Origin of the sequence: Microcoleus sp. bin48.metabat.b7b8b9.023, from assembly GCF_013299185.1 — a bacterium.
Lineage (GTDB): Bacteria > Cyanobacteriota > Cyanobacteriia > Cyanobacteriales > Microcoleaceae > Microcoleus.
Genome location: NZ_JAAFKG010000025.1, coordinates 1 through 95881, shown reverse-complemented (window position 1 = coordinate 95881; position 95881 = coordinate 1). Strand labels below are relative to the sequence as shown.

Genomic DNA, 95881 nt, shown 5'->3' with positions numbered 1-95881 from the left:
ACCCAAAGCCTCATTCTACCGTTAATATTTCACAGAGGCTGGAACCCAGAACCCCCATTCTACCGTTGGTCATTGAAAACTGTCCGGACTATTGTTATTCCGATATTTACATAACCGGGATGCTCCCTTTCACAAAACTGCTGGTAGCCTGAACAAAACAATTATTCGGCGCGCCGCTACCCTCACTTTTTTCTATAAAAAACCAAGGTTGACGTTGGGCATCGTACAAAACCCCCAATCCGCTAGGGCCGAGATAGATTTCAAAATTCTGCCCTGGTTTCAAAGTACCAACTACAGGCCAACTGGCAATATTTAAATTTACCTTGCTCCCTGGATCTTCTATTTCCTGAATAGAGTGCGTGCCCATGCGACATTTGACACCATTCGGATCAGAATTTGTGGCTTCCCAATATCGGTGAGATGTTCTTTTATACTCTCCGCGTTCGTTTGGCTGCGGCAATTCATCTTCTGCGTCTGTTTGAGCAATTGTTTGAGGATTTGACTGTTGTGCGTCGAATTCTGAACTTTGTGTCATGGATTTAAACTCTCTTTTCTTAATAAAAATCAAATCTAATGCAGTTTTCAGAAAGATGAGGTATGTTGTTGGGCTTTAGCCCTCTGAGCCATTGCCAAAATGAGATGAACCCAGCCACCAACCTCAGATCCTGTTCAGTCGATCGCCCGCCAACAATGTTAGTAGTGAGGACTTCAGTCCGCATCTATCCAAGGAGTTAACTCCGAAGGATCGGGAGCATCTCATTTTGGTCAAAAGCATTTTTTCTTCGAGTGCGATCTGTCGCGAAATCGCGAGTATTAGCGAGCGGCGACAGCACTACAAATTAGAGTTTTATTGCGGTGTTCCAGCCAGCCACAAAGCTAAATTGCGGACATAAGTTTTGATATCATCTAAAGCCTGTGACTCTGCTTGCATAGTATTTCCCAGCGGTTCGCTCACAAAGCTCGGGCAGCCCATATCCACATTCCAATTATAATCGCAGAAATGATGAAAAGTCGATTGAGCCACTGCACGTCCGAGCTGATTTCCGATCGTATCGGGAGGCCACTCGAAAGCAACAGCGAGGTTAAAAATGCGATCGCTCACCAAACTTTTCCCTTGTGCAATTACCCTACCGTACCGATCGCCTGGGGGGACACCCACAGCACCTTCATGGGGATGAGCCGGAAAAAACTCGATCGCTTCGGCAGAAGCACCAGGCCTTTGCAAAAGAGAATGCACCGGAGCGATCGGGATAATTCTCTGATAATTCCCATTGCGTCCAGAATGATAATTAGGCCAAGAAATATTAGTAGTATCAACATCATCTCTGCAATGTTTCGATGGATCTGGATCGACATTTTTAGTTTGAAAAAAATGTGCAGCCCCCACACCGGAAAGAGTGCAGATAGACGAACCTAAATCTTGATGATCGCGAGTTGCCAAAATCCCCCCACCCCGTTGGTGAAAAGCCTTAATTCCCGCACAATCTTTTTCAGTCAAACCGTCTCCTACATCAACAGCAAACAGCCACAGCTCGTCAAATCTTGATTCTCCCAAACTGCTTAGGATTGGGTCATTTCCTTCTATATTTGATTCGCGGTTTCTTGCCGTTACTTGAAATAATTGATTTCCCCGATCGTCCTTCAGATCGGCCAAATAGTCTCGCAACAAAGAGAAACGCTCGATACTCCAGTCATCCTCAGTTGTTGGAATCGTTGTTTGCAGTAAAATGCGAATTGGTTTTTCCATTTTAATCAGGGGAACGGGGAATATTTTTGAGTTAGTAGATATGGAAGGGGAGGAAAAGAAATTAAATTCGCAATCTAATTTAGATTTTCCAGCATTTCGCCAGTCAAACTAAAAGCGCGAATATCAGTAATTTTAACACGCACAATCTTACCAGCCAATTGTGCAATATCCCCCTTAAAAAATGTGAGACGATTGCCACGAGTGCGCCCCATCACCTGAGTTGGATCTTTGAGATTTTGGACTTCCACCAAAACCTCCTCCGTGCGCCCGAAATAGCGCTGCGATCGCTCCATAGCCGTTGTTGTCACGACATGATTGATACGTTGCAGGCGATCGGCTTTTACCTCCTCAGTCAACTGATTTTCCCACAAAGCAGCAGGCGTTCCCGGGCGAGGCGAATAAGCAGCAGTATTCACCAAATCAAAACCCACATCTTCGATCAACTTCAGAGTCTTCTCAAACTGCGCCTCCGTCTCCCCAGGAAACCCGACAATCGCATCAGCCGTAATCGAAGCATCAGGCATATAACGGCGAATCGTATCAACAATTCGCAGATATTTCTCCTGAGTGTAACCCCGAGACATCGCCTTCAGAATCTCATTATCCCCAGACTGAAAAGGCACGTGAAAATGTTCGCAAACCTGCGGCAACTCCGCACAAGCCTTAATCAATCGTTCATTAAAATAGCGAGGGTGGCTAGTAGCAAAACGCAGGCGATCGACTCCAGGAACATCTTGCACAAAATAAAGCAAATCAGTCAAAGTATGTAGGTTGCTACCATCCGGTTTCGTCCCCGGCAAATCGCGCCCGTAAGCATCAATATTCTGCCCCAACAAAGTCACTTCCTTGTAACCTTGACGGCCCAATTCCTCCATTTCAGCCCGAATAGCCTCCGGCATTCGCGACTGTTCAACCCCGCGAACATTCGGCACAACACAATAAGTGCAGCGTTCATTACAGCCATAAATTACATTCACCCAAGCAGTCACCTGGCTGTCGCGGCGAGGCTTAGTAATATCCTCCATAATCTCCACAGCTTCCGTCGCCACAACTTGATTTCCCTGAAAAACTTGTTCCAGCAAATCTTCAAGTCTGTTAGCGTGTTGCGGGCCCATTACTAAATCTAATTCTGGCACTCTACGCAACAGCGCTTCACCTTCCTGCTGCGCCACGCATCCAGCTACAACTAAAGTTAAACCCGGTTCTTTGCGCTTGCGATGAGCTTGCCTTCCCAGGTTAGAATAAACTCTTTGTTCGGCATTATCGCGAATGGTGCAAGTATTGTAGAGAATCAAACTAGCATCGTTAGGGTCTTCCGAGAACTCAAAGCCCATATTTTCCAGAATGCCAGCCATCCGTTCGGAGTCGGCTTTGTTCATCTGGCATCCGAAAGTGGTAATGTGATAGCGGCGGGGTTTAACAGTCATGGCGAATTGCAGGAAAATAAAAAATCTAGGTTTTCAACCTTAACAAGTTATTATAACACTTCTGTGGGTAATATCATATCCAGTTAATTTGCTCCCGATCGAAATCGTTTGTAGTGAGGACTTTAGTCCTCTCTTTTTCTGCGGACTAAAGTCCTGACTACAAACTAAATTATCGAAATCGTTTGTAGTGAGGACTTTAGTCCTCTCTTTTTCTGCGGACTAAAGTCCTGACTACAAACTAAATTATCGAAATCGTTTGTAGTGAGGACTTTAGTCCTCTCTTTTTCTGCGGACTAAAGTCCTGACTACAAACTAAATTATCGAAATCGTTTGTAGTGAGGACTTTAGTCCTCTCTTTTTCTGCGGACTAAAGTCCTGACTACAAACTAAATTATCGAAATCGTTTGTAGTGAGGACTTTAGTCCTCTCTTTTTCTGCGGACTAAAGTCCTGACTACAAACTAAATTATCGAAATCGTTTGTAGTGAGGACTTTAGTCCTCTCTTTTTCTGCGGACTAAAGTCCTGACTACAAACTAAATTATCGAAATCGTTTGTAGTGAGGACTTTAGTCCTCTCTTTTTCTGCGGACTAAAGTCCTCACTACAAACTAAATTATCGAAATCGTTTGTAGTGAGGACTTTAGTCCTCTCTTTTTCTGCGGACTAAAGTCCTCACTACAAACCAAATTGCTGAGAGCCATCTTGATGGGCAACTATAGATCTATTTAGATTATAAAAAATCTAAAATTGTTCTAGCAATACCTTGCGCGGCGAGATAAGGAACTCCATTCCCCACAGTTTTAAACATATTAGTCAGCGTCATATTATTCGGCAGTGCAAACTCTTTTGGTAGCGACTGAATAGCTAGTGTTTCAGCAACAGAAAGCCTGCGAACTTTGTAAGGATGCAAGTGAACTTCGTTATTTCCATAACAAGCAGTCGGCGAATAACGCCAGCGGTGCAGGCGCTTGAAAGATTTTTTTGAATCGTCTCCCTCATCGACCTCAGCAAACCTTTTAATACCTGCTCTTGGTTGAAAATAATGTTCAGCGTTGGGATGGTTGAGAACATCATTTTTGTGAAACCAAAACTCAACTGTTAATTCTTGGGTGATGCCATCGGGACAAGGCAAGAAACCATCACGTACAAAAGCATTTCTTTCAGGCCAAGGATGACAAAAAACTTCTGATTTGGGATATAATACCTGAGTTTCCCAGGGAAATAATTTTTCAGGTAACATTGGGCTGGATTCATCTAGGATAATCCCCAGATTTGTGACAAGATTTTTTTTAAAGCCAATCAAAATAATGCGGTCTCTATCCTGCGGTACTCCATATTCGATCGCATTTATTAAACGTTCCACAAAAAAATATTCCGAATCAGCCAACTTAAGCTTGAGTTCGTCGTAAAAAGCTTTATGTTTTTTTGTCCTCCACAAACCTTTGACATTTTCAAACAAAAAGAAATCCGGCTGCTGCTGGCAAATCAATTCAATGTAGGAAGCTGAAAGTTTGCCTTTATCTCCTTCCTGCCCTCGGTTTTTGCCACCCACAGAAAAGTCTGGACAAGGCGGCCCCGCGATAAATCCCACAATATCGTGATGCTGGCGGGCATCCTGCATCAATTCCCGCAGGCGAGAAGCTGGTTTTCCCCCTACAAGTTGAGTGACATCTGCTTCCTCTCCTTCGCAGTATCCGTATTCCGGTAACGGCAAATTCAGGCATTGCCGAGAGTAGCGGTATGCTTGCATGAAAGGTGAGAAAATTTCATTGACATAGGCTACATGAAACCCACTTAATTCAAAACCGAGGTCAAGGAATCCCGAACCGGAAAAAAAGGAGAATATACAGGGAGAACGGTACATTAAATCATCCCAGTTATTTTAAACTAAGCTTACTATAAATTCGGTTGCGCGTACACCTGACTATTATTAAAAGTCGCAGAACCCCTCGCCCGACAAGGCAGTGCCGTTTCCCTACTCAAAACTATTAGACAACCACATTATCTTCATGCGTTTTCCTATATCAAAAATATCTGCGTTTATCTGCGTCAATCTGCCTGACATCTGCGGTTTCCCTCTCTCCTCAAAGATTTAGGAAATTCAAGTCTATTCTTAAAACCATTGACCGCCTCGGAAACGCCAGTAGGGAAATAAAATTCGCATCAGTGTTTGCGATGCTAGATAAATAGCCAGCCACACTAAACTATAATGCAATGCAAAAGCTCCCAAGTCAAAATCTTGCCCAGGTATTCCGGGTAAACCGATAATTTTGATTAAAAATAACACAAAAAGTGCTTCCCAAATCCCGGCGATTAGTTGAAATGCTCCGGGCCAATCTCGATCCCAGCGTAACTGCTGGATGTAGATATATATGACATCCCAGGCGATGCCAAAAATTGCTACATACCCTAAAATAAAGAAAAAAATTGAGCCTGATGTGGAGGTAATTAAACCCAGAAAAAAGGGTAGGGTTACTAAAACGCCTACGGTGGCAAATAGCAGTAACCGAGTTTGCCAGCGGCCGAATAAGGTGGGGGTCATTCGATTTTAGATTTTGGATTTTAGATTGGGGATTGGAGATTTGAGATTGAATGCGAAGCACCTTCGATTTGGGATTAAGATTGGGGATTTTAAATTGAATAAGAAGTTATAAGAGTTTGAGGACTAAAGTCCTCACTACGAACTAATTTTACGGGTCTTTCCTTCTTCCTTCTTCCTTCTTTCTTCTTCCTTCTTTCTTATTCAAATTATCCTGGAGATTTATTTAAAATCCACTTTGACCATTGTAGGAACGATCGCCAAACGCTCAATTTCCCAACACCCGGAGCTCCGTTAGCTGCCAGACTTTCAACAGAACGCAGGGCGGCGTATTGCAAGCCCAAAAAGCTGTCTACGGGTGCGTAAGGCCCGCCCAAAGTAATCGCGCCCGCTGTGTACACCCGCCCTTCAGGGTTGTTGGGGGAGGCATTGCGTAATTCGGGGACTTCAAAATCGTTGTTGACACTCAAACGCCCCAAATTATTGAGGGGAAGATTGTATTGAACTACCAAATCCTCTAGCAGGGGACTGGTTTTTACCTTAGCGTCCAAACCCGTTGCGTCAATAATAAAATCAGCTTGTAACTTAATTTGCCCCTTGAGATCCTTTTCCTGAATGTAAGTCACGGTGCGATTTTGACTGTCGCGCTCGACTCGCTCGACTTCCCCGAAGGTAATTTGATACCATCCTTGACTTAAACCTTCTTTGACTATCCGCCGCCAGTCGCTGCGATTGGCTGTGGTAGTGCCGCCCCAGTCTCCGAGAAACTGCGGGCGAAATTCGGGTTTGGCTTTTTCCAAAAGTACGCGGAGTTCGCCGCCCCAACAGGCTTTGGGCCAGTTGAAAGGTTGAAATTCATAGTGATTTTCGACGTTTCTCTGAGCTCGATCGAATTTGTTACCTTGAGGTTTGGGCGATCGCATCAAATGCAATACTTGAATGTTGGCATTTCGCTGTCGCGCTTCATAAATTCGCTGCACCACCCGCGAAGCCACAATTCCCCGCCCTCTAATTAAAACGCTGCCGCCCTTCGCCTCCAACTTTTCGTAAACGCCGTCGTGGCTTTCGTAAGCGTTAACAACCGACTCAAAATCCTGGGTTTTTTCGCGATATTCTTGCAAGTCTGGCAAAAATTGAATTGCGGGATAGCCGGTGGCTAAGTGTACGTATTTGGCGATTAAAAAAGCACGATCGCGTTGATTGGCATTCGATCGAGAATAAGCGATCGCGTACCTGCCGTCATCTGTCTTCCGAATCGCCCGCACTCTCCCGTAGCGAAACATCTGATTCCACCCGATACGCACAGTTTCCCTGTCAATCGAGTCAAACACATTCCCGGCGCGCGGCGTATAAGTTTCGGCAAAAGTCGGTTCCGCAAACACCTGCCACATCAACTTTAGCGACACCATCAACCGCCCTTTCAGCAATACCTGCCAAGCTTCCCGCAAAGCATAGGGAGGCCAGCCCCAAATGTTGTCCGGACACGAGTCAGAATTCGATCGCAGGCGTTCTCGCAGCGGAATTTGAGAATTCAGGCACAACCGACGGTAACGGGCGTAGGGTTCCGATTCCATGCCCAGAACGGCAATTCGATCGACCTTCACGCCGCAAATTCTCAGCAAATCCACCCAAATCAAGCTGCCCAAACCGCCACCAACAGCAGCCCAATCAATTTCTTCAACCGGCAGTCCCATAGATTGGATCGATCGCATTGTGACTTGATTTGCCTGCAAAAATGCGATCGGCGGAAATTCTTCCCTACTATTTGTTTGAGGCACCGGCGACACCATGGGCTGCCCCAACGCGGGGTCTGGCCTATTGGTCTGCGGGTTAAAGAAAATGTGAGAATTGACAGACTGGGTTTCTGTGGAATTAACAGTAAATGAAATGGCTATCTTGTAGGGCCCGATTTGCAGCATATCGCCATTTGCCAGCACGCACCGGGTTTGGCGGGTGCCGTTGACAAAAGTACCGTTACGGCTGCCGGTGTCAGTAACTACGATACTGTCGCCTTCGGTGGCAATCACAGCGTGAAACCGAGACACTTGACTGCTTTTGAGGGGAATTCGAGAAACTCGCTCACCGTTGATGGTGGAGGGCATACCTTCAAAAATACGTCCCAAAGCGATGGGCAATTCGAGTATCGGGGAGCGACAATCCCCCGTAGCTGTATCTTTCCAAGTAAGTCGCAGGTGCAAGGGTTGAGGATTCATTATTATTTTTTAAACATCAGCCGTCGGCTTTGAGCTTTCTGGGAAAAAAGATTTTTGAATTTGAGAGATTTGATTTGAGCTCGGGGCTTGTATCAAAAACTTTAATAGTTTTGGGTGCATGGGGGCTAGAAACCGAGAATATCTGTAGATTTCTGTTGGTTCAACGCTAGATTTTCCGTAGCAATCGGGTGAAACTAAGCCAAATGCGCCACTTGTCGTATTTAAAGTGTGGGCTGCCAATGGTGCATCTTACCGCTGATATTTGAGATTTTGGATTGAATGCACTCCCAAAAGTGTCAGGAAGCGAAAATTAGGTGCTGTTTCCTGCACGATCCTAGCATTGGCGATCGCGCGATCGAACAAAAGAGCGATCGCCCGATTCTGGCTTTTTCTCTCCCCTCAAGGAGACAGCACCACACTCGCCGCCGCCGCCAAAGAAGTACCGCACCACGGACACCCCGCACTTAACTGCGCGTAAGGCGAAACCCGGCTGCACTTGGGACACTGCAAACCGTAGGTAGAAGGCTGCGCCGGCGGGGAAGAAATTTGCACCGGAGGCGCCCCAAGCAAAACTGTCAGCGGCGCGGCTAAGTGCACCTCAGTTACATTCACCTCAATTTCCACTTGGCCTAAATGGATGCGACTGTCGGATTTCAATATTGCTTCGCCCGAGGCGAGAATTTTTCCGTCTACCAGGGGCGGATTGCTGGGGCGCAAATTCCGCACTGCATACTCCTGCAATTCCTCATTAAAAAATATTTCCACGTGCAACCCCGATACACTGGAATCCGAAAATACTATATCGCACTGCGCTGGGTCGCGTCCGAGTCTCACGCTTCCCGGGTTTTTGCTTGGCTGTTCGTTTAGAATCGTCTGAGTTTGACGAACCCCAGCCTCTGTCCATGTTAAATTAAGCTGGTTTGTCATCGTTCTATAGTTTCCTGAAATATTTAATATACTCCCCGCCCTAAAAGTGCGGATATTCTTGAAACTTCATTGGGATGCGCTACAAGTAGTCTTGCGTTCCCTCGATGTCCGTTTATATAGCAATCCTAAATGATTCAGATAAATTTGTAGGGTAGTGCCTTTCTTCGCCTACCCCATATCTATCGGGCAACCGGGCGTGGTTAGAACCCTACAACAATTACACAACTGATGAGAGGCTTGCTATATATAGCGGTTCTCAAAAAAAGTGAAGTATGCCCACGGAACTCTATGCCCGGTTTGGCCTATGCCCTATGCCCATGAGTACCTCATGTTTTTGAGAAAGTCTATACGAGTTAACCAAATATTTCGTCTCACAAACAAAAAAGCCCCGAAATCGGGGCTTTTTGCGATCGGATTGGCTTTTATTGAGAGACAGACTGGTGTTTGCTTGCCTTGTCTAGCCCGCAAACTTCTTGACCCTCAAGACAGCTTTATAACTTCTTAAGAATCGCACAGTGACGATATTTCAGTCACTGTGTTAAATAGTCACAGACTCAATTAAGCTTCGCTTTTGCGGCTTTTCCGGCCGCCTTCGCGACCAATTTGAGCCATGTGTTCCCGATTTCTGCTGACAGCTTCGCCACCTTTTTGACCGGCTTCTCTGGCTTCTTCCGAAGTAAATTCGTGTGCAGTTCCTTTCGCGTGTGCAGCTTTTCCGCCTTTGCTAGCAATTGCGCGCTGTTTTTCTGCGTCCATAGATGCGAATCCACGTTTGCTTTTCTCAGCCATGACTGTCTCCTTGTTTGTTTGCTGATTTTTTAGATCGATCCCGCCTCCACCTCCCACCGTAGTTGGGACTCCCAGCCAGCGATGAGAGGTTAGACGGTAAATTATGAAACGTCATCTGACAAATGTAAACTTTGAGTTTAAGTCGCAGGATGACTGTTTGATAATTTACAAATGTGAACTAAACATAGTTCACGCCCGGGTACTGTAGTTCAAGCCGTCAATGTTTAAGCTGATTACTGTCTTTCAATCATTCTAGAAATCCCCCAACTTTTATACCTCTTTCTCAGGTATAGTCATTCTTTAGTTCGCTGGAAGGATGGAACCGAAAGCTGATTGGCGATACACTCAGAGCATTTTTCGACTTAACGGCGACACTTCTAAAATTCAAAGTCCAAAGAGGGATGCTTTTTTATCTTTTGACTTTTTATTTTTTTGATGCCTTCGGGGCCGCCCAGTTATCCCGATGTTAGTTGGTCTGCCGATCGAGTTGTTTCTGGCAAGCGATACCTCGGGGCGCAGTGCAGGACGTACTCGATCGCACTTATCAAGTTTACCTTATGACCGATCGATACATAAATCGGTTTTATCCCTGTTTGCGTCCTTAACGCTGCGCCTACCGTTGATCCCTCGTGCAGCAAAGGCTGCCAACTGCCCCGCTCGAACCCTACTTCTGAATGTTCTCCGATAAATCTAGTTTTGGCAACTCCGATCGTCGCAATTCCTGTCAAAACTCCCAAATGGCAGGCCAGGCCGAACCTGCGGGGGTGAGCTAGTCCTTGACCGTCGCACAATATCAAGTCTGGTCTCAAACTGATATTTTGTAAAGCGTCGAGGACTGCCGGCACTTCTCGAAAAGACAGGAAACCGGGAACGTAAGGAAAAGCTGTAGGACTGCGAACCACAGACTGCTGCTGTAATTGCAAGTCTGGAAAGCTCAAAACTGTTACAGCGGCCCGCGATACGCCTTCTACACTGTCGTAGCCGACATCTACGCCTGCGACGTACCGAACTGGCGACCGTAGATTTTCGGTAATTACCTCTGACCGGAGAACATCTTGAATGACGATCGCCTCTTCAATTGTCTTCGGCCAAGGGTGTTGCTGCAACATTAGATATTTTTCTTCAACCGTTCTCATCTAACTTTAGCTTATTTTCTGCCATTTTCAAATTCTAATTTTTAACATTTGTCGCTATAAATTCAAAACTTGCCCAAAGAGTCTTTTTTTATACTCGCTTTGGGTTGGGTAAGTCCCACCAATGCCCCTTCTCTAGCAGATTTTGAAGGAGGAAGGAAGAGTTGACAGTTGACAGTTGACAGTTGACAGTTGACAGTTGACAGTTGACAGAAGTCCGATGGAAGTCGGAGGAAGGAGGAAAAGCAGTTCAGTATGATAGAGATATTAATGCTGCAATAAATATTAGAAATGAAGGTTTGCGAATTCTGGCGTTAGGAACTAGCGCTTCTGCCCTTGGAGGGGATGTAAGACCAAAATCTTCAGGACGTAAAAAATCTATGAAAGTTGAGGTAATCCCCATTGAATTCGGAAGCCTACACGCTCACCGCCAGGAAGCGTGTAGGTAGTTCACAGTTAAAAAAGCAACCCAAGATGCTCAAGCCCAAATTAACCGGGCTCTCATAGCAAGCAGAAGCTCAACGGTTGCAGCGACAAACTTTAACTACCTCGCCGGGAAGTCCCCCGAAGAAGATGTACTAATCTTAGCGCGGTGGGATGAAAGGCAGAGAAATAGGCTCCACTCAAATTTCCAAATCTTCTCGATACTCTTACTGTTTTGTGTATAATGCAGTAAGGAGGTGTTAAGATGTTACACAAAGCGGTCAAAGTTAGAGTTTATCCAACACCAGAACAACAGGTGTTATTATCTCAGCACTTTGGCTGTGCTAGATGGTGGTGGAATTACGCTTTAAACAAGTCGATCGAGACTTACAAAAAACCGGAAAAAGCCTCGGTCAATCAGCACTTAATACCTTCTTACCCCCATATTAAAAAAGCAGAAGAAACTTTATGGTTATCTGAATGTTACGTTACAGCCAAGTTTTGCAAGCAACAACGCTCAATCTAACAACAGCCTATAAAAACTTTTTTGCAGGTCGTGCTAGATTCCCCCGTTACAAGTCAAAACAGGGCAAGCAGTCAATTCAGTATCCTCAGAATGTGAAAGTATTTGAGGGGCTTGTTCAATTTCCTGGCAAAGTCGGTAAAATTAAAGCTAAGCTGCATAGGAATATTGAAGGAATAATTAAGACTGTAACGGTCAGCTTAGAACCATCAGGGAAATACTTTGCATCAATATTGACCGAGGCTGAAGGTGAAAACCCAACATTTTCAACTGAGGGTAAAGTAATTGGGATTGACTTAGGATTGACTCATTTTGCGATCGCGAGTGATGGCACTAAAGTCTCTAAATACAGTAATCCTAAGCACTTAGCCAAACATGAAAAAAATCTTAAACGCAAGCAACAAAAGCTAGCAAAAAAACAGAAAGGAAGTAAATCAAGAAACAAAGCTAAAAAGACTGTAGCTAAAGTGTACGCTCGGATAGCTAAATCCCGTCAAGATTTTTTGCATAAGTTATCAAGAAAACTCGTCAACGAAAACCAAGTTGTCGTAGTAGAAAATCTTAATGTTAAAGGCATGGTACGCAACCACAATTTAGCTAAAGCAATATCTGATGCTGGATGGGGAACTTTTACTAATTTCTTAGCTTACAAGCTAGATAAAAAAGGTGGGAAGTTAATAGAAATTGACCGATGGTTCCCCAGTTCTAAACTTTGCTCTAGCTGTTATTACCAAATTGATAAGTTACCACTTGATGTTAGAGAGTGGACTTGTCCCAATTGTGGCACTCGTCACGATCGCGATGGTAATGCAGCAACAAATATTAGAGCAGAAGGTATCAGAATGCTACAAACGGATGGAACAGCCGTTTCTGAAGAGTGGAGGGGAAGTAAGACCAACGTGCATGACGTAAGTCAGTTCGCTCGGCATTGCCCCGCGATGTTAGAAGCTTGCACTATAATCGCTTCGATAAGCGTGCGGGTAGTTCACCCAAGGTTTCAATTGCGAAGGAAGGTTCGGTATCGTAGTCCAAAATTAAAGGCAAGTCAGTTCGCCTGTGTGCCATGGCAGTGAGTACCCGCACTGAATTGGTAAAGACGATCGCATTCGGCACAATCACTCGCTCTCCCTGATAAGTCATAATTTGAGTTCAACGCATCGAAATCTCTTCGACTGTACCTTCAAAGCCTTCTACAACTATCTGGTCGCCTAATTGAAACGGTTCGTGCAACAGCATCAAGATGCCTGCTAAAAAGTTTTTGAAGATATCTTGGAAGGCAAAACTAACAGCTACTGAACCCAATCCTAACAAACCGATGATGTCTCCGGGACGCAAAGCCGGGAAAGCAATGACGCAGGCGATCGAACTGCCAGCCGCCCAAGTGAGGGCAAAGGCTATCTGCACCAAGAGCGATCGCAAGGATAAACTTTTGACAGTCTGTTGAGTAGGTGCCGAGACTGCGAGGCTAACAAACTTTGCTGCCGTGTTCGTCAGCACAATAACTACCACAGCCGCTGCTATTGAAGGCATTGCCTCGATCGCTTGACCCAGCAGATTTAACAAGCTAGTTTTAATTTGTTGAATTATGGCGCCCATTGTTAAATTTGAACTAAAAATTTTTAGGTAAATATATCGATCGCTGGCTAATTTATTATTTTGCCAGACCATCGTTTATGCTATATTCAACAGACAATGATATCATAGATGTCATATATGTAATGCTGAGTTCATTCCCCGGAAAAACAGAAAGATGAATTTTGATTTGCAGCAACTGATTAAAACCTTCGGCTATTTGGGAATTTGGGCTATTGTGTTCGCGGAATCCGGATTGCTGTTCGGTTTTTTTCTGCCGGGAGACAGCTTGCTATTTGCTGCGGGCATTGTGGCGTCGGGGCCAAACTCTATGAATATTTGGACGCTAATTTTTGGGTGTTTTGTCTGCGCGGTGGCTGGCGATAATGTTGGCTATGCAAGCGGACACCGTTGGGGCCGTCGCTTATTTAACAAGGAAGATTCGTGGCTTTTTAAGAAAGAATATTTAGAAAAAACTGAAAACTTCTACGAAAAACACGGCCACAAAGCAGTTGTACTGGCCAGATTTATGCCAATTGTCCGCACTTTTGCACCGATAGTGGCGGGAGTGGCGGCAATGAAATACAAAACTTTTATGTTTTACAACCTGATCGGCGGGTTTGTGTGGACGGTGGGGTTGACCCTACTCGGTTATTATTTGGGAAAGATGATTCCTCCGGACAAAGTTGATGAGTATTTACTGCCGATTGTTGGTGTGATAATTGTACTTTCTTTTGTGCCTTCGATTATTCATATCATTCAAGAACGCCGCGCTAATAAGTAGAAGGAAGTTCGGCAACGGATTCTGTAACGGATGTAATGGATGTAACAATACTTCGGACAGTTTTTCAACGACTCTGTAAGCGTTACAGCGTAAGCCCTGGCATTTTTAATGTTTTTTTGAAACGAGCGGGCTAGACTCAAACATTGAAAAAATACTCATCCCTATAGCCATCAAGGGTTTGAGATACTCGATTAGATCTAAAAATGTCCGAAGTATTGATGTAACGAATGTAAGAGAAATGGAAGAGAAATGGAAGTCGGAAGGAGGAAGAAGGAAGAATGCTTACACATCAAGCTTTTTCGGGATCGGTATTTTAGGTTGAGTTAGGCGGATTGACTTGACAAAAAAGAGTTAGTCCCCCTAGGATAAGGTTTGAGATGAAATTTGAATATTTCAGATAGCTGTGTGGAGTCAATGTAAAATTTCAAATGTAAAATCGACTGACTCTGGCTGTGTTAGTTACTGCTCGGTGCTGATATCGCAAATTGGTCGATCGCTCACAATCAAAATTTAAGATAAGCACCGCCGATTGTGATGGACTAAAATCACAGATTAAATCACAACACTTGATCGTCGATGGGTTTATAAAAAACATTCGGCAAGCGGAAAAAGAGCGTGTCTTTAGACCGCTCGATGCAAGCGAGACGGGCGGTTTTAACCGCCGTGAATCTTTCTTAATTCTTAATATTTTTAGCAGTGTAAAAAGGGATATTACCGTTATAATCTAGATTGGGATGGATACACAGGTGCAAACCTAGGAAGCAAATGCCTACCATATATTAAAGGTACGCGGGGACTCCACGGAACCAAGGGCTAAGTCCCTTAAACGCTTGAGGAGCTTGTTGAAAGACAAGGATAGCAGCCCACCATTTTTTGGCAAGAGGATTGCGCCCAGGAACCCTAGCAATAGGGATATTAAGAACGAAATTTCTTAAGAATCTCAGTGTCTTTAGACCTGAGAGTGTCAACTGCTAAAACTAACAAAGTTTGATGATTTCTGGGAAATAACATAAATGGTAGCTACATCCGTCAAAATTAAACACGAAGTCAAAGACTTATCCCTCGCCCCGTTGGGCAAGCAACGTATCGAGTGGGCAGGCCGCGAAATGCCGGTATTGCGTCAAATTCAAGAACGCTTCGCTAAAGAAAAGCCCTTCGCAGGCATCCGTATTTCAGCTTGCTGCCACGTTACAACAGAAACAGCTCATTTGGCGATCGCCCTGAAAATGGGCGGCGCAGACGCTGTACTCATCGCTAGCAACCCCTTGAGCACCCAAGATGACGTAGCAGCTTGCCTAGTTGAAGACTACGGCATTTCCGTCTTCGCCCTCAGAGGAGAAGACGCGGCTACCTACGAACGTCACGTTAACACAGCCCTCGACCACCGTCCCAACATTATCATCGACGACGGTAGCGACGTGGTAGCTGCTCTGATCCAGCACCGCCCCAACCAAATTTCCGACTTGATCGGCACCACCGAAGAAACCACCACAGGCATCGTGCGCCTGCGCGCTATGTTGAAAGATGGCGTGCTGACTTTCCCGGCGATGAACGTCAACGACGCAGATACGAAGCACTTCTTTGACAACCGCTACGGTACAGGTCAATCTACTCTAGACGGCATTATCCGCGCTACCAATATCTTGTTAGCTGGTAAAAATATTGTGGTTGCAGGTTACGGCTGGTGCGGCAAAGGCACGGCACTGCGCGCCCGCGGTATGGGCGCCAACGTAATTGTTACCGAAATCGATCCGATTCGGGCGATCGAAGCAGTGATGGATGGTTTCCGCGTGATGCCAATGGACGAAGCCGCCGCCGTCGGAGACATTTTCATCACCGTCACCGGCAACAAACACGTCATTCGTGCCGAACATTTCGACACCATGAAAGACGGCGCCATGGTTTGTAATTCCGGTCACTTCGACATTGAAATTGACCTCAAATCCCTCGGTGCAAAAAGCACTGGTGTGAAGACAGTTCGCTCTTTCACCCAAGAATACCGCCTCAATAATGGCAAGTCGATTATTGTGTTGGGCGAAGGCCGTTTGATCAACTTGGCAGCCGCCGAAGGACACCCCAGCGCCGTGATGGATATGAGCTTTGCTAACCAAGCCTTAGCAGCAGAACATCTTGTCACCAACAAAGGCAAACTAGAGCCGGGTATTCATTCAATCCCAGTGGAAGTTGACAGAGAAATTGCCCGTCTAAAATTGGAAGCAATGGGTATTTTCATTGATACCTTGACTCCCGAGCAAATTGAGTACACCAACTCTTGGACTTCGGGAACTTAATCATTGTATTGATTTCTCGTTGCTCGTTCCCAGGCTCTGCCTGGAAATGAATACAAGGAGGCTCTGGCTCTCTTATTTGCAGTTGCTCTTTCTTGTTGGTATCGAAGTCTAGATCCCCCCTAACCCCCCTTAAAAAGGGGGGAACCGGAATCCGATCAAAGTCCCCCTTTTTAATGGGGATCTAGACTGTGGTAAAAACGAGATTTATCAAAAATTTCAGTCTTAAGTTGTCACTCCTTGGGCACAGCCTAGGAACGATCGAGCTACTGACTGATGACTACTGACCAATGACTAATGACTGATGCCTAATGACTACTGACTTCTTCTTACCAAATTATTAAATCAAAATGGTTGAATGGATAACTAACACAATGCAGTCGATGGGCTATCTAGGCATTGGACTGCTGATGTTTTTGGAAAACCTGTTCCCGCCCATACCCTCAGAATTGATCATGCCGCTGGCAGGATTCACCGCATCCAAGGGTGATATGGATTTAACGCTGGCGATCGCAGCAGGGACAATCGGCACCATTCTAGGGGCACTTCCCTGGTACTATGCGGGTAAATTATTGAGCGAAGAACGCTTGAGGAATTTAGCCGACAAATACGGCAAGTGGATTACAGTATCCGGCGCCGATATTGACAAAGCAAATAGATGGTTTAACAGACACGGCAACAAAGCCGTATTTTTGTGTCGCCTCGTACCGGGAGTTCGCACCCTGATTTCCCTGCCCGCTGGCATCAACAATATGGCTTTAATCCCGTTTTTAGTCTACTCAACAATCGGCACAATTTTGTGGGTGAGTTTCCTAACTTTTGCCGGATACAAATTAGGTGAAAATTATGCGCTTGTAGATGATTACCTAGCTCCAGTTTCCAAAATAGTTGCTGTGACTCTTGTCATCGGCTTTATTTTGTGGGTTGTGAAAAAGAATATGCAGAAGGAAAAATATCGCAAGTAAATTCAAGAAGAAGGAAGAAGGAAGAAGGAAGAAGGAAGAAGGAAGGAGGAAGGAGGAAGGAAAGAAGAAGCAAGGAGGAAGGAGGAAGGAAAGAAGAAGCAAGGAGGAAGGAGGAAGGAAAGAAGAAGCAATAAAATCTTAGATTTCAGAAATTAAGAACTTCCTAATAGTCTTGGCGGTTGCCATATCCTCAAAATAATCTGCGTTCATCTGCGGTTCAAAAGCAATCGCCATTTTGACTCGCTTCAACAATGTCTCAACATTAGCGACAAAACATAAACAGAAGACCATATTTGAGACGAACTTCTGCTATTTTTACTACTTTTTTGAATTTATTTTTAAATTGGCGATCGCCAGATTAGCACAGTGACACGCAGCCGATCGCTTCTTCCTTCTTCCTTCTTCCTTCTTCCTTCTTCCTTCTGGTATAATCGTGGCAAAATAGGGAACATTGCTATCCGCACTGTTAAGATATGTACGAAAAAATTGTAGCCCCGACAACTGGTTCTAAAATTACTTTCAAAGACGGTTCGCCGATCGTCCCCAACGACCCAATTATCCCCTTCATACGCGGTGACGGTACGGGCGTAGACCTCTGGCCAGCATCCCAGAAAGTCATGGATACTGCCGTAGAAAAGGCTTACGGCGGCCAGCGGAAAATTAACTGGTTCAAGATTTACGTAGGCGACGAAGCCTGCGATGTCTACGGTACCTACCAGTATTTGCCCCAAGATTCCCTAGACGCCATCAAAGAATACGGCGTCGCCATCAAAGGCCCGCTGACAACCCCAGTAGGTGGCGGAATTCGATCGCTCAACGTAGCCTTGCGCCAAATATTTGACCTCTACGCCTGCGTGCGGCCGTGCAAATATTATGATGGAACCCCATCGCTGCACAAAACTCCCGAACTGCTAGATGTAATTATTTACCGGGAAAATACAGAAGATATTTACCTCGGAATTGAATGGAAACAAGGCAGCGAAATCGGTAACAAACTCATTGAATACCTTAACAATGAGTTAATTCCTGCAACGCCAGAACACGGCAAAAAACAAATACGCCTCGATTCTGCGATCGGCATTAAACCAATTAGCAAAAGCGGTTCTCAGCGTTTAGTGCGGCGGGCAATTACCCACGCTTTGCGGTTGCCAAAAGACAAGCAGCAAGTAACCTTGGTGCACAAAGGCAACATCATGAAATACACCGAAGGAGGTTTCCGAGATTGGGGTTACGAGTTGGCAACCACCGAATTTCGCGCTGATTGCGTGACAGAAAGAGAATCTTGGATTCTCGGTAACAAAGAACACAATTCCGAGATTAGCTTAGAAGACAATGCCCGCCAAATAGATCCGGGCTACGACGCTTTGACACCCGAAAAACAATCCGTAATTTGTAAAGAAGTTGCCGATGTTTTGTCCGCAATTTGGGAAAGTCACGGTAGCGGAAAGTGGAAAGAAAAAATCATGGTCAATGACCGGATTGCTGACAGTATTTTCCAACAAATTCAAACTCGACCAGCCGAATATTCAATTTTGGCAACGATGAATTTAAACGGCGATTATTTGTCAGATGCAGCCGCAGCAATTGTCGGCGGATTGGGCATGGGCCCCGGTGCGAATATTGGTGATGAATGTGCTGTTTTTGAGGCGACTCACGGCACTGCACCTAAGCACGCCGGTCTCGATCGAGTTAATCCCGGTTCCCTGATTTTGTCGGGGGTGATGATGTTAGAATATATGGGATGGCAGGAAGCGGCAGATTTGATTAAGAAGGGTTTGGGCGCTGCAATTTCTAACGGTGAAGTTACCTACGATTTGGCAAGGTTGATGGAGCCTCCGGTGCCGGAACTCAAGTGTTCTGAGTTTGCTGAGGCGATTATTAAGCACTTTGCTGATTAGGTTTGAGAGATTTTTTGACCGCCGATGAACGATGATAAACGCTGATAATATTGGTGATATCTTTCCTTATCTGCGGTTGAAAAAATTAAGTTCTGGACGCAACTCTAATATTAAAAAAAGGTACGTTGTTGCGCTTCAGCGCTCTTGCAGATATAGAAAAAGAGCGCTGAAGCGCAACAACGTACCTAAGAATTAACACCATATTATGGCAGTTGTGTCTAGGACAAAAAATGCTATTTTTGTATAGCTGGAACAGCCATACCGCGCTCAACGGCGGGACGCTTCTGCAATGTTTCTACCCAACGTTTGAGGTGGGGATGGTTGTCGAGGGTTAATCCTTGAAATTCGTAAATAGCCACCCACGGATAAGTCGCGATATCGGCGATGGAATATTCGCCGCAAATGTATTCGTATTTTGCTAGTTGAGAATCTAATACTCCGTAAAGGCGCAAGGTTTCTTTTTCGTAGCGTTGAATTGCATAGGGAATTTGTTCGGGTGCGAAACGTCTGAAGTGGTTTAGTTGTCCGAACATTGGCCCGACGCTGGCCATTTGAAACATCAGCCACTCCATGACTTGAAAGTATTTGTGTTTGTCGGTGGGCAGAAATTGGCCTGCTTTTTCGGCTAGATAGATCAGGATGGCGCCTGACTCGAAGACTGTAATGCCGTTATCGCGATCGACTATAGCGGGTATTTTGCTGTTGGGGTTGATGGCGATGAATTCTGGGCTAAATTGGTCGTTTTTGCTGATGTCTATGACGTGCACGTTGTAGGGTAAACCTATTTCTTCGAGCATGATCGAGACTTTGCGGCCGTTCGGTGTGGTAAAAGTGTAGAGATCGATCATAGTTGATAGTTAAGAGTTGATAGTTGACCTATGGTAGGGGCGGTGCCCCCGTGCCCGCCCTCTTATTTGACAATTCACAGTTAACAGTTGACAGTTTAGGACAAAGTTTTTAAGACGGGAATTTATACCCTGTTCTAAAAACTTGGGGAATCCTGCGATGCCCGGATGGGAAACCCTATTTTTTGGTATGATTATATTATAGTGATTTAAGGTGTATTATTAATAATAATGAATATTATTGAAATTCTCAAAGACGATTATCAAAGATTCCCCGAAAATCAGACTTACAACATTTACGCAAAAGATGTTTATTTTGAAGACCCAGTGAATCGATTTACTGGAGTCGATCGCTACCGAAAAATGATCGGGTTTATGGGGACTTTTTTTCAACAGATTAAACTCGACTTGCACGAGATTTCTCAGTCGGGAGATACTATAGACAGTCGCTGGACTCTGAGTTGGATGGCGCCGTTACCTTGGAAACCGAAAATGGCGATCGCCGGTAGGAGCGAACTGAAGGTTAACAGTGACGGTTTAATCGTTTCCCACATCGATTACTGGAACTGTTCGCGGTTAGATGTGCTGAAACAACTAATATTTGCGATCGACAAATAACCGCTTTTAATTAGCCTGTAGGGTGTGCACTGCGAGCGGGTTGAGCTTGTAGGGCGCTTTTTTGGAGGACTGAAGTCCTCACTACAAACTTTCTGCCTCTGATCGGGGGTTTTTAACGGATATTCGAGGTTTGAACTAAGTTTTTTGGTTGAAAACCGCGTTTTGGGCGATCGGGCTATTGACGTTAGCAGACATTTATGTTACAAATATACTACACAGTGGATCGAGTTAAATATATTTAAACAAAAATGCCCTACGAAAAATTAGAAATATCCACCCCAAAACCAGTATTATCCTGGGCAAATCACGCCCTGGGCGACAAAGAGACCAAGATGGCAACCAATGTAGCATCTTTGCCCTTTGTATTCAAACACGTCGCATTAATGCCCGACGTACATTTAGGAAAAGGAGCTTTAGTCGGTTCAGTAATTGCCACAAAAGAAGCAATTATTCCTGCTGCTGTGGGGGTGGATATTGGTTGCGGGATGATGGCAGTAAAAATGCCATTCAACGCCAACAAATTAGAAGGAAAACTCAAACAAATTCGCCTCGATATCGAAGCAGCAATTCCCGTCGGATTTGCAGAAAACAAAGAAGTCGAAAAATCTGTCACCAACTGGCAAAGATGGGGCGATTTCAAGGAACTGCATCAAGGAGTGCAGCGCCAAGATAATAAAGCTTTAAAACAGTTAGGTTCCCTCGGCGGTGGCAATCATTTTATTGAGGTTTGCGTTGATACGGAAAACTCGGTTTGGCTGATGCTGCACTCTGGTTCGCGCGGTATCGGCAATCTGCTAGCCCAACACCATATCGACACTGCTAAAGATTTAGCTAAACTGGCAGAAATTAGTTTAGCTGACAAAGATTTAGCTTATTTTGTAGCGGGTACCCCGGAGTTTGCTGCTTATTGGCACGATTTGCAGTGGGCGCAGGATTATGCGAGTTTTAATCGCGATATCATGATGAATCGGTTTAAGAAAATTGTGGAAAAGCATCTCGCTGGAGGCAAAGTTACTAAGCCACTTTTACAGGTGAATTGCCACCATAATTATGCGGAAAAAGAGGTGCATTTTGGGGAAGATGTGTATGTGACTCGCAAGGGTGCTGTGCGCGCGCAAGTTGACGATTTGGGGATTATTCCAGGTTCGATGGGGACAAAATCTTTCATTGTTAAGGGCAAAGGTAATGTAGAAAGTTACTGTTCTTGTTCTCATGGTGCGGGGCGATTGATGTCTCGAACTAAAGCGAAGAATGTATTTACTCTTGATGATTTTGTGCGGCAAACTGATGGGGTTGAGTGTCGGAAAAATGAGGAATTTTTAGATGAAATTCCGGGGGCTTATAAGCCGATTGAGGAGGTGATGAGTCAGCAGTCGGATTTGGTGGAAGTGGTGGCGACTCTGAAGCAGGTGGTTTGCGTCAAGGGGTGATGGGGGAAGTGGGGAGAGATTTTTAGCCTATTTTAGGGTTGAAGTTTTGCGATCGTCTCCTCTTTCTTCCATGCTACAATATTGCTCAACTGCAACAATTTAAATATTTTTAGCAATTTGAACAAAAAGAATTAACTTATGAAAATTATTTCACTCCAATTAAAAAATCATTTTTTGGGTTGGGATTTTGATGAAATTAAATTTTCATCCAATTTAACTCTTTTAGTTGGCATATCAGGTGCAGGCAAAACCCAAATTTTGCGTGGAATTATCGATTTAAAACGTATAGCCAATGGAAAAGCTATCAATGGATTGGAATGGAAAATCATATTTTCTACTGTAAACGGCACTGAATTTATTTGGGAAGGTGGTTTTGATACTGTTGAAACCAATGAACTAAATTTTGACGACCCTGAAAAAGAAAACCCAGATGAAAATGAAAAACCATCATTTATTTATGAAAAACTGATTTCAAAAAATGAGGTATTATTTGAGCGGAATAAAGAGGATATAAGATTTAAAAATAGCCAAATACCAAAGCTTTCTTCACATCAATCAATGATATATTTATTGAAAGAAGAAACTGTTATAAAAGAAGCCTTTGATGCTCTAAATAAAATAGAATATCGCGACCATACAATCAACGGTCTCCGTCTTAGAAGCTCAAAGCAATCTTTGCACTCGATTAAAAACAAATATCAAGCCTTAGAGAGCATAGTAAATAGCGATGAGGATATTAGAACTAAGCTATATCTAATTTATGAAAATAAGTTAGATATTTTTGAAGCAATTAAGTCAAGATTCATTGATGTTTTTCAACAAATCGAAGATGTCAGAGTTGAGCCTTTTAAAACAGACGACTTCCCCAAAGGATTTGCTGATATATTTGTCCCTGTTATTTCTATCAAAGAGAAATCTGTGCCTAAATGGATTAGGGAAGATAGGATGTCTTCGGGTATGTTACGTACAATTATTCATCTGGGCGAAATTTTCCTGTCAAATGAAGGTTCGGTAATATTGATTGATGAATTTGAGAATAGTTTAGGAATTAATTGTATTGATATCTTAACTGATGACCTGATTCATGAAAATAAAACCTTGCAATTTATTGCCACAAGTCATCACCCTTATATTATAAATAATATTCCCTATGAATATTGGAAAATTGTTACCCGACAAGGCGGACACATTAGAACCTGTAATGCCTCGGATTATCATCTAGGTAAATCTAAACAAGACGCATTTATTCAGTTAAACAAAATTCTCGAAAAACAATCGTAGTATGAATTTGTATTTTGTATTTGAAGGAAAGACAGAACCGATTGTTTATAAAAAGTGGTTATCTGTGCTGCTTCCAGAGTTGACGGAAGTGGATAGTTTTGATGCGGTAATTCAGAATAATTATTATTACGAAAGTGATATGGGCGTTCCCAGTTGCTATAGAGTTACTGCTAATGCTATCCAAGAAATAAACCTATTTCCTCAATATAATTACTTGGTTTTATTCACAGACGCAGATCGTTTTACAGTTTCGGAGAAACAAGCGGAAGCTGATGAGCAAATTAAGTCGGAATTAAAAGATAAACCTTTTCAATCTCTACCCGTAAATTGTCAACTTGAAGTTATTGTGCAGAAAGTTTGTCTGGAAACTTGGTTTTTAGGAAATCGAAAATTTTTTGTGAGAAATCCACAACATAATCAAATTTTGAAGCAATATATTAAATATTTTGATGTCAGTCAAGATAATCCTGAAGATTTAGCGAGTGAATTTGTTCAAAATGGGGAAAATACAAAGGATATTTTTGGATATAAAACAAAAGCTCTGTTTCATGAAGGTTATCTTAGAGAAATTTTCAAAGAACGTAGTTTGGCTTCAAAAACGCATTTTTCTTATAGTAAACCTAGACCAAGAGAAGTGCAAGAAGAATATTATCTTAAACAACTGATGGCAAGAGTTGAGGGAAATTCCGATCATTTACTGAATTTTCAATATTTTATAAATTTTTGTTTAAAAATCAAGGGAAAATTAAATAAATAATACACTATCTATTTATGTTTTAGCCGTTTTAATGTGAGTATTTAATTATTATAGTGGGCTTTTATCCACTTAAGTATTGCCCCAACTAAGTTCGGTTGACTGGGTGAGAAAGTTTGCAGCGGAATATCCCCTTGTTCGCATAATATGCAAATCGCGCGATCGAATTTGCTTAAAGCTTTCAGAAATGGCTCGCTAAATCCCGTGGGTGTGGCTGAGAGTGCTGTGGAATCGTAGTAGATGAAAAACAGGGGAATATCGCTTTCTATCCTTAATTCATCCCAGTAATCTTGTAGTTCTGCCATTGTTTTTGGTTTGCCATCTTCACTTTTGTCACAACCTTGTAAGCGCATTTCATTGTAAATTTTTGTAGCGGGATTTTCGGGATTACCGAATTTGTCACTATCAATGCAAATTAGCTTTACTTTGTTGCATAAATCGGGTCGATCTTTAATAGCTTCGGCAAGGAGTTGGGGTAAGTTGGCTAAGTTGAGATTTGCTGTTGCGGAGTTGATAGGGGTGTCTTGGTGCCAAGCTTGATAGAAGTCGGGATAGGGTATATTTTGGGCATAGTGCCATAGAATCGTATAGTAGTAGCTGTATTCCCTAGAACCTTTCTCAAGGGAATTTATTAAATTTTTTAAACTTGTTATAAGCCTTTTTATATTTTCTATTGAAATGAAAGTTACAAGTTTTTTAGTAATTTCCTGGATTTTCGCTTTGCATAGAGGAAACTCAGTATCTGACAGGATTAATGTTTGAGACTGAGGGCAAAGTAAATCAATAATAACAGATGTCAATTTGAAGTGCTTTCTTCCAACTGTTAATAATTTACTAAGGGCATCAATATAAATTTCATATTTTTCTCGTGTATTATTAAGCTTGGATGTAACTATATATATTGGTGAATCAGGAAATAGTTTTGCCAAGCTATCAATATTTCCCAATTTTGATTCATGTATATATAAGCGTGTGCACGTACCAGAAAAACAGTTACTTTCTTGTGTTGTATTGAACCATTGTATATATTCGATTCTTTCGCTTTCAGAGGTTTCACAAGTATTTAGAATACCAACTAATACTTCTGCAATCTCTTGCTTATCTTTGTTCGATCGTCCTAACATAACTTCTTTTTGTTCGGAACTTAAATGCTGACTTAAAAGATCTTCATACCTTTCTTGATGTGCAAGAAATTCCTGTTCTGGATCAAAATCAAAAGGAGGTGGTCCTAATTGCTTTAATATAGAGATAGCATCGGAATCACTGGGATTAATTTCCTTTAAATTTTCAGCAGCAGACAAAGCAATAATTAGTGAATTATGTTGGAGCAAATTCTTTAAAATATAAGTTGCATCCAATTTATCAGAATTTACTTTTTTCAAAACATCCGTAATTTGAAGGATAATGTGTTCATTATGGCAAACCTCTAATAGATTGATAATGGCATTAATAGCAGTTAAGTTACTAGCATCAAGCTCAATTAAAGAATTAGCCAATTCCCAACGCAACTCTTCAGTTATAAGGCGAGACAGTCTTTCAGTCAGTGCGGTAATAATAGCCTCATTATTGTAACCAATTATACTTAAAATTTGAGCTGCATACTTAATGCCAAAGCTTATATTACTGTTACTTACAATCGAAATTAATGCAATAATGGCTAATCTTCTGTCAGTCTCCAGTAATGCTTCTTTGGATGATTCTGCTAGAGAATCTTCTATAAAGTTATCAAAGTCATAACACGCTACTTTAGCTACAGCCGTTACAATTTCAGCAGCATCACTATGATCTATAAACTCTGCTACTCCCACTGCTACGAGAAGGTATGACCTGGCGCGGTAGCATCTTTGACAATCATCTTGGAAGTTCTGCAGTGCGTCAATAAACTCATTCCTTTGTGCTGGTGAAGCATCTTCATCTTTACGCCCCAACCAAAGCAAAATTACCTCTTTCCACTGCGGCTCAAAAATGCGGTATGGCTTGCCATAGACAGGACGATTAATATGATTGCGAGGCAAGAAAAAATCCCAATAATCAACTTTTTCATCAACAGCTAAAGCCGCGAAATATTCCTGAAATGTGGGATGAAAGAAAGCGTAAACAGCCTTTTTCGTGCGGGTATCCCTGTCAACTAAAACCAACCATCCCAACTCACCAGCTAAATTAAACCACTGTTCCTCCATCTGTTCAATGGCAAATTCTTCCTCAATCCGAAACCGATTGGTGCTTTCCATTGCCGCTAAAGCCAACTTTGCCAAAGCTTGTTGAATCTGTTTTTTTTCCGTCTGTTTTAATACTCGCTGATGCTTATTCTGAAATTCCTCTTGTTTCCACTCAAAAAAATAAGTCGTAAACTGCTCGTAAAGTGCCGCCTTCGTTTCGGGCAAATCCTGTTCGGGTACGCACCAAGACTGACACAACATCGACAAGCGCAGAGGATTTCTTACCATTCTCCTAATGTTATTTTTTCCCGGTTCTTTTAATTCTTGCTGCAAGCGTTTCCCCTGTTCAAGCCAATAGGTTTCATTTCCCGAATTGCGCCGTTTCTCATCCTGACTCGCTTGCTCAAACCACTGGCAAATAAATTTATTAACATCATCCGGTTCAAATTCCAATGTTTTATAAGTATCAAAATCCGTCAGGGTATTGCTAATCGCCGCATCCCAAACATTCAAACGGCAAGTTAGCACCACCCGCGCCTTACCCACCCAGTCAGTCAGTTGATCCCGAATTTTCGCCAATGCCAACACAGGCGATTCCGCCGCCATTTCATCCACCCCATCCAACAGCAACCACACCTTACCTTGACGGAACAGTTGTTTAAGAGATTCTATAATTTCTGGAGTGACACTCTGGGGAACAGGTTCTATATGTTCCAGTGCTTTTTCTAGCCAATTATTGACTAAATAATCTTTTATTGTGCTTCCCTGTAAATCCGCCAGCCGAATACAAATCGGAAAATCCGGGGAATTTTTCGGCAACTGTTCCGCCAGTTTTCCTAACAGCGTAGTTTTCCCCGCACCCGGTTCGCCAATAATCGCGATGTGTTTGGCTTTGTCGGTGTGATTTTCGGCAATAACTTTCTGGAAAAAAGCATCATCTTTATAAGTTTCGACGATTTGCAGTTCTGGTTCTTTCTGCGATCGCGAATCTTCCCCAGTGATATTTTGTCTGGGGTTAGGTGTTTTGGGACGTTCCATTAATCCCAAGGGAACGTAAATATTTAATTCATATTGTTGTGTTGTTGCTTGGCGGCGGAGTTGTTGTGTTGCTACAACTTTGTCGCAGATATCGCGCCAGTCAAACTCATCCGATTTCTGGTAATTCAATACTAAAGTTTTAGATTTTTCTGGTCTGCTATCTTCCCATGCCTTATCAAACTGCTTGAGGTTCTTTTCCCGGTCTTTTGACCACAGCGTCAGCGTGAAATGCCAGTCATCAGAACCTTGTGTTTTGGTTCGGTTGTCTTTTAGAATCTTCAAAAAGTTTTCCAGCAGCTTGAGTGCTTCACGAATTTGCTCTTTCTTTAACTTGCCAGGATATTTGTCTTTCGCTATCAGTTGTTCCAAGGCTACCAGCGTTGTTTTGAAAATTACCTTGGGTTTGGTAACGTCTTCCGTCTCCGGCTTGAACTCAATGTCAAACTTGCCCTCAAATTCATAATTGACGAAATCAAGCAACGCCTCTAACAGGCGCTTCACTCGCTTTTTTACTGTATCCCCGTAAGTATTTCGCGGCATAAAATTCCAAAAAATTACCACAAAGTTTGGGGCTACCCCAAATTACCTCTACCACCCCAAACCCCTACTATCCAGATTTTACAAGACTTTTCGCTGCGATCGCTATGACTTGATTAAGTTTACAACCCCAAAGAGAACCTGTTGATGTGGTTAATCAAACAAGGTTCCGAACATGAAAAACAACAGCCAAAGCGATCGACAAAAGTTCATCCACCAAGCGATCGCAATTGCATTTATCCTGCAAGCAGTCATCATTGGTGTGAAGGGCAATCTCGATATAGAATCTGGAAAACCCGCCCTGGATGTGATTCAGGGAATGCTTTTTCACGGGATTGAGTTAATCGTCAAAGCTAATCGCAGCCGAAAGAGTGTTGAAAAGATCGATCGCCCTTATCAACGTCGCATCACCCCAAATTCCGACGATTGATCTCGCTGGTGCAAAATCATCGCCCAACCAACGCCAAAAAGGGGAAATTGAGCTTAATTCAACTTCCCCTTCTTCACAAACGCTTTGTTGTCTGAAGCTATTTCCTAACAGGCCATTTGCTGCCACTCTCTTTCTAGCAAGCGCAGCAATCTTTCATCGCCTTTAGCTGCGGCTATTTGTTTCCGTCGATCGAGAATATTGCAGATATGCGATCGGTGAACTTGCGCCAAATCCGCAGCAGTTGGTGCAGATTCAACCGCCGCGCAAGCTGCGCCAACTGTTGTGACCTGCTGCTGGGCTTGAAAATTTCGCTTTGTGGTAGAGTTGATACCGCCGTATTTTTTGGGGACAGCCAGGTGTCTCGGATACCGATAGTTCCAGTCTTGACCCCGATATTTGCCTGCGACTTCCCCTTCGATCATATCTACTGTCGGAATGTCGTACTCGTAGTTGGCACCGCGATAAGTGAGTTTCATATTTTTCCTTATATTGAGATAAAAACGGTCGTCAGTCGATTTGAGATTTGAGATTGACTTTACAGATGAATCTGGTAGCTGGGACTTTGGTCTAAAATTTTGCGATCGACTTTCAGGAGTATACGTGGCACGGTACCTGCTTTTGGGCCTGGTTAGCTCACGCTTGCTTTTGATAGCTAAAACTCTTTAAGTTTCTGTATTCAATTATACTGTTTTTTAATTGAAATGCGTTTGTTTACATAAATTAATATTTTGACGGTGAGAAGGCAGGAAAAAACCCGCCGCAGCGGGTTTAATCGAGCTTTGACTAATTCGATCGTACTCAGAGCGAAACGGATCGAGATCCGAGGAATTACCCGACTGTCACTTCATCGGTTTGTACGCCTGTGGCGCCCTCTTCAGCAGAGGCAAGGGCCACCAACTTGTCAAGAACTTCCTGACTGGGAACTTGACCCTTGAGAACAACCGTGCCGCTGAGTTGAGCAACCCAAACAGTCTCGATATCAGCAACTTCTGAATCGCCGTCAAAAGCCAAAGCCACCCGCTTCGCTAGGCCGCTTTCGTCAAAATTTCCGTCTGGGCCGACTTTAGCAGGAGCAATGGATTGTGCTTCGGCAGCTTGCTGTACTACTTCTGCCATCGGTTGAGCTTGCTCTTCAGGCTTTTCCATTCCAAACAGTCTTTTAAACCAACCCATAGAAGTTGAGTCTCCAGAAAATACACTTTGTCTAAGATAGCTCTAGAATTCCAAAAGAATCGTAATTGTTGCAAAACTAAGCGAAATTTCTGAAAATTCTTTTTCGACCGACTTTCAGAATCTAAAATCTCCAATGGTATCCCTATGTTGATGTTACTTTTTTATGTCGGGGACGATCGCTATGCCTTGGATAGCAGGCGCGTAGTCGAAGTAGTTCCCACTGTCACCTTGAAAAAACTCCACAACGCGCCGGAATACATTCCCGGCTTGTTTAACTACCGGGGACATCTCGTCCCGGTTATTGATTTGTGCCAAATGATACAGGGGACGGCCGCCCGCGCTTACTTGAGCACGCGCATCGTCTTAGTCAATTGCCAGTTTCCGGATAATTCTGAGGGGAACAACGACAGTTTGCACGGCCCCCTAATTTTAGGGCTGATGGCGGAACGGGTGACAGAAACTCTCGACAAACCAGAAACCGAATTTGTTAGTCCCGGCATTAAGATTGACAGCACTCCTTATTTGGGAGAAATGATTGCAGACGATCGCGGTATGATTCAATTTGTCAGGGTAGAACATCTGCTGCCTGAATCCCAAAAAAATTATCTGCTTCCCCAGCAAGAGGACTGAGATTTAGTCATTAGTCATTAGTCATTAGTCATTGGTCATTGGTTATTGGTTATTGGTAATGGTAATGGTAATGGTAATGGTAATGGTAATGGTAATGGTAATGGTAATGGTGAGTACGTCCGAAAGTTGATAACTACGATATTAACAAATTAGGGAAAGGTAACTGTCAACTGTCAATTGTCAACTGTCAACTGAATGGGGAGCATCTCAGTTTTGTATTTATAGTGCGAGCGTCCCCGCTCGCGTGTTGTACAATACGCGAGCGGGGACGCTCGCACTCAAAGAAAAAATGCTTTTTGCAAAACTGAGATGCTCCCAACGGAATGAACGCAAATCTACGAGCTAAAATCAATGACACAAGTAGCAATTGAAGCTCTACTCAGACAAAAAATTGGTTTAGATGCCCTGACTATTGGGTCTAATACAATTACTAGAGCCGTTAACCGTCGGATGGAAGATTGCGGTTTAACGGATATGAGTATTTACTTGACAAAATTGCAAACATCCGCTCCAGAATTGGAAGAATTAATCGAAGCTGTCGTGATACCGGAAACTTGGTTTTTTCGCGATCGCGAACCTTTTGTTTTTTTGAGTCGCTACGCGTTTTCGGAATGGTTGCCACAAAATCCCGGCAAAACCCTGCGCGTGTTAAGCCTTCCTTGTTCGACGGGGGAGGAACCTTACTCGATCGCGATCGCCCTACTAAACGCTGGTTTAAATCCGCTCAACTTCAGCATCGATGCGGCAGATATCAGCAAAGTTGCTCTCAAAAAAGCCCAGCGCGCGGTTTACGGCAGAAACTCTTTCCGTGACAAAAACTTGGATTTTCGCGATCGCTATTTTACTCCGCTCCCGGGAGACCTTTATCAGTTGAACGACTTGGTGAGAAGGAAAGTTAATTTTATTCAGGGTAATATTCTAGATAGCTATTTTTTATCTAACCAACTTCCTTACGATGCAATTTTTTGCCGGAACGTATTAATTTACTTTGATAAAGCAGGCAGAAATCAAACCATTCAACTGTTAAATCGATTGTTGAAAAAAACAGGAATATTATTTTTGGGTCACTCAGAAAGCGGGCAAAAACTGCCTCCTCAATTTGTATCGGTGCGTCATTCCCTAGCATTTGCTTACCGCAAAACAGATATTCCAGACAGCCCGCAAGTTCAGGTCAAAAAAGAACCGACTAATATCAGTTATTCGCGGATGGTTCGGGAGTTTAAACACGCGGAAAATAGGGAAAATATTCGCAGTGATAAGTTGCCAAGTATTAACAGTAAATCCTCTACTTCCCATCAAAAATATCCGAGAGAGAATGAGAATTTGGGGATTTTGCCAATTCGGGCGATCGCACTTACACCAGATCCTGCTAAGTCTGCGAGTGCGGATTTAGACGCAGCGCGACGTTTGGCCGATCGCGGACAATTGCAGGAAGCGGCCAAACTGTGCGAAACTTACCTCAGTCAAAATCCCACGAATGCTGACGCTTACGTCTTATTGGGGCAAGTTTACCAAGCAAGGGGCGATCGCCAACAAGCTGAGCAATCTTTCCAAAAAGCAACTTACCTGAAGCCGGATCACTATGAAGGACTAATTCACCTAGCTTTGCTCAAAGAAGAGCGAGGAGATATTGCCGGTGCTGCGATCGTCCGCCGGCGCATTCAGCGAATGGAAAAATAGCCTAATAAGTAATAACTGAGAACGGAATTATGGACAATATTTTTAAGCATATGACTTTGCAAAGACGCATGATCGCTGCGTTTGTGTTCATGGGGGCGATCGTGCTTGTTGTAGCTTTAGTCGGCGCCAGCGGCAATTTTCGGCTATCCGGACACCTGAAGTCGATCGCCAACGATGCTTATCCCAGCACCGTCGCTTTGTGGAAAATCAACGAAGGACAAACACAGGTGCAGTCTTCCGATCGGATGCTGCTCAACGAAGCAATCAATCCTGACCAAAGACGCCGAGAGATTGCGAGAATAAATAATGCTTGGATTCAAATAAATCAAGGCTTTCAAGATTACGATAAACTTCCGCGCAACGAGGAAGAAGACAAGCTTTATCAACAATTTAAACCGCTGTGGCAAAAGTGGACTGAGGCTCACAAAGAATTCCAAGAACTCAATAAAGAATATGAAAGAGTGGGTATTGTCAACCCCCGCCAAATCCAAATTGATTTGCTCAAACAGGGTAAAACTAAATCACCTGAACTAGCAACTGCTGCATCAGCAGTTGAGGTGCTTAACAGAATGAACGACAAAGCTTTGAATGAGAAAGTAACTACATTTCAAGCTGCGACAGAGGGAATGCTGGAACTCCTGAACTACGATCGCCAATTAGCAGCAGACTCAGCCAAAGCTGCCACCGAAGATATCAGTCAAACTAGGTTCTGGGTGATTTTAGGCACGCTGCTGGGCCCTTTAACGGCCGTACTGTTTGGACTCTACTTTAGCAATACGATCGCCAAACCGTTAGGGGCTAAAATTGCCGGAGTGGTGGATGTAGCAGAGAAAATGTCGATCGGCGATTTAACAGCAGAAGTTCATGTCAGCGACAGCAAAGACGAAATTAGCAAATTGGAGAACTCCTTCCGCAGCATGAATCGGGGTTTGGCCGCATTAATCAAACAAGTGCAAACATCGGGCATACAAATCACCTCATCAGCCACCCAAATAGCCGCTTCTGGCAAACAATTAGAAGCCACAGTCAACGAACAAGCAGCATCCACCAACGAAGTTGTAGCTACTGCCAAAGAAATCGCAGCCACCAGCGGTAAACTCGTAAAAACGATGGATGAAGTTTCCCACATGGCAGAGTCAACCGCCCGCGAAGCTAGCACAGGTCAAAAAGAGTTAGTTCGCATGGAAAATACCATGAAAGTGTTGGGAAATGCTACCATTTCTATCTCTAACAAACTCGGAATCATTAGCGAAAAAGCCAACAATATCAACAGCATTGTTACCACGATCACCAAAGTAGCAGATCAAACTAATTTACTTTCCTTAAATGCAGCGATCGAAGCCGAAAAAGCCGGAGAATACGGCATGGGTTTTGCCGTCGTCGCCCGCGAAATTCGCCGCCTAGCCGACCAAACAGCCGTGGCCACATTAGATATTGAAAATATGGTTAAAGAGATGCAGTCAGCCGTTTCTACTGGGGTGATGGAAATGGATAAATTCTCCCATGAAGTCAGCAAGGGGATGGAAGATATTCGCAACATCGGCGTGCAATTAGCCGAAATTATTCAGCAAGTACAATCTCTCACTCCCCGCTTCGATTCGGTAAATCGAGGCATGGAAGCTCAATCGGAAGGAGCTCAGCAAATTAGCGAAACTATGGCGCAGTTGGCCGAAACTTCCCTGCAAACTGCTGATGCTTTGCGGGAAATCAATAGTGCGATCGGCCTTTTGAACGAAGCAGCCCACGGGATGCGCCACGAAATTTCGCGATTCAAAGTCAATTGATAGTTACTCACACCCAATATTCGTCAGTATCTAAACTCTAAAATATCAAATTTTATTCATTATTTGTAGCAGACAAAAAAGAGGTAAATTAAGTGCAGAAAAATTCAACTATTCAACAAATTTTGTGGAGGGGATTTGGCACAATATTTACCTTAATACTTATAGGGAATCTTGTAGCACAACACACTAAAAATACCTTAGTTAAATCTTTAGATAACGTTACTTCGAGCCATAAAATTTTGCAAGAATTGGCACAGTTAGATATGCTTTTGCTGGAAGCTGAGACTGGTCAGCGCGGCTATCTGTACACGGGAAAAGAGAATTTTTTAGAGCCATACAATGAAGCAAATGCAAGCATTAACGTGCAACTAGCAGAGTTGAAAGAGAAGATGAAAAATCCGACACAACAAGAAAAACTCGGTCAATTGCAAATCCTGATTAGAGAAAGAATCGATTATTTAGAAAAAACTATTCAACTCCGCAAATCTGGTCGAGAACAGCAGGTAAAACAAATAGTAAGTGCTGGAACAGGACTAGAAATTATGGCGAAGCTAAGGGGGAAAATTACAGAAATAAAGGAAACAGAAAATCGATTCTTGGATGAAAGAAAGAAATTCGCCCAGGAATCTGAGATTTTTTCAACTTACTTTGCTGGGGCGAGCACTTTGATTATTGTGGGAGTTGGGGTGTTAATTTCTTGGGTAATTATCCGGAATATCGCGCAATCCTTGGGAATAGCAGTAAAAGTTGCAGAAGAAGTATCTGCTGGTAATTTAACTGCCAATATTTCAGCAAATTATCAGGGAGAAGTTGGCAAACTACTCGCCGGATTCCAAAGCATGACTCAAAGCCTCAATTCCTTGATCGGGCAAGTACAAAATTCTGGCCTTCAAGTAACTGCTTCCTCTCATGAAATTGCCGCCTCTGGCAAGGACTTGGAGGAAGTAATCGCCAAACAAGCAGCTTCGATTAGAGAGGTGGAAGCTACTACAAAAGAGATAGCGGCTACTTCTCGACAACTGAAGCAAGCAATGCAGGGAATTACTTCTACCTTCCAAACTACCACAATAGCAGCAGAGGGCGGTCAGCGGAACTTAAGCCACATGGAAAATACCATGCGGGAATTATCAACCGCCACAACTTCTATTTCTAGCCAACTTAGCAACATCAGCGAAAAAGCTAATAATATTAGTCGAATTATTATTACAATAACCAAGGTAGCTGACCAAACTAATTTACTTTCTTTGAATGCTGCCATAGAAGCAGAAAAAGCTGGAAAATATGGTATGGGTTTTGCTGTAGTTGCTAGAGAAATTCGGCGTTTAGCCGATCAAACTGCTGTTGCTACTTTAGATATTGAAAAAATGGTTAAAGAAATGCAGGCAGCAGTTTCTACTGGGGTGACGGAAATGAACAAGTTTACTGAAGAAGTAAATGATAGCGTTGAGGATGTGGAAAGTGTGAGCTGGCAACTGACTGAAATTATCGAGCAGGTGCAGGCTATCACTCCGCGTTTTTCAGTGGTAAATCAGAGTATGGAGGCTCAATCGGAAGGCGCTCAGCAAATTAGCGAGGTGATGGTATATCTGAGTCAATCGTCGTCGCAAACGGCGGGCGCATTGCGCGAAATTAACGGTGCTATCTCTCAATTAAATGAAGCATCTCAAGGTTTGCGTCAAGAAATTTCTCGGTTTAAAGTAAGCAATAAGGATGTAGAAAATGTTTAAAAATATCAGTTTCAAAAAGCGCCTGAATGCTGCATTTGTTTTTCTAGCTGTGATTGTTTTAGCTGTGGCTTGTATTGGTTGGAGCGGCACTTCTCGGCTAGGTAGACATATTGATACGCTAGCTAATAATAGCCTGCCGAGCGTTAGTGGATTGTGGAAAATTAATGAAGGACAAACGCAAATAGAGTCGTCGGAACGAGCCTTACTGGATCTGGAACTCAGCCCAGAGGAAAGGAGAACTGAGTTGACGAGAATTCAGAAGGCTTGGGAGCAGATTAATGAGGGTTTCAAAGAGTATGAAACCACATCCAGAAGTGCGGAGGAAGATAAGGTATACAAAGACTTGCAGGTTAAATGGGATATCTGGAAGAAAAATCACGAAGCTTTTTTAGATTTAAATAAAAGATTTGAGAGTTTGGGAATTCTCAACCCATTTAAAAGGCAGATCGAACTGATTGGTCAAGGGAATACTAAGTCGCCCGATATCGAGGCTGCTAGAAGGGCTGGGGCGTTTTACAATCAATTGAGCGATCGCGCCAAAGCGAATCGATCCTCGTTTCAAGCAGCTACTAACTTAATCTTGGAAGACCTCAAAATCAATGAAACAACGGGACAACTAGCTAAAGATCAGTCTAAAAACGATATTAATCAAACCACATTTTGGGTGATTTTTGGCATGATTCTCGGGCCGCTAACGGCTGGACTGTTTGGACTGTTTCTCACGAGCGCGGTATCCCAAACTCTGGAAAATCAAATAGATCTGTCGGGTCTCAGAATTAGCGGCTCTACGAACCAAATTGCTGCTTCTGGCAAGGAATTGGAAGCGACGATGAATCAACAAGTGGCTTCGACTAATGAAGTAGTAGCCACGGCTAAAGAAATTGCTGCTACTGCTATGCAACTGGCGAGGACAATGGATGAAGTTTCGGAGATGTCCCACCAAGCTGCTCAATCTGCCGGCGGCGGTAAACAAGAAATTGGTCGCATGGAATCCACGATGAATAAATTAGCAGATTCTACCAGTGCGATCTCGGGTAAATTGGGAGTTATTAGCGAAAAAGCTAATAATATTAACAGTATTATCACGACGATTACGAAGGTGGCAGATCAAACTAATTTGCTTTCGCTCAACGCGGCTATTGAAGCGGAAAAAGCGGGAGAGTATGGGTTGGGTTTTGCGGTGGTGGCTAGGGAAATTCGCCGACTGGCAGATCAAACGGCGGTGGCTACTTTGGATATTGAAAATATGGTTAAAGAAATGCAGTCTGCGGTGGGTGTTGGTGTGATGGAAATGGATAAGTTTACTAATGAGGTGCGCCGCGGGGTGGAAGATGTGCAAACTATTAGTTTGCAGTTGGAATCGATTATCCAGCGGGTGGAAGCTTTGACTCCGCGTTTTGAAGAGGTGAATGAGGGGATGGATGCACAGTCTCAGGGTGCTGTGCAAATTAGCGAGGCGATGGTGCAGTTGAGTGAGGCTTCTTCGCAAACTGCGTCGGCGCTCCGGGATATCAATGGGGCGATCGGGCAAGTTAATGATGCTACACTCGGTTTACGCCACGAAATGCTAGCGTTTTTAAAGTAGCCTTTTTAAAGTAAAGAGGGAGTCGGCGGCCCGAGTCGGTTTTTTAGAAGAATAACAGGTGTAGCAAGGCTCAGTCTAAAATCTATTTTTTTGTACAATAGTTATTGTAGGGTGCGGTCGAAGCCTGAATGCGATCGCAAAACTAAGCATTTCCCCCCGCTGGCCACCCTACGGTTAGTTAAATCAACTGGTGCGTGGTGCACACCCTACAAACTAAAATCTAAAATCTAAAATCTAAAATCTAAAATCTAAAATCGAATGACTGATGATTGCTGGAATCGGATCGGAGTTGGGGGCGATCGGACTTGTCCTCAATTAAAAACATTTATTCACTGCCGCAACTGTCCCGTCTATTCCGACGCGGGCCGGAGTTTGCTGGAACAGCAATTACCGACTGGATATCTGGAAGAGTGGACTAATTTATTGCGATCGAGTCAAGGAGTAACTAACGCCGTCACGGCTGCGGGTACTATATCTGTAGGTATTTTTAGGCTTAACGGCGAATGGTTGGCTTTACCGGCGGCGCTGTTTAAGGAAGTGACGCAGATCTCTGTTATCCACACTTTGCCACACCGCAGCAATAATATACTTATTGGCTTGGTGAATATTCGCGGCGAAATCCAGTTGTGCATTTCGCTAAAAGCACTTTTGGGATTGGAAGCAGCAGATGCTAGCCGACAAAATATTAGTCCTGTTGTTTACGAAAGGATGGTAGTTATTGAGAGAGAAGGCAGCCGCTGGGTGTTTGGGGTGGATGAAATTTACGGCATTCACCGCATTCTCCCGGAACAAATCAGAAATGTTCCATCTACTGTTTCTAAAGTGCCAGAAACTTATACTAAAGGGATTATCAGTTGGCAGGGGCAAAGTGTTTGTTATCTGGATGATGATTTGCTGTTTTATACGTTGAATAAGAAGATTATCTGATAAATTGGGCATTGGCCAAACAGGGCGGAGCGTAGCGGAGGGATTGGGCGGAGCGTAGCGGAGGGATTGGGCATTGGGCATTGTAAAAAAAAATAACTGCTTGCAGTATAAAAAAGATTAATTATCGTTTATCTGCGTTTATCAGCTTGGAGAACGAGCAGAAAAGCTTGTTTCTATCTTCCTTCAACATTCATCCGTTAAATCATTTACACAATCTGTTGCCGAACTTCCGTCTTATATCAAATCTGGTAGCATCAAAATTATAAATCGAGTCAACAGTGAAGAGCCAATCACCATCATTTTTCCGATTAAGAGTCCCACAGTCAACAGTCAACAGTCAACAGTCAACAGTTAACAGTCAACAGTTAACAATCACCTGACGGTGCAACCGGAATTCATATCACTTATTAAGGATTAATAAAAAATGGCAAACCAAGATATGAGCAATTTCTCCATGATGGATTTATTTCGCATGGAGGCGGACACTCAAGTAGCAGTATTAAATGAGAACATTTTGGTATTGGAAAATAACCCGAATTCTCCTGCTGAACTGGAATCTTTGATGCGGGCGGCCCACTCGCTCAAGGGCGCGGCGCGGATTGTGGGACTAGATGCTGCGGTGCGAATCGCTCACATGATGGAGGATTGCTTTGTGGCGGCGCAGGCTGGCTCGATCGCCCTAGACTCACCTGATAAGATTGATGTGATGCTGCGGGCGATCGACCTTTTGGCCCAAATCAGCCAGATTCCGGAAACCGAGATCGAAAATTGGTTCCCGGTTAATCGATCGCAAATTGAAACCTTAGAAACTGCCATCTTAGCAATTATCAATAACGAACAATTAGATTTGGGCAGCCCAGATGAAGCAGAAACAATAGAACAAGAGACCATTGTTGAAACAGAAATTCTGCCGGAATGGGAGCCGCAATTACCTGTTGATTTTACCGCAGAAATAACAGATCACGTACAATTCAATTCTGATATTCCTCATGAAATATTGCCCGATTTGCCACAGGTTGAAAGTCCAGAAACTCGGCTGCTTAAAACTGATTTATCGATGTTAGCTTTATTTGCCACAGAAGTAGAAGCACAATCAATACTATTAAACCAAACTTTACTCTCGCTCAAAAATGACCCCAATGAATATTTAGACTTAGACTCCCTTGTTAAATCCGCTCATTTAATAAAAGGTGCTGGCAGAATAGTTCAGTTCCATGAAGTTGTTAAACTTGCGAAGGCGATAGAAGATACATTTGTGGCACTTCAGAAGCACAAATCTAGCTTAAATCCCAGTCAAATTGACACCCTGCTCGCTGGAGTAAATATTCTGGTAAATATGCAGGAAATTCCGGCACTGGAAATCGAATCTTGGCTGGCAGAACAAGAGGCAGGAATAGATAATATTGTCGCAGATATAAGTAAGATTTTTGAATTATTAACAACTAAACAATCGGCAACAACTGCGGCAGTTGTTTCACAAAAATCTGCCGAAGTAACGAGTATCCAAACAACCCCGACACCACAACCAAAACCTCAAGATAATGCTTCCCAACGCACAAAAAATAGCGATCGAATTTCCCCCGCTGCCAATTCTACAGCAGTAGCTGTAGAGCAACGACCGACTAAAATTGTTAGCGCCAAACCTGCACCTTCAAATCTCAGGGAAAACGCTCAAAAGCCTAAAACCGCCGATCGCGTAGTGCGAGTAAATGCGGAAAATTTAAACCGGATTATGGGTTTGGCGGGCGAATCTTTAGTCGAAGCAAAATGGCTGCAACCGTTTGCTGATTCATTATTAAAACTTAGAAAAAACCAAGGACAACTTTATAATTTGTTGGAGAAATTGCAGGAATCTTTAAGCGATTCTGTTCTGGATCAGCGCTCGGAAGATTATCTCAGCAGTGCTCGCAAAAAAGCTAATGATTGCCGCCATATTTTGTCCGATCGCCTTAACGAACTAGAACTGTTTGCCCGCCGTTCTGCCAACTTGTCCGATCGCTTGTACCGAGAAGTTATTGCCAGCAATATGCGACCGTTTGCTGACGGCGTTTCAGCTTTTGGGCGAATGCTGAGAGATTTGGCGAGACAGTTGGGCAAGCAAGTAAAATTTGAAGTTGTTGGCAAATCTACTCAGGTAGATAGAGATATTTTAGAAAAATTAGAAGCACCGCTAACGCACATTTTACGCAACGCTCTTGACCACGGTATTGAACTCCCAGACGCACGTTTGGCTGCGGGAAAATCGGCGGAAGGTACGATCCGACTGGAAGCTGCACATCGGGGCGGGATGCTATCAATTACCGTTTCGGATGATGGAAAAGGAATAGAACCGGAAAAACTCCGCCAAAAAATTGTCACGAAAGGTATGGTAAGTGCGGAAATGGCTGCGAAATTGACTGAACCAGAATTGATGGATTTTCTGTTTTTGCCTGGTTTTTCTACTGCTAGTCAAGTGACGGAAATTTCGGGCCGCGGTGTTGGTTTGGATATTGTGCAAAGTATGGTGCAGGAGGTTGGTGGCATTCTCCGGGCGACATCTGTGCCGGAAAAAGGTATGAGTTTTCATTTGCAGTTGCCGCTAACTCTGTCGGTAATTCGGACGCTGTTGGTGGAAATTTCGGGGGAACCTTATGCTTTTCCGCTGACTCGGATCGATCGCATTGTGATGGTTGAGTCTGCTGATATTGCGATCGCCGAAAACCGACAGTATTTTACTCTTGACAACCAAAACATTGGTTTGGTGACAGCTTATCAGGTGTTGGAGTTACCTGCGCCACCTGAGAAGTTGGATTTGTTGCCGGTGATCATTGTGAGCGATCGCTCTAGCAGTTATGGTTTAGCTGTGGATAAGTTTCTGGGCGAACGCGATTTAGTTGTCAGGCCTTTAGATCCGCGTTTGGGTAAGGTAGCGGATATCAGCGCGGCTGCTTTTATGGAAGACGGTGCGCCGGTGCTGATTATCGATGTTGAAGATTTGGTGCGATCGACTGATAAACTGCTGGCTGAAAGTCTGTTACAGAAAGTTAGTAAAACCGAACAAACTGCTGAATCAACAACTCGCAAGCGCGTTTTGGTAGTAGATGATTCAATTACTGTTCGAGAAGTAGAGCGCAAACTTTTAGAAAATCAAGGATATGAGGTTGAAATAGCTGTTAATGGTATGGATGGTTGGAATGCTCTGCGTACCGGGCAGTTTGATTTGGTAATTAGCGATGTTGATATGCCGCGCATGACGGGGATCGAGCTGGTAAGTCAAATTAAAAATCATTCGGCGCTAAAGTCGATTCCGGTAATTATTGTTTCTTACAAAGACCGCGAGCAAGATAGAATCAGAGGATTGGAAGTGGGAGCGGATTATTATTTAACTAAAAGCAGTTTTCACGACGATACGCTGTTAAATGCGGTGGTTGATTTAATCGGTGAGGCTTAGAAAAAATAGCTTCAACAGTTGACAGTTGACAGTTGACAGTTGACAGTTTGAGAGCGACCTCTACGTAGAAGGAAGAGGATTGGGGTAATCAATAGTCTGATTTTAATTTCTCCCGATCGGGGAGAGGCTTTCAACCAATTCTTTATGGTAAAAAAATAAGAATTAAAAATTAAACCCCAATGTGGTATAAATAGTTAGGGTGCGTCAGCCGGTGCAATGCGGTCGGCACTGGAGCAACTATATTGCCGTTCAAATGCCCAAAAACTTATACAAGCCCCCGACAATCGTCGTAGAGCACTGCAAATTTTAGATCGCAGTTCAATCTCCCAGATTCATCTGTGAAATAAATCTAAAATCTAACATCTAAAATCGACGGCACAGTACAAGTTTTATTTTAAAGAAAATTCGGCAAAAAAAATGAATCGGTAGGCTCCGGCAACTACCCGCAACCTAAAATTAATTAACTATGAGCAATTTCAACATGAAAATAGCGATCGTCAACGACACGTTGATTGCTGCTGAAGCTTTGCGCCGAGTTTTGGTGACGGTACCGGAGTATGAAATTATTTGGATAGCGGCGGATGGGGCCGAAGCTGTGGAAAAGTGCGCCCGCAATACACCGGATGTGATATTGATGGATTTGATCATGCCGGTGATGGATGGTGTTGAGGCGACGCGCCTGATCATGAAGCAATCTCCCTGCGCGATTCTGCTAGTGACATCTTCGGTGACAGGTAATGCGGGCAGGGTTTTTGAAGCTATGGGATATGGAGCTCTGGATGCTATTAATACGCCAATTTTGGGGTTGATGGGCAATTCCCCAAGCGGCGGTATGGAGTTGTTAAAAACTATTTCTAAAGTTGCTAGATTGATTGGCAAAAGTAACTCGACTTCTTTATTTCACAGCGCAACTCCCAAATGCTTGACTCCGCCGCTGCTGGCGATCGGCTCTTCGACTGGCGGGCCCCAAGCTTTGGCAACTCTGCTATCGGCTTTACCTGCCAATTTATCGGCGGCTGTGGCGATCGTCCAACACGTAGATGCTGAGTTTGCTCCTGGTTTGGCAGATTGGCTGAGTCAAAAAAGTAAGTTGTCGGTGAGTGTCGCAGTTGCCGATCGACCTTTGGAAGTCGGTAAGGTGATAATTGCCGCGACTAACGACCACTTAGTATTACAATCGAATTTAACACTTAAGTATACGAAAGAACCTTTAGAATATCCTTACCGCCCTTCAGTGGACACTTTTTTTGAGAGTGTCGCTCAATACTGGCCGGGCAAAGGGGTGGCAGTGCTGTTAACGGGTATGGGCAAAGACGGCGCTAAAGGGCTCAAAGTTTTGCGATCGGCAGGCTGGCACACGATCGCCCAAGACCGCGCTACATCAGTAGTTTACGGGATGCCGAAAGCTGCTGCTGATTTGAATGCGGCTGTGCAGGTTTTGCCGATCGAGGCGATCGCCCCAGCCTGCATGAAATATCTCGTGTAGAAAATACTAGAGATGTTTGGGCCATAAGGCTTAAGTTGTTGAGCACAATGGCCGAGGTCGTGCCAGACTCTCAGCGATCATAATCAATCTATTGGGGTGATGTTTTGGGATCGCGATCGCGCGTATATCTTGCAGCAGTCTGTAATTTCACGGAATGCTGAGGTTACCGGACACCTGCTAGCAAGCAGCAGCAGGGTGTCCCAACAATTAGCGATCGTCGCCCTTGCAATCAATGTCAAGCGTGCTAGGCTGTGTAAAGATTTTACAAAAATCAGCGGATAAGACTTTACCAACCTGGTATTATCACCTGGTAAGCGTACTTAAATAATACCGGGTCGCTATTGACACTTAGAAAATATTTAAGTAAAAGTTTCGATCCTCTCCAGACAATGGCCGTTGCCCGATCTAGTTATGAAATTAACTCACTCTCAGGCTATTGAATTCGATCGCAGTTGTACACTAAATCAACGAGAAAGTCAAATATTCAACGGCAACGTGGTAAAGTTGAAATTTGACGATCGGGGCAACAATGGAAAAAACCCAGTTATCGCCAGAGATAGCGCTATTCTCAGTAACCTCAAATTGGAGAAAAGCCATCACTCGATCGACTTAAATTTACCCTTAAATTCAGAAACCCAAAAAATATCTAGCTTGACCGAATACACTGTTACAGTTTTACTGATTGACGATCAGGAAATGATCGGCGAAGCGGTGCGCCGAATGCTTGCTAATGAAAAAGACATTAAATTTTATTACTGTAACGATCCAGCTCAAGCAATTAAGAAAGCATTAGAGGTGAAGCCAACAGTCATCCTCCAAGATTTAGTAATGCCAGAAATAGATGGATTGCAGTTGCTGCGCTTTTTTCGAGGGAATTCGCTGACGCGAGACATTCCGATGATTGTTCTCTCCAGTAAAGAAGAAGCGGAACTAAAAGCGCAAGCATTTTCCTTGGGTGCTAACGATTATTTAGTAAAACTGCCCAATCCAGTCGAACTGATTGCTAGAATTCGCTATCACTCCAAAGCTTATATGCACCTGCTGGAAAGGAATCTTGCCTATCAAACCATGCAGGATTATCTAGTCAAATTAGAGATAGAACAAAAAAAATCCCAGGAGTTGCTGTTAAATATATTGCCAGAGGCGATCGCCGAAAGATTAAAAAAAGAACAAGGTGTAATCGCCGACGAATTCGCAGCAGTTAGCGTGATGTTCGCGGATATTGTTGGCTTCACCCAGTTGTCGGCATCAATATCGCCCAAAAAATTAGTACATTTACTCAACGATATATTTTCCAAGTTCGACGATCTCGCCGAAAAACACGGTTTAGAAAAAATTAAGACAATTGGCGACTCTTATATGGTAGTGGCGGGGCTGCCAAATCCGAGAGCAGATCACGGAGATGCGATCGCGGAAATGGCGATCGATATGCAAGAAGCCATAGTTAAATACAGAGAAGAGTTCGGCCTCACTATTAGCATCCGCATCGGCATTCATTCGGGCCCAGTGGTAGCTGGAATCATCGGGACAAAAAAGTTTATTTACGATTTGTGGGGCGATACGGTAAATACCGCTTCCCGCATGGAATCTCACGGTATCCCGGACGGGATTCAGATTTCCGACGCAACTTATTTGCTTATAGAAGACAAGTATGATTTTGAAAAACGCGGTTTAATCAATGTCAAAGGTAAGGGCCAAATGGCTGCTTATTTACTAAAAGGAAGATTGGAAGTTGATTTTTAATTCATTCAATACGCTTGGGATAAGATCGGACGGCGGTTGAAACCGCAGCTACACAAACAAAGTCCGCCTCCGCGGACTAAGAGAGAATAACGTATTTAGCCCGGTTTTCAACCCGCTCTCGTCGGGTTTTGCCTGTATAGACGCGGTTTCAACCGCCGTCCGATCTTGTGAGATAATATTGTTCTGCTTCCGACCAATTTAGTTTAAGTAACGAATCTTCTCCACTTGAAAGCTTGAAACTCGGCTTAATTGGTTTTACGCCCAAAGCGCTAATAATCTGCGCTGCTACAGCTTTCGCCAATAGTGGCGGTACAGAATTTCCGACTTGGCGAAAACCGTGCCATTTTGTGACGTGAAATCTAAACCAGTCAGGATAGGAATGCAATCGCGCTGCTTCTCTGACTGTAATGCACCGAGGCGCGATCGGGTGAATTGGCCTTGGCGAAGTATAAGCGCCCCTCGCCCTGTCGGTTCCAGCCCTGAGAGTGTTGCAAACTCCGTCGGGGTGAAGCTTGTAAAAACGGCTGATCGGCTCTTTTTCGCCGTAGGCTGCGGCTGCAAATCTTTCCATACATTCGGGAGAATGTTTGGTGCGCCGACTGCATGAGAGGATTTGTCGATCGTACTGGCGATCGTAAGCATAATCATTCTCAAAATCATCGAATCCGCGCAAAAAACTCGCGTAATCGCTGCTGCACTTTCCGTACTCCACCATTACCCAATCTCGGTGTAGCAACTCGCTATACTTTTCTACTTCCGGCAAATCTCCAATCGCATCCAAAACTGTCGGAACCGCAGGTAAATTAACTTTTTTATAGCGTTGAGGAAGTTTCTTTTTAGGCAAAAAAGTAGTTGGCTGAGGATATTTTGGCAGATCGTAGTCTTTTTTGCAACCAATCAGAAACAATCGTTTGCGAGCTTGCGGCACTCCGTAGTGAGCGGCGTTGAGAACTTGATAGTTTTCTTCTACTTGATAGCCTGCTTCCAGAAAAGAGCTAATTAAAAGATTCAGGAGTTCTTTGTGTTCGCCTGCTACAATTCCCGGCACATTTTCCATTACAAAAAACTTGGGTTTGAGCTCCAAAACCAAGCGTTGAAAGTGGAAAATTAGAGAATTTCGCGGATCGCCGACATCGCGCTTCCCCATCAGCGAGAATCCTTGACAGGGCGAACCGCTGATTACTACGTCGATTTCGCGCCGCCCGATCGCAGATTTTTGCCGAATTTCTGCTCCAGTCAGCTCTGAGACATCTTTGCACAATACAGAACACATCGGGAAATTGAACTCGTGGGTAGCGCAGTGGATGGGGTCAATTTCGACTGAAGCAAGTACATCAAAACCTGCTTGTTCAAAGCCCAGCGTCATGCCGCCTGCACCTGCAAATAAATCAACAGCGATCGGTCGCTTTTTCCGATAGCTTGACATAATATTTCAATAATAAAATTGTTTTAAGAAGGTGTATTTATTTTAACATTTTTGATTATTTCGGCAGCCGCGCGATCGCACACACCGACATCTCCGAGACTTTCCCGCATTTTCCGATAATCCGTCAAAGTTTGCTGGCGTCGATCGGCATTTTGGAGCAATTCCAGGGCGTGGAAAACTATATTTTCGGCAGTAGCCTCGTCTTGCAGCAACTCCGGAACGATCTGCTTCATTTGCACCAAATTGGGCGGAGAGATAAAAGGAATCGACAATTTCAGCAGGTGGCGGGCAATCATCGCCGTAATGCGACTGACGCGGTAGGCGACAACTTGCGGAACGCCCAGCAAAGCTAATTCCAAATTAACAGTACCAGATTTGGCGATCGCAAAGTCGGCAGCAGCCAAGATTTCCAGATTTTGATTTTCCAACAAAGTAGCCCGCAAACCGTAATTCTCGATCGCTTTTTCGATTTTGCTGCGGAAAGCCGCTTGAGAAACCGGAATCCAGAAATGAACCTGCGGCAATTTAGCTTGAATAATGCGAGCAGCCTCAAATATCACCGGCATCAGGTACTTGAGTTCTTGCTTTCTAGAAGCCGGAATTAGAGCGACTGACACCTGTTCCGGCTCAATTCCCAAAGTTTTGCGGGCAACTTCCCGACTGGGCGCAGATTGCATTCTATCCACCAAAGGATGACCAACCCAACTGACTTGAGAGCCTTTAGCGCGATAATAAGTAGCTTCCTCGGGGAAAATCGCCAAAATGCGATCGGCAATATTGACAATCAATTGAGTATTGCGAGGAGAAATCGAGCAAACCCATTCTTGAGGTGCGATGTACCAAACCACAGGTAAATCGGGCAAACAGCGGCGAATGTAGCTACCAATACCGAGATTGGGAGTCAAATAATCAATCAATACAACAACATCGGGACGGAATTTTTTGAGATATTGTTTAGCTTTTTGCTGAACTGCGATCGTTGGCAAAATATAAGGCACAGATTCTATAATACCCATAGAACCAATACCCAGAGTATCGCCTAAAATAGTAGCGCCAGCTTGAGCCATACGAGGGCCGCCCAATGCGGTTATTTCCAACTCCAAACCAGCGGCGACAGCATGACGTTTTAAAGCTGCAACTAACAAAGCTCCTTGCAAATCGCCAGAAACCTCACCAGTGCTAATAAAAATTTTCATAAAATCCATAGGTTTGTAGTGAGGACTTCAGTCCTCTCTCTCATCGGTTTGTAGTGAGGACTTCAGTCCTCTCTCTCATCGGTTCGATCCTTCGGACTTTAGTCCTCTGACGCGACTTTTAGCTAATAAGGACTAAAGTCCTTACTACAAACAAACAGCTAACTACTCATAGGTTCGATCCTTCGGACTTCAGTCCTCTCTGACGCGACTTTTAGCTAATAAGGACTAAAGTCCTTACTACAAACAATAGATTTATTCTACCTCATTCACTTTTTACCGGGAATCAAACCGCGCCGCCCTTTGGTTACAGACTGTTGCACAAATCTCCGCAGGTGCTGCAAGTGGTGATTTTCCGGCAACAAATCCAACTGTTCCAAAGCTTGATTGAGAGTGTAGCCAGAATGGTATAAAATCCGAAAAGTTTTCTTTAAAACTAGCAAATCTTCTGGGGTTAAACCTGCGCGTTCGAGGCCTATTTTGTTGATAGCTCGCACTCGCGATGGATTCCCCTCAACTAGCATATAAGGAGGTACATCTCGATCGATCCTGCTCAAGCCACCGATCATGGATAAGCGGCCGATATGGACAAACTGGTGAACGCCCAAAACCCCGCTGAGTCTGGCTTGGGACTCAATTTTGACGTGTCCGGCTAGGGCTACAGCGTTGGCGATGATTACTCGATCGGCAATATCGCAATTATGACCCACATGAACGTAAGCCATCAACATATTATTATTGCCGAGTTTGGTGCTTTCGCCCGCTCCAGTAGCGCGGTTGATTGTCACGTATTCCCGAATCACATTGTTGTCGCCAATTGTCACCCTAGTCAGAGAACCCTCATATTTGAGATCTTGAGGTTCCAAACCAATCGCCGCACCAGGGAAAATTTGATTGCGAGCACCTATTTCTGTTAGCCCGTCGATAATTGCATGGGCACCAATCTTAGTCTCCGGCCCGATTTTCACTCTTTCCCCAATTACAGCATAAGCGCCCACTTCTACAGTCGGGTGCACTTCGGCGCGGGGATGAATCACAGCAGTTGGGTGAATCAAAGTAAGCATTTTTCAGTTTTCAGTTTTCAGTTTTCAGTTTTCATACCAAATCAAGCTTAAATACCCCGTTTATTTCTTAGTCCGCGGAGGCGGACTTCGCTTGTGTAGTAGCGATTTCAATCGCCGAATCATCAAGGAGTAACAAACCAGAATTTAGTATCAGTAGTCCCGTCAATTGTCAGTTGTCAGTTGTCATCAGAAATAAATTTTCCTAAACAACTAATCACCAATAACCAATAACCAATAACCAATAACCAATTTAATCTACCATCGAAAACGTCAATTCTCCTTCACAAACTTTTTGTCCGTCCACTTCTGCAATCGCCTGCATTTTTCCGAAGCGGCGGCGTTTTACCCAGAGCAATTCTACAGTCATCAGCAACCGATCGCCCGGTACAACCTGACGGCGGAATTTGACTTTATCAATGCCGGTAAACATCCACAATCCTTGCTCAATGTCCGGTAACTGACCGAGAACCATACCACCAACTTGAGCCATCGCTTCGACAATTAAGACACCCGGCATAATCGGTCTTCCCGGGAAATGTCCTTGAAATTGTGGTTCGTTGAAAGTCACATTTTTAATTCCTACAGCCCGCACTCCCGGCACGTAATCAACAATCCTGTCTACGAGTGCAAAAGGATAGCGGTGAGGCAATATTTTCTGGATTTCTTCGAGAGTAAAAGTAGATTTAACCGCTGGAGAATTTTCACCGTTTTCTGTGGAAACGGACTCGGGATTAGCAGTAGGGATGGTGTTAACTTCAGTCAGCATGGACATTGCTTGAAGACTTTTGAGTGTGGTAGGAAGAAGGAAGAAGGAAGAAGGAAGAAGGAAGAAGGAAGAAGGAAGAAGGAAGAAGGAAGAAGGAAGGCTTTAGTTATTGCTGCGAGAGCACAGATCCACTGCAATGGTTTTAGCAATTAAGAATGTTCTCAGCGCCTTAGCCGTTGCTACATAAACGCAAAAGATCGCGTCTTGGGTTGTGAATTGCAACTGCAAACTATAACTGTATGTAGCCTGGAACCTTTTCTAACTTGTCTCTAGCACGGCTGAAGCTTGGGATTTCAGGGCTTTGGCAAGTTGGACGTGCAGGTTGTGACTGGCTTTGTAGGCCAAGTAATGAGCTTTTGGCAAAGCTCCCAGCAGACTGAGGTCGCCTACTAAGTCTAAGATTTTATGGCGCACTGGTTCGTTGGCAAATCTCAAGGGCGGGTTGAGCCACCCGGATCGATCGCAAACTAGGGCGTTCTCTAGGGTACCACCTTTGATCAAACCTGCTTGTCGCAATTGTTCAACTTGGCGGGCCAGTCCAAAAGTGCGGGCTGGGGCGATCGCGCTTGCAAAACTTTCTACCTCTGGCGACCAACTGTACCATTGATTGCCGATCGCCTGTTCCTCAAAATCAATTCCGTAACTAAACCGAGTTTCCGCCGACGGTAAGGCGGCGGCAAAAGCATCGCCGTGACGCACCCAAATCGGCTCAGTCAGGACGAATGAGGGATTTGGATCTTCCTGGGATTCTTGAGCAATTAGGCCGCTACGGGCGATCGTCTCCACCCAAACCTGAGCCGAACCGTCCAGCAGCGGCACTTCTGGCCCATCAACCTCAATTCGAGCATTATCCGCTCCCATCCCCGCCAAAGCGCCTAATAGATGCTCTACAGTGCGAATTTGAGCACCTGCGGCACCTACTAATTCAGTAGAAAGTGCAGTCTGACAAACCGCCTCAATTGTTGCCGGAATTATCGGAGCACCGGGCAAGTCAATTCTGACAAAATAGCGGCCTTCTCCCACCGCAGCCGGCAAGACTCGGACGCGAGTTTGTTCGCCGCTGTGCAAACCAATTCCCGACAGTTCAAATTCAGATTTTAGAGTGTGAATAGTCATTAGTCAGTTCTTATGGGGCATCGGGCATCGGGCATGGGGCATAGAGGGCATCGGGCATTTAACTGGTTCCCAGGTTCTGCCTGGAAAACGATGTCCAGAGGCTCTGGCTCGTGTGGCGAAGGGAAAATGGAGGCAGAGCAGACCGATCTGCGTTACGGGGCAGAGCCTGGTAACGAGTAGAATACCCGATGCCCAATGCCCTATGCCCTATGCCCAATTCCCAATTCCCAATTCCCAATTAGAATCGCTCACCAATCCCAAAGTGAATTTGATTGTCGCCGCTGTCGTTGATACCGTAATCGATCCGGATCGGGCCTAAAGGAGATTGAATCCGCACGCCGAGGCCGTAACCGTAACCGCTACCGGGCTTTCTGCGAACACCAGCCGGGTCGCCGGGGACATCTTTGCCCGTGCCCAAATCGGTGCCTGCATCCAAAAATAGCGCTCCACCGATAAACGAAATAATCGGGAAACGGTACTCCACACTGCCTTCTAGGAAACTGCGGCCGGCTCCGATGTCGCCTTCGTTGTATCCGCGTACAGAGTTGGCCCCACCCAAGGCAAAGGCTTCGTAGGGAGGCAAATCTCCGAATACGGTACCGGCTTTCAAGCTAAATGCCAGGGTTTGGGGGCCGGGGGTAAAGTTAGTGTACTTGACTGGTAGGTAAAAGCTGTAGCTGGCACGCACGCGGTTGAGCAGGATGCTGCCGGAACCGATAGGAATCGATTGTTCCATGCCAAATCTGAGCAGGGAACCGCTGGTGGGGCGGAGGGGGTCGTTGCGCCGATCGCGCACAGCACCTGCTTGGATTGTTGTCAAGTCGTCGCTGCCGGAATCGCTAAAACTTAGCTGGTTGCCTAGTGCGTCCTCGGCTTCGCGCCGGCCTTTGCGATCGGTAATTGAGACTCGCTGGTATTGCAAACCGAGTGAAGCTGTCCACTCGGAATCTGCAAAAGGATTGCGCGACAAGGGACGGGTAAAATTGATGCCGCCACCGGTGCGGACGATGCGGGGTCGATCGTCATTTGCCAATCTAACTTCCCTCTCGCCACCGTCAAAAATCACGCTGATCGATCGTCTTCTAAAAATATTAGCCGTGAAAGAAGTCCGGTAAGGATCGCCCGCAATCCAGGGATCGGTAAAACTCAAGTCAAACAGGGTTTGGCGTTCCCCGATTTGTACTTCAGCCCCCAATTTTTGGTTCCTACCGTTCAAGTTTTGCTGCTGGTAACTCACCGTACCGAACAAACCCGTCGCGGAACTCAAACCCGCACCCGCAGCCAGAGAACCTGTATTTTTCTCAATGACGTTGACAATTACCCTTGCCTTGCGGGGGTCAGTCGTTCCCGGTTCCAAAGCAAGCCGCACGTCTTCAAAAATCCCCAAACCAAACACTCGCCTCAAATCCCTTTCCGCCTTGGTGCGGTTAAAGATGTCTCCGGGCTTGAGTTGTACTTCGCGGGTGATGACATAGCGGCGGGTGTTACCTCCGATCGTCTGACCGGTCGCATCCGTTGCCTCTCCCTCCTTGTTCAGGAAGCGGACATCAACGGATTCGATTTGACCTTCTGCCACTACCAAGGTGACAGTGCCGTCATCTGCTACTTGTGGCGCATCAGTGATTTGGCCCAAAACATAGCCGTTTTCTTGATACCAGGCATTAATTTTTTTCACTCCCTCCTCAAAGCGGCGGAGGTTGAGAATTTTGCCGTACTGATCGCGGAAGCTATCGTCAATTACGCTTTGGGGCAGAACTTGCTGACCGGTGATTTTCACTCCCTGTAGCACAGGATTTGGCTGCACGATAAAACTCACCCGAACGCCCAAGGGGGTGTCTTCCGGGACTGCGCGCACGTTTCTGAAAAAGCCTGTGGCAAAAATGGCGTTGATGTCTTGTTGCAGTTGGGTGCGGTTGGTCGTGCGTCCCGGTTGGGTGCTGATGACTCGGTAAATCTCGCTTGCCAGGTCTCCGGTTGCCCCGGTAACGGTAACTTCGGCAACTAGCACTTGCGGTTCTGCTGCCCCGGCTGGTGCGGGGGCTGGTCTGGGCTGCGGTGTTCCTGGGCCCGAGGGCAATGTCGGAAGGGTGTTAGCCGGCGGTCTGGTCGGGGCCGGTCTGGTCGGGGCCGGTCTAGCCGGGGCCGGTCTGCGCGGAATTTGGGCGTTTTGGACGATCGCCCCTGATTCATCCTGGCCTGGTTTGGGAGAAACTTGGGCGTTTTGGGCGATCGCCCCTGATTCATCCTGGCCTGGTTTGGGAGAAACTTGGGCGTTTTGGACGATCGCCCCTGATTCATCCTGTTTCCGAGGCTCTACGGAAACCCAGGCGGGCGAAACACCCGTCTCCGAGGGGGGGAGAGGGCTAGCCACTTGTGCCTCTGGCAGGGCATTTTGGCTGCTAGAGGCGACGGGATTGGATGCAATCTCGGGTTTGAGTTGCACCTGTGCGGGCGAAACGGGGTTTGCCGGGTCTGTGACTCGGTTTGGGGGTTCGCGATCGTCTTCTCCTCTGCGAGGGGCCGCCGCTATTTTTAGGGCTGCCGCTGGGCTGCTGTTAGCTGCTGTGCGGTTTTGAGGAGAATTTTCGGTTAATTCTGGAACGGGGCGATCGGGTAATTCGATCGACGGGGCGGAAGGAACGGCAGCCAAAGCTTCCTCTGTTGATTCAGAGTAGGATGTTTGACCACTTGCCGAATTTGACAATCCGAAGGTTGCTGAGACAGTAAAAACTGCCACCAATACAGCAGATAAACGCATTTTTGTTCACTCTTTTGGGCGATCCACACACACGACTCTATTTAATCATTAGTCATTGGGCATTGGGCATTGGGCATTGGGCGGAGCGTAGCGGAGGGATTGGGCATTGGGCATTAGTCATTAGTCATTAGTTATTAGTGCGAGCGTCCCCGCTCGCGAACAGCATTAGTCATTAGTCATTAGTTATTAGTTCAGAAGTCATTAGTCATTAGTCATTAGTCATTAATTAACTGTCAACTGTCAACTGTCAACTGTCAACTGTTTATATACTCCCGCAAGGCTTTCGTGGTGTTCCCCAAATTTTAGACTAAGGGTTCAACCTCCCAGATTAATCTGTGAAGTAAATCTCTAATCGAAAAATGGAAAATCTACTGACCGCTAATTCATGACTGTTCACCGCTGATTGCTGACACCGAACGTACAAGAGTACAAGTACAAACTGTGCAATTCTAGCGCATTTCCAGCCTCTAGACTTTCTGAGCTAGAACCCGCTGGAGAACTTGTTGGTAAGCGCTTTCTACCGATCCCAAGTCGCGGCGGAATCTGTCTTTGTCCATCACGCGGGCGTCGGGGTCAGTTTCTGCGTTGTCCCAGAGGCGACAAGTGTCGGGACTGATTTCGTCAGCCAGGATCAGATTTTGATGTTGGTCGATCCCAAATTCCAGTTTGAAGTCTACCAGGGTGATGCCACACTGGGTAAAAAATTCTTTGAGTATTTCGTTAATTTCACGGGCGGCGATGGACAGTTGCTTTACTTGTTCGGGGGTGGCTAGCTGCATTAACTGCAATCGGCCGCGGGTTAGCAGCGGGTCTCCCAGATCGTCGTTTTTGTAATAAAATTCCACCAGCGGCGGATTGATAATTGTACCGATCGCAATTCCGGTTTGTTTGCAAAGACTACCGGCGGCAATGTTTCTGACGACGACTTCTAAGGGCAAGATGCCGACGCGGCAGACTCGCATTTGGTTGGGGGCGGGCGTGTCGATGAAGTGGGTGGGAATGCCTTTGGCTTCTAGCATCCGAAACAGGTGGGCAGATATGGCACAGTTAATTTCGCCTTTGCCGGCGATGCTGCCCCGTTTTTGGGCGTTAAACGCTGTGGCGTCGTCTTTGAAATGAGTCAGCAAAATTTCGCTGTCTTCGGTGGAGTATAGGATTTTGGCTTTGCCTTCGTAGAGTTTGCGATCGGCTGACATGGCGGTTAATAATTATAGATGAGTTTGAGATTTTACCGTAGCTCGATCGCAAATTATACCATTTTAGATGTGAGATTTTAGATAGGGAATGCCCGATCGTGTATAGGTTTCGAGCTTACTTAGAGTTTCATTCTTTTTTTTAACTGGTATTATTTGCGAGTTTTTGCCGATCGACTGCACCGTTAGATGCCTCCTACCCACTACCAGAAATAATTAGTTGAAAGCCGGCCCGCCTTCTCGGGAGAAATTAAAATCAGACTATTTATTACTTCAATCCTCGGGCTTAATGGTAGAGGTCGCTTTAAACTGTCAACTGTCAACTGTCAACTGTCAACTGTCAACTGAGTATGCCTCCAGATATATACTGCGATCGGCTGAGGCATAAATGATTCTTGACAAAGCACAATAGAGATTAGACCTGCTGGGTTCGCGATCGGTGCTGAATGAAGCTCACCATACAGACTGGCGCTTAACAAACATCTGTAAAATGGCTGATTTATGGAAGACAAAAAAATTCATATCCTCTTGGTAGAAGATGATGAGGTAGATGTGATGAACGTCCGGCGAGCGTTCAAAAAAAATAACATTGTTAACCCGCTCTACTTGGCTGCAAACGGATTAGAAGCTCTGCATATATTGCGCGGAGAAAGCAAAACAGAGCCTGCAATGCCTCAAGCACGCCGATTGATTTTGCTCGACTTGAATATGCCGAGAATGAACGGCATCGAGTTTTTGCGAGAATTGCGGCTGGATGAAAAGTTGAAGTCGATTCCGGTGATCGTCCTCACCACTTCAAATGAAGATAGAGATAAGGTAGAAGCTTATAATTTAAATGTCGCGGGTTATATTCTTAAACCAGTAACTTTTTCTAATTTTGTCGAAGTTATGGCTACCCTCAACAGATACTGGATGTTGAGCGAAATTCCGTAAGCCCTAGAAAATAGAACAGAAAAATTTCAAGGTTGCTGTTGTGATTTTGGGAGCGGTACATTTGTTTTATATATTTTTGGGATGCCGCATTTTTTTGAGATTAATTCACAATTCGGTTGTTATGGACAAACTTATCAAAATTCTGATAGTTGATGACGATGAAGTCGATCGCATGGCGGTCAAACGCTCGCTCAAGTCAGCTCGGGTTTCGGTAGAAATTACTGAAGCCGAAGACTGCGCCGATGCTCTGGCAAAATTATTGGTGAGCAAAAGTTCTAGTATAGCAGCGGCGAAACTCTCGCATCCAGATAAATCTCAAAAGTTAAGCGAGGTTGAGGAAACCGAAAATTCGTTGCTATTAAACCAGATATTTGACTGCAAATTTGACTGCGTATTCCTAGACTACCGCTTGCCAGACGGAGACGGACTGACTTTGGTAAAAAATGTACGGGAATCTGGGCTGAAAGTTCCCTTAATTGTACTTACCGGGCAAGGCGACGAACAAATTGCTGTGGAATTGATGAAGGCGGGAGCTTCTGATTATATCGTTAAAGGCAAAATGTCTGCTGAGAGTTTGTCGCGCAGTTTGCAGAATGCCCTTCGCGTTTACCGCGCCGAATCTCAGGCGTTTCATACCAGTCAACAACTTAAGGAAAGCGAGGAAAGGTACAGGTTAGTTTTAGAGGGAGTGAACGACGGAATTTGGGATTGGGATTTAAGTAAAAATGAGGTTTATTGGAACGATCGCCTTTTGGAAATTATCGGTTTGGCGCGAGATCAATTTGGCAGTACGATGGATGCTCTCTACAGCCGCCTGCACCCCGATGACAAGGACGGCATCGTCCGGGCGATCGCCGCTCACTTAGATCGGGCGATCGACTACAATGTAGAATTCCGGCTGCTGCACTCCTCAGGAGCTTACCGCTACTGCACTTCCCAGGGCAAAGCCCAGCGAAATTCCCAAGGAAAAGCGCTGCGGATGGCCGGCATGATTAGCGATATTACCGATCGCAAACAAGCCGAAGACGCGCTAGAAAGAGAACGGCAGCAACTGAAACAAATTATTACCTGCGTGCCGGTAGCAATGGCGATGTTCGATACCCAAATGCGCTATTTAGCTAACTCTCACCAATGGCTGACTCAATTTAATTTTGAGTGGCAGTCCCTGACAAATCTCAGTCATTACGAATTGTTTCCAGATACGCCTAATCGCTGGAAAATGATGTATCAAGATGTGTTAAAGGGTAAGGTAGTTTCTGTGAGCGAAGATGCTTGGGAACGAGCAGACGGCTCTGTGATGTACCTGCGCTGGGCAGCTCACCCTTGGTACAATCCCGACGGCAAAGTGGGGGGAATGGTAATGGTAGCCGACAAGATTAATGAGTTGGTGGAAGCGCGGGAAACTGCCCTAGAAGCAAGCAGAGTCAAGTCGCAATTTTTGGCTAACATGAGTCACGAAATTCGTACTCCAATGAATGGCGTTTTGGGCATGGCTCAATTGCTGCTGCGCGCTCCTCTGGAACCAAAACAGCGGGAGTCGGCTCAGACTATTTACCGCAGTGCCGAACATTTGCTGAGCGTGATTAATGATATCCTCGATTTTTCTAAGATAGAAGCCGGAGAAATGCGGCTGGAAAAGGCAGATTTTGATTTGGATATCTGCCTGGAATCGGTGATAGAAATGGTGGCACCTTTGGCGGAGGAAAAAAGTCTTGAATTGGATTTTTTAATTGACAGTGCGGTGCCAAAAAAGTTGGTGGGCGACTCGGGCAGGTTGAAGCAAATATTGCTAAATTTGACGGTAAATGCAATCAAATTTACCGATCGCGGTCAAGTCTTAGTTCACGTGAGTGTGAAACGGAGCAACCGATTGGCAGACGGCAGACAAGGAGAAAGTTTGCTATTTTCGGTGCGCGATACAGGCATTGGAATTTCGCCGGAAGGGCAGACAAAACTGTTCCAATCTTTTTCTCAGGTAGACGCTTCTCCAACTAGGGCTTACGGAGGCACGGGTTTGGGTTTGGCTATTTGCAAGCAGTTAGTCGAAATGATGGGAGGTGCCATTGGGGTTCGCAGTTTTCTCGGCAACGGTTCGACATTTTGGTTTGCTGTACCTTTGGAAAAACAGTTGCAAGTTGAGCCTCAGACTGGCGAACTTGCAGGAAAGAAGCTGTTAGTAGTCTCGGGAAGCGCTTTGAAGAGGGCGGCGGTGCGATCGCTCGCTCAAAGTTGGGGCGCCCGCTGCTACGAAGCAGAAACCGCTGCTGCTGCTTTGACTTGGTTGAGAAATGCCAATAGCAGCATTTCTGGGCATTCAGAGGAAGGCGAAAAAAGCTGCGATGCGGTGCTGGTGGACTTGCAAATGCCGGATTTGGATGCTGAGGAATTTGCCCGGAAAGTGCGATCGACCTCGACATTTGCCTCGTTAATCGCCATGACTGCTTTGCGGGAACAGCCGAAAGCTGAAGCACTTTGCTGTCATGGTTTTAGCGGTTATTTAATCGAGCCGGTGCGGCCTTCCCGCTTGCTTGAAGCTTTGCTGGCATCGGTTAAGGGAACGGGAGACTTTGACAGCTTGGAGGCTGCTAATACTTGCAAATTGCCAGGAGTTAATTCTCGATATGTTACTCCCAATTCACCCTCATCTATGAGAATATTGCTGGCGGAAGACCACCCGATCAATCAAGAAGTTATTGTCGAACAGTTGACAGCTTTAGGCTATCATGCTGACTCCGCCTCCAACGGTCAAGAAGCGCTGGACTTGCTGGCACAGAAAAGCTATGATTTGGTGTTGATGGACTGTCAAATGCCAATCCTTGACGGTTATGAAACGACAAAAAAGTTAAGGGAACGAGAAAAGGGCGATCGGCATACTTTTGTGATTGCTTTAACGGCTCACGCTATGCCGGGAGAACGAGAAAAATGTCTGGCGGCGGGGATGGATGATTATCTCAGCAAACCTGTAGATTTAGATGCTTTGGCCGTGGCGCTGAAAAAATATGAATCCCAAAATGTTGAGTTTAAAAATAAGTATGGAGTTAAAGGTATTAATTTGGTACAAAATCCTCAATTAGAAACAAATTATCCAGAAGTTTTGGAAGCAGCAAAGCCTGTGGCTGTGCCGGCACCAAGGGCGATTAAGAACCCGATAGCTTCGCCGCGCGAACTGCAATCTTGGGAACACGCAGACTGCGACGGACTGTTCGATAAAAGCAGATTGCAGCAACTCGGACAGGTTAATGTCAAATTGCCCGAGCGACTCTTGCAAGCATTTGTGGGAAACGCACAAGCTGATGTGGATGCTGCCAAAATAGCCGCAGAAGCTAAAGATTGGCCAACTGTGGAATATCAAGCTCACCGTCTGAAGGGAACTTCTGCAAATGTGGGAGTTGCTCAGATGTCGGATTTAGCAGCACAATTGGAGCATCAGGCGCGAGGCTTTCAATCTCAACCGCCAGCTTCTGGATTGTCAACTATTGAGAGGGTTGAAAGCATATTAGCGAGTTTGTCCAGTCATTTAGCCAGAGTTCAAGAGTTTGTGGAAACTCGAATGTTTGGTTAAAATTTAAGTTTTTAGATGCGTCGGCATAGTGATTGTAGGGTGCCGTTCGTAGTGTGGACTTTAGTCCGCAGTATGTTGCGGACTAAAGTCCACACTACGAACCTTACTTATTGCAATCGATCGGAGACGATATTATTGTAGGCTCAGTTATTGTAGGGTGCGTCAGGACGGATTTTGTTAACAAAAGACGAAGAATATTCTCCCTGACGCACCCTACTTTTATCTGCGGTTACTTTCAAAAATCGATGAGTTAATCTATGACTTACGATACCGATACAAACCCTGTTTCACATAGCGAACCATTAGAAAATAATGGAGAACTGCTAACGCCTTTGATGGATTTTGCTCGGGAAGTTTTATTACATGAAAACAATGCTATTTCTGGGGAAACTTCTGTAAATGCCGTGCCGTGTCCGCCTGAGGAAATTAATAAATTTTCTGTTGATAGTCTGGTGACCAAAATAGCTCGGTGCTGTCGGGAAAGCAAAATAGGCAAAAAATTACCAACGGCTTTTTACGTTCACGTTTCGGCTTTGTCAGCACTCAATCCTGTCCTGGTAATTTACGAAAATTGTGCCAGACGCCATCTCGAAAATATTGATGAAGCAACTTTAGTTAAGTTTTCCCTCAATCAACCTAAAATATCTTATCTTTTTTACCCCGATTTCGATACGGACGCTCACCCTGCTTTGCAAAATAGCATCCAAATTAATCTAGAAACAGGCGAAGTTAAATATTTCGATTACAGCAACAGCGAAAATCCACCAGTTTTGCACCGCAAAGAAACTTTTGTGACACCCGATTATCCCAATTACGAGAAGTTTGCTCGGCTGACTCGCTGCGAGGAAGGATGGGGACTGCTGGACAATACAAGCGTCATTGGCACTCGCGATGGTTGGCTTAAATATTTGGGATATTGCGGTGTGGAAATCCACGATCATGCTGTTGTCGAGCGTTTGAAACAGGAGAATAGTGAGTTATCAATTCCCAAGATTGAGCGGCACAAAGCTGCGATGGTGCGGAACTCTATTTCTAAACCTGTGCGCCTGGTTTTGGAATCTGATTTGTTTGTTGATGGGATGACTTTTTTTGATTACGGTTGCGGTTACGGTGGGGATGTTAAATGTATTAGCCAAGAGGGTTATGGTGCTGCTGGTTGGGATCCGTACTATCAGCCGGATACTCCGCAAATTTGTGCGGATATTGTGAATATTGGTTATGTAATTAATGTGATTGAATCTTTGGCGGAACGCCGAGAAGCTTTGCTGAATGCTTGGGAATTAACTAAGAATTTATTGGTGGTGGCGGCTCAGGTTTTGATTGACGATCCGGATCGCGGTCAAATTGCTTATGGGGATGGGGTGATTACTTCTCGGAATACTTTTCAGAAGTATTACGAACAGGAAGAATTGAAAATTTATATCGACCAAGTTTTGAATGTTGATGCGATTCCTGTGGCTTTGGGGATTTATTTTGTGTTTCGGGATGCGGCGGAGGGTGAGGGTTTTCGGGCTTCTCGATTTCGATCGCACTTAGCGACTCCCAGAGTGCGATCGCAAGTCAAGCGTTTTGAGGATTACGAGGAAATGTTGGCTCCTTTGATGGCTTTTGTGAGCGATCGCGGCCGGCTTCCGGTGAAGGGCGAATTAGCCGAAGAAGCGCCAATTAAGGAGGAATTTCACAGTTTTAATCGGGCTTGGAGGGTGATTTTGCAAGCAACGGATGCGGATGATTGGGAGACAATCGCCGACAAGCGCCGCCAGGATTTGCTAGTATATCTCGCTCTTAACGGTTTGGGCGATCGCCCTCCGATGCGGCGGCTTCCGGCTCAAATCCGCAATGACATCAAGGGTTTGTTTGACAGTTATCAGAGGGCTTGCACTTTGGCAGATTTAATGCTATACAGCCTGAGCAAACCGGATATTGTGGCGGATTGTTGCGAGGATAGTGCGATCGGCTACAAACAGCACGGTTCCCTTTCAGTCCACGTCTCATTTTTAGAAGAACTCGACCCTTTGCTGCGCCTCTACGAAGGCTGCGCCAACCGCACAATTGGCAGGCTGGACGGCGCTACAATCGTCAAATTTCATGCTTGCAAACCTCAAATTTCCTATTTGTTTTATCCAGATTTTGACACTAATCCGCATCCAGCCCTGCACAAGTCTATGCACATACATTTGGGCGACCTTTCTGTCAGCTATCAAGACTATTCCGATGTATACAACCCGCCACTTTTAGTCAGAAAAGAAGCTTTTGTGACGCCTAGTTATCCGCATTACGAAAAGTTTGCAAAACTCACCCGCCAAGAGGAAAAGTTGGGGATTCTCGATGGTGGTGCGGTTAGGAAATATCGGGAATGGGTACAGTGTTTGGAGGACAATTGCGTTAAGATTAAAGGTCATAAGTTATTTTGGCGATCGGATGCTGACCCGGAAAAATTGAAAATTCTGCAACAAGCTGCGTCTGAACGTCACTCGCGAAAAATTGAGGTTAATGGGGGAAAGATTGAAGGAACCGCAGAGGGCGCAGAGAGCACAGAGGAGGAGAAGGAAGAGGCAGATGAAAAAGGTTCGTAGTGAGGACTTCAGTCCTTCTTCATCCATTCAAAAAGGACTAAAGTCCTCACTACAAACCAAGAGAGGAAAAAGTTTCGTAGTGAGGACTTCAGTCCTTCTTCATCCATGGATAAAGGACTAAAGTCCTTACTACAAACCGTGTCCTAAATTTAAAGAATAGTATCCTAATTTTATTAAACAGTATATGCCCATATCCATAACGCCTAACTTGGCATCTCCGATTCCTTTCGATATATATCCTCCCCAACCACTCCTTGAAGATGATGACTCATCTTCCGTCATCTTAATCTTACAGGGAGTTGAAATCGACAAGTTAGAATATACTGCGATCGCAACCGAGTTGACTAAGCATCAATTCTGGGTAATTGTGCCAAACTGCTTCCCAGTTGGCAGAGATTATCTTTGTCCAGATAACAGTTCAGCGGCGAAGGTTTTTGCCGCACTGAAACCTTCGAGTTGTCCCTCGCTTAATAATGCTCTCGATAGAGGAGTTATATTGTTAGGACATTCGGCTGGTGGTATGGCTGCTTTCGGTACTGTAGGCGCTAATTCTCCTGAACTGTCCAGTCAACTCATGGCGATAGTTACCTACGGATCGAACGCACCATCAAACACTAGCGCGATCGCCCCGTTGCCTCCTATCCTAATGCTATCTGGGGAAAAGGACTCAGTGGTTCCTCAAACACTTTCGCGATCGGCATTTCAGAGGATACCAGCACCAGCAAAAACCTTCATTGAGTTAACGGGTTTAAACCATTACAGCATCAATGATTCTCCACAACCCAGCGGTGCACCGGAAGAGGATAACACAGCGGATTTCTCAAATCAAGACTCTGTGAGGTCGATCGCCTTTTTGTTGAGTTGCTTTGTGCACAGTGTTCAATCCCAACAGGAGAATTGGCTGAGTGCGATCGATCGCGATATCGTGAGTGCGATCGGATACACTGAATCAACGTCGAAGGGTTAAATGCGATCGCCTTTCATTCCAAAAACAATCAACTACGGAGTAGTAAATGAGTCAAAATATTTATCGATTTGATGGTGATGATGCGGATATAAATCTTGCCAGCAAGAAAGAACGGGCTCTCCCGCCCATCCCACTTTCAAGAGTGTAAATTATTTAATTTGCGATCCTAAGTGTGGGTGTGACGATTAATCCATCAGCTAATAGATTGCGATCGGCGCTGACTTGATATTAATTGCTAGCGAGCGGACTAATCACTCCCTACGACTAATGCTTGACCCGCACTCGATCGCGTGCGGGTCTAAATAATAATGCCCGAAATTTTCCACATAACACCACGATTTGTGTGATTGGGCACAAAATTTCGGTCTAATCAGATAAAATAGGGATTTTAGGCAGAAACTTTCGGCTTTTGATTCCATATAGGGTGTTTAGCCAGAAACTTGACAATTATCCTAAACGGCCTGTAATATTAGATATACCAATCCTAAATGATTTGCTGGCATTATACGCTAGTAAAACGCTTACACTGCAAAGGTTCTGGCATCCATCAATTTTTCGACTGATTTAGGGCTGCTATAGTTAGGTTTTATCTGTTTTGACGAAGGATTATAACTATGTCGGATCACCAAATTGAGAATGTTGTCCTTGGATTTGCAACTAATCTAAATCCAGAGAGACTAGAGGTATTTGCAAAAACTCTTCGTAGCGTCTATGCTCCTCAAGTATGCGACTTAGTCATCTGCACGAATAATGTTAACAATCAGCTTTGTCAAATTGCCAAAGAGTATTCGGTAACATTTTCATACACTCCAAATAACTATTCCCCTAGTGTAAATAAGTTCTCCAAGCTTCTCAATAGATGCATACTCTACCCAACAAGATGGCTGGCACTGTCAACTCAAAATATACCGTCATTAAGAGTTATATTTTACGAAATGTACGTTCAGCTATTGAAGCTATGGCATCATCCTCATTTTGTCCGGTGGTTCACTTACAGAGACTTCCTAAAAACGAATCCACAGTATAAGAAAGTCTTTATGTCAGATGTAAAAGATGTAGCTTTTCAGTCACCCTTTTTTGATGAGGTAGATTCCTCAGAATTACACTTTTTTAAGCAGGATGTCCAGTATGGAGGTGACGATTACTGGGATACAAAGTGGTATGGCGATAGCTACGGTTCCAAGGCTTTGCAAAAGGTGGTAGGCAAACCAGCGATTTGCATTGGCACAATTATGGGAAGCTTCAAGGGAGTCGATGCTTTCCTTGAAGTTCTATGTGCAGAAATTTTGAAAACTCCCTTTATTGGTATCGAGCAATCAGTCTTTAATCATCTTTTCTACACTGATGGGTTTAAGAATATTCCGTTTGAAGTTCATGAAAATGCCATGGGCCCTGTACTAACAATTACTGGCGCATCCTTGAATCGCTTTAAAGTTTGTCCTGATGGAGTATTCACTGTAGATGAAAAATTGGCTTCGGTTATACATATGTATGACCGACATCAAGAAACTTTGGATTACTTCTCTAAACTGTTGGGATACGAAATGAAACAGGAAGGTCTAGCGAAATGATAGAACTTATTTTGTGTAGGAATGTATAATTTTTGTGTTGATGCGCGATCGAGGTATTCTGGAAGCCTTGACAACTGATAAACACTTTGGCCAAGAGGGTTTTAGTCGTCTGTTGCGATCGCCAGACTAACACTAATACACGCAGAAACTCTCTTTGGTCGCGAACAACCAGCGGTTGGGTACTTCGCTTTCATCATGGTACACCATTTCAACGATCGCACCACAATGATAAACGCAATTGCCTATCGACCTCCGCAGCTTGGGGACGAACAAGAAATTAGTGCTTGTATGTGGGCTTCTGCGGATCTATGGGAACTCACAGATGGAACACCAGAAAGCGTTGCTGAATGGAAACAAATTTCCGATCTAGAAGAATTAAGAGCAAGAATTTTGAGTAGCGAGAAAACGCTAGTTGCTACATGGAATGGGATAGTTGTTGGTTTTATTGCATTTCGGAGAGGCAATCATCTGTCATTGTTGTTCGTCCGCAGAGAATTTTCGGGGCAAGGAATCGGTAGAGAACTATTCACCCGATGCAGCAACGAGCTTGATGAAATCACGGTTAACGCATCTGATGTTGCAGTAGGCTTTTACCAGAAAGTAGGGTTTGTCAAAAGTGGCGATCGCTTCTTCACAAAGGGAATATGGGGAACACCAATGAAGTGGGCTAATACCAATTTAATGTGAAGTTGCACATATCTTGATCCCCCTAAATCCCCCTTAAAAAGGGGGACTTTGAGAAAAATCTTTCCCCCCCTTATTAAGGGGGCTAGGCAGGGAGGTTTTATTGTCGTCAGAAAATTAGGTACGTAGTTGCGCTTCAGCGCTCTTTATAAGATTAGCTAACAGCGCAAAGATCGAAACTACGTACCTTGGCGAGCAATACTTTTCGTAGTTAGAAATTTCCTATCCTGACAATAAAACCACCCTGCTTATTAAGGGGGAGTAGGGGGCAAGCTAAGGGGGGATCGGATTATATGCAGCCTCATGAAAAATTCGTATAACAAGGAAGTAAACCGAATTAGACGAGACCCGTTGATTACTTTGTTGAGTTAAATTACTAAAATAGCCTTGAGTTCAGATGTTTGACTGAGTAGATAGTCTCTACAATGACTAAACTAAAAATACAGGACTTACACAGGCAAACTATTTATATTGTGCCTGCGTAAGTCCTGTTAAATTAAGCAAACTTAATCTTCAAATAATCATCCTCCATCTTCGCCCCGGAAGGTTGCAGTGCAGCTAAAGCTTGCGGCAATACCATATTGCGGCGGTGATTCCCAATCCGAACATTCAACTCATCACCAGTTTTGCTCAACTGAATCTGATCCTTAGCAATTCCAGGCAAATACAGTTCTAGAACATATTGATTGTTGTCCTGCACAATCTTAATCGTATTTTCTGTGTAATAAACTTTGCTAGGATCTTCGTCTTTGTAAAGCGTTTCTTTCAATCGCTCCAAGGCTGGCAAACCGCACATTTCTTCGGAATAAAGCGGCACTTCTTTCACTGGTAGCGGCCGGAAGTTCTCGTGAATTTCCTGCTTGTACTCCTGCTGGTTTTCTTTCCAGCGCTTGAAAAAGGGATCGGTTACTTCTTCGGGAATAATCCGATTGGCTACGATTAAATCTGTGGCAACATTGTACAAACTCAAATAAGCGTGGGCGCGCAAAGACTCTTTAATTACCATTTTTTCGGGATTAGTGATTAACCTTACCGAAGTCACAGTATTATCAGTTAAAATCTTTTCCAGAGCTTCGATTTGTTCGTAAAATTCATAAGGTGCATCCATCACCTCTTTGTTCGGCAAAGAAAAGCCGGCAATTGGTCTAAAAATCGGTTCAACTAAAGGTCTGAGGGCGGCTGATATGCCTTGCAATGGCTTGTAAAATTTTCTCATGTACCAGCCGCCAACTTCTGGCAAACTTAGGAGTCGCAATGCTGTGCCGGTGGGGGCAGAATCGATAATTAAAACATCATATATTCCCTCGTCGTAATGCCGTTTCATCCGCACCAAACCGAATATTTCGTCCATTCCCGGCAAAATGGCTAGTTCTTCAGCTTGCACGCCCTCAAGTCCCTGGGCTTTCAAAACTTCACTAATGTAGCGTTTTACTGCTCCCCAGTTGCCTTCTAATTCTCTGAGGGCGTCCAATTCTGCTCCCCACAAGTTGGGTTTTACGAGTCGGGCGTCGTGTCCGAGCTCCATGTCGAAGCTGTCGGCCAAGGAGTGGGCGGGATCTGTGCTCAGCACTAGGGTTTTGTATCCCAATTCGGCGCATCGCAGCCCTGTAGCAGCGGCTACGGAGGTTTTCCCGACGCCGCCTTTTCCGGTCATTAAGATTAAGCGCATTGATTTTTGAGCTCGCCTGCAAGTTCTGTTTACTTTTTTATTGTAACGGAATGTAACTTTATGAGACTGAGGCTACAAAATATCAGTCTGTGGGGTGCTGGTGGGGCGTCGGCTGGGGTGGCTGGGGTGTCCCTTAGAGGGTGTTTGAAAAGTCCTTGCGTTGGTATCAAAACACCCGATCCCCCTAGCCCCCTTAAAAAGGGGGAACCAGAATCCGGCTCAAAGTCCCCCTTCTTAAGGGGGATTTAGGGGGATCGGGTGTTAATTGTGACAACCTTTGACTTTTCAAACATCCTCTTAAGATATTCGCAAAGATTGAATGAATAATTTACTATAGGGTGCGGATGGTTGTACCTTCGCCAGCGAACCAAACAGCTCTTTTCCGCCGAAGATAACTAATGTCTTCTGTTTAGAGCGAGGTTCTTGACTCAGGACTTGTGAATGAACGGACAGAATACTATCTGAATCAAAACCATAGAAATAGTCCAAGTCGCCACAAAGCCCTTCTTCAACATCCTTGAGATTAGGAAAAAGTTCTTGAGACGAACGTGGTTCGTGACCGATTAAAATTAGTGCATCTAATATCTCCATTTTGTTAAGATCGATTAGATACATGAGTCCTTCATCTGTGTTGACTAGAATGCGATCGTCCGATACGTAGCACATATAGTAGCCAAAACCGTCATTCGCATGAGGCCATTCGCATATTCCCAGTAGATTGCAGTCGGGAAAACTGAATCGGCTGATTTTTCGCCCACAATCATGTACGGTCACAAATTCCCTACCAGCAGGATGAAATTCTGGAGGTGCTGCGTCATGGGGACATGGAACCTCCACGGCGTGAATTCTCGTACCATCATCATAAAGCCAGTAAATTTGCTGTAAGCCCTGACCCTCAGCAGCCCAAATAGCTAAAATTTGGTTTTCCGGGTGCGGGTAAAACCCGAAGGAACTCGATCCAAAAGGGTCTTCGAGCAAAAGTTTTCGCTGGATTTGCCATGAATTGGTATCGCGAATTTGAATTTCTACTTCCTTGCCTTCAATTACTTTCATGCACCAAAAACGCAAGCCGTCTGCATCAAACCAGCAGTCCTCAAATCCATTATAGTTAGGAAGTTTAGGTAGCTGTTCTTCAAAAACTAGCTGGTTTTCTGCTGTCACAATTGCTAAATGATTGCCATTTGCCATAATTGCTGCCAGCAAGTCGCCTTTGGCGCTAATGGCTAAGCAGCTAATTTCGTCTGGAAGCTGGTATTCGTATTTTGGTGACAAGTTGCGATCGCACACAGTGACATTTTGACCGCAAGTTATCGCAATAGCCCACTCTGAATTGATGGTTTGATTTATAGTTAATATCCCGCCGTCACTTTTTATTTCACGTTTTGGTTTAATAAGCATACATATATTCAGATATGTTGTGTAGATTCGATCCAGGAATTTTGCGCGGGGTGGGGGCGGGTTTATTTAACCTGTCTGCATCCTTTAAGGTTATTAGTGAACCCGCCCCTACAGGAATTACGATAATTGCGATGCTCGATCGAAATACAGTCGGTTTTTAATTGATATTTTGCACCATTTTTAATAATCTGTAGGGGCGGGTTCGCCAAGGACTATAAAGGTAGCAAACAGGTTAAATAAACCCGCCCAAACCCCACGAATAACCCCTCGATCGAGAATGATGCAAGATTGTAGTTTTTAACCGACTTTCGCTATGAGGCAGGGGTTTAAACCCCCGCCGGACTGTGGGAAAGCGCCCAAATCGTAAGGTGCGCCATAAGCACCCTACATTTACAAATTGGCATTCTTTCTCGCAGTTTTCTGCACGGGAACAGCCACCGCCTGCGGCTTCTTCTTCGCTGCAAACATCCCGAAGAAATCGTGCAGCAAAATATAGAAACACGGAATAATAAACAGCGTCAGCAAAGTAGCCAGCGACAAACCAGAAAACACCACGACACCCAAAGGTTGCAGAAACTCCGAACCTTCTCCAATTCCCAAAGCGAGGGGAAACAAACCCAAAACTGTGGTAATAGTTGTCATCAAAATCGGACGCAAACGTTGAGGTGCCGCCCTGATAATTGCTGTCGGGCGATCGACCTTTTCATCTTCCCGAATTTGGTTGGCCAATTCTACCATAATAATGCCGTTATTCACGATGATTCCCACGAGCAAAATTGCCCCGATCATCACCGTGGCCCCGATCGCAGTTTTGGTCACGTACAGCCCGAAAATCCCCCCAGCCAACGCCAGCGGCACTGTCAGCAAAATCACCAGCGGATCGACTAGGGAATTGTACTGCACCGCCATCGCTACAAACACTAAAAAAGTCGCCAACCCGCCCAAAACTTTGAGCGCAGTTTGCAATTGCTGGTTGGTTTCCGCAGCGGAACTTGGCACAATTCTGACTCCTGGCGGTAACTTTAATTGGGCTAAAACTGCATCGACTTGCTTGACAGCATCGCCTAAACTTGCACCGCGATTTAAGTTTCCGACAATTAAGAAAACTTGCCGCTGGTTGAGACGCTGAATTTCTCCCGGCGCTTTGCCGATCGCAATTTTTGCCACATCGCTCAAACGGACGATGCTATTATTACCAGATAACGGAATTTGTCCGAGTTGGGCGGTGGATTTGACAGAAGTGCGATCGAACTGCACGCGCACGTCTACCAAACGGTTTCCCCGCTGCACCTGAGTCGGAATAGAACCTTCAATTGCTGTTTGAACTGTCTGCCCAATGTCTCGGGCACTGAGCCCGTACAAAGAAGCTCTTTCCCAGTCTGGACGAATTTGCACTTCCGACTGCGGCGCATCTCCATCGGGCCGAAACCTGGCTAATTTTACCTTTTCATCCAATGCTGTTAATATCTGGCGGCCTGCTTCTTGCAGTGATTTTTCGGTTTTGCCCTGAAGTATGACATCAATTTCGCCGCCCCTGACTGGAGAATTCGTTAACACTAAACCCCTGATTCCCTCTGGGACTAAGCGCAAGCGAGTTCCCTTGGGAACGTCGATTTTCCTTAATTCCTCAGTCAGTCTTTCCGTAAAGGCGATCGTATTTGTACCTTTTTTCAGCGTAATCGTGCTGCTTCCCCGGAGCAAATTCTCGATCGTATTGTTGCCGAACAGCAGCCCTCCGGCTGTGGTTAAAGTATACTCGGTTTCTGGCTGTGCGAGCAGCAGTTTATCGGCGGCTGCAACTACTTTTTGATTGGTTTCTAAGTTAGTACCGGGAGGAAACAAAGCAAATAATCGCGCTTGACTTGTATTGATTCTTGGCAATATTTCCTGGGGAATTTGACTTGCCATCACCCAAGTTCCGCAGCCTAAAATTATAAAAGCTAGTGGAATGATAATTAAGCGCAAACCCAGCACTTTTGACAGCACCGCACCGTAGGCCCGGGTGCCGTTTTCAAAGCTGCGGTTGAAAAGTGCGATCGGCCCGAACTGACTGACGCCGCTGGAATAAGACATTCCCATCAAGCGGGAAGTCAGCATCGGTACTACAGTTACAGCTACTAGCAGAGACGCTGCTACTGCAAAGCAAATTGTCAAAATTAATTCGCTAAATAGCAGGGAAAAGAAGCCGCCAATCAGCAAAAATGGCAGCACAGATACTAAGTTAGCGGCAGTGGAAGCAACCATTGCTGATTCTACTTCTTGACTCCGCATTACCGACTCTTCTATGGTTAGTTGTTGGCGATTTTTGATTTTGCCTTTTTTGAGATCGGGGTTGCTGTTTAAACCGACTACAATATTTTCTAAAATAACTACGCTAGTATCGATCGCCTGACCGATTCCCAAGGCTAAACCGCCCAAACTAAACAAGTTCAGCGACAACCCGAACAGCTTCATTAAAATAATTGCAGCTAAAGTACACAGGGGAATAGTCAGAGAGATAATCAGCGTTTGTCTGAGGGAACCTAAAAAGAACAAAACGGCGATCGCAGCCAAGACTGCCCCGGAAATTCCGGCATTCGCGACATCGGCTAGGGAATTGCGGATGAATCGGGATTCGTCTAAGGTGGTAACTACTTTCATGTCTGCCGAAATCAAGCCGGATTCCTGCATTTGTTTGAGGCGATTTTTCACTCCGTCCACAACCGTAATCGTGTTGGCGTCCGGCTGTTTCAAAATGCTAATTTTAACGGCAGGTTTTTGATTTAGAAAAACTTTAACTCGCTGTTCTTCTGTACCGTCTTTGACTGCGGCAAAATCGCGCAGGTAAACTCGTTTGGGCGGGTTGGAACCGGATATTTGAAAGGAAAGGTTGTTGATTTCGGCGGCTGTTTTAAATCGCCCGATGGTGCGAGTCAGGGGTTCGTTGGATTCTTGGCGCAGTCTGCCGCCGGAAGTGTCTAAATTGCGATCGCGCAAAGCACTAAAAACATCGTTAAGATTAACTCCTAAACTTTGCAGCCGGTTCAGGTCAATATTAACTTGAATTTCTTCTTGAACCCCGCCGGAAACGTCAACGGAAGCTACTCCGGGAATTACGTTAATTTCCCTGGCTAATTCGTCATCGGCGAATACTCGCAAATCTACGCCTTGGCGCGAGTCTGAAGTCAGCGCAAATTCGTAAACCGGCTGTTGGGAAGGGTCAAATTTAAACAGAGTGGGGGATGCAACTGTGTCGGGAAGTCGGTTGCGAATGCGGTTGACGGAGGCTGTGGCGTCGTTGAGGGCTTGGTCAATATCGCCGCCGGTTTTGAAGAATAAATCGACGCTGACTTGTCCTTCGCGGGTGCGGGAAAAGACTTGCGTGACTCCTTCTGTGGCTGAAAGTCCTTGTTCGAGGGGGCGGGTAATTTCGTCAACTGCGACTTCTGGCGAGACTCCGGGGGCGTCTAGGCGCACGCTGATGCGGGGATAGGTGATGGAGGGTAGCAAGTCAACGGGGAGTTGGGTGATGTAGAAAATGCCCACTACGACGATCGCCAATGTCAGCATTATAGTGCCGATGTGGCGGCGAATCGCGATCGCGCTAATACTAAATCCGGTTTTGTCGGCGCTCATTCGATTTTAGATTTTGGATTGAAGAGTTTACCCAGTCAGTCACATTAATTTTAGTAGGGTGCGTCAGTCTTAAATTTAGGTCGAGGAGAAATAAATTTTACGGACGCACCTTACGAGTAGTATAATAAATCTTAATAAAATCTCAAAAAAGTGTTTTTTTATATTCCTTTAGACATAGCCGATCGCCCGCAATGAAAATTTGCTAAACTTGCGATCGACTGTGGAATTTCTGTAAGGTATTACTATCTGTTTCCTGTTCCCTGTTCCCTGTTCCGGGAGCCTCTCAGTTTTGCATTTATAGTAGTGCGAGCGTCCCCGCTCGCGTGCTTTATAAAGCACGCGAGCGGGGACGCTCGCACTGAAAGAAAAAATGCTTTTTGCAAAAATGAGATGCTCCCCCTGTTCCCTGTTCCCTCTTCCTTGATTTACTGTACTTGACTGCCGTGGGCGCGCGGGTCTGAACTGCTTGTTTTCACAGGGCCTGTGGCGGGAGTAAAATCAGAAACTTGACCGGAAGATTGCGAGTGCGGTATTGGTTTTCCGGCAATTAAAGCCTCTAAATTTTCTTCCATAATACTGCGTGGGGTTTCGCCGATGGTTTCAGCAACGCTGCTGCCTTTATTATTCAAATAGACAAAGTGGGGAATGCCATCTACTCGATATTTGGTGATTTCTGGTAGCCATTTGTCGTTGTCTACATTTAGCATGACAAAATTCATTGGTTCGGCATATTTCTGTTTGATGGCGCTTAAGTCCTTAGCCATTGCTTGACAGCTACCGCACCAATCAGCATAAAATTCCATGAGTGTTGGCTTGCCGTTTGTTAAGGCTGTTGCTATCGGTGCCGAGGCTTTTGCCATTTCGGTGAGACTGCTTGCTGGCGTTTGAGTTCGCACTCCTAAGAAGAGGGATACTGAAAGGGCGATCGCTGCTAATACGATCAATAAGTTTCTGACGCGCGCGGCGGCGTTTATTTCGGAATCTGCGGGTGCAGGAGTTGAGTTGGGCGAATTAAGACTCATAAAATAAATTGGGATCTTATTTCTATGTTTTTATTTTTAATAAGCACTTTAAATTATACCACATTTTGAGATAATCAGACCAATCTCATCAAAAATTTGGCTGAGGCCAGTAATTAGAGCAAGTGCGCTAAAACAATAAGATAAGAAAGATTGTGTTTGTAAATTACCGAGGTAACAGTGAAAAAACGGGTAACGCTGACGTTTCCACAACGATCGATCCAAATGCCTGTCACCTATCGACTGGCCAAGGATTTTAATGTTGCAGCCAACATTATCCGCGCTCAGGTGGCTCCGAATCAAGTGGGCAAACTGGTGCTAGAGTTATCAGGGGACATTGACCAACTAGAAGCGGCGATCGACTGGATGCGATCGCAAAATATCGGCGTTTCCCTAGCCAGCAGGGAAATACTCATCGATGAAGATACCTGCGTTCACTGCGGCTTGTGCACGGGGGTTTGCCCGACAGAAGCCTTGACCCTTGACCCAGAAAGCTTTAAACTAACGTTTGCTCGATCGCGCTGTATCGTCTGCGAGCAGTGCATCCCTACTTGTCCGGTGCAAGCTATTTCTACTAATCTCTAAGCCCGCACGCAAATTTATCGGAGTCAGCCGATTTTAGATTAAAGAAATGAAGAATTTTAGATTTACTCGCAGCGCCCTGAATCTGAGAGCTTAAGCAAGAGTCTAAAATTTTGGAATCGACCATCATGAGTGTCGGCAAGCAAGTAACCGTTTTTGGGCGGGGTCATCTTTATGTTGCTTGGTTCCCCTAATTTGTATATCGGATGAAAAGAAACTCTTGGTTTTCCTTAACTCTACTTTTTGTTACTTATTTCATTTTTGGCTGGAAATTATCTGAATTTGATATTCCCCCGCACCTGACTTGGTTTTTTGCCGTAGCTGCTGTTTTAGTATTAGCCATTGCCTTGTCATTCCCGCTGAAGGAGACAAAAAAATGGCTCATGCGCTGGATTTCGAGTGATGCTGGGGCTTTTATTTCGATTATTGTAGGAGCTTGTTTGGCAGTTATAGTTGTTACCTGGTTGCACCTTTTTGTGACGGTTTTAGTTTTGACTTCAGCCGGAGCTTTGGCAAGACTCGATATTCAAATGTTTGGGCACCAAAGATGGCGGACTTTTGCGATATTAGCTACTATTTCTTTAACTGGTTTGGGGGTGGGCGGAGCGATCGAGTTTTTGTCAAGAACAGGCAGGCTAGTATTACCGTAATGTGGAACGGGAAATTCATAAAGCCAAATTCTACAACTGGCAATGGGTATTTAGCGCAAAATTATGCGATCGCTCATAAAAATAATACGGAATGCGGGAAACTCAGCGTCTTTAGACCTGAGAGGGAAGCGACTCGTGGGACTTCAGTCCCCGTGTTCTTTCCTTCTTTCTTTCTTTCTTTATTTATTTATTTCTTTATTTATTGTTTAATTGGCCGAATAGTATGGGTTTATATTTGACGTATCCATGCTCGATCGTTTAAACTGGAAAAATCAACCAATATCCAGGAAGACAGAGGTGACTAAAACCAAAAAAATAATGGGAGTTCAGCAAGTATTACTATCTCCAAACAAAGATGTTAAAGCCTTGTTAGAGTATCTCTGTCAGCAATCTGGAAAGCTTTACAATAGTGGCGTTTACTTGGCTCGTCAGACTTTTTTCAAAACAGGAAAACTGTTGACTGGAAAGTTCGACTTATCTGTTGAATCGTCAGTTTCAAGGTCAATGGTTGCTAAGTCATTGCCGTCAACGCCAATGCAGCAAACATTGATGTCAGTCGCAGAAGCATTCAAATCTTTTAAAGAATTAAGAGACTTGTACATCAAAGGTCAATTGCATTTTAAGCCCAAGCCACCGGGATACCTAAAAGGGTCTAAGTTGTTCAAAGTGGCTTATCCAAATTCTGGAGGTTTAAGACCTAAACTTGTTGGGAATCAGTTAAGATTTTCCTTGGGTTTAACAGTGAGGCGATGGTTTGGAGTTTCTGAATTCTTTCTACCTATGCCATCGAATCTTGATTTTTTCAAAGTGAAAGAGTTTACAATTCTCCCTAAAAATGGCGTTTTTTATCTGGAAATGTCCTACGAAGTTGAAAAACAACAACATAATCTGGACATTAATCAAGCGTTATCAATTGACTTGGGAACTGCTGATAATCTAGCAGCTTGTGTCGATACATTAGGAAATTCCTTCTTAATTGATTCTCGTGCCATGAAAGCGATGAATCAATTGTGGAACAAGAAAGTAGCAACTAGAAAAGAAGGAAAGCCAGAAGGTTATTGGGATAATTGGCTAGACCGTGTAACCCGGAAGCGCAATCACCAAATGCGTGATGGTATAAATAAGGCTGCAAAGTTGATTACCAACCATTGCCTTAAATCCGGAATTGGCACGCTGATAGTTGGGTGGAATGAAGGTTTCAAGTCTAACAGTAATCTCGGTAAAGTGAACAATCAAAAGTTTGTTCAAATGCCTTTAGGTAAGCTAAAAAATAGGTTAAAAGAACTGTGCGATTTGCACGGCATCAGGTTTGTTGAAACCGAAGAAGCATATACATCGAAAGCTAGTTTTTTAGATGGTGACTCCCTACCCAAATATGGTGAAAAACCATCTGGGTGGAAAGCATCTGGAAAACGGATTAAACGTGGCTTGTATCAGTCAGCTAATGCTTCGATGGTGAATGCAGACTTAAATGGTGCTGCCAATATTCTGAGAAAAGTAGCCAGTAAGTTAAGTGTAAACCTTGACCAACTGGGTAGACGGGTTTTGACGACCGTAGCGAGAGTTAGACTTTGGGTATTGCCCAAACCTATTCTGTCCGCAGAATCTCAGTGTCTTTAGACCTGAGAGTGTCAACAATAAATGGAGATGGTTTTTTTAATACCTCACCGCCCCCCGACTAAGGCCTTCGTGCCGTAATTCTAGCAGTTGTCCACTCTCATAAGGTTGAGATTCCCAATTACCGATTACAAATTCACAATACCCAATTAGCAATTGCCAATTGCCAATTGTCAATTAGGGAGGAACCTGGAGTGCAACGGAAAACCACTATGGCAATATCGATCTGTAGCGACTGTTGTTCAAAATTTTATTCCCAAGATCCGTAAATCCGGCAACCAAAAACTAAATCCCAATAAAAAAGCAGCTTTAGGGAGCTGCTCGTCAGAATGCATGAGGTATTGTTTTTAGAATAGGACAGGTTGAATTCGATCGATCTTGGGTTACATTTTTTGATACGAGAGCATTGATGAGTCAATGGACGATCGCAAAATCGTCACACAGGAGGATAGCATCGATGCTAATTTTTCCGACAATGAGGTTAGCGTTTAACTGTCCTTGCGCCCTACAGCCCTTCAGCGGTGGGGCCATTTTATTTTTTGGCACAACAGAAGGAAGAGTTGACAGTTGATAGAAGGAAGAAGGAAGAAGGAAGAAGGAAGAAGGAAGAAGGAAGAAGGAAGAAGGAAGAAGGAAGAGGAAAGAAGGAAGAAGGAAGAAGGAAGAGGGAAGAAGGAAGAGGAAGAAGGCCCTTCGACTTCGCGATCGGGTAAATAGAGGGAAGAAGCAGCAATACAAGCAAGGGTTTCAGCAATCCCAGAAGGTTTTAATCGTCGAGGGCGGTTGCTGTAGCCTTTCTCAAAAAGATGAGGTATGGCTGACAGCTTACGTAACCATCCAGAGAAAGAGGGCTAAAGCCCAACAACATACCTTATTTTTTTGAGAACCTTTATATATGAAACTTACGCACCACATCTGCTTAAACCCGGTTGATTTGCAAACATTCAGCGGTTAAAGCGACACACTCAGGCATAAATCAGTATTTTTACGTAACTTTTAAGTCTTTATAAATAGGTAATTTTGCCAAGACCCAATTGATGAGTGTATCAATTGACATCATGCCCAGTTTCTGATAAAAACCGAGCCAGATGGTTAGGACGTTTTAGTTGTCGAAACCGTTGCTTTCTTCTTCCTTCTTCCTTCTTCCTTCCTCTAGAACTTTTTTGATTTCCTCGATCGCCCGACGCGCTACTTCTTCGGGCCTTTCGCCTCCGGAAATGCCAACTCGGACATCTGCTTGAGCGTAGAAACGCTCTCTTTCGCTCAAAAGGCCTTGCAACTTAGATTTGAGGTCTCCCTCCCGCAGTAGGGGCCGAGTGCTGTCCGATCGCAGTCGATCGCACAATTGGTCTACAGGCACATCCAGCCAAACCACGATACCGTAATGCAAGTAACCCCAATTTTTCGATCGGGCAACAATACCGCCGCCCGTAGCCACGATCGAATTTTGATAAGCAGCCAATTCGCCGAGCACTTTCGTTTCTAATTCCCGAAAAGCCTCTTCCCCTTCGCGATCGAAAATCTCAGCAATTGACTGATTAGCAACTCGCACAATTAGTTCATCAGTATCAAAAAAACGGTATTTTAATTCCCTTGCCAAAATCCGCCCCACCGTGGTTTTACCCACACCCATCATCCCGACGAGATAGATATTAACTCCCCTCAACAAATCCACCGCCAAATCCTCCAATATTTTGCTATTTTTTCAGGTTAATCGGGCCGTCGCTGGGACGTGAGTCGTCCTCATCAAAGACATCATCCTCATTCAATCCCCAATCATCCTCTGTGTCTGCACTAGGATTTTGGGGGACTTGGGCGCCACCCGGTGAAGGTATGGGATCTTGCGGGGGAACCAACACTCGATACTCTGCATCGTAGACAGACTCTGTTTGTCCCACCCCCGACTTGCTGGGATCTCGATAGCCATAGGAGTATACTGAGCCAGCCCAAGACTTGCTTTTCGGTTCCTGCGTCGATTCGTAAGCCCTCGGATTTGCTGCTGGAACGTCATTTACCTGCGGTCGATCGGCAAAATCTCGATCGTCCCCCCAATCATCATCGCTGCCGCCAGAGACCGATTTTGAGCTATTTGAAACCCAATCATCTTCATCATCTGCGGCTTGAATAATTGTCGGTCGATCGTAATTCTTAGCAACAGGAGGGTTTGGAGTTTCTGGTTGGAAAGTTTGCGGAGTGTAGCCTGCCGGTGTCCCGTACTCAGTTCGATCGGAAGTTTGGCTATTTACCGTCTCAAAATCGGGGTCAATCTCCTGTTTTCTGGGAGGGGGAGGTGGCGCGTAAGCTGTTCTCCTGTCTGGTGAGACAGCCTCACGGCTGCGAATGTCGCGGCCGCTGCGCCCTCGTGTTTGAGATAGGTAATTTGAAAAGGAGAGCAAAGCAGAAATCAATAAAGACGTGACAACTCCCGTCCCCATGCTGAGCAAAATCCAGATAGATAAGGGTAAAGCGGGCGATCGAATTCCCAAAAATACCAGCGATAATGCCGGCTCCACATTTTGTAAGGCAAAAATAGTTAGCCCTACCACAATCACTAGCAATAATACAGGGCGCATATCAAATTTTTATTGGTTATTGGTTATTGGTTATTGGTTATTGGTTATTAGTTATTGGTTATTGGTTATTGGTTATTGGTTATTGGTTATTGGTTATTGGTTATTGGTTATTGGTTATTGCCAACTGCCAACTGCCAACTGCCAACTGCCAACTGCCAACTGCCAACTGTCAACTGCCAACTGTCAACTGTCAACTGCCAACTGCCAACTATCAACTGTCAACTGCCAACTGTCAACTGTCAACTGTCAACTGTCAACTGTCAACTGTCAACTGCCAACTGTCAACTGTCAACTGTCAACTGTCAACTCTTCTTCCTTCCAGCGTTTGAGAGGAACGCAATCAATCCCCAACTGATCCAAAGCACGAGCCACCACAAAGTCTACTAAATCTTCAATTGTTTGGGGATTGTGATACCAAGCGGGAATCGCTGGCACAATTCTAGCTCCCGCTTCTGCTAAGGTCGTCAAATTCCGCAGGTGAATCAAACTAAAAGGGGTTTCTCTAGGTACAAGTACCAATTTACGCCCTTCCTTGAGCTGAACGTCGGCCGCTCTTTCGAGTAAATCCGAGCTCAAGCCAGCCGCCAATTTGCCTAGTGTACTCATGCTACAGGGAATAATCATCATCCCTTGGGTGCGAAACGATCCGCTAGCAATATTAGCACCAACATCTTGCCAGGGATGACACCGGAGTTTGCCAGAATTGGGTACTCCTGCTTGTTCTCGCCAGAATTCTTCTTGCAGAGTCGGTTCTGCGGGCATTCGGATGTTCTGTTCGCTTTGCCAAACCATGTAGGTAGATTTTGATGCTACCAGTTCGACGGCTCGATCGGCTTCCAAGAGATATTTTAATGTTCGCACGGCGTAAATCAGTCCCGATGCTCCAGTCACTCCTACAATCAGCGGGTAGTTATTTGTCATTAGTTAGTTGTTATTTGTTATTTGTTATTTGTTAGTTATTATTTGACTGTTGACTGTTGACTGTTGACTGTTGGCTGTTGACTGTTGACTGTTGACTGTTGTTGATTATTTTTGGATGATTTATGAGTATAGTTTGCTCCCAATTTATCAATACTTAGTTGCTAGACAATGACAACTAAGTATTGAGGAAAATTAACTGTCAACTGTCAACTGTCAACTGTCAACTGTCAACTGACTATTCCTCATCATCAAAAGCTTGGCTACCGCCGCCAACTGCAACTAAATCAATTTGCTGGCGGTAGTAGTCAACGCTTTTGACTTGAACTTCTACCCGATCGCCCAAACGGTACTGATTGCGGTTTTTGCGGCCAACTAGAGTTTGCTGGCGCGATCGATATTCATACCAATCATCCTTCAGCGAAGAAACGTGCACCAACCCTTCAACTCGCAAAAGTTCACTTTCCGGCGGCCGCACCTCAATTTCCACAAAGAAACCATAAGACTGCACCCCTGTAATCAAACCCTGGAAAGTTTGACCGGTGCGCTCTTTCATCAATCCGGTTTTCTTCAATCCCTGCAAATCGCTTTCGGCATCCTCAGCAACCCTTTCGCGTTCCGTCAGGTGTACCACCGCCGCTGCAAACTCTGTCTCAAACTCGTGATGCAAGTCTGGCGGCAGGACATTCCAAGTAATTTGACCGTGACAGGAGGAATGGTGCAGGTTAACTTTTTCCTTAGCGCGAGTTGTACGGCTGCTGCGCCCTTGCTCTAACACAGCGTGCAACACCCGCAGCACCAGCAAATCGGCGTAGCGGGAAAGCGGCGAAGTGCAGCGCGTGTAGCCATCTGACAGGGCCAAACCGAAGTGCGGCTTGGGAGTTGTGCTGTAAACAGCGGGCTTCATCGTGTCTTCGAGCAGGTAGGTGAGAACTCTTTCGGACTTGAGGCCGGCAAACTGTTGGGTAAATCGCTGGAAGTCAAAGGGCAGAACTTCTTCCTCGTTTTCGAGATACAGTTCGCCTCCGAGGTTGTTCGAGAGTTTGATGAACTCTTGAATGTCTGCCGGATCTGGCATCGGTTGGACGCGGTAGATTGCTGGGACTCCCAAGGCTTGCAGGTGGGTGGCGACAGCTTCGTTGGCAAGTACGACCAACTCGGAGACAGCCGACTGCACGGGGGGAGCCGTTGCAAAAGCTCCTAATTCGCCTTCGTCGTCGAAGTGAGAGTTAGCGTCTGGCAAATTTAGTTCAAAAGCTCCCCGCTTGAGCCTCGCCTGTCTGGCAGCCTGTGAGGCTGCGGAGATTTGAGCTAGGAAAGGACGGAGGGCGGAGGATAAAGCGCGATCTTCGGCATCGGAGCCTGGTTCGACAATTGCTTGAGCTTGCTCGTAGGTTAGCTGGTAGTCAATGTGAATGACGCTGGTTTGAATTTCGTATTCTAGGAGTTCTCCTGATTCGTCTAGGGTGAGCATGATGCTGAATGCCAGCCGTTCGGTGTCTAGCAGCAGGGAGCAGCGATCGCTGAGGAGTTCTGGCAGTACGGCGATGATTTTTTCTCCCAAATGGGCTGCTGTGCCTCGTTTGCGGGCTTCGCGGTCTAGGGGGGTTTCGGGCTGTACGTACTCGGCGGCGTCGGTGACGTGGACTCCAACTTGCCAGCCGCCGGACTTCAGACTTTCGATCGACAATGCGTGTTCTATTGGCGGATCTGAGAGGAATGAAGTGGGGTCAAACTCGTTTTCGGCGGAGTCCTCTGAGAAACTTTCCTGCTGAGTTTTCGGGGCATCATTTTCGCCGTTGGTTTCTATCGGTTCATTTCTGCTGAAGGTAACAGTCAAGATGTTCCGCAAATCTAGCCGTTTTTTGATGTCGGTTTTTTTGACTTTGCTGGGCAAATTTTCGGCTGCTTTGATGACGGCTGCGGGGAAGGAGCGCGGCAAGTCGTGCTTGCAGCATACAATGTCGAGGTCGTCGGCGGCTTCGGCGTCGGAACCGAGTACCTGTACTACTTTGCCGACTGGGCGGTGGGTTCCTAGGGGATAGCGTTTGACTTCGACGTGTACTAAATGGTCGATCGCCTCTTGGAGATTTGTACCGTTGGCGAGCAAGTCTAGTTCAAACAGCAGGCGATCGTCCAGGGGAATTGCTCTGTAGCTGACGCGGCCGGTGGGGGTGGCGGTTTGCTTGACTCGCGCCAGTACCGAGGGGTTGGCGCGTTCGAGGATCAGCATGACTTCGCCTTCGGGCGATCGGCGGCGGCTACCTTCCTTGATAATTTTGACTAAAACTCGATCGCCATTCCAAGCAGTCGAGAGGTGACTTTCCCGCACATAAACGTCTTCTGAACCTTCAGCATCTTGAATTGCAAAGCAAAATCCTTTGCTCGAACAGCGCAGTTTTGCTTCTACTACGTCATCTTCAGCTACTCGACGATAGCGGCCTTTGTCTTTGACTAATATACCAATTTTCTCTAGAGCTTCTAATGCAATTTGAAGTTTGAGTTGACTGGTTTCATCATTGCAGTCGAGTTTTTTTTCTAGTGCTTTGGGAGCCACTAATTTGTCTTCTGTAAAATTTGCCAGCAGTGCAGCGATAGAAAATTCCATGTAGCGATCGATCCTCTTGTTTCCAGCAATTAGTCTAATTTTGGCGAAATCAGCCGCACCCTTTCTTGCCCTCGCTGTGCCTGCTTCCCAACAAATGCGCGGGTTAGTCGGTGGAGATACCAGCACAGTCGGTGCTACCCGTGCGCGGGGATTTTTTCAGATTATTTCCCCACACCAGCAGTCGCTAATTGTCTGCTGTCTGTCTGCAAATGACAGATGATGGTGCAGACAAATACCCCATACCCTATTCCCCAATACAATTTTTTAGCGTTGGTTCCTTTGCTTTTGGCTTGCAGCGCCGAGCTCTTCGCGAAGTAGAAAGCCCCTGTCGGTTCTTAAAAGATGACTCGATGCTGAAAGCGACGGGTTGAGTCCTGGATCGGGAGATGGAGAGATGCAGAGGGAGAAAATTTGCATTTGGGCCTCCTGCCTTTTTCCTTCTGCCTTTTTCCTGCTTTCTTCTGCTTTTTGAAGTGCCTCTTGCCTTGTGCTAAAGCCAAAGATTTTACCGGCGATCGGGCAAAATTGCTAGTAGCTCATCGCTGCGATGCCCCTGTTTTTTCCACGCGATCTGTCCTTGGGGACAGAGGAGGAACGAGCGGGTCGGGAGCAATCTGTGCTGTAGAAGGTGCTTGGTACACAAAACCGGAGACTTTTACTACTTTTGCCTAGTTGCTGTGTCATAAAAGCACTCGGTAAGTGGGAAACGAGCGAGACTTCAGTCCTGAGAGGGAAACTCCAAGAGCGGTTTCAACCGCCTTGAATCCCCTTGCGGGGTAGAGGGGTATGGTTGCCCCTCTGGCGAGGATGGTTGTCCTCAATCTCCCTTTCGGGTAAAGTTAGCTTCGCCAATGTTATAAAGGCTTGTCAGGCTAGCAGCACTGCCTCAGTGACTTTAAGGCTGTTTAACTACTAGCGACAGAGCAAGGGACTAGCTTCGCATCCCAGGGTGTCGTGACCTAAATAACGTAGCCAGTTAAGGCTTAGGCTGGTCAATACAGCTTGCTCGATTTCTCTTACAAGCTCAGTGGCTTTAGCACTGAGTTACTGACCTCCTATAGGTAGAAATGACTGCCGGTGCTTGTTAGCTTAAACCGCCGGATGTGGGATAGGGTTTAATGGCGTGAAAGGTTGCGTGCATGATTCACCTTTCATTTATTGTATGTTGAATATGTGCTTTCAGAAAATTGTTTTCTCTGTCGTTGTACTAAACTCAACTCATCAGCCCCTTTTGATTTCGGGGTAAAAAATTTATGTTTGCAGAATTTCGCGCCCTTTATCCCGCTGGACAGTTGATCTGTGAGTTGCTGACTATTCATCACGGTAAGTTTGTGGTTCGCTGTTTGGTTGAGGTTGACGGCAAAACTCTCGCTACTGGTATGTCCGCTGCTGAGTCTGTTGAGGATGCTGAAGACCGCGCCCGATCGCGAGCGATTGCTGTCCTCGCATTTGCTCCGGCTCCGGCTTCGGTTGCTGCTGTTCCCGTTCCCGTTCCGGCTCCGGCTTCGGTTGCTGCTGTTCCCGTTCCGGCTCCGGTTGCTGTTGTTCCCGTTCCGGCTCCGGCTCCGGTTGTTCCCGTTCCCGTTCCCGTTCCGCCAGCCCTTGCTCCGCTTCCGGTTTTAGAAATGCCTGTTCCAGACAAAGTTGACATACCGCATCAAAGCAATTTTGTCAATGCCGAACCCAAATTAAATGCAGAGTCGATCGCACCTGTAGCGGAACCTTTGCCGCCAACAGTTGATTTACCTCCGGCAGTGGGATTTGTACCAAAGCAGTTAGACTCGGACGCTTGGCTGTCTTCCAGCTACGGCGAACCGCTTCCCGAACTGGAAGTGCCAAATACTAGCCAAAGCGAACTGTCGCAGGGTGCGGCCGAAGTCCGGGAATTCCAACCGATCGCGGTAGGAATTCCCAGCGATGCGATCGAAGATGATTCTGATACGATCGCCCAAATAGACGCAATTCTCAAACGGCTGCGATGGACAAAAAAACAGGAAACCGACTGTCTCGAACAAAATTATGGCAAGTCATCGCAGAGAGAACTTGCTAGCGAACAGTTGGCAGATTTCCTAGAATATCTGGAAATCTACAGCAGAACCACCGAAGAAATCAAGAGGTTGGGATGGACAGCCAACCAAGGAAAAGATTATCTCAAACAAGGTTACGGCAAAGAAGCGCGACATTTCTTAAATAGAGAAGAATTGTTCGACTTCCTGCAATATCTCGAATCTTTACCCTAAAAATCAGGAAAATAGGTTTGATCGTGAGGACTTCAGTCCTTCTTTCTTGCGGACTTTAGTCCTTAAAATAGGTTCGTAGTGAGGACTTCAGTCCTTCTTAAGACTAAAGTCCGAACGATCAAAGAAGTTAGCATAAAAAAACCTAAAATAGGTTCGTAGTGAGGACTTAAGTCCTTCTTTCTTGCGGACTTTAGTCCTTAAAATAGGTTCGTAGTGAGGACTTCAGTCCTTCTTAAGACTAAAGTCCGAACGATCAAACAAGTTACCGTAAAAAAGCCTAAAAAATGTTCGTAGTGAGGACTTCAGTGCTGCTGTCTAAGGACTAAAGTCCCAACGATCGAACCTATTTGATGAAAAGGAATTAAGCGGACAGTAAAAATCAAAAATCAACAATGAAGAAAATTTCCCCATTGTTGATTTTTGATTTTTAATTTACGCCACAGCAGCGATCGGGCGGCTAGCAGAAGGACGGCGATCGATCACTTGATCGACTAAACCATAATCCTTTGCTTCTTCAGCCGACATAAAGAAATCGCGTTCAGTATCTTCTTCAATGCGAGAAAGCGGCTGACCGGTATGATCTGCCAAAAATTGATTCAGGCGCTGTTTGTGGTACAAAATCTCTTTCGCCTGAATTTCAATATCGGTAGCTTGTCCTTGAGCTCCGCCCAGAGGTTGGTGGATCATAATCCGGGAGTGAGGCAAACTCATCCGCTTGCCTTTAGCGCCCGCACTCAGCAGAAAAGCGCCCATGCTGGCGGCCAAACCAAGACAAATAGTGCAAATATCGGGACGGATGTGGTTCATCGTGTCAAAAATCCCCATACCTGCTGTTACCGATCCGCCGGGGGAGTTGATATAGAGGTAAATATCTTTCTCCGGGTCTTCGGCGTCTAAAAATAGCAATTGGGCTACGATCAGGTTGGCTAAGTCGGAGTCAACCTGTTGGCCCAAGAAGACGATGCGATCGCGCAGGAGTCGCGAGTAAATGTCAAAGGCGCGTTCGCCGCGACCGGATTGTTCTATAACTGTTGGGATCATTGACCGGGCCTGCCTATTACGTATCTTTTTTTTATTTTAGCGATTTGGGCTCACTTATAGTTAGGGTGCGCTGGCGGGCGATCGGCCCTGAAGGCTAAAAGCTTGAATCTGAAACCAGTTGAGGCATTCTCGTCGGTTATGATTAGGTGTGGAAGTTTCTGGTGAAAATGAAATGACTTCTCAATTACAAACTAAGTTACTGCCAACTCAACAACCAGAAAAAGTTCTGTATCCAGACAGCGACGGACAGCCCATGTCAGATAACACCCTTCAATTTGGTTGGATTGTCAAACTCAAAGAAGGGTGCGAAGCCTTATTTAAAGACAATCCAACTGTATTCGTAGCCGGCGACTTGTTGTGGTATCCCGTCGAAGGTGACAATAAAACTCGGCGTGCCCCCGATGCTATGGTGGTATTTGGCAGACCAAAAGGATATCGCGGGTCTTACCAGCAATGGCTGGAAGATAATATCGCGCCCCAGGTCGTTTTTGAGATTTTGTCGCCGGGAAATACGCTATCGGAAATGGCGCTGAAGTTGCAGTTTTACAATCGATTTGGTGTGGAAGAATATTATCTCTACGATCCAGATAATAACGATCTGACTGGATGGCAAAGAACTGAAGCAGGACTAACAGTAATTGAGTCTTTAGATGGCTGGATCAGTCCGCGTTTGGGAGTTCGGTTCGTATTTGCAGAACCAGAATTAGAGATAATTCGTCCCGACGGACAGCGGTTTTTGTCTTATGTTGAGTTAATGGAACAGCGGGATGAAATTCAGCAACAGCGCGATGAAATTCAGCAACAGCGCGATGAAATTCAGCAACAGCGCGATGAAATCCAGCAACAGCGCGATGAAATCCAGCAACAGCGCGATCGCATGGCTGCAAAACTGAGAGAACTAGATATCGATCCAACTCAGATTTAAGAATAGAACTCTTGCAAAAATAATTAGGACGGGCAAGATGCCCATCCCACAAGATTTATTTTTTTTGTGGGATGGGCATCTTGCCCGTCCCATCAATTGATCAAAAGGATTTTTGTAAGAGGCTTAATAGGTGCGATCGCTCCCTCTCCTTTAGCAGCAGTTCCATTTGTGCATCCCGTAAGGTAGCAAGGGTTTGTTTCAAATTGGTTTCAGCTTGTGGGCGATCGCAAATTTCTTGACGAAGCTGTTGTTGAATGTTCTCCAAAGCCTGATAAGTATTCACCCCTGCTAGAACTTCTTCAATTTGAATCGATCGAGTTGTTGCATCGAGACAATCTTCCTCAGTCCAGGTATCGCTTGGCTCGACGACAGAGACATTTCCCTGTGATAAGTCGTTGAGGATTAGAGTTGCTAAGTGTAGTTGCTCCGTTGGTGGCAAAGTGCGGACAACTTGAAGATAGATTTCTTGAGCATTAGTCGGCATATAGCGGTTTTCACAAAGATTCGCGGACGTTGTTGGGAAGAGAGCCCTCTTGATTTCAGCGGTTATGTAAGCTGTCAGCCATACCTCATCTTTTTGAGAAAGGCTATAATATATCCTCCTGCCTTCAATTATAACTTAAACTGGTGTTTTGCTAGAAAGATCGATCGCCCTTATCTCAATACTTCGGACATTTTTAGATCTAATCGAGTATCTCAAACCCTTGATGGCTATAGGGATGAGTATTTTTTCAATGTTTGAGTCTAGCCCGCTCGTTTCAAAAAAACATTAAAAATGCCAGGGCTTACGCTGTAACGCTTACAGAGTCGTTGAAAAACTGTCCGAAGTATTGTTATCTGAGATTATTAAAAGAGTTATAGCGGATCTAGCTCCCATATTCGCGGACGTTGTTGGGAAGAGTGCCCTCTTGGTTTCAGTGGTTATATAACCTGTCAGTCATACCTCACCTTTTTGAGAAAGGCTATACATCAACTACACCAAACTTATCAAATTTTAATCTGCCAACCGCGGCGGTACATCCCATACAAAATCAACCACCAACACAATACCGCCGTCACTGCAAAAGCCAGAGAACCATTCAACGGCCCAGCCCAAGGCACAAACCAGTTTTCATAAATCCAAGTGTAAGTTGTTGGAGCAGTTTCGCCACTACCGATATGAGTTTTCAACAAAAGTCTGGCGACAATCCCAGAAGCAACAAACAAGAAAATCGCATTCAATCCCATAATCTCAAACGGTCGCCCCCATTTCCAACCTCGCACTTCAATTGTTTCGTAGCAAGCTGCTAGCAAAAGCAAAGCCCAACCTGCGGTAAAAACTACATAGGAACTCGTCCAAAGTTGTTTGTTAATCGGAAATGAAAATCCCCACAAATGACCAATTACTAAGCAACATAATCCACTAATTACTAAATTTAAACTCGTCCGGGTTTTGATTGGCTGCACGCGCAACCATTCCCCTGTAAAATAGCCGATCAGCACTGTCACGCTGGCTGGTAACGTACTCAACAATCCTTCTGGATCGAAGGGGCCGCCTTTGTACAGGTGTTGGCTGCCGAGAATTAGCCGATCGACATATCCACCTACATATCCCTCCGGCGTCAGTGCGTATTCAGTGTACCCCCCTACAGCAAATACAAATAATGCGCCCCAATAACCTAAAAGCACGGCAACAGCGAGCAGTTTTTGATTGCGGGGGGAAAGGTTCAACATCGCGATCGCACTAATTGCATACGCTAAGCCAATCCGCTGCAAAACTCCCATGATGCGGATTTTACCGAAATTTGCGATCGGGGCGCCGTTCAAAAGTACGTCAAGGGCGATCGAAGATGTATTTAGCAGCAATCCTAATACAAATAAAATCGCCGCCCGCCGCACAATTCGCCAATAAATATTTGTTTCTATTTTTGTAGTAGTTTCAGTATATTTTGACAGCGAGAAAGACATCGCACAGCCAACGATAAACAGGAAAAACGGAAATACTAAGTCTGTCGGGGTGCAGCCGTGCCATTCTGCGTGTTCTAGCGGCGGATACACCTGTTTCCAACTGCCGGGGTTGTTCACTAGAATCATGGAGGCGATCGCAATTCCGCGAAAAACATCAAGAGATTTTAAGCGCATAAATTAAGTTATCTGTTATTTGTTATTTCTTATTTGTTATTCGTTATTCGTTATCAGTTCGTGATAATAAATGATACCCAATGCCCAATGCCCAATACCCAATGCCCAATGCCCTATATTTCAATTCCTTCCAAAGTCATAATCAGTGCATTCTTCATCAACATATCGCAGCGTTCTGCATAAAACAATGCAGCCTTATCATACTTGTTCACTTGCAAGACACGCATAAACATTTGCCTCGCCTGCGCGAATTGCTGCTGGTAGTGAAAAAAAATGCCCTGTTCAAAATCAGTTTGGGTTTTTCCTTTTAGTTCGATCATCATATCCGAGTCGCCGTCATAAATCTCAAACACAGCCACCGGCGCTTGTTTTCCTTTTACTTGAACGCGATCGAGAAATCGGCACTTATAATGTTGGGGGTCGTCAATCCGGCACAAAGTCTGAACGCTAGCAACAATACCAACTCCGTAAAGCTTTGTCAATCCTTCCACCCTAGAGGCTAAATTTACAGCATCAGAAATGACCGTACTTTCCATCCGTTCCGCCTCGCCAATAGTACCCAACATTAAAGTTCCAGTATGCAAGCCAATCCCTATAGAAATAGGTTTGTATCCACAATTTTGTCTGTGTTTGTTATAAATTTTAACTTGCTGCTGCATCTCTATTGCTGCTTGCACAGCATCTTCAGCACAGTTAGGAAATAAAGCCATAATTCCGTCACCAATATATTTATCTATAAAACCGTTGTACTGGCGGATAACTGGGCCAACTCGGCTTAAGTAAGAGTTGAGAAATTCAAAATTTTCTCGGGGAGACATACTCTCTGACAAACTTGTAAATGAACGAATATCAGCAAACATAATCGTCATTTCTGCCTGTACAGAGTCTCCCAATCTGGCATCAACTATGCTTTCTCTTTGGAGAAATTTCAAAAATTCTCTGGGTACAAAGCGCGCTGACGCTGCTGCTATTTTTTCTAGTTCACTTTTGCTAGCCTCGATTTGAGTCAGGGCGCGAAATGCTCTGAGTGCTGTCACTACCGTGGTAAATAACTTTTTGTTTGTTAGTTCTGTTTTTGTTTTGTAATCATTAATATCGTAGCTGACAATTACTACATCTTCTGGCACTTGTCCCGGCTGTCCGGTACGCAAAATAATCCGTACTACTTGATTCTCTAAAATATCGCGGATGTATTTTACTACTTCCAAGCCTGCCTCTTCTGTTTCCATGACTACATCGAGTAAAATCAAGGCTATGTCTGGATGGGCTTCGATTATTTCTTTGGCTTCTTTACCTGAGTAAGCGCTGATAAATGCGATCGCTTTGTTTTCAAATATAAATTCATTTAAAGCGAGTTTTGTAATATTATGAATTTCTATTTCATCGTCTACAATCAATATTTTCCACGTTCCTGCGATCGGCTTGTCTTCCGTCTCGTCTTCGTCGGCAAAGATTAATTCATCGTCGCCCGCCACTATTAATTCGTCATCGCCCGCAGCCAACACATTTTTACTAGCTTCTGACATTTATCGTTCTCCTAAATAGAATTATATTAAAACTGACAGTATAATAACTAATTTCTTCTTATAGCCGGAAATTCTATCATAAATTTTGTGCCTTTTTCTACTTGACTTTCGCAGCGAATTCTGCCTTTTAGTTTTTGCGTGACAAGGTTGTAAATAATGTGCAGTCCCAATCCTGTGCCGCCCTGACCTCTTTTTGTCGTAAAAAATGGTTCAAAAATTTTACTGAGATTTTCTGGGGTAATTCCTTTGCCGTTATCGGCATATTCAAATATTAGCCGATCGCCCTCTAGTTTCAAATCAAACGCCAGAATCCCCCCATTTTCTCCATCGTAAGCGTGAATTAGGGAATTCAACACCAGATTTGTCACAATTTGAGAGAACACACCGGGGTAACTGTCCAGTACAATATTTTCATCGCACTTAATCTCTACTTTGTGCTTAGTTCTTCTGAGTTTGGCGCTTAAGGATGTCAAAATCTCCTCTAGATAGTTTTTCACGTTAAACGTGCGTTTTAATTCGCTCGACTGATCTACAGCCACTTCTTTAAAACTGTGAATCAAGTCTGCCGCCCGCGTGAGGTTGGATAAGATCATATTACTGCTTTGCAGCGCCGTATCCAGGAATTTTTCTAGCTCCGATCGTTTAATTTGACCCTTGCTGTAAAGATCCAAAAATTTTGTGACTTTTTCAGCCAGTAGCGAGGCGGCAGTGATACCTACGCCGATGGGAGTATTTATTTCGTGGGCGACACCTGCAACCAACCCTCCGAGGGCAGCCATTTTTTCCGCTTCTACCAGTTTATTTTGAGCCGATTTTAAGTCTTCTAAAGTTTGGGACAATTCGCAGGTACGCTGCTGAACTAAGTTTTCAAGATTCTGATTGAATTGCTGCAAGTTCATGTAAAGTTGGGCGTTTTCAATCGAGATAGAAATTTGAGAAGACAGCAGTTTTAATAGTTCCAACCTGTCTGGCGTAAAAGCGCCTGTAGTCAGATTGTTTTCTAAATATAAAATGCCACTGAGTTTGCCTTGATGGATTAAGGGAGTGCAAAGAATTGATTTAGGTTGAACCGCAATTATATAAGGTGCGCGAGTAAATTGTCCTTCGCGGGTGGCATCATTTAAAACTATACTTTCCTGGGTACGGGCGACGTAGTTGACAACAGAAACTGCCAGCAAAGTTACTTCTCGATCTTCACCTACAAAATCTATCGGAATTGATTGCATTACATTAACCCGCTCGACATCTACAGAGCCTGATGCTTCAATCACCCATTGACCAGATTTTTCTAGTATTAAAAAGCCTTTTTGTCCCCCGGCATTTTCAATAACAATTTTCATCAGTTTTGCCAGCAGTTTGTCTAGAACTATTTCGCCCGCTAAGGTTTGCGATGCTTTTACTGCTGTTGTCAAGTCTAGTACGCCTGCACCGTCGCTCGTAGTGCAAGCGCTACTCGTAGATTTGTGAGTTTCGATATTAGTTGAAATTGAGGGTGAAGTCAGCAACTGCGAGTATTTTGATTCTAAATGCGCTACTTTCGCTTTAGCTCCCCAGCGCTGATAGCAATAACGCGCTTCTGTCAAGTAAGTTTTCGCAATTTTTTCTCGTCCAATCGATAAATAAAATGCTCCTGCCAATTCTGCTGCTAGTGCTTGTACCTGTATGTATCCGTTTGTTTGCGCTCCGGCAATGGCGGAGTCGTAATATTCCATTGCTCTCACAATATCTCCCAATATTCGAGCTTTTTCAGCGGCAATCAAGTCACATTTGTGCTGGAGGTTCATCGGCGCAGAAAGTGCTTTCTTTTGCATTTTTTTTAGGTTGGTGTTTGCGTAAAAAAGATGCTCTTCTTGTACCTCTTTTGTTGCCGATGGATATGCTGCGAGTCGGGCGAGAGAATCGTAAAAATGGTATTCAGGAACATTAATAAACCCCACAACTCCGTCTAAATAAACTTCGGCTTGCGCTGCATTTTCTAGCGCCAGCTCGACATTGCCAAATAAATAGGCTAATATTAATTTCTGTAAGTAAAAAGTTTGAAGTCCCACTCGATCGTTAACTTTCAACAGCAGCGGCAATAATGTTTTTTCGCTGTAAGCTTCACGTAATAAAATGTCGGGGCTTTCCATTTTCCCCATCAATTGCAAAACTGTTTGCCAATATATTTGATTCCAAGTCAATACCGTTTCTTGCTTTAGTTGAAATAGCAAATGGTTGTAATTTACCATTTTTCGTTCCAGTTGCGGCAATTCTTGACCAATAAAATACAAGGACTGACAAATATTTACGGCAGAATATCCAACCGATTCTAAATCACCATTTTCGAGCGCGCTTTGATAGGCTTCTTCTAACAGAGGTAAAGTATCTTTAACGTGATGTTTGCCGTGCATCAAAATGAAGGCAACTAAATTAAGAGTCTTGCTTTTGAATTCTAAAGCATTTAGTCGAGCGATCAAATTTAATGCTAATTGACCAAATCGCTCGCCCGATTCAATGTCTCTAACTATTCCTTTTAAAATTGCTCCGTAATTAGCATAACCGAAGGCAGAAAAAGCAGAATTTCCGTAGTTGATAGATAAATTAACTTGCTCGCAGACAATCAACGGCAACAGTATGGGTTCAACAATCGAGGTAGCCGACAACATACTGGAAAGCACGCGCATAGTTGCTAATTTACGCGGCTCGGTCATCATAGGCAAGTCAATTAAATCTTCTATCTTTTTTCCTGTTAAATAAGCTGAGGTTTTGGTAAGTGCTTGCTGAATGTGGAGGGGAGTTGGCGATTTTGGAAAGTTTATTCCTAACATTGTGAGTGATTCCCGACCAATTGTTACCGCTTCTTGCAGTTTGGTTTGCATCGCACAAGCTGTGATTCGGATTTCAAAAACTTTGACTTTGTCTAGTTCATTTTGGGCGTATTGCAAGACAATTTTTGCCCATTTTTCCATTTGTTCAAAATCGGTATTGAGGTAAGCTGCTTCTGCTGCTGACTCGTAGAGTGCAAGAGTCAAGTCGTAGTCGGTTTGCCAACTTTGCATGGGAAGCAATGCAATACCTGCGGCCAAATATTTGACAGCGAGTTCGTAAGCTGCACTGGCTTTTGCTTTGCGGCCCGCCATTAAATTTAATTTACATAAATGAAGTTTTTCTAATTTACTGCTGATGATTGGTTGGGCTGCATTTAGTTGGTTGACTAAATCGAAAATATGGTTTTCTAATTGCTCTGGATGCGCGTTTTGCAGCAAGAATCTGCCGATTTTGAGATGAATTTCTTGTTTCTGAGATTCCGATATTAAAGCGTAAGCTGCTTGCTGAACTCGCTCGTGCAAAAATTTATAAGTTGCGCTACCAGCATCAGCAACTGGTAGGGACAATTCATCTGTAACGTCTCTAGATATTTGGTCTTTTAAGCCTGTGCTTGCTGCTAGTGCGATCGGAATTTTGTAAGCGTTATTCACGGGCAAAATGAGACCGGACTGAAGTGCCTCCCAGAGGTCTATTGCTGCGGAAGTGAGAGGTTGTTCGCTGATTTGGGAGAGAATTGCTAAATCAAATTTGTTACCTATACAAGCGGCTAATTTTAGCAGTTCCTGCGTATTGCCTGAAAGTTTCTGAATGTTGTCTATCATTAATTCCACAACATTGTCAGTTATTCCTATTTCTTGTATTTGCTCAATGTCCCACTGCCACTCGCCTGTGATTTTGCATTTTTTCACAGCTTGTTCTGGGATTTGTTCGGCAAAGTCAGACAAGTGAGGTTCGGCTCGATCGACGGATTTTTTAGAGGCTACAATTTTAAATTGTAGCATTTTTTGCGAGTAAAGAGACTTCAGCAACTGGATTATAAAAAATGGATTTCCTCCGGTTTTGTGAAACAGTAATTGTCCCAAAGGTAGCGATTTTTCTGGGGCGCAGATCAGAGTATCCGCGACGAGTTGATTGACGCTGTTAATATCTAAAGGCAAAAGGGCGATCGTACTTACATTCCCGCCTGCTTTCCTAATTGTTTCTGCGGCTAGCATTACGGGATGATTTGCATCTACTTCTGATTCTCTATAGGCTCCGATTATTAATAAGTATTGGCTGGCCATGTCAGTTGCTAGCAGTTGGATCAACTTGAGCGAGGCTGAATCAATCCACTGCAAGTCATCGAGAAAAATCACCAGCGGGTGTGCTTTTTGAGTAAAGATGCGGATGAATTTTTGAAATACTAAATTAAAGCGATTTTGAGATTCATTCGATCCTAAATCTGGCACAGAAGGCTGCGACCCGACAATCAGTTCTACTTCTGGAATAACTTCAATAATTACTTGGCAGTTGTTACCGAGAGCATTTAAAATTTCTTGTTTCCAAACTAGCACTTTGGCGGCTGTTTCTGTGAGAATTTGCTGCAACAAGTCTTGAAAAGCTTGGAGCAAAAAAGCGTAGGGAATATCGCGCTTGAATTCCTCAAATTTGCTGTCTATAAAATACCCATTCTCCCGGAGTATGGGTTGGTAAATTTCATAGACAAGCGACGATTTGCCAAGACCGGCACAACCGGAAATAAGTAGGATTTCTGTATAGCCTCGCTTCATGCGATCGAACGTATTGAGAAGTAGATTAACTTCCGCTTCTCGTCCGTAAAGTTTTTGGGAAATTTGTAGGTGAGTTGACCGATCTTGCTCGCCGAGGGTGATGTGAGAAATTGCGCCGCTTGTTTGCAGTTGAGCGAGACAATTTTCCAAGTCATACAAAAGTCCGAAAGCACTTTTATACCTGTCTTCGGCTGTTTTTGCTAATAGCTTCATTACGATATCGTCAATGGCTAGAGGAATCTCGTCGCTTTCTGTTTGATTGATGCTGCTTTTGACTTTCTGCTTTCTATTTTCGCCAGGAGAAATGGGCGTTTTAGCAATATGGGAGTGGACTAATTCCATCGGATCGATCGCACTAAAAGGCAATTCGCCGCAGAGCATTTCATAAAATGTGACGCCTAAAGAATAAAAATCGGTGCGGTAGTCGATCGCCCGATTCATGCGTCCCGTTTGTTCGGGAGAGATATAGGCGAGGGTTCCTTCGAGTAAATTGGGGTGGGCCAGGGCGGGGTTTTCGCCCGGTAGCAGGGAGGCGATCGCAAAATCAGTAATTTTGACATCCCCAGTCTGGATATTGACAATAATATTGCTGGGTTTAATATCTTTGTGAATGATGTGGTGTTCGTGAAGTTGCCCGAGAGTTTCTGCTAGTTTTATGCCTATTTGGAGAAATTGTTGTAAATCTAGCTGGTTGGTGCTGAGAAAATCTTTTAGGGAAATGCCACCAAAATCTTCTAAAATTAAAACAGGAAAGTGATTGTATTTTTCGAGCTTGTAAAGTTTGACTATTCCTGGCAAATTTAAATTTTTAAGGATTTCTGCTTCGTGCAGGAGTTGGGCTATTCGCCCTGGGGTAGGGTAGGTCGGCGTGAGAGTTTTCAGGATAACTGGTTTTTGATCTTCAAGCTGCATCCCTCGATAAATGGCTGTGTGGGGGTTTGTATAAAGTTCTCCGTCAATGCGGTATCCCGGAATGGTAATCATGCTGTTTGAGGGCTGGCTTGAAAAGTACGGTTAGAGGATTTTAGATTTTAAATTTTAGATTTGAGATGGAAGAAGTGGGAATGAATGATGACAGAATGGTTGACATATTGGCTGCTGTTGTTGTTTTTTACATGGTATTATTAAGTAAGTAAAAATACAGATCGCAGATCGAGGGCGGTTTTTACGGCAGTAAACTAGCTGCTATTATGTAGCTTAGTTAAACCAGGCCCTAAAGGCTCATCCTTGATACTTTTTTGGGGTTTACTCAATTATCTATATTCTAGTATTCAAAAAATCAGAAGTTGCATTTTGCTATCGGGCCAGTGCCAAAATAAACTGGTACGTGCAAATCAACAGGTAAAATCTAAAAACAATCATGCAGAATATAACTGCCTCAAATCCAGCTACTGCGACCGATCGCAATTTTGGCACCGCAGACATTAAACTACTGGTAGTGGATATCGACGGGACGATCGCAGGTTTGTCAAATCAGATCCGAGAACCGGTCAAGCAGGCCATTTTGGCAGCCCAGTCGCGGGGAGTGAAAGTAGCTGTCGCTACGGGCAGGATGTACCAGTCTGCTTTGCGTTTCCACTCGCATATCGGCTCAACTCTGCCGCTGATTTGCTACCAGGGCGCGTGGATTCAAGATGTCGCGAGTCAAAAGCGGCTGCGCCACTTACCGCTGTCGATACCAAGGGCTTTGCAATTGTTAGAGCATTTTGAAGTACCGGAATTGCGATCGCTCCTATCGATCCATTTCTACATTGACGATAAACTGTATGTACCAGAAATTACCACAGCTACCCGACTTTATGCCGAACGATCGGGTATTCAACCAAATGTAATTAAAGATTTGCGGCGAGATATTCCGGGGGAACCGACGAAAGTCTTGGCTTTGTGCCAGAATCCGGAGGTACTCGACGGCTTGCTCATTAGTATGCGCGAGCGTTACACGCCTGCGGAGCTTTATTTAACTCGATCCGTTGCTACTTTTTTTGAAGCGACGCATCCTTCGGCGAATAAGGGAGATGCAGTGCAGTATTTGGCGGAGGAAATTTTGGGTTTGCAGGCGGCGAATGTGATGGCGATCGGCGACAATTTTAACGATCTAGAAATGATTTCCTACGCGGGTGTGGGCGTGGCGATGGGGAATGCTCCTGATGGGGTGAAGGCTGTTGCTAATTGGGTGGCGCCGGATGTGGAGGAAGATGGTGTGGCGGCTGCGATCGAACAATTTGTTTTGAGCGCGAGCTAATATTGTTAGTTGGTGGAACAGGCTGGAAAGCCTGTTATCTGTGGTTCGTAGTGAGGACTTCAGTCCTCATAAATTCAGAGGACTGAAGTCCTCACTACGAACCTAAGAGTATTTATTTAACGAACCGCGAAGACGCTAAGAACCCACATTCCGCACCCCCAACTGGCACATACACTGCTTGAGGGGGTAAAAGTGAATTATCCGAGATAATAGTGAGTAAAAACACCCAGAAATCTGTGCAATTATCGCATCACCCAGTTAGGGAT

69 protein-coding genes and 1 pseudogene are annotated in these 95881 nt (G+C 44.8%); 36 read left to right on the top strand and 34 right to left on the bottom strand.

Annotation, left to right across the window (positions count from 1 at the left end):
* Nucleotides 1-106 precede the first annotated feature (106 nt).
* From QZW82_RS16060 to nfi, 9 genes are all read right to left on the bottom strand, one after another.
* A complete protein-coding gene (locus QZW82_RS16060; protein ID WP_293149806.1) occupies nucleotides 107-535 on the bottom strand; it encodes a hypothetical protein in 429 nt (142 codons plus the stop codon).
* A 312-nt stretch (nucleotides 536-847) separates the two neighbouring features.
* The gene (locus QZW82_RS16055) at nucleotides 848-1747 is read right to left on the bottom strand and encodes a hypothetical protein (protein ID WP_293149804.1); all 900 of its coding nucleotides are present in this window, start codon (nucleotides 1745-1747) and stop codon (nucleotides 848-850) included.
* A gap of 74 nt (nucleotides 1748-1821) precedes the next feature.
* Nucleotides 1822-3174 carry a tRNA (N6-isopentenyl adenosine(37)-C2)-methylthiotransferase MiaB gene (gene miaB / locus QZW82_RS16050; protein WP_293149802.1) on the bottom strand — a complete coding sequence of 451 codons (1353 nt, stop codon included), beginning with the start codon at nucleotides 3172-3174 and terminating at the stop codon, nucleotides 1822-1824.
* 730 nt (nucleotides 3175-3904) lie between these two features.
* Nucleotides 3905-5038, bottom strand: coding sequence for a DNA cytosine methyltransferase (locus QZW82_RS16045; RefSeq protein ID WP_293149801.1), 1134 nt, complete (start codon nucleotides 5036-5038; stop codon nucleotides 3905-3907).
* Nucleotides 5039-5287: 249 nt separating this feature from the next.
* On the bottom strand, nucleotides 5288-5716 hold the full coding sequence (locus tag QZW82_RS16040; protein ID WP_293149800.1) for a hypothetical protein: 429 nt from the start codon (nucleotides 5714-5716) through the stop codon (nucleotides 5288-5290).
* Between the two features lie 206 nt (nucleotides 5717-5922).
* On the bottom strand, nucleotides 5923-7926 hold the full coding sequence (locus QZW82_RS16035) for an FHA domain-containing protein (RefSeq protein WP_293149799.1): 2004 nt from the start codon (nucleotides 7924-7926) through the stop codon (nucleotides 5923-5925).
* Between the two features lie 399 nt (nucleotides 7927-8325).
* Nucleotides 8326-8853, bottom strand: a complete 528-nt coding sequence (locus QZW82_RS16030) for an FHA domain-containing protein (RefSeq protein WP_293149798.1) — start codon at nucleotides 8851-8853, stop codon at nucleotides 8326-8328.
* Nucleotides 8854-9411: 558 nt separating this feature from the next.
* Nucleotides 9412-9642 (bottom strand): KGG domain-containing protein, encoded by a 231-nt coding sequence (locus QZW82_RS16025; protein ID WP_293149797.1) that lies wholly within the window; start codon nucleotides 9640-9642, stop codon nucleotides 9412-9414.
* A 455-nt stretch (nucleotides 9643-10097) separates the two neighbouring features.
* Nucleotides 10098-10751 (bottom strand): deoxyribonuclease V, encoded by a 654-nt coding sequence (gene nfi / locus QZW82_RS16020; RefSeq protein WP_293149793.1) that lies wholly within the window; start codon nucleotides 10749-10751, stop codon nucleotides 10098-10100.
* Nucleotides 10752-11463: 712 nt separating this feature from the next.
* On the opposite strand from nfi, the pseudogene QZW82_RS16010 reads away from it, so the two are divergent.
* Nucleotides 11464-12794 (top strand): annotated as a pseudogene (locus tag QZW82_RS16010) (RNA-guided endonuclease TnpB family protein).
* A gap of 76 nt (nucleotides 12795-12870) precedes the next feature.
* Here the strand turns inward: QZW82_RS16010 and QZW82_RS16005 are convergent.
* Nucleotides 12871-13389, bottom strand: coding sequence for a mechanosensitive ion channel domain-containing protein (locus QZW82_RS16005; RefSeq protein WP_293149791.1), 519 nt, complete (start codon nucleotides 13387-13389; stop codon nucleotides 12871-12873).
* Between the two features lie 82 nt (nucleotides 13390-13471).
* On the opposite strand from QZW82_RS16005, the gene QZW82_RS16000 reads away from it, so the two are divergent.
* From QZW82_RS16000 to QZW82_RS15980, 5 genes are all read left to right on the top strand, one after another.
* Nucleotides 13472-14077 carry a VTT domain-containing protein gene (locus tag QZW82_RS16000; RefSeq protein WP_293149789.1) on the top strand — a complete coding sequence of 202 codons (606 nt, stop codon included), beginning with the start codon at nucleotides 13472-13474 and terminating at the stop codon, nucleotides 14075-14077.
* A 1013-nt stretch (nucleotides 14078-15090) separates the two neighbouring features.
* Nucleotides 15091-16368, top strand: coding sequence for an adenosylhomocysteinase (gene ahcY, locus QZW82_RS15995; RefSeq protein ID WP_293149787.1), 1278 nt, complete (start codon nucleotides 15091-15093; stop codon nucleotides 16366-16368).
* A 347-nt stretch (nucleotides 16369-16715) separates the two neighbouring features.
* Nucleotides 16716-17330: a DedA family protein gene (locus tag QZW82_RS15990; protein ID WP_293149785.1), complete on the top strand. Its 615-nt coding sequence runs from the start codon at nucleotides 16716-16718 to the stop codon at nucleotides 17328-17330.
* Nucleotides 17285-17464 carry a hypothetical protein gene (locus QZW82_RS15985; protein ID WP_293149783.1) on the top strand — a complete coding sequence of 60 codons (180 nt, stop codon included), beginning with the start codon at nucleotides 17285-17287 and terminating at the stop codon, nucleotides 17462-17464. The genes QZW82_RS15990 and QZW82_RS15985 overlap by 46 nt, the downstream gene beginning before the upstream one ends.
* A gap of 339 nt (nucleotides 17465-17803) precedes the next feature.
* Nucleotides 17804-19228, top strand: coding sequence for an NADP-dependent isocitrate dehydrogenase (locus QZW82_RS15980; protein ID WP_293149781.1), 1425 nt, complete (start codon nucleotides 17804-17806; stop codon nucleotides 19226-19228).
* 233 nt (nucleotides 19229-19461) lie between these two features.
* Here the strand turns inward: QZW82_RS15980 and QZW82_RS15975 are convergent, their stop codons facing one another.
* Entirely contained in the window at nucleotides 19462-20076 is a 615-nt protein-coding gene (locus QZW82_RS15975; RefSeq protein WP_293149779.1) for a glutathione S-transferase N-terminal domain-containing protein, read from the bottom strand.
* A 228-nt stretch (nucleotides 20077-20304) separates the two neighbouring features.
* Between QZW82_RS15975 and QZW82_RS15970 the strand changes: the two genes are divergently transcribed.
* From QZW82_RS15970 to QZW82_RS15955, 4 genes are all read left to right on the top strand, one after another.
* The gene (locus QZW82_RS15970) at nucleotides 20305-20691 is read left to right on the top strand and encodes a DUF2358 domain-containing protein (RefSeq protein WP_293149777.1); all 387 of its coding nucleotides are present in this window, start codon (nucleotides 20305-20307) and stop codon (nucleotides 20689-20691) included.
* 248 nt (nucleotides 20692-20939) lie between these two features.
* A complete protein-coding gene (locus QZW82_RS15965; RefSeq protein WP_293149775.1) occupies nucleotides 20940-22121 on the top strand; it encodes an RtcB family protein in 1182 nt (393 codons plus the stop codon).
* Nucleotides 22122-22259: 138 nt separating this feature from the next.
* Nucleotides 22260-23402 (top strand): AAA family ATPase, encoded by a 1143-nt coding sequence (locus tag QZW82_RS15960; protein WP_293149773.1) that lies wholly within the window; start codon nucleotides 22260-22262, stop codon nucleotides 23400-23402.
* Between the two features lies 1 nt (nucleotide 23403).
* Nucleotides 23404-24159: a hypothetical protein gene (locus QZW82_RS15955; RefSeq protein WP_293149771.1), complete on the top strand. Its 756-nt coding sequence runs from the start codon at nucleotides 23404-23406 to the stop codon at nucleotides 24157-24159.
* A 41-nt stretch (nucleotides 24160-24200) separates the two neighbouring features.
* Here the strand turns inward: QZW82_RS15955 and QZW82_RS15950 are convergent, their stop codons facing one another.
* On the bottom strand, nucleotides 24201-27893 hold the full coding sequence (locus QZW82_RS15950; protein WP_293149769.1) for an NACHT domain-containing protein: 3693 nt from the start codon (nucleotides 27891-27893) through the stop codon (nucleotides 24201-24203).
* Nucleotides 27894-28065: 172 nt separating this feature from the next.
* Between QZW82_RS15950 and QZW82_RS15945 the strand changes: the two genes are divergently transcribed.
* The gene (locus QZW82_RS15945; RefSeq protein ID WP_293149767.1) at nucleotides 28066-28320 is read left to right on the top strand and encodes a hypothetical protein; all 255 of its coding nucleotides are present in this window, start codon (nucleotides 28066-28068) and stop codon (nucleotides 28318-28320) included.
* Nucleotides 28321-28424: 104 nt separating this feature from the next.
* Here the strand turns inward: QZW82_RS15945 and QZW82_RS15940 are convergent, their stop codons facing one another.
* Entirely contained in the window at nucleotides 28425-28796 is a 372-nt protein-coding gene (locus QZW82_RS15940) for a DUF4278 domain-containing protein (RefSeq protein WP_293149765.1), read from the bottom strand.
* 352 nt (nucleotides 28797-29148) lie between these two features.
* Nucleotides 29149-29493 (bottom strand): phospholipid-binding protein, encoded by a 345-nt coding sequence (locus QZW82_RS15935; RefSeq protein ID WP_293149763.1) that lies wholly within the window; start codon nucleotides 29491-29493, stop codon nucleotides 29149-29151.
* A 144-nt stretch (nucleotides 29494-29637) separates the two neighbouring features.
* Here QZW82_RS15935 and QZW82_RS15930 point away from each other — a divergent pair, with 144 nt between their 5' ends.
* The 10 genes from QZW82_RS15930 to QZW82_RS15885 all read left to right on the top strand — a co-directional run bounded on the left by QZW82_RS15930 (nucleotide 29638) and on the right by QZW82_RS15885 (nucleotide 44485).
* On the top strand, nucleotides 29638-30123 hold the full coding sequence (locus QZW82_RS15930) for a chemotaxis protein CheW (protein WP_293149761.1): 486 nt from the start codon (nucleotides 29638-29640) through the stop codon (nucleotides 30121-30123).
* A 351-nt stretch (nucleotides 30124-30474) separates the two neighbouring features.
* Entirely contained in the window at nucleotides 30475-31803 is a 1329-nt protein-coding gene (locus QZW82_RS15925; RefSeq protein ID WP_293149759.1) for a CheR family methyltransferase, read from the top strand.
* Nucleotides 31804-31832: 29 nt separating this feature from the next.
* The gene (locus tag QZW82_RS15920) at nucleotides 31833-33587 is read left to right on the top strand and encodes a methyl-accepting chemotaxis protein (protein WP_293149757.1); all 1755 of its coding nucleotides are present in this window, start codon (nucleotides 31833-31835) and stop codon (nucleotides 33585-33587) included.
* 92 nt (nucleotides 33588-33679) lie between these two features.
* A complete protein-coding gene (locus tag QZW82_RS15915) occupies nucleotides 33680-35314 on the top strand; it encodes a CHASE3 domain-containing protein (protein ID WP_293149755.1) in 1635 nt (544 codons plus the stop codon).
* On the top strand, nucleotides 35307-36899 hold the full coding sequence (locus QZW82_RS15910; protein WP_293149753.1) for a methyl-accepting chemotaxis protein: 1593 nt from the start codon (nucleotides 35307-35309) through the stop codon (nucleotides 36897-36899). The genes QZW82_RS15915 and QZW82_RS15910 overlap by 8 nt, the downstream gene beginning before the upstream one ends.
* 258 nt (nucleotides 36900-37157) lie before the next feature.
* A complete protein-coding gene (locus QZW82_RS15905) occupies nucleotides 37158-37826 on the top strand; it encodes a chemotaxis protein CheW (RefSeq protein WP_293149751.1) in 669 nt (222 codons plus the stop codon).
* A gap of 424 nt (nucleotides 37827-38250) precedes the next feature.
* Nucleotides 38251-41256 carry a hybrid sensor histidine kinase/response regulator gene (locus QZW82_RS15900; protein WP_293149749.1) on the top strand — a complete coding sequence of 1002 codons (3006 nt, stop codon included), beginning with the start codon at nucleotides 38251-38253 and terminating at the stop codon, nucleotides 41254-41256.
* A gap of 466 nt (nucleotides 41257-41722) precedes the next feature.
* Nucleotides 41723-42742 carry a chemotaxis response regulator protein-glutamate methylesterase gene (locus QZW82_RS15895; RefSeq protein WP_293149747.1) on the top strand — a complete coding sequence of 340 codons (1020 nt, stop codon included), beginning with the start codon at nucleotides 41723-41725 and terminating at the stop codon, nucleotides 42740-42742.
* A gap of 99 nt (nucleotides 42743-42841) precedes the next feature.
* Nucleotides 42842-43024, top strand: coding sequence for a hypothetical protein (locus QZW82_RS15890; protein ID WP_293149745.1), 183 nt, complete (start codon nucleotides 42842-42844; stop codon nucleotides 43022-43024).
* A 129-nt stretch (nucleotides 43025-43153) separates the two neighbouring features.
* Nucleotides 43154-44485, top strand: a complete 1332-nt coding sequence (locus QZW82_RS15885) for an adenylate/guanylate cyclase domain-containing protein (protein WP_293149743.1) — start codon at nucleotides 43154-43156, stop codon at nucleotides 44483-44485.
* Between the two features lie 148 nt (nucleotides 44486-44633).
* Here the strand turns inward: QZW82_RS15885 and QZW82_RS15880 are convergent, their stop codons facing one another.
* From QZW82_RS15880 to fabZ, 4 genes are all read right to left on the bottom strand, one after another.
* The gene (locus QZW82_RS15880) at nucleotides 44634-45911 is read right to left on the bottom strand and encodes a DNA cytosine methyltransferase (protein WP_293149741.1); all 1278 of its coding nucleotides are present in this window, start codon (nucleotides 45909-45911) and stop codon (nucleotides 44634-44636) included.
* A 23-nt stretch (nucleotides 45912-45934) separates the two neighbouring features.
* Entirely contained in the window at nucleotides 45935-47107 is a 1173-nt protein-coding gene (gene lpxB / locus QZW82_RS15875; protein WP_293149739.1) for a lipid-A-disaccharide synthase, read from the bottom strand.
* Nucleotides 47108-47373: 266 nt separating this feature from the next.
* On the bottom strand, nucleotides 47374-48168 hold the full coding sequence (gene lpxA, locus QZW82_RS15870; protein WP_293149737.1) for an acyl-ACP--UDP-N-acetylglucosamine O-acyltransferase: 795 nt from the start codon (nucleotides 48166-48168) through the stop codon (nucleotides 47374-47376).
* A gap of 250 nt (nucleotides 48169-48418) precedes the next feature.
* Nucleotides 48419-48940: a 3-hydroxyacyl-ACP dehydratase FabZ gene (gene fabZ / locus QZW82_RS15865; protein ID WP_293149735.1), complete on the bottom strand. Its 522-nt coding sequence runs from the start codon at nucleotides 48938-48940 to the stop codon at nucleotides 48419-48421.
* Nucleotides 48941-48943: 3 nt separating this feature from the next.
* Here fabZ and QZW82_RS15860 point away from each other — a divergent pair, with 3 nt between their 5' ends.
* A complete protein-coding gene (locus QZW82_RS15860; RefSeq protein ID WP_293149733.1) occupies nucleotides 48944-49087 on the top strand; it encodes a hypothetical protein in 144 nt (47 codons plus the stop codon).
* A gap of 105 nt (nucleotides 49088-49192) precedes the next feature.
* On the opposite strand, the gene lpxC is transcribed toward QZW82_RS15860, so the two are convergent.
* From lpxC to purC, 3 genes are all read right to left on the bottom strand, one after another.
* The gene (gene lpxC / locus QZW82_RS15855; protein ID WP_293149731.1) at nucleotides 49193-50050 is read right to left on the bottom strand and encodes a UDP-3-O-acyl-N-acetylglucosamine deacetylase; all 858 of its coding nucleotides are present in this window, start codon (nucleotides 50048-50050) and stop codon (nucleotides 49193-49195) included.
* Between the two features lie 238 nt (nucleotides 50051-50288).
* Entirely contained in the window at nucleotides 50289-52808 is a 2520-nt protein-coding gene (locus QZW82_RS15850) for a BamA/TamA family outer membrane protein (RefSeq protein WP_293149729.1), read from the bottom strand.
* Between the two features lie 467 nt (nucleotides 52809-53275).
* Nucleotides 53276-54004, bottom strand: coding sequence for a phosphoribosylaminoimidazolesuccinocarboxamide synthase (purC, locus tag QZW82_RS15845; RefSeq protein WP_293149727.1), 729 nt, complete (start codon nucleotides 54002-54004; stop codon nucleotides 53276-53278).
* 498 nt (nucleotides 54005-54502) lie between these two features.
* Here purC and QZW82_RS15840 point away from each other — a divergent pair, with 498 nt between their 5' ends.
* The 6 genes from QZW82_RS15840 to QZW82_RS15815 all read left to right on the top strand — a co-directional run bounded on the left by QZW82_RS15840 (nucleotide 54503) and on the right by QZW82_RS15815 (nucleotide 64297).
* Complete coding sequence (locus QZW82_RS15840) at nucleotides 54503-54934, top strand: response regulator (protein WP_293149725.1); 432 nt, start codon at nucleotides 54503-54505, stop codon at nucleotides 54932-54934.
* A gap of 121 nt (nucleotides 54935-55055) precedes the next feature.
* Nucleotides 55056-58496, top strand: coding sequence for a response regulator (locus QZW82_RS15835; RefSeq protein ID WP_293149723.1), 3441 nt, complete (start codon nucleotides 55056-55058; stop codon nucleotides 58494-58496).
* A 257-nt stretch (nucleotides 58497-58753) separates the two neighbouring features.
* Nucleotides 58754-61072 (top strand): DNA phosphorothioation-associated putative methyltransferase, encoded by a 2319-nt coding sequence (locus QZW82_RS15830; protein WP_293149721.1) that lies wholly within the window; start codon nucleotides 58754-58756, stop codon nucleotides 61070-61072.
* Between the two features lie 184 nt (nucleotides 61073-61256).
* Nucleotides 61257-62039: an alpha/beta hydrolase gene (locus QZW82_RS15825; RefSeq protein WP_293149719.1), complete on the top strand. Its 783-nt coding sequence runs from the start codon at nucleotides 61257-61259 to the stop codon at nucleotides 62037-62039.
* A gap of 1037 nt (nucleotides 62040-63076) precedes the next feature.
* Complete coding sequence (locus QZW82_RS15820; protein WP_293149717.1) at nucleotides 63077-63610, top strand: hypothetical protein; 534 nt, start codon at nucleotides 63077-63079, stop codon at nucleotides 63608-63610.
* 225 nt (nucleotides 63611-63835) lie between these two features.
* Nucleotides 63836-64297, top strand: coding sequence for a GNAT family N-acetyltransferase (locus QZW82_RS15815; protein ID WP_293149715.1), 462 nt, complete (start codon nucleotides 63836-63838; stop codon nucleotides 64295-64297).
* Between the two features lie 493 nt (nucleotides 64298-64790).
* Here the strand turns inward: QZW82_RS15815 and QZW82_RS15810 are convergent, their stop codons facing one another.
* The 4 genes from QZW82_RS15810 to QZW82_RS15795 all read right to left on the bottom strand — a co-directional run bounded on the left by QZW82_RS15810 (nucleotide 64791) and on the right by QZW82_RS15795 (nucleotide 71998).
* A complete protein-coding gene (locus QZW82_RS15810; RefSeq protein ID WP_293149713.1) occupies nucleotides 64791-65963 on the bottom strand; it encodes a TRC40/GET3/ArsA family transport-energizing ATPase in 1173 nt (390 codons plus the stop codon).
* A gap of 297 nt (nucleotides 65964-66260) precedes the next feature.
* The gene (locus QZW82_RS15805) at nucleotides 66261-67361 is read right to left on the bottom strand and encodes a hypothetical protein (RefSeq protein ID WP_293149711.1); all 1101 of its coding nucleotides are present in this window, start codon (nucleotides 67359-67361) and stop codon (nucleotides 66261-66263) included.
* 390 nt (nucleotides 67362-67751) lie between these two features.
* Nucleotides 67752-70976, bottom strand: a complete 3225-nt coding sequence (locus QZW82_RS15800; protein WP_293149709.1) for an efflux RND transporter permease subunit — start codon at nucleotides 70974-70976, stop codon at nucleotides 67752-67754.
* Between the two features lie 425 nt (nucleotides 70977-71401).
* Nucleotides 71402-71998 carry a thioredoxin family protein gene (locus QZW82_RS15795; protein ID WP_293149707.1) on the bottom strand — a complete coding sequence of 199 codons (597 nt, stop codon included), beginning with the start codon at nucleotides 71996-71998 and terminating at the stop codon, nucleotides 71402-71404.
* 177 nt (nucleotides 71999-72175) lie between these two features.
* Here QZW82_RS15795 and QZW82_RS15790 point away from each other — a divergent pair, with 177 nt between their 5' ends.
* From QZW82_RS15790 to QZW82_RS15775, 4 genes are all read left to right on the top strand, one after another.
* Nucleotides 72176-72580, top strand: a complete 405-nt coding sequence (locus QZW82_RS15790; RefSeq protein WP_293149705.1) for an NIL domain-containing protein — start codon at nucleotides 72176-72178, stop codon at nucleotides 72578-72580.
* Between the two features lie 203 nt (nucleotides 72581-72783).
* A complete protein-coding gene (locus QZW82_RS15785; protein ID WP_293149701.1) occupies nucleotides 72784-73227 on the top strand; it encodes a hypothetical protein in 444 nt (147 codons plus the stop codon).
* A gap of 297 nt (nucleotides 73228-73524) precedes the next feature.
* On the top strand, nucleotides 73525-74847 hold the full coding sequence (locus tag QZW82_RS15780) for a transposase (RefSeq protein WP_293149699.1): 1323 nt from the start codon (nucleotides 73525-73527) through the stop codon (nucleotides 74845-74847).
* Nucleotides 74848-75411: 564 nt separating this feature from the next.
* Nucleotides 75412-75561, top strand: coding sequence for a hypothetical protein (locus QZW82_RS15775; protein ID WP_293149697.1), 150 nt, complete (start codon nucleotides 75412-75414; stop codon nucleotides 75559-75561).
* Nucleotides 75562-75946: 385 nt separating this feature from the next.
* Here the strand turns inward: QZW82_RS15775 and QZW82_RS15770 are convergent, their stop codons facing one another.
* Both QZW82_RS15770 and QZW82_RS15765 read right to left on the bottom strand, forming a co-directional pair.
* Complete coding sequence (locus QZW82_RS15770) at nucleotides 75947-76519, bottom strand: shikimate kinase (RefSeq protein ID WP_293149695.1); 573 nt, start codon at nucleotides 76517-76519, stop codon at nucleotides 75947-75949.
* Nucleotides 76520-76541: 22 nt separating this feature from the next.
* Nucleotides 76542-77417: a LapA family protein gene (locus QZW82_RS15765; RefSeq protein ID WP_293149693.1), complete on the bottom strand. Its 876-nt coding sequence runs from the start codon at nucleotides 77415-77417 to the stop codon at nucleotides 76542-76544.
* Here QZW82_RS15765 and QZW82_RS15760 point away from each other — a divergent pair.
* Nucleotides 77402-77746 (top strand): hypothetical protein, encoded by a 345-nt coding sequence (locus QZW82_RS15760; RefSeq protein ID WP_293149812.1) that lies wholly within the window; start codon nucleotides 77402-77404, stop codon nucleotides 77744-77746. The two genes, QZW82_RS15765 and QZW82_RS15760, sit on opposite strands and share 16 nt — an antisense overlap.
* Here QZW82_RS15760 and QZW82_RS15755 read toward each other — a convergent pair.
* Both QZW82_RS15755 and QZW82_RS15750 read right to left on the bottom strand, forming a co-directional pair.
* A complete protein-coding gene (locus tag QZW82_RS15755) occupies nucleotides 77706-78338 on the bottom strand; it encodes a flavin prenyltransferase UbiX (protein WP_293149691.1) in 633 nt (210 codons plus the stop codon). The genes QZW82_RS15760 and QZW82_RS15755 overlap by 41 nt on opposite strands.
* A 235-nt stretch (nucleotides 78339-78573) precedes the next feature.
* On the bottom strand, nucleotides 78574-80943 hold the full coding sequence (locus QZW82_RS15750) for a ribonuclease R family protein (RefSeq protein WP_293149810.1): 2370 nt from the start codon (nucleotides 80941-80943) through the stop codon (nucleotides 78574-78576).
* A gap of 1253 nt (nucleotides 80944-82196) precedes the next feature.
* On the opposite strand from QZW82_RS15750, the gene QZW82_RS15745 reads away from it, so the two are divergent.
* Nucleotides 82197-83183 (top strand): hypothetical protein, encoded by a 987-nt coding sequence (locus tag QZW82_RS15745; protein WP_293131946.1) that lies wholly within the window; start codon nucleotides 82197-82199, stop codon nucleotides 83181-83183.
* A 432-nt stretch (nucleotides 83184-83615) separates the two neighbouring features.
* Here the strand turns inward: QZW82_RS15745 and clpP are convergent, their stop codons facing one another.
* Complete coding sequence (clpP, locus tag QZW82_RS15740) at nucleotides 83616-84248, bottom strand: ATP-dependent Clp endopeptidase proteolytic subunit ClpP (RefSeq protein ID WP_293149808.1); 633 nt, start codon at nucleotides 84246-84248, stop codon at nucleotides 83616-83618.
* Nucleotides 84249-84396: 148 nt separating this feature from the next.
* Between clpP and QZW82_RS15735 the strand changes: the two genes are divergently transcribed.
* Nucleotides 84397-85149, top strand: coding sequence for a Uma2 family endonuclease (locus tag QZW82_RS15735; protein WP_293149689.1), 753 nt, complete (start codon nucleotides 84397-84399; stop codon nucleotides 85147-85149).
* A gap of 100 nt (nucleotides 85150-85249) precedes the next feature.
* Here QZW82_RS15735 and QZW82_RS15730 read toward each other — a convergent pair whose 3' ends face one another.
* The 4 genes from QZW82_RS15730 to QZW82_RS15715 form a co-directional block, all read right to left on the bottom strand.
* Nucleotides 85250-85633 (bottom strand): hypothetical protein, encoded by a 384-nt coding sequence (locus QZW82_RS15730; RefSeq protein WP_293149687.1) that lies wholly within the window; start codon nucleotides 85631-85633, stop codon nucleotides 85250-85252.
* Between the two features lie 503 nt (nucleotides 85634-86136).
* On the bottom strand, nucleotides 86137-87270 hold the full coding sequence (locus tag QZW82_RS15725) for a DUF5009 domain-containing protein (RefSeq protein WP_293149685.1): 1134 nt from the start codon (nucleotides 87268-87270) through the stop codon (nucleotides 86137-86139).
* 113 nt (nucleotides 87271-87383) lie between these two features.
* Entirely contained in the window at nucleotides 87384-88796 is a 1413-nt protein-coding gene (locus QZW82_RS15720; protein ID WP_293149683.1) for an adenylate/guanylate cyclase domain-containing protein, read from the bottom strand.
* Nucleotides 88797-88843: 47 nt separating this feature from the next.
* A complete protein-coding gene (locus tag QZW82_RS15715) occupies nucleotides 88844-94357 on the bottom strand; it encodes an ATP-binding sensor histidine kinase (RefSeq protein WP_293149681.1) in 5514 nt (1837 codons plus the stop codon).
* 376 nt (nucleotides 94358-94733) lie between these two features.
* Here QZW82_RS15715 and QZW82_RS15710 point away from each other — a divergent pair, with 376 nt between their 5' ends.
* Nucleotides 94734-95615 carry a Cof-type HAD-IIB family hydrolase gene (locus tag QZW82_RS15710; RefSeq protein WP_293149679.1) on the top strand — a complete coding sequence of 294 codons (882 nt, stop codon included), beginning with the start codon at nucleotides 94734-94736 and terminating at the stop codon, nucleotides 95613-95615.
* The last annotated feature ends 266 nt before the right edge of the window (nucleotides 95616-95881 follow it).

Bases quoted from the DNA above. Each gene is read 5' to 3' on its own strand.
- QZW82_RS16060 (WP_293149806.1), bottom strand. From the start codon at position 535: ATGACACAAAGTTCAGAATTCGACGCACAACAGTCAAATCCTCAAACA.
- QZW82_RS16055 (WP_293149804.1), bottom strand. From the start codon at position 1,747: ATGGAAAAACCAATTCGCATTTTACTGCAAACAACGATTCCAACAACT.
- miaB (WP_293149802.1), bottom strand. From the start codon at position 3,174: ATGACTGTTAAACCCCGCCGCTATCACATTACCACTTTCGGATGCCAG.
- QZW82_RS16045 (WP_293149801.1), bottom strand. From the start codon at position 5,038: ATGTACCGTTCTCCCTGTATATTCTCCTTTTTTTCCGGTTCGGGATTC.
- QZW82_RS16040 (WP_293149800.1), bottom strand. From the start codon at position 5,716: ATGACCCCCACCTTATTCGGCCGCTGGCAAACTCGGTTACTGCTATTT.
- QZW82_RS16035 (WP_293149799.1), bottom strand. From the start codon at position 7,926: ATGAATCCTCAACCCTTGCACCTGCGACTTACTTGGAAAGATACAGCT.
- QZW82_RS16030 (WP_293149798.1), bottom strand. From the start codon at position 8,853: ATGACAAACCAGCTTAATTTAACATGGACAGAGGCTGGGGTTCGTCAA.
- QZW82_RS16025 (WP_293149797.1), bottom strand. From the start codon at position 9,642: ATGGCTGAGAAAAGCAAACGTGGATTCGCATCTATGGACGCAGAAAAA.
- nfi (WP_293149793.1), bottom strand. From the start codon at position 10,751: ATGTTGCAGCAACACCCTTGGCCGAAGACAATTGAAGAGGCGATCGTC.
- QZW82_RS16005 (WP_293149791.1), bottom strand. From the start codon at position 13,389: ATGGTCTGGCAAAATAATAAATTAGCCAGCGATCGATATATTTACCTA.
- QZW82_RS16000 (WP_293149789.1), top strand. From the start codon at position 13,472: ATGAATTTTGATTTGCAGCAACTGATTAAAACCTTCGGCTATTTGGGA.
- ahcY (WP_293149787.1), top strand. From the start codon at position 15,091: ATGGTAGCTACATCCGTCAAAATTAAACACGAAGTCAAAGACTTATCC.
- QZW82_RS15990 (WP_293149785.1), top strand. From the start codon at position 16,716: ATGGTTGAATGGATAACTAACACAATGCAGTCGATGGGCTATCTAGGC.
- QZW82_RS15980 (WP_293149781.1), top strand. From the start codon at position 17,804: ATGTACGAAAAAATTGTAGCCCCGACAACTGGTTCTAAAATTACTTTC.
- QZW82_RS15975 (WP_293149779.1), bottom strand. From the start codon at position 20,076: ATGATCGATCTCTACACTTTTACCACACCGAACGGCCGCAAAGTCTCG.
- QZW82_RS15970 (WP_293149777.1), top strand. From the start codon at position 20,305: ATGAATATTATTGAAATTCTCAAAGACGATTATCAAAGATTCCCCGAA.
- QZW82_RS15965 (WP_293149775.1), top strand. From the start codon at position 20,940: ATGCCCTACGAAAAATTAGAAATATCCACCCCAAAACCAGTATTATCC.
- QZW82_RS15960 (WP_293149773.1), top strand. From the start codon at position 22,260: ATGAAAATTATTTCACTCCAATTAAAAAATCATTTTTTGGGTTGGGAT.
- QZW82_RS15955 (WP_293149771.1), top strand. From the start codon at position 23,404: ATGAATTTGTATTTTGTATTTGAAGGAAAGACAGAACCGATTGTTTAT.
- QZW82_RS15950 (WP_293149769.1), bottom strand. From the start codon at position 27,893: ATGCCGCGAAATACTTACGGGGATACAGTAAAAAAGCGAGTGAAGCGC.
- QZW82_RS15945 (WP_293149767.1), top strand. From the start codon at position 28,066: ATGAAAAACAACAGCCAAAGCGATCGACAAAAGTTCATCCACCAAGCG.
- QZW82_RS15940 (WP_293149765.1), bottom strand. From the start codon at position 28,796: ATGAAACTCACTTATCGCGGTGCCAACTACGAGTACGACATTCCGACA.
- QZW82_RS15935 (WP_293149763.1), bottom strand. From the start codon at position 29,493: ATGGGTTGGTTTAAAAGACTGTTTGGAATGGAAAAGCCTGAAGAGCAA.
- QZW82_RS15930 (WP_293149761.1), top strand. From the start codon at position 29,638: ATGTTGATGTTACTTTTTTATGTCGGGGACGATCGCTATGCCTTGGAT.
- QZW82_RS15925 (WP_293149759.1), top strand. From the start codon at position 30,475: ATGACACAAGTAGCAATTGAAGCTCTACTCAGACAAAAAATTGGTTTA.
- QZW82_RS15920 (WP_293149757.1), top strand. From the start codon at position 31,833: ATGGACAATATTTTTAAGCATATGACTTTGCAAAGACGCATGATCGCT.
- QZW82_RS15910 (WP_293149753.1), top strand. From the start codon at position 35,307: ATGTTTAAAAATATCAGTTTCAAAAAGCGCCTGAATGCTGCATTTGTT.
- QZW82_RS15905 (WP_293149751.1), top strand. From the start codon at position 37,158: ATGACTGATGATTGCTGGAATCGGATCGGAGTTGGGGGCGATCGGACT.
- QZW82_RS15900 (WP_293149749.1), top strand. From the start codon at position 38,251: ATGGCAAACCAAGATATGAGCAATTTCTCCATGATGGATTTATTTCGC.
- QZW82_RS15895 (WP_293149747.1), top strand. From the start codon at position 41,723: ATGAGCAATTTCAACATGAAAATAGCGATCGTCAACGACACGTTGATT.
- QZW82_RS15890 (WP_293149745.1), top strand. From the start codon at position 42,842: ATGTTTTGGGATCGCGATCGCGCGTATATCTTGCAGCAGTCTGTAATT.
- QZW82_RS15885 (WP_293149743.1), top strand. From the start codon at position 43,154: ATGAAATTAACTCACTCTCAGGCTATTGAATTCGATCGCAGTTGTACA.
- QZW82_RS15880 (WP_293149741.1), bottom strand. From the start codon at position 45,911: ATGTCAAGCTATCGGAAAAAGCGACCGATCGCTGTTGATTTATTTGCA.
- lpxB (WP_293149739.1), bottom strand. From the start codon at position 47,107: ATGAAAATTTTTATTAGCACTGGTGAGGTTTCTGGCGATTTGCAAGGA.
- lpxA (WP_293149737.1), bottom strand. From the start codon at position 48,168: ATGCTTACTTTGATTCACCCAACTGCTGTGATTCATCCCCGCGCCGAA.
- fabZ (WP_293149735.1), bottom strand. From the start codon at position 48,940: ATGTCCATGCTGACTGAAGTTAACACCATCCCTACTGCTAATCCCGAG.
- lpxC (WP_293149731.1), bottom strand. From the start codon at position 50,050: ATGACTATTCACACTCTAAAATCTGAATTTGAACTGTCGGGAATTGGT.
- QZW82_RS15850 (WP_293149729.1), bottom strand. From the start codon at position 52,808: ATGCGTTTATCTGCTGTATTGGTGGCAGTTTTTACTGTCTCAGCAACC.
- purC (WP_293149727.1), bottom strand. From the start codon at position 54,004: ATGTCAGCCGATCGCAAACTCTACGAAGGCAAAGCCAAAATCCTATAC.
- QZW82_RS15840 (WP_293149725.1), top strand. From the start codon at position 54,503: ATGGAAGACAAAAAAATTCATATCCTCTTGGTAGAAGATGATGAGGTA.
- QZW82_RS15835 (WP_293149723.1), top strand. From the start codon at position 55,056: ATGGACAAACTTATCAAAATTCTGATAGTTGATGACGATGAAGTCGAT.
- QZW82_RS15830 (WP_293149721.1), top strand. From the start codon at position 58,754: ATGACTTACGATACCGATACAAACCCTGTTTCACATAGCGAACCATTA.
- QZW82_RS15825 (WP_293149719.1), top strand. From the start codon at position 61,257: ATGCCCATATCCATAACGCCTAACTTGGCATCTCCGATTCCTTTCGAT.
- QZW82_RS15820 (WP_293149717.1), top strand. From the start codon at position 63,077: ATGTCAGATGTAAAAGATGTAGCTTTTCAGTCACCCTTTTTTGATGAG.
- QZW82_RS15815 (WP_293149715.1), top strand. From the start codon at position 63,836: ATGATAAACGCAATTGCCTATCGACCTCCGCAGCTTGGGGACGAACAA.
- QZW82_RS15810 (WP_293149713.1), bottom strand. From the start codon at position 65,963: ATGCGCTTAATCTTAATGACCGGAAAAGGCGGCGTCGGGAAAACCTCC.
- QZW82_RS15805 (WP_293149711.1), bottom strand. From the start codon at position 67,361: ATGCTTATTAAACCAAAACGTGAAATAAAAAGTGACGGCGGGATATTA.
- QZW82_RS15800 (WP_293149709.1), bottom strand. From the start codon at position 70,976: ATGAGCGCCGACAAAACCGGATTTAGTATTAGCGCGATCGCGATTCGC.
- QZW82_RS15795 (WP_293149707.1), bottom strand. From the start codon at position 71,998: ATGAGTCTTAATTCGCCCAACTCAACTCCTGCACCCGCAGATTCCGAA.
- QZW82_RS15785 (WP_293149701.1), top strand. From the start codon at position 72,784: ATGAAAAGAAACTCTTGGTTTTCCTTAACTCTACTTTTTGTTACTTAT.
- QZW82_RS15765 (WP_293149693.1), bottom strand. From the start codon at position 77,417: ATGCGCCCTGTATTATTGCTAGTGATTGTGGTAGGGCTAACTATTTTT.
- QZW82_RS15755 (WP_293149691.1), bottom strand. From the start codon at position 78,338: ATGACAAATAACTACCCGCTGATTGTAGGAGTGACTGGAGCATCGGGA.
- QZW82_RS15750 (WP_293149810.1), bottom strand. From the start codon at position 80,943: ATGGAATTTTCTATCGCTGCACTGCTGGCAAATTTTACAGAAGACAAA.
- QZW82_RS15745 (WP_293131946.1), top strand. From the start codon at position 82,197: ATGTTTGCAGAATTTCGCGCCCTTTATCCCGCTGGACAGTTGATCTGT.
- QZW82_RS15735 (WP_293149689.1), top strand. From the start codon at position 84,397: ATGACTTCTCAATTACAAACTAAGTTACTGCCAACTCAACAACCAGAA.
- QZW82_RS15730 (WP_293149687.1), bottom strand. From the start codon at position 85,633: ATGCCGACTAATGCTCAAGAAATCTATCTTCAAGTTGTCCGCACTTTG.
- QZW82_RS15725 (WP_293149685.1), bottom strand. From the start codon at position 87,270: ATGCGCTTAAAATCTCTTGATGTTTTTCGCGGAATTGCGATCGCCTCC.
- QZW82_RS15720 (WP_293149683.1), bottom strand. From the start codon at position 88,796: ATGTCAGAAGCTAGTAAAAATGTGTTGGCTGCGGGCGATGACGAATTA.
- QZW82_RS15715 (WP_293149681.1), bottom strand. From the start codon at position 94,357: ATGATTACCATTCCGGGATACCGCATTGACGGAGAACTTTATACAAAC.
- QZW82_RS15710 (WP_293149679.1), top strand. From the start codon at position 94,734: ATGCAGAATATAACTGCCTCAAATCCAGCTACTGCGACCGATCGCAAT.